This window comes from Streptomyces rectiverticillatus (genome assembly GCF_013394065.1).
In the GTDB taxonomy this organism is placed as follows: domain Bacteria; phylum Actinomycetota; class Actinomycetes; order Streptomycetales; family Streptomycetaceae; genus Streptomyces; species Streptomyces rectiverticillatus.
Genome location: NZ_CP040752.1, coordinates 5,532,434 through 5,647,776, shown reverse-complemented (window position 1 = coordinate 5,647,776; position 115,343 = coordinate 5,532,434). Strand labels below are relative to the sequence as shown.

General features: G+C 72.2%; 84 protein-coding genes, 2 pseudogenes and 1 riboswitch (2 of these 87 running past the window's edge). Of the genes and pseudogenes, 28 read left to right on the top strand and 58 right to left on the bottom strand.

What is annotated here, in order from left to right; translation table 11 throughout:
- Together pglW and pglX are read left to right on the top strand one after the other, a co-directional pair.
- On the top strand, positions 1–62 hold the end of the coding sequence (pglW, locus tag FGW37_RS24690; protein WP_179083044.1) for a BREX system serine/threonine kinase PglW. The gene continues 4,585 nt to the left of window position 1, outside the view; the window shows 62 of its 4,647 coding nt (coding positions 4,586–4,647); the start codon falls outside the window, past its left edge; the stop codon is at positions 60–62.
- Positions 59–3,682, top strand: coding sequence for a BREX-2 system adenine-specific DNA-methyltransferase PglX (gene pglX / locus FGW37_RS24685; RefSeq protein WP_179083043.1), 3,624 nt, complete (start codon positions 59–61; stop codon positions 3,680–3,682). Before pglW ends, pglX begins: the two co-directional genes overlap by 4 nt.
- 108 nt (positions 3,683–3,790) lie before the next feature.
- On the opposite strand, the gene FGW37_RS24675 is transcribed toward pglX, so the two are convergent.
- Complete coding sequence (locus FGW37_RS24675) at positions 3,791–4,579, bottom strand: helix-turn-helix domain-containing protein (RefSeq protein WP_246430852.1); 789 nt, start codon at positions 4,577–4,579, stop codon at positions 3,791–3,793.
- Positions 4,580–5,020: 441 nt separating this feature from the next.
- Here FGW37_RS24675 and FGW37_RS24670 point away from each other — a divergent pair, with 441 nt between their 5' ends.
- From FGW37_RS24670 to pglZ, 4 genes are all read left to right on the top strand, one after another.
- Positions 5,021–5,272, top strand: coding sequence for a hypothetical protein (locus FGW37_RS24670; protein WP_179083042.1), 252 nt, complete (start codon positions 5,021–5,023; stop codon positions 5,270–5,272).
- Positions 5,269–5,502 (top strand): DUF7848 domain-containing protein, encoded by a 234-nt coding sequence (locus FGW37_RS24665; protein WP_179083041.1) that lies wholly within the window; start codon positions 5,269–5,271, stop codon positions 5,500–5,502. The genes FGW37_RS24670 and FGW37_RS24665 overlap by 4 nt, the downstream gene beginning before the upstream one ends.
- 208 nt (positions 5,503–5,710) lie before the next feature.
- Positions 5,711–9,625, top strand: a complete 3,915-nt coding sequence (gene pglY / locus FGW37_RS24660; RefSeq protein ID WP_179084887.1) for a BREX-2 system ATPase PglY — start codon at positions 5,711–5,713, stop codon at positions 9,623–9,625.
- Positions 9,622–12,534, top strand: coding sequence for a BREX-2 system phosphatase PglZ (gene pglZ / locus FGW37_RS24655; RefSeq protein ID WP_179083040.1), 2,913 nt, complete (start codon positions 9,622–9,624; stop codon positions 12,532–12,534). The genes pglY and pglZ overlap by 4 nt, the downstream gene beginning before the upstream one ends.
- Positions 12,535–12,546: 12 nt before the next feature.
- On the opposite strand, the gene FGW37_RS24650 is transcribed toward pglZ, so the two are convergent.
- Together FGW37_RS24650 and FGW37_RS24645 are read right to left on the bottom strand one after the other, a co-directional pair.
- Positions 12,547–13,587 carry a CBS domain-containing protein gene (locus tag FGW37_RS24650; RefSeq protein WP_179083039.1) on the bottom strand — a complete coding sequence of 347 codons (1,041 nt, stop codon included), beginning with the start codon at positions 13,585–13,587 and terminating at the stop codon, positions 12,547–12,549.
- On the bottom strand, positions 13,584–15,401 hold the full coding sequence (locus FGW37_RS24645; RefSeq protein WP_179083038.1) for a DUF262 domain-containing protein: 1,818 nt from the start codon (positions 15,399–15,401) through the stop codon (positions 13,584–13,586). Before FGW37_RS24645 ends, FGW37_RS24650 begins: the two co-directional genes overlap by 4 nt.
- A gap of 149 nt (positions 15,402–15,550) precedes the next feature.
- Between FGW37_RS24645 and brxD the strand changes: the two genes are divergently transcribed.
- The 3 genes and pseudogenes from brxD to FGW37_RS24630 all read left to right on the top strand — a co-directional run bounded on the left by brxD (position 15,551) and on the right by FGW37_RS24630 (position 21,344).
- Positions 15,551–16,885, top strand: a complete 1,335-nt coding sequence (gene brxD / locus FGW37_RS24640) for a BREX system ATP-binding protein BrxD (RefSeq protein WP_179083037.1) — start codon at positions 15,551–15,553, stop codon at positions 16,883–16,885.
- Positions 16,885–19,014: a DEAD/DEAH box helicase gene (locus tag FGW37_RS24635; RefSeq protein ID WP_179083036.1), complete on the top strand. Its 2,130-nt coding sequence runs from the start codon at positions 16,885–16,887 to the stop codon at positions 19,012–19,014. Before brxD ends, FGW37_RS24635 begins: the two co-directional genes overlap by 1 nt.
- Positions 19,015–19,461: 447 nt before the next feature.
- Positions 19,462–21,344 (top strand): annotated as a pseudogene (locus tag FGW37_RS24630) (DNA/RNA helicase domain-containing protein).
- A 126-nt stretch (positions 21,345–21,470) separates the two neighbouring features.
- Here the strand turns inward: FGW37_RS24630 and FGW37_RS24625 are convergent.
- The 11 genes and pseudogenes from FGW37_RS24625 to FGW37_RS24575 all read right to left on the bottom strand — a co-directional run bounded on the left by FGW37_RS24625 (position 21,471) and on the right by FGW37_RS24575 (position 39,646).
- Positions 21,471–24,461 carry an AAA domain-containing protein gene (locus FGW37_RS24625; protein ID WP_218650601.1) on the bottom strand — a complete coding sequence of 997 codons (2,991 nt, stop codon included), beginning with the start codon at positions 24,459–24,461 and terminating at the stop codon, positions 21,471–21,473.
- A gap of 230 nt (positions 24,462–24,691) precedes the next feature.
- Positions 24,692–26,020 (bottom strand): class I SAM-dependent RNA methyltransferase, encoded by a 1,329-nt coding sequence (locus FGW37_RS24620; RefSeq protein WP_179083034.1) that lies wholly within the window; start codon positions 26,018–26,020, stop codon positions 24,692–24,694.
- 111 nt (positions 26,021–26,131) lie between these two features.
- Complete coding sequence (locus FGW37_RS24615; RefSeq protein ID WP_179083033.1) at positions 26,132–28,183, bottom strand: APC family permease; 2,052 nt, start codon at positions 28,181–28,183, stop codon at positions 26,132–26,134.
- Positions 28,184–28,379: 196 nt separating this feature from the next.
- Positions 28,380–29,636 carry a cytochrome P450 family protein gene (locus FGW37_RS24610; RefSeq protein ID WP_179083032.1) on the bottom strand — a complete coding sequence of 419 codons (1,257 nt, stop codon included), beginning with the start codon at positions 29,634–29,636 and terminating at the stop codon, positions 28,380–28,382.
- Positions 29,637–29,773: 137 nt separating this feature from the next.
- A pseudogene (locus tag FGW37_RS24605) lies at positions 29,774–31,066 on the bottom strand (cytochrome P450); the annotation flags it as partial.
- Between the two features lie 908 nt (positions 31,067–31,974).
- Positions 31,975–32,592: a GTP-binding protein gene (locus tag FGW37_RS24600; RefSeq protein ID WP_179083031.1), complete on the bottom strand. Its 618-nt coding sequence runs from the start codon at positions 32,590–32,592 to the stop codon at positions 31,975–31,977.
- Complete coding sequence (locus tag FGW37_RS24595) at positions 32,570–32,932, bottom strand: DUF742 domain-containing protein (protein ID WP_058042179.1); 363 nt, start codon at positions 32,930–32,932, stop codon at positions 32,570–32,572. Before FGW37_RS24595 ends, FGW37_RS24600 begins: the two co-directional genes overlap by 23 nt.
- The gene (locus FGW37_RS24590; protein ID WP_425506662.1) at positions 32,929–33,330 is read right to left on the bottom strand and encodes a roadblock/LC7 domain-containing protein; all 402 of its coding nucleotides are present in this window, start codon (positions 33,328–33,330) and stop codon (positions 32,929–32,931) included. The genes FGW37_RS24595 and FGW37_RS24590 overlap by 4 nt, the downstream gene beginning before the upstream one ends.
- Positions 33,331–33,359: 29 nt before the next feature.
- Positions 33,360–35,321, bottom strand: a complete 1,962-nt coding sequence (locus tag FGW37_RS34200) for an ATP-binding protein (protein ID WP_425506587.1) — start codon at positions 35,319–35,321, stop codon at positions 33,360–33,362.
- 231 nt (positions 35,322–35,552) lie between these two features.
- Entirely contained in the window at positions 35,553–36,953 is a 1,401-nt protein-coding gene (locus FGW37_RS24580) for a nitrosuccinate lyase (protein ID WP_246430851.1), read from the bottom strand.
- Positions 36,954–37,531: 578 nt separating this feature from the next.
- Complete coding sequence (locus FGW37_RS24575; RefSeq protein ID WP_179083028.1) at positions 37,532–39,646, bottom strand: FAD/NAD(P)-binding protein; 2,115 nt, start codon at positions 39,644–39,646, stop codon at positions 37,532–37,534.
- A gap of 262 nt (positions 39,647–39,908) precedes the next feature.
- Here FGW37_RS24575 and FGW37_RS24570 point away from each other — a divergent pair, with 262 nt between their 5' ends.
- The 3 genes from FGW37_RS24570 (at position 39,909) to FGW37_RS24560 (ending at position 43,128) form a co-directional block, all read left to right on the top strand.
- Positions 39,909–40,889 carry an NADPH:quinone reductase gene (locus tag FGW37_RS24570; protein WP_179083027.1) on the top strand — a complete coding sequence of 327 codons (981 nt, stop codon included), beginning with the start codon at positions 39,909–39,911 and terminating at the stop codon, positions 40,887–40,889.
- A 100-nt stretch (positions 40,890–40,989) separates the two neighbouring features.
- Positions 40,990–41,631, top strand: a complete 642-nt coding sequence (locus FGW37_RS24565; RefSeq protein ID WP_179083026.1) for an SRPBCC family protein — start codon at positions 40,990–40,992, stop codon at positions 41,629–41,631.
- A 51-nt stretch (positions 41,632–41,682) separates the two neighbouring features.
- Complete coding sequence (locus FGW37_RS24560; RefSeq protein WP_179083025.1) at positions 41,683–43,128, top strand: MFS transporter; 1,446 nt, start codon at positions 41,683–41,685, stop codon at positions 43,126–43,128.
- A 669-nt stretch (positions 43,129–43,797) separates the two neighbouring features.
- On the opposite strand, the gene FGW37_RS24555 is transcribed toward FGW37_RS24560, so the two are convergent.
- From FGW37_RS24555 to FGW37_RS24545, 3 genes are read right to left on the bottom strand one after another with little or no spacing between them, the layout of a single operon-like run.
- Positions 43,798–45,402: an FAD-dependent oxidoreductase gene (locus FGW37_RS24555; RefSeq protein ID WP_179083024.1), complete on the bottom strand. Its 1,605-nt coding sequence runs from the start codon at positions 45,400–45,402 to the stop codon at positions 43,798–43,800.
- Complete coding sequence (locus tag FGW37_RS24550; RefSeq protein WP_179083023.1) at positions 45,399–46,985, bottom strand: class I adenylate-forming enzyme family protein; 1,587 nt, start codon at positions 46,983–46,985, stop codon at positions 45,399–45,401. The genes FGW37_RS24555 and FGW37_RS24550 overlap by 4 nt, the downstream gene beginning before the upstream one ends.
- A complete protein-coding gene (locus tag FGW37_RS24545; RefSeq protein WP_179083022.1) occupies positions 46,982–48,010 on the bottom strand; it encodes an arylamine N-acetyltransferase family protein in 1,029 nt (342 codons plus the stop codon). The genes FGW37_RS24550 and FGW37_RS24545 overlap by 4 nt, the downstream gene beginning before the upstream one ends.
- Positions 48,011–48,774: 764 nt before the next feature.
- Here FGW37_RS24545 and FGW37_RS24540 point away from each other — a divergent pair.
- Complete coding sequence (locus tag FGW37_RS24540; RefSeq protein ID WP_179083021.1) at positions 48,775–49,476, top strand: NADPH-dependent FMN reductase; 702 nt, start codon at positions 48,775–48,777, stop codon at positions 49,474–49,476.
- Here FGW37_RS24540 and tal read toward each other — a convergent pair.
- From tal to FGW37_RS24515, 5 genes are all read right to left on the bottom strand, one after another.
- Positions 49,422–50,504 (bottom strand): transaldolase, encoded by a 1,083-nt coding sequence (gene tal / locus FGW37_RS24535; protein WP_179083020.1) that lies wholly within the window; start codon positions 50,502–50,504, stop codon positions 49,422–49,424. The two genes, FGW37_RS24540 and tal, sit on opposite strands and share 55 nt — an antisense overlap.
- A gap of 185 nt (positions 50,505–50,689) precedes the next feature.
- The gene (locus FGW37_RS24530; RefSeq protein WP_179083019.1) at positions 50,690–51,175 is read right to left on the bottom strand and encodes a transketolase-like TK C-terminal-containing protein; all 486 of its coding nucleotides are present in this window, start codon (positions 51,173–51,175) and stop codon (positions 50,690–50,692) included.
- On the bottom strand, positions 51,172–53,088 hold the full coding sequence (locus FGW37_RS33005) for an anthranilate synthase family protein (RefSeq protein WP_425506661.1): 1,917 nt from the start codon (positions 53,086–53,088) through the stop codon (positions 51,172–51,174). The genes FGW37_RS24530 and FGW37_RS33005 overlap by 4 nt, the downstream gene beginning before the upstream one ends.
- A 203-nt stretch (positions 53,089–53,291) precedes the next feature.
- Positions 53,292–53,972 carry an isochorismatase family protein gene (locus FGW37_RS24520; protein ID WP_179083018.1) on the bottom strand — a complete coding sequence of 227 codons (681 nt, stop codon included), beginning with the start codon at positions 53,970–53,972 and terminating at the stop codon, positions 53,292–53,294.
- 6 nt (positions 53,973–53,978) lie between these two features.
- On the bottom strand, positions 53,979–55,151 hold the full coding sequence (locus FGW37_RS24515; protein WP_179083017.1) for a 3-deoxy-7-phosphoheptulonate synthase: 1,173 nt from the start codon (positions 55,149–55,151) through the stop codon (positions 53,979–53,981).
- A gap of 380 nt (positions 55,152–55,531) precedes the next feature.
- Here FGW37_RS24515 and FGW37_RS24510 point away from each other — a divergent pair, with 380 nt between their 5' ends.
- Positions 55,532–56,683, top strand: a complete 1,152-nt coding sequence (locus FGW37_RS24510; RefSeq protein ID WP_179083016.1) for a transaldolase family protein — start codon at positions 55,532–55,534, stop codon at positions 56,681–56,683.
- A 476-nt stretch (positions 56,684–57,159) separates the two neighbouring features.
- Here the strand turns inward: FGW37_RS24510 and pabB are convergent, their stop codons facing one another.
- Both pabB and FGW37_RS24500 read right to left on the bottom strand, forming a co-directional pair.
- Positions 57,160–59,250 (bottom strand): aminodeoxychorismate synthase component I, encoded by a 2,091-nt coding sequence (gene pabB, locus FGW37_RS24505; RefSeq protein ID WP_179083015.1) that lies wholly within the window; start codon positions 59,248–59,250, stop codon positions 57,160–57,162.
- Positions 59,251–59,268: 18 nt separating this feature from the next.
- A complete protein-coding gene (locus tag FGW37_RS24500) occupies positions 59,269–60,042 on the bottom strand; it encodes a methyltransferase domain-containing protein (protein ID WP_179083014.1) in 774 nt (257 codons plus the stop codon).
- Positions 60,043–60,333: 291 nt separating this feature from the next.
- Between FGW37_RS24500 and FGW37_RS24495 the strand changes: the two genes are divergently transcribed.
- Positions 60,334–62,358, top strand: a complete 2,025-nt coding sequence (locus FGW37_RS24495) for a helix-turn-helix domain-containing protein (protein ID WP_179083013.1) — start codon at positions 60,334–60,336, stop codon at positions 62,356–62,358.
- Here FGW37_RS24495 and FGW37_RS24490 read toward each other — a convergent pair.
- A complete protein-coding gene (locus FGW37_RS24490) occupies positions 62,346–63,575 on the bottom strand; it encodes an IS701 family transposase (protein WP_246430529.1) in 1,230 nt (409 codons plus the stop codon). The genes FGW37_RS24495 and FGW37_RS24490 overlap by 13 nt on opposite strands.
- 404 nt (positions 63,576–63,979) lie before the next feature.
- Here FGW37_RS24490 and FGW37_RS24485 point away from each other — a divergent pair, with 404 nt between their 5' ends.
- The gene (locus FGW37_RS24485) at positions 63,980–64,648 is read left to right on the top strand and encodes a potassium channel family protein (RefSeq protein WP_179083012.1); all 669 of its coding nucleotides are present in this window, start codon (positions 63,980–63,982) and stop codon (positions 64,646–64,648) included.
- The gene (locus FGW37_RS24480) at positions 64,645–65,316 is read left to right on the top strand and encodes a potassium channel family protein (RefSeq protein WP_179083011.1); all 672 of its coding nucleotides are present in this window, start codon (positions 64,645–64,647) and stop codon (positions 65,314–65,316) included. The genes FGW37_RS24485 and FGW37_RS24480 overlap by 4 nt, the downstream gene beginning before the upstream one ends.
- An 83-nt stretch (positions 65,317–65,399) precedes the next feature.
- Here FGW37_RS24480 and FGW37_RS24475 read toward each other — a convergent pair whose 3' ends face one another.
- From FGW37_RS24475 to FGW37_RS24460, 4 genes are all read right to left on the bottom strand, one after another.
- Positions 65,400–66,131 carry a DUF3159 domain-containing protein gene (locus tag FGW37_RS24475; protein ID WP_179083010.1) on the bottom strand — a complete coding sequence of 244 codons (732 nt, stop codon included), beginning with the start codon at positions 66,129–66,131 and terminating at the stop codon, positions 65,400–65,402.
- 3 nt (positions 66,132–66,134) lie between these two features.
- Positions 66,135–66,533, bottom strand: a complete 399-nt coding sequence (locus FGW37_RS24470) for an OB-fold nucleic acid binding domain-containing protein (RefSeq protein WP_079110128.1) — start codon at positions 66,531–66,533, stop codon at positions 66,135–66,137.
- A 187-nt stretch (positions 66,534–66,720) separates the two neighbouring features.
- Positions 66,721–67,410, bottom strand: a complete 690-nt coding sequence (locus FGW37_RS24465) for a response regulator (RefSeq protein WP_179083009.1) — start codon at positions 67,408–67,410, stop codon at positions 66,721–66,723.
- Between the two features lie 85 nt (positions 67,411–67,495).
- Entirely contained in the window at positions 67,496–70,048 is a 2,553-nt protein-coding gene (locus FGW37_RS24460) for a sensor histidine kinase (RefSeq protein ID WP_179083008.1), read from the bottom strand.
- 229 nt (positions 70,049–70,277) lie between these two features.
- On the opposite strand from FGW37_RS24460, the gene FGW37_RS24455 reads away from it, so the two are divergent.
- Positions 70,278–70,814, top strand: coding sequence for a GNAT family N-acetyltransferase (locus FGW37_RS24455; RefSeq protein WP_179083007.1), 537 nt, complete (start codon positions 70,278–70,280; stop codon positions 70,812–70,814).
- A 272-nt stretch (positions 70,815–71,086) separates the two neighbouring features.
- Here FGW37_RS24455 and FGW37_RS24450 read toward each other — a convergent pair whose 3' ends face one another.
- From FGW37_RS24450 to FGW37_RS24415, 8 genes are all read right to left on the bottom strand, one after another.
- A complete protein-coding gene (locus FGW37_RS24450) occupies positions 71,087–72,952 on the bottom strand; it encodes an NAD-binding protein (protein ID WP_179084885.1) in 1,866 nt (621 codons plus the stop codon).
- Between the two features lie 177 nt (positions 72,953–73,129).
- On the bottom strand, positions 73,130–73,777 hold the full coding sequence (kdpC, locus tag FGW37_RS24445) for a potassium-transporting ATPase subunit KdpC (RefSeq protein ID WP_179083006.1): 648 nt from the start codon (positions 73,775–73,777) through the stop codon (positions 73,130–73,132).
- 7 nt (positions 73,778–73,784) lie between these two features.
- Positions 73,785–75,893: a potassium-transporting ATPase subunit KdpB gene (gene kdpB, locus FGW37_RS24440; RefSeq protein WP_179083005.1), complete on the bottom strand. Its 2,109-nt coding sequence runs from the start codon at positions 75,891–75,893 to the stop codon at positions 73,785–73,787.
- Positions 75,890–77,581 (bottom strand): potassium-transporting ATPase subunit KdpA, encoded by a 1,692-nt coding sequence (gene kdpA, locus FGW37_RS24435; protein ID WP_179083004.1) that lies wholly within the window; start codon positions 77,579–77,581, stop codon positions 75,890–75,892. The genes kdpB and kdpA overlap by 4 nt, the downstream gene beginning before the upstream one ends.
- 8 nt (positions 77,582–77,589) lie before the next feature.
- The gene (gene kdpF / locus FGW37_RS24430) at positions 77,590–77,679 is read right to left on the bottom strand and encodes a K(+)-transporting ATPase subunit F (protein WP_043188605.1); all 90 of its coding nucleotides are present in this window, start codon (positions 77,677–77,679) and stop codon (positions 77,590–77,592) included.
- 329 nt (positions 77,680–78,008) lie between these two features.
- Entirely contained in the window at positions 78,009–78,791 is a 783-nt protein-coding gene (locus FGW37_RS24425) for a DUF3710 domain-containing protein (protein ID WP_246430528.1), read from the bottom strand.
- A 1-nt stretch (position 78,792) separates the two neighbouring features.
- Positions 78,793–79,293 (bottom strand): dUTP diphosphatase, encoded by a 501-nt coding sequence (gene dut, locus FGW37_RS24420; RefSeq protein ID WP_179083002.1) that lies wholly within the window; start codon positions 79,291–79,293, stop codon positions 78,793–78,795.
- Positions 79,290–79,874 (bottom strand): PaaI family thioesterase, encoded by a 585-nt coding sequence (locus FGW37_RS24415; RefSeq protein WP_179083001.1) that lies wholly within the window; start codon positions 79,872–79,874, stop codon positions 79,290–79,292. The genes dut and FGW37_RS24415 overlap by 4 nt, the downstream gene beginning before the upstream one ends.
- Before the next feature lie 59 nt (positions 79,875–79,933).
- Between FGW37_RS24415 and FGW37_RS24410 the strand changes: the two genes are divergently transcribed.
- Positions 79,934–80,380, top strand: a complete 447-nt coding sequence (locus FGW37_RS24410; RefSeq protein ID WP_179083000.1) for a DUF3093 domain-containing protein — start codon at positions 79,934–79,936, stop codon at positions 80,378–80,380.
- 72 nt (positions 80,381–80,452) lie between these two features.
- Here the strand turns inward: FGW37_RS24410 and FGW37_RS24405 are convergent, their stop codons facing one another.
- From FGW37_RS24405 to FGW37_RS24390, 4 genes are all read right to left on the bottom strand, one after another.
- Positions 80,453–81,268, bottom strand: coding sequence for a hypothetical protein (locus tag FGW37_RS24405; protein WP_179082999.1), 816 nt, complete (start codon positions 81,266–81,268; stop codon positions 80,453–80,455).
- A gap of 14 nt (positions 81,269–81,282) precedes the next feature.
- Complete coding sequence (locus FGW37_RS24400) at positions 81,283–81,579, bottom strand: DUF4193 domain-containing protein (RefSeq protein ID WP_030366107.1); 297 nt, start codon at positions 81,577–81,579, stop codon at positions 81,283–81,285.
- Between the two features lie 398 nt (positions 81,580–81,977).
- A complete protein-coding gene (locus tag FGW37_RS24395; protein WP_179082998.1) occupies positions 81,978–83,228 on the bottom strand; it encodes a sensor histidine kinase in 1,251 nt (416 codons plus the stop codon).
- Positions 83,229–83,235: 7 nt separating this feature from the next.
- Complete coding sequence (locus FGW37_RS24390; protein WP_030368611.1) at positions 83,236–83,889, bottom strand: response regulator transcription factor; 654 nt, start codon at positions 83,887–83,889, stop codon at positions 83,236–83,238.
- 360 nt (positions 83,890–84,249) lie between these two features.
- Here FGW37_RS24390 and FGW37_RS24385 point away from each other — a divergent pair, with 360 nt between their 5' ends.
- The gene (locus FGW37_RS24385) at positions 84,250–84,417 is read left to right on the top strand and encodes a hypothetical protein (RefSeq protein WP_179082997.1); all 168 of its coding nucleotides are present in this window, start codon (positions 84,250–84,252) and stop codon (positions 84,415–84,417) included.
- 78 nt (positions 84,418–84,495) lie between these two features.
- Here the strand turns inward: FGW37_RS24385 and FGW37_RS24380 are convergent, their stop codons facing one another.
- Together FGW37_RS24380 and FGW37_RS24375 are read right to left on the bottom strand one after the other, a co-directional pair.
- Complete coding sequence (locus tag FGW37_RS24380) at positions 84,496–85,296, bottom strand: inositol monophosphatase family protein (RefSeq protein WP_179082996.1); 801 nt, start codon at positions 85,294–85,296, stop codon at positions 84,496–84,498.
- 14 nt (positions 85,297–85,310) lie between these two features.
- On the bottom strand, positions 85,311–86,438 hold the full coding sequence (locus tag FGW37_RS24375) for a ferrochelatase (protein WP_179082995.1): 1,128 nt from the start codon (positions 86,436–86,438) through the stop codon (positions 85,311–85,313).
- A gap of 141 nt (positions 86,439–86,579) precedes the next feature.
- Between FGW37_RS24375 and FGW37_RS24370 the strand changes: the two genes are divergently transcribed.
- Together FGW37_RS24370 and FGW37_RS24365 are read left to right on the top strand one after the other, a co-directional pair.
- Positions 86,580–87,860 (top strand): MFS transporter, encoded by a 1,281-nt coding sequence (locus FGW37_RS24370; RefSeq protein WP_179082994.1) that lies wholly within the window; start codon positions 86,580–86,582, stop codon positions 87,858–87,860.
- The gene (locus FGW37_RS24365; RefSeq protein WP_179082993.1) at positions 87,811–89,166 is read left to right on the top strand and encodes a D-arabinono-1,4-lactone oxidase; all 1,356 of its coding nucleotides are present in this window, start codon (positions 87,811–87,813) and stop codon (positions 89,164–89,166) included. The genes FGW37_RS24370 and FGW37_RS24365 overlap by 50 nt, the downstream gene beginning before the upstream one ends.
- Positions 89,167–89,260: 94 nt before the next feature.
- Here FGW37_RS24365 and FGW37_RS24360 read toward each other — a convergent pair whose 3' ends face one another.
- Complete coding sequence (locus FGW37_RS24360) at positions 89,261–90,355, bottom strand: hypothetical protein (protein ID WP_179082992.1); 1,095 nt, start codon at positions 90,353–90,355, stop codon at positions 89,261–89,263.
- A 347-nt stretch (positions 90,356–90,702) separates the two neighbouring features.
- Between FGW37_RS24360 and sepH the strand changes: the two genes are divergently transcribed.
- Positions 90,703–91,788 carry a septation protein SepH gene (gene sepH / locus FGW37_RS24355; protein WP_179082991.1) on the top strand — a complete coding sequence of 362 codons (1,086 nt, stop codon included), beginning with the start codon at positions 90,703–90,705 and terminating at the stop codon, positions 91,786–91,788.
- A gap of 437 nt (positions 91,789–92,225) precedes the next feature.
- On the opposite strand, the gene FGW37_RS24350 is transcribed toward sepH, so the two are convergent.
- A complete protein-coding gene (locus FGW37_RS24350) occupies positions 92,226–93,062 on the bottom strand; it encodes a sulfurtransferase (protein WP_179082990.1) in 837 nt (278 codons plus the stop codon).
- 291 nt (positions 93,063–93,353) lie between these two features.
- Here FGW37_RS24350 and FGW37_RS24345 point away from each other — a divergent pair, with 291 nt between their 5' ends.
- A complete protein-coding gene (locus tag FGW37_RS24345; RefSeq protein WP_179082989.1) occupies positions 93,354–94,199 on the top strand; it encodes a VOC family protein in 846 nt (281 codons plus the stop codon).
- On the opposite strand, the gene FGW37_RS24340 is transcribed toward FGW37_RS24345, so the two are convergent.
- The 4 genes from FGW37_RS24340 to FGW37_RS24325 form a co-directional block, all read right to left on the bottom strand.
- Positions 94,174–94,851, bottom strand: a complete 678-nt coding sequence (locus FGW37_RS24340) for a thymidine kinase (RefSeq protein ID WP_179082988.1) — start codon at positions 94,849–94,851, stop codon at positions 94,174–94,176. The genes FGW37_RS24345 and FGW37_RS24340 overlap by 26 nt on opposite strands.
- Positions 94,852–94,927: 76 nt before the next feature.
- On the bottom strand, positions 94,928–96,124 hold the full coding sequence (locus tag FGW37_RS24335; protein WP_246430527.1) for an alkaline phosphatase family protein: 1,197 nt from the start codon (positions 96,122–96,124) through the stop codon (positions 94,928–94,930).
- Between the two features lie 11 nt (positions 96,125–96,135).
- Positions 96,136–96,750 (bottom strand): DUF5998 family protein, encoded by a 615-nt coding sequence (locus FGW37_RS24330; protein ID WP_179082986.1) that lies wholly within the window; start codon positions 96,748–96,750, stop codon positions 96,136–96,138.
- Positions 96,751–97,386: 636 nt separating this feature from the next.
- Positions 97,387–100,203 carry a bifunctional acetate--CoA ligase family protein/GNAT family N-acetyltransferase gene (locus FGW37_RS24325; protein ID WP_179082985.1) on the bottom strand — a complete coding sequence of 939 codons (2,817 nt, stop codon included), beginning with the start codon at positions 100,201–100,203 and terminating at the stop codon, positions 97,387–97,389.
- A gap of 107 nt (positions 100,204–100,310) precedes the next feature.
- Between FGW37_RS24325 and FGW37_RS24320 the strand changes: the two genes are divergently transcribed.
- The gene (locus FGW37_RS24320) at positions 100,311–100,592 is read left to right on the top strand and encodes an HPr family phosphocarrier protein (RefSeq protein ID WP_058042134.1); all 282 of its coding nucleotides are present in this window, start codon (positions 100,311–100,313) and stop codon (positions 100,590–100,592) included.
- Positions 100,593–100,825: 233 nt separating this feature from the next.
- Here the strand turns inward: FGW37_RS24320 and FGW37_RS24315 are convergent, their stop codons facing one another.
- From FGW37_RS24315 to FGW37_RS24300, 4 genes are all read right to left on the bottom strand, one after another.
- Positions 100,826–101,491, bottom strand: coding sequence for a GntR family transcriptional regulator (locus tag FGW37_RS24315; RefSeq protein ID WP_246430526.1), 666 nt, complete (start codon positions 101,489–101,491; stop codon positions 100,826–100,828).
- 270 nt (positions 101,492–101,761) lie between these two features.
- Positions 101,762–102,571 (bottom strand): M23 family metallopeptidase, encoded by an 810-nt coding sequence (locus tag FGW37_RS24310; protein ID WP_179082983.1) that lies wholly within the window; start codon positions 102,569–102,571, stop codon positions 101,762–101,764.
- 13 nt (positions 102,572–102,584) lie between these two features.
- Positions 102,585–102,740, bottom strand: a riboswitch (cyclic di-AMP (ydaO/yuaA leader).
- Between the two features lie 217 nt (positions 102,741–102,957).
- Positions 102,958–104,325 (bottom strand): M16 family metallopeptidase, encoded by a 1,368-nt coding sequence (locus FGW37_RS24305; protein ID WP_179084884.1) that lies wholly within the window; start codon positions 104,323–104,325, stop codon positions 102,958–102,960.
- A 38-nt stretch (positions 104,326–104,363) separates the two neighbouring features.
- Positions 104,364–105,713 carry a M16 family metallopeptidase gene (locus tag FGW37_RS24300; protein ID WP_246430849.1) on the bottom strand — a complete coding sequence of 450 codons (1,350 nt, stop codon included), beginning with the start codon at positions 105,711–105,713 and terminating at the stop codon, positions 104,364–104,366.
- A 223-nt stretch (positions 105,714–105,936) separates the two neighbouring features.
- On the opposite strand from FGW37_RS24300, the gene FGW37_RS24295 reads away from it, so the two are divergent.
- Positions 105,937–108,393, top strand: coding sequence for a DNA gyrase/topoisomerase IV subunit A (locus FGW37_RS24295; protein ID WP_179082981.1), 2,457 nt, complete (start codon positions 105,937–105,939; stop codon positions 108,391–108,393).
- Between the two features lie 37 nt (positions 108,394–108,430).
- Here FGW37_RS24295 and FGW37_RS24290 read toward each other — a convergent pair whose 3' ends face one another.
- Positions 108,431–109,528, bottom strand: a complete 1,098-nt coding sequence (locus FGW37_RS24290; RefSeq protein ID WP_179082980.1) for a CobW family GTP-binding protein — start codon at positions 109,526–109,528, stop codon at positions 108,431–108,433.
- Positions 109,529–109,545: 17 nt separating this feature from the next.
- Positions 109,546–110,694, bottom strand: a complete 1,149-nt coding sequence (locus FGW37_RS24285; RefSeq protein WP_179082979.1) for a citrate synthase/methylcitrate synthase — start codon at positions 110,692–110,694, stop codon at positions 109,546–109,548.
- A gap of 118 nt (positions 110,695–110,812) precedes the next feature.
- Between FGW37_RS24285 and FGW37_RS24280 the strand changes: the two genes are divergently transcribed.
- Positions 110,813–112,102 carry a citrate synthase family protein gene (locus FGW37_RS24280; RefSeq protein ID WP_179082978.1) on the top strand — a complete coding sequence of 430 codons (1,290 nt, stop codon included), beginning with the start codon at positions 110,813–110,815 and terminating at the stop codon, positions 112,100–112,102.
- Positions 112,103–112,163: 61 nt separating this feature from the next.
- A complete protein-coding gene (locus FGW37_RS24275; protein WP_179082977.1) occupies positions 112,164–113,066 on the top strand; it encodes a ferredoxin family protein in 903 nt (300 codons plus the stop codon).
- Between the two features lie 33 nt (positions 113,067–113,099).
- Here FGW37_RS24275 and FGW37_RS24270 read toward each other — a convergent pair whose 3' ends face one another.
- From FGW37_RS24270 to FGW37_RS24260, 3 genes are all read right to left on the bottom strand, one after another.
- Entirely contained in the window at positions 113,100–114,158 is a 1,059-nt protein-coding gene (locus FGW37_RS24270) for an ABC transporter substrate-binding protein (RefSeq protein ID WP_179082976.1), read from the bottom strand.
- 79 nt (positions 114,159–114,237) lie between these two features.
- Complete coding sequence (locus FGW37_RS24265) at positions 114,238–115,080, bottom strand: ABC transporter permease (protein ID WP_179082975.1); 843 nt, start codon at positions 115,078–115,080, stop codon at positions 114,238–114,240.
- A 79-nt stretch (positions 115,081–115,159) separates the two neighbouring features.
- Positions 115,160–115,343 carry the 3' end of an ABC transporter ATP-binding protein gene (locus tag FGW37_RS24260; RefSeq protein WP_179082974.1) on the bottom strand. 659 nt of this gene lie beyond the right edge of the window, so the window shows 184 of its 843 coding nt (coding positions 660–843); its start codon lies beyond the right edge, outside the window; its stop codon occupies positions 115,160–115,162.

The following is a 115,343-nucleotide window of genomic DNA, read 5'->3' as shown; positions in this document are numbered from 1 at the left end:
CGCACCGGTCCGGCGACACAGGTACGAATGACACCACGGGAACCGAGGGAGACGTCAAGTGATCGACCGCAAGGCTCTTTTAAACGACCTCAAGCTGCAGGTCAAGGCGGTCGAGGCTGACCTGGCGAGGCAGGTGAGGGCCGTCACGGAGGTGGGCCTCCGACTGCGCGAGGAATACGACCGGGCGCGCGAGCTCGGACGTACGGCGGCGACGTGGAACTCCTGGCTGGACGACCGGATCACGCAGGTGGGGGTGGCCTGGGTCCTGGGAACCGTGTTTGTGCGGTTCTGCGAGGACAACGGGCTGATCCCGGAGCCGTATGTCACGGCACCGGAGGACGACCGCCGGGACTTGGCACTCGCGCGTCACGAGGAGTACGTCGCGAAGGACGACGACCCCACGTTCCGTGGATGGCTTGAGCGAGCGTTCGATGAGCTGGGGGCAGGGCAGGCGGGCCGGCTGCTGTTCGACCGGCGGCACAACGCCCTGTATCAGATCCCGCTGTCGCACGACGGGGCTCGGGATTTGATCGAGTTCTGGCGTACGCGGGACGAGTCGGGTGCGCTGGTGCACGACTTCACGGACCCGCTGAACGAGGACGGTACGGAGGGCTGGGACACGCGCTTCCTGGGCGACCTGTACCAGGACCTGAGCGAGGCCGCTCGGAAGACGTACGCGCTGCTCCAGACACCGGAGTTCGTGGAGGAGTTCATCCTCGACCGGACGATGGACCCGGCGGTCCGGGAGTTCGGCTACGAGGGCCTGAAGATGATCGACCCTACGTGCGGGTCGGGGCACTTTGTGCTGGGTGCTTTCCGGCGGTTGCTGCGGCGGTGGGCGGAGGGCCGGCCGGGGAGAGATCTGCACGAGCGGGTGCGGGCTGCGCTGGATTCGGTGCACGGGGTTGATCTGAACCCGTTCGCGGTGGCTATTGCGCGCTTCCGGTTGCTGGTTGCGGCTATGGCTGCGAGTGGGGTCAGAACGGTGGCGGATGCCGGGAAGTATGAGTGGCCGGTTCACTTGGCGGTGGGGGACTCGCTGATCAAGCGGCGGCATCAGCAGGGGAATTTGTTCGACGACTCGGATGCCGAGGGGGCGGACGAACTCGCGGAGTTCACGTACGAGACGGAGGATGTGCACGAGCACCCGGGGATTCTGGAGCCGGGGCGGTATCACGTGGTGGTTGGTAATCCACCATATATCACAGTGAAGGACAAGAAGCTCAACTCTTTGTACCGTGAATTGTATGACGCGTGTGCTGGAACGTACGCACTATCGGTGCCCTTCGCTCAGCGGTTCTTCGAGCTCGCGAAGGTCGGCGATACGAACGGCGGGCGAGGATACGGCATGGTCGGCCAGATCACTGCAAACTCCTTCATGAAGCGGGAGTTCGGTAAAAGGCTGATCGAGAGCTACTTCGGGAACGAGGTGGAATTGACTGAAGTCATCGACACCTCGGGAGCCTACATCCCTGGGCACGGGACACCCACGGTCATTCTCGTAGGAAGACGTCGAATCGGAAGGCGACGTTCGGAAACGATCCGCACAGTACGCAGCATCCAGGGCGAGCCATCAGCTCCCGAAGAACCGGAAGATGGGCAGGTTTGGCAAGCGATCATTGAGCAGATGGACCAACCTGGATCGGCCAGCCAGTGGGTTTCTGTGGATGATCTGGGGCGGGAGCGGTACTTCGGTAGGCACCCGTGGATTCTGACCGATGGCGGTCTGGAAATGATCGAAACCATTTCAGCCTCAAGTCCGGCTTCACTCAAGTCACAAGTTGTTCGCATTGGGTTCTACGGTGACACACATGCTGACGACGCCCTCACGATGCCACTGCGGGCACTCAGGGCCCATCACGCTGAGCAAGACTTCATAAAACCTATCGGAGTCGGCGATGAGGTTCGCGATCTTTCACTGACTACCAGAAACTGGGTGATCCATCCTTACGATGCGTCACGGTCGACCGCCCCTTTGACTGCGATGCCAAATATTAAGCAAATCCTCTGGCCGAATCGTACCGAGCTCGGCAATCGATCAACATTCTCTGGTCGCACGTACTTCGCCGACGGCCGCCCGTGGTGGGAATGGCACCAGCTCCCCAAGGATGTTGGCACTCACTCCTGGTCTCTCAATTTCGCCTTCGTGGCCACGCACAATCATGTGGTGTTGGACCGCAGCGAGAGCTCCTTCACTCGCACGGCACCGTTGATCAAACTTCCGGAGGAAGCGACCCCAGAGGAGCACCTGCGGCTGCTCGGGTTGCTTAACAGCTCCACCGCAGGCTTCTGGCTAAAGCAGGTGAGCCAGTCCAAGGGAAACGGCGGCATCGGGGGTGGCATCTCCGACGAGCTTTGGGAGCATCGGTTCGAATTCACAGGAACCAAACTGGAAGAGTTTCCGCTTCCCTTGACTTACCCTGCCTCCTTGGGCACTGCGCTGGATGCGCTTGCGCAACGACTCACCGGCACGAGTCCCTCCGTCCTCGCGGCCAAGGCCGCACCTTCCACTCTTGCCCTGCGTGAAGCTCGCGAAGCCTGGCACTCCACCCGCGCCCGGATGATCGCTCTCCAAGAAGAGCTGGATTGGCAGGTCTACTCGCTCTACAACCTGCACCCCGCAGACGTGCGCGTCTCTGAGGACCCGAATTCCCCCGACATCCCCGAGCTCGCCCTCGGGGAGCGCGCCTTCGAGATCGTTCTCGCCCGCCGCGTCGCCGCAGGCGAAGCCAGTGACGAGTGGTTCAAGCGGCACGGGTCCACCCCCATCACCGAGATCCCCGTCCACTGGCCTGCCGCCTACCGCGACATCGTCCAGAAGCGAATTGACGCCATCGAGTCGAGCCGCGCCATCGGCATGATCGAGCGCCCGGAGTACAAGCGCCGCTGGGCCACCGAAGGATGGGACGCCCTCCAGGAGAAGGCCCTGCGCTCCTGGCTCCTCGACCGCATCGAGAACCGCGACCACTGGTACGACGAGAACGACATGCCCGCCCTCGTCACCCTCTCCCGGCTCATCGATGCCCTCTCCCGTGACGATGACTTCGTCTCCGTCGCCAAGATCTACGCACCTCGCAAGGACCTCCCCGCGGTCGTCGCCGAGCTGATGACCGACGAGCACGTCCCCTTCCTGGCGGCCCTGCGCTACAAGCCCACCGGACTGAAGAAGCGTGCTGACTGGGAGCACGTCTGGGATCTCCAGCGCAAAGAGGACGCCGAGACGGACGAGGCGCTCAAGAAGAAGATCCGGGACTCCATCCCCGTACCGCCGAAGTACACCTCGGCCGATTTCCTACGGCCGGCCTACTGGCGGGCACGCGGCAAGCTCGACGTTCCCAAGGAGCGGTTCATCTCATACGGGCAGAGCAACGTGGCCACGCCCCACCTGTACGGCTGGGCCGGCTGGGATCACCGCGAGCAGGCTTACGCCCTCGATGCGTACATCGCCTCCAACGAAGCGCTGACCACTGAGGAGCTGACGCCGTTCCTCGCGGGGCTGCTGGAGCTCCAGCCGTGGCTGGACCAGTGGCACGACGAGTTCGATCCCACCTTCAGCGCGTCCCCTGCCGCGTTCTTCCGAGGGGATCGGCAAATGGTCCAGGGCGAGCACGGCCTGACCGACGACAACCTACGCGCCTGGCGCCCGGCCGCCGCCCGCGGGCGTCGCACCGCTAAGAAGTAACCTCACCGCAGAGTCCGACGGCCCCCGACCAAGTCAGGGGCCGTTTCATTGGCCGATCCGGCCCTGCCGAATAATGACTCCAGCGGATGCACAGAGCCAGCGCTCAGCTCAGGAAAGTTGGGACGCCACCGTTCTGCACGGCGCAAATGAATGCCGACCAAGCACTATTGCGAATGACGAGCGCTGGGCCTTGAGGAACCTTCTGTCCCGAACAGGGGTAACATCAGCCAGACCGTCGAGCACCTCTACATAAGCCCCGTTTTCCGACCCGCTGCAAGAAGAGCGACGCCACGTCGTCAGCTTAGATGTATCCGGCATTCGGCTAGCCTTCATCTGCGTACCCTTCCAGGTAAACACGTATAAGGTCGAGAAACTTAGGCTCTGGCAGCACCTTTGAGCGCACCAAGTCGAAGCGCTGAACCAGCAGCATCGGATGGAGCCCCTGTCCTCGTCAATGATTGCCCAATAAAATGGCGAGTCTTCACGTTCGAAGATACGCTGTCGGTTCATACGGGCAGCTACGTGCGCCTCCAACGCATCAGAGTGCTTGCCAGGCATTCCAGCACGGAACAACTCCCGAGCATAGCCTTCCGTCTGGAGCAACCCGGGGATCAGACTGCTCGTGAACACCTGAATCCGGAGGGCTTGCCTTTCCTTCACAACGAACTCTCGACTGTAATTGGCAATCAAGATGTCTTGCGCCACGGAGAGCGACTCGACAAACAATCCATCCGTGCCGAAGTAGACGTCGAAGGATTCAGCAAGGGCCTCTGAGGGAAGCTGTTCGCCACGCTCCACCCTGCCGATGTACGTGTACGGGTAACCGACTTTCGCCGCAAGGGCGCGCAGCGACAGGCCAGCCCTCTCACGCGAGCGGCGGAGCCTCCGCCCCAGCATCGCACGTGGCGTAGACCTCTCCTCGCCCCCATGCACCCCATCGAACATTTCTTCAACTCGCTGTCCAATGCGGGCACTTGGTCACAGGCCGGGTGTGTCCCCAGTGCGCCTCGATGAGCCAGGGTGGACACGCGAAACGAAAGGACCCCCGCAACCGTGCAGCCGGTCCGGGGGGCATGGCCAACGCTGACGAGGAGCGCCGACAATGCACGACCCTAGCCCCCGATGGCTGAGCTGGTTGAGAAGGAACATCTGGCCGACCACTTCCCGCCGCCGCACCGCGGAACAACCCGCCCCTCCCCCGCCTCACCACGTACCACCACCCGCCCCCCAGGGCCCCTGCGGCTGCGCGCAGCTCACCCCAGGCCATAGCCACCCCGCACTCTGGGCGTCCGCACACGGCATCAACCTCCGCTGCCTGCCCTCCCAGGAGGCAGGCCGGTGAAGAACGCCACACACCGCGAAACCCACAAGCAACAGAAGCCGCCCAGCGGGGCATTCGTCGTCGACCTGCGCCAAGGCCGGATCGGTCAGGTCATGGGGCACGAAGGCCCGTTCCTCCAGCTTCGCCCGCCGCGGGGCGGCCGCGAATGGGACGCGCGGCCGGATGACGTCCGTCCGGCTACGGAAGCCGAGAAGCTGACAGCCAAGGTGCAGGCCGCGAACGCGGAGAGCGGCAGGTGGGGAAAGTGAGCAGGTCCGTGATCCGGTTCGCCCGGTGGACGATCAGCGAGGAGAAGGTCGCCGCCATCCCGCGGGTCACCCACGACCTTGAGTGCGTCGTGTGCTTCGACCGGTCCGGCCCCTGCCGGGAGTTCGAGGCAGCCCGGAACTGGGCCTTCACGCACAGCGGGCGTCATCCGTCGCACACCGCCTACCGCGAGATCATCCAGCGTTGCTGGCGAGCCACGCTCATGGAATGACCGGTCCGTCACCGGACTCGGCCCCCGCCCACCAAGGCGGGGGCCCTTCCATGCCCGCGCCCGAGTGGCGCGCGTCACACCATCAAGCCGGGTTCGTGCACAGGGAACTGACGGATCAGTACGGATAACTGAAAGGATGTCCGGAGCCCCGAACGGCACAGGCAGCGCCCGCACGCCGCACAGCACGCAGAAGGAGAACGAGTCCCCCATGGCCCAGCAGCCGCCTCTGCTCCGCGATGTCATCGACATCAAGGAGTCGATCTCCACCTCGGACTTCGTCCTGCAACTGTCCGAGGCGACGACCCCGGAGGGCGCCAGGGCCGCGCTCGAGGATTACGTGGTCACGGAGCGGCTGCTGGAGAACTTCGACGAGGCTCTCGGGTACATCAAGGCGTCCCTCGACTCGCACCGGTCCAAGGCCGCCTACCTGCACGGCTCGTTCGGTTCCGGTAAGTCGCACTTCATGGCCGTACTGCACGCCCTCCTCAGCGGCAGCCCGGCCGCCCGTGAGCGACGGGAATTCGACCCCCTCCTGACCAAGCATGAGTGGCTCACCACGGACGGGAAGAAGTTCCTGCTCGTGCCGTACCACATGCTCGGGGCCAAGGCCATGGAGCAGCGGGTCCTCGGCGGCTACGTCAGCCATGTCAAGAAGCTGCATCCGGATGCGCCCACTCCGCAGGTGTACCGGACGGACGCCCTCTTCGCGGACATCCGAGCCATGCGAGCCCGTATGGGCGACGAGGCCGTGATCAAGGGCTTGGCTCCGGCAGCCGGTGACGGCTCCGTGGACGAGGACGACGAGTGGGGCGAGTCCTTCGCCTGGACCCCGGCCCTCCTGGATGCCGCGCTCACCGCTGAAGAGACCCACGAGGCGGGGCACGCCATCAACCTGGTCAGCCCGTCGGCTCCCATCGAGCTGCGGGCGCGGCTGGTGCAGGACGCGAGTACGAACCTGCTGCCCGGCTTCGCGCAGAACGCCGTCGAGAACGAGCACGGGTTCATCTCGCTCGACGCCGGCCTGTCCGTCATCGCCGCGCACGCCCGATCACTCGGCTATGACGGGCTGATCCTCTTCCTCGACGAACTGATCCTGTGGCTCGCCACCCTGATTCACGACCAGAAGTTCGTAGGGCGGGAAGCCGGCAAGATCGCAAACTTTGTGGAAGGTGCCGACGCACGCCGCGCCATCCCCATCGTCTCGTTCATCGCCCGCCAGCGCGACCTGCGGGAGCTCGTCGGCGAAGAGCTCTCCGGGGCGGCCGAATCCGCCATCCGGGACACCCTCAACCAGGCATCCGGCCGGTTCGACAAGATCACGCTGGAGGACCGTAACCTCCCCCAGATCGCGCGGGCGCGCCTTCTGCGGCCCAAGAGCACCGAAGCGGCCGCGCTCGTCGACGCCGAGTTCGCTAAGACCCGCAAGGTCCGCCGGGAAGTGTGGGACACCTTTCTCGGCTCCGACCACGGCAGCGGCGGCGTCGGCGCGGACGAGGAGAGCTTCCGCCTCACATACCCGTTCTCGCCGGCGTTCATGGACACCCTCGTCCATGTCTCCTCCGCTCTCCAGCGCAACCGGACCGGTATGAAGCTGATGGGGCAGCTGCTCGCCGACCACCGCAACGGGTTGCGCCTGGGCGACCTGATCCCGGTCGGAGACCTGTATCCGCTGATCACAGCAGGCGGCGACAAGCCGTTCACGGACAGCCTGAAAGTCGTCTTCGAAGCGGCGGACAAGCTGTACCGGACCAAGCTGCGCCCCTACCTCCTCGCCACGTACAACGTGTCGGAGGAGGATGTCGAGCGGTACATGAAGGATCCGGACAGCATCACCGACCCGGATCTGCGCGGCCGTGCCAAGGCCTTCTCCGGCGACAACCGGATCATCGGCACGCTGCTGCTGTCCGCGCTCGCGCCCAGCACGCCCGCACTCTCCGACCTGACCATCCGGCGGCTGTCCGCCCTCAACTACGGATCGGTCGTCGCGCCGATCCCCGGGCGCGAGTACGGCATCCTGACGAACAAGATCGCCGAGTGGGCGGGCCGCTTCCCGGAGATCAAGGAAACCGGCACCGGCGCCAACGCGGGCGTCCGCCTCGAACTCTCCGGCGTCGACGTGGACTCCGTCATAGCCAACGCGAACGTCAACGACAACCCGGGCAACCGCCAGGCCCTCGCCAAGCGGATCCTCGTGAAGGAGCTGGGCGTCGAGCAGGGCAGGTTCAGTGACGAGCTGAACCTCGTGTGGCGGGGCACGGAGCGCAGCGTCGAGGTGGTCTTCGGGAACATCGCGGACAGGGACGAGATGCCCGACCACGACCTGGAGCCTCAGACGGAGGGCCGCTGGCGGATCGCCATCGACCTGCCCTTCGACGAGGGCGAGTACGGAGCGGTCGATGACGCCAACCGGATGCGGGGGCTGCGCGAGAAGCAGCAAGGCGAGCGGTGGCGCACCGTCGCGTGGTTGCCCACGCATCTCTCCAGCCAGCGGTACGCGGACTTCCGCCGTCTCGTCGTCATCGACAAGGCGCTCGCCGACGAGCAGCGTTTCGACACCCAGTACGCGGGCCACCTCAACGCGGACAACCGCGCCCGCGCCAAGGGCCTGCTCGAGACGCAGCGGGAAGCTCTGCTCAAGAACGTCAAGGCCGCCTTCAAGCAGGCTTACGGACTGGCTGACAAGAAGGCCACGGACGTGGAGCTCGGCTTCGGCGACCACCTGGAGTCGCTGCGCGACGTCGACGGCCTCGCCCTGCCCTTCGGCCAGTCCCTGCGTGAGGGCATCCGGCACATTGCGGGCAAACTGCTCGCCGGGCAGTACCCTGATCACCCGGACTTCGACCCCGAGGGCACCGCGAAGGCCGTCGTCACCGCGGCCGACGCCCGCAAGGTGTTCACACACATCCGGGCCGCTGCCGAGGCCCGCGACGGGCGCACCGAAGTGCCGGCCGGGGACCGCAAGCTGATGCGGCGGGTGGCCCAGCCGCTGCGGCTCGGGCAGCAGAAGGAGGCATACTTCGAAGTGTCCCCCTACTGGGCGGACCACTTCCGCCAGCTCGCGCGTGAACAGGGGATCACCGGGGACCTCTCCCTGATCACCCTCACCGACTGGACCGACCGGCCCCAGCCGCGCGGCCTGCCCGACTTCGTCGCGAAGCTCGTGGTGGCGTCCTTCGCCGAGATGGACGACCGGGTGTGGGTGCGCGAGGGCATGCCGCTCGATCCGGCACCGGAGCTGTCGGCGATCAAGGACCGCGACACGCTGCGCAGCCAGCCGCTGGCGTCCGAGGAAGAGTGGGAGGCGGCCCGACGGCGCTTCGGGACGGTCTTCGGGGAGACGGCGCCGACACTGCGGCGCGGCCGGATGGTCAACCAGTTCGCCCGCCAGATCACCGAGCAGGCGCGCGCCTGCCAGGAACCGGCCGCCGAACTCGTACGAGCACTGGAGGAGCACGCCAGTTTCCTCGGGCTCGACGAGACCGACGAAGCGGGCCGTCTCGGCATCGCCCGGCGGGCCGTCGACCTGATGAAGGCACTCACCCGGGCCGCGGGCCATGGGGCCGCAGGAGCGAAGAAGACGGTGGAAACACTGGCCTCCTTCGATCTCGGCGCGGTCAGTGCGGATCGCTACGGGACATCGGTCAAGCAGGCAAAGTCAGTGGCCGAAGCTCTGGCCTCGGCCTCCTGGACCACGCTCGAGCTGGCCTCGGCAGAAGGGCCGGAAGGACAGGCGCTCCTCGACTCGCTGCGGGACGTGGCCCGAGGCGACCAACGGACCGGTGACCTGCGGGATGCCCTGGCACATACCCAGCGCGAAGTGCTGGCCCTGATCAAGCGCAACCGGGCAGCCTCCGCCCCGCCGCCCGCGCCCGCACATCCCCACGTCCCCGCTCCCAGGGGCGCGGGGGATGTATCGCTGACCACGGACACCAGCCACCCGCCCGTCCCGGAGGACGAACCCTCCACGCCCGCCGGCGGCACGGTAAAGGTGCGTCGCCGGTCCGGTGGCGGACGCACCACGGCAGCCCGCGCGGTGGCGAAACTGCAGGCTGAACTCGCGGAGTTGGCCTCGCGGGAACCCGGCGCCACCATCGAGATCACCTGGCGGGTCATCGACTCATGAGTGCACCGGTCACCTCGGTCGCCGTGCGGCTGAACCTCGCGACCATCACGCAGTACTTGTCGTCCCAGTCCTCGCTCGCCGCTTCGCTCACCGGCGGCGGAAAGCGGCGGGCGGTGCTGCTGCGCTCGGCACCGCAGTGGGAGGGGCCCGTCGAACCCGTGTGGGGCGACGGTCGAACAGCACGGATCGCGGCCGCGCCGTCCCCGCTCGCCGTCCATGAGTTGCTCCTCGGCCACCTCATCGATGGGGCGGCGGGACCGGACGTCCTCGTGGTGCTGACCGACCGCGAGCAGAACGAACTCGACCCGGCGATTCTGGCCCGTGCCCACAAGCGCCGCATCGAGGCCGTGGACAGCTGGGACGTGGTCCGCCAGGCGTTCCGCGCGCAGCAGGTCGACCCCCGGCTCAAGAAGGACAATTGGGCCGCCGAATCGCTGCTGGACGCCAATCCGGGCAACTGGCCGCCGATCGCGGGCGGCATGCTGTCCCGGCACACCGCCCTGTCCGCCCTGGCGCTGCGACGGCTGCAACTCGGCCCGTACGACGGCGAGGCCGGGACGGCCCGCTCGGGGCTCGGTCCGGCGGACGGCAGCCTCGATGCACAGACCTTGCTCGGCTGGTCCCTGACGGCCGGCGGCCCCGAGCAGTTCCTCCAGCTGCGCGGTCCCGAGCGCAAGGGCCTGGCCTCGTTCCTGAGCGAGGAGGAGCAGGCGGGCCTCGCAGGCCGGGCGCTCCTGGCTCTGGCCGAGGCCGAGCACGGTGCTGACGCGGTCGCGTTCGGCCTGGCGTGCGCGGCGTTGTGGCTGCACGCCGCGCCGGACGCCGCCGTCTACCGGGCACGAGGGCGTGCCGAGCGGTGGTTCGGCGACCAGCCGCCCGCGGCCGGTGAGCAGCTCGACTCGCTGGCTTCCGCCCTCGGGCGGGCTTCGGAGGACTACGTCTGCGCCTTGTTCACCCGCGCCGCACGTGGAACGGGCAGTGTCACGGAGCAGGCCCGGGAGGCACGGCGGATAAGCGAAATCGTGCTGGAACGGGCATCCGCCCTTGTCCGCCAGTTCGGCGCGGAGAAGGCGGCGGAGTCAAGCCCGGTGTTGCCCGCGGGCCTGGAAGCCAGGTTCACGGCCGTGGGAGCGGCTCTCGCGGCCGGACAGCTCGATCCTCTCGCGAAAGCCGTCCGGTCCCTGGACGCGCACAAACGTGCAGACCTACCCGAGGCGCGGGCGCGCATCGAACGAGCCCGTATGGCGCAGCGCCTCGCGCAGTGGCTGGCGAGCGACCCGGCCGTCGAGTCGGACACGGTGGCCGCCGCGATCGAGCGCCAGATTACCGAAACGGGATGGGTGGACCGGGCGCTTGAGCACATCGAGGCCGGTGGGGACCCCGAACCTGTTCTGAAGTCCGCGTATGACACGGTCGGCGCCCGGATCCGTGCGCACCGGCACGAGATCGACCGGAACTTCGCTCCCGTCCTGGCGGGCTGGACCACCGCCGGCACTTCGCCCGAATCGATGCTGACCGTCGAGACGTTCCTCGACCGCGTCGTGAAGCCGGTCGTACGCGGCAGCGCAGCTCGACGGGTGCTGCTGCTCGTGCTGGACGGGATGAGCGCTGCCATCGCCAGTGAGCTGGGTGAGGAACTCCGTGCCTCCTGGGCGGAGTTCGATCCGGTAAATGAGCGTGACCCCATGCGCCGTGCGATGGCGGCCGCCCTGCCGACGGTTACCGCCGTCTCCCGTACGTCCCTGTTCGCCGGGAAGCTGATGAAGGGCTCACAAGCGGACGAGAAGCGGTTGTTCCCCGCCCACAAGTTCTGGGGCGGTGCTCCTGCGGCCGTGTTCCACAAGGACGACCTGCGGGGCGAAGGAGCGGGGGACACCTTCGGTCCCGCTCTCACCGAAGCCCTCGCCGACGGGCGCACACATGTGGCCGTGGTACTGAACGCCATCGACGACAGGCTCGCCAAAGAGCAGAAGCTCGGCGATGGAGCCTGGCAGGCCGACCACATCCCCGGGCTGCTGGAACTGCTCCGTGTGGCAGCGGCTCAAGGTATGGCCGTGCTCCTGACCAGCGATCACGGGCATGTGGTGGACCGCCACGGCGTCAGGGCCAAGGCGTCGTCCGCCACCGAGTCCGCCCGGTACCGTGCGACGGAGGGGGTGGCGGGGCCGGCCGGGGCGACCGAGGTCGCGCTCTCCGGCCCACGCGTGGTCTGGCCGGAGCCGGGAGGCTCGGTCGTCGCCCTGTGGGACGCGGACTCCCGCTACACCGCCCGCAAGGCCGGCTATCACGGCGGTGCGTCCCTCGCCGAATTCGCCATCCCTGTGCTCGCCTTCCTCCCCTTCGGCGCGACGCCGCCCAAGGGTTGGCGGGAGCTGGGCGATCAGCGGCCGGCGTGGTGGCGTCTGGATGGGCAGCAGCCTCGCCCTGCTGTGCCGCAGACCGGGCCGCCCTCCGCGCCGAGGAGGCCGGGCCGGCAGAAACCGACAAAGGCGCAGGCCGAGCTGGCCAAGGCACACGACCCACTGTTCCATGTCGCGCTGGTACCGGCGTGCGAGAGCGAGGAGAGCCTGATCACCACGGCGCTCGTGCCGCCGGACGAGTCCCTGGTCGCCACGCTGCTCGCTTCGGACAGTTTCCAGGGCCAATATCAGCACGGCCTGCTGACCGCCCGAAAACCTCCCCAGGACAAGGTGGAAAAGGCGCTCCTGGCTCTCCTCGGCGCAGGTGGCACCCTGCCCGTCACGGCGCTGGCGCAACGCGCGGAGTACCCCGCCACCCGGGCCGACGGTTTCGCGGCGATCCTGCGCCAGCTCCTCAACTACGACGGGGTGCAAGTCCTGGAGACACTCCCGGACGGGCGGACGCTCCGCCTGCACAGCGACCTGCTGCGGATGCAGTTCGACCTGTGATGTCGCGGTGATTCAGCCGACGTAATCGCGCAGCAAGGCGGCGAAGGCGGTCAGCTCCCGCATCGACTCGGGCGGGAGCGGTTCCGCGTCGAAGTGAGCGATCCGGTTCCGGATCTCCTTCACCTCCTTGAGATGACGGACGAACTGGGCACGGTCCAGTGATTCGCACTGGAGCGTGGCCCAGTTGAGGTCCGCCTGCTGTGCCATGGCCGTCTTGGTCTGCTCACCGTCCACCAGATGCACGTAATCGCCGAACATCAGGTCCTCGACCCTGCCCGAACGCCGCTCTGCCTTCTTGTTGGTCTGGACAGCCTTGATGGCCTCGTCGGCGAGTCTGGCTCCCAGCCACCGGCGCAGGAGCGACTCGATCTCCCCGAGCAGGAAGAACGGGCGCGCTGCGCTTTCGAAGCGGTCGACGACGTGCGCCGGAGTGACGATGCCGGACAGGGCTCCGTCCTCTCCCCGCACCAGCAGGTAGCCCTGTTCCATCAGCGTCGACAGGCAGGCGAAGAACTCGTCCCGGACGTCCCCCAGCGGCAGGGAGTCCTGTTGCATGGCGTTCTCAAGCGTCGGTTCTCTTTTCCGCTCGTACATCAGAGCCAGAGAGCGCCAGGTGACGACGCCGTGCACGGCCGTCATGCCCGTCGTGACAGGCACCTGTTCGCAGCCCTGATGTCTCATGAGATAGGTCGCCTGGGACAGTGCGCTGGTGGCCGATACACAGCGCACACCTGCGCGCGCTGACGGCAGATCACCGACCAGCAGTCGCCGCGGAAGTGCGTGGGACGGGAGTGGTTCGTCCTCGACCGCCTCTTCGCTCTCTCGGGGTGAGGGCACCGCCACCGCGAGGGCGACGATCTGGACGCGGTCCCCCACCCCGCATGTGGCGAAGTCAGGCAGGGTCGCAAGGCCCGCCTCGGTCAGCACCTTGGCGATGTCATAGACGTTCCACGGCCGACGCACCCGCTCACCGAAGAGATCGAGGAATTCCGTGAGGGGCACCTCGGAGCCCTTGAGCTCGATGAGCTCCCGTTCACTGGGCCGACGGTTCACCGGACCACCTCGTCGTCCGGCATGTCGCGCAGGATGGTCCGCTTGCCCATGGCCGCATGCGCCATCGCCAGAAGCTGCTTGGAGCGCGCGGAGTAGAACTCTTCGTAGTCGTTCTTCCGCAGGAAATACGGATCGATCAGGTGCGTGGCGATCACGTCGTCGAACCATTCACGGCGCATGTCGGCCACCACGGCCAGGGAATCGAGCCAGGATGCCGGCGGACCGGTCAAGGCTTGGGCGGCGCGCAAGGACAGTGGCGTCTTGTTGACGATGGAGTTGGCCGGAAATCTGCCGTCGGGCCGATGCCTGCGTACCCATGTACGCGGGAAGACATGCCGGATGTCCACCCCGTACTCGTCCAGAACGCTCGGCTTCAGCGGGGCGTCCGTATAGTGCCAGTCCACGGCCCCCTGCTTGATGAGCAGGGCGTAGATCCCCTTGTAGGCCGCGCTGTTCCGGGTGGTGAGAGTGTCCAGCCGTTCCGAGAAGAAGTACGCGTCGTTGACGGTCTCGGGGGCGACGCCCTCACGCCGGATCCACTCGATGAGCTGCTCGACATCACGGGTGAATCGGGTCTCGGTGGAGCCCCCGTACATCTCACCCAGCACGCCGCACCAGTACCACTGGGTGATCATGTCCTCGGCGCCGAGCTTGTCGGTATCCTCGCCGAGGATGGCGCGGACCGCGGCGAGCGGCACCAGCTGGGTGCGATAGGGCAGATCGGTGACGCGCACGATGCACTGCTTCTCGAGGAAGGCGCCGACCCAGTCGAACGCGTCCGCCAACCGGGGCGCCAGCATATCGAAATCCGTGAGGGGCAGTTCGAGAAGGTCCCTTCGCTTGCAGGAGACGCCGGTGCCCAGCCCGTCCTGCTTGCGCAGCCAGGTCCGCACGAGCGCGACGGCCTGCAGGAAGTCGCTGCTGCTCAGGCCGTCGTCAAGGCCGACGTCCAGGCGGCCGAACACAGGGTAACGGCCGGCCAGTTCCTCCTTGATCGCCTGCCATGCCTTGGGCAGCTGGTAGTACGAGCCCTCCCGCTCCCGGTAGGCGCGATCGCCGGCATAGGTAGCGGTCAGGAGCTCGAAGACATTGAGGGGGACACCTCCTGTGTTCACCCGCTCGAAGACGGCGCAGACGGCGTCCATGGAGGTGGAGGCGGCCAGCTTGATCATGGGCACCTGGAAGGAGCGCACGTGCTCGAGGACCTGCTCCTCGAAACGGCTCCACAGGTCGAAGCGCCGGTCATCGCCCTTCTCGTACACCCGCCGCCAGGCATTCACCTTCTGGGTGTCGAACACGATGCGCAGCGGGAAAAGCCCAGCGGCGCACTCCCCCTCGGTGCCGGTCAGATCGTGGAGGACATCGCGGGCGAAGTTCGCCCGCAGTACCTTGTCCTCGGGCACGGACACGATCGCCTCGTCACGGTCCGTGGGAGAATCGACGGCCTTGCCGATGTCGACGTAGTACCAGCGTTTGACGTTGTCCCGAGCGTCCTTGGTCTCCACGGGTCTGTCTTGGAACAGCGCCTGGAACAGTGAGGTGAGACGCTGCTGACCGTCGAGAAGCAGCAGGCTGGGATCCGACTCCTCCGCGGCTTGCGCCCCTGTGAGAGTCCGGGCCCGGAACGGCGACTCGCCACCGGTTTCCAGGGTCATCACTACGCCGAGGGGATAGTCGAGCGTCACCGTCGCAATAATGGCGCGAATTCGATCGTCGTCCCATTTCCAGTCACGCTGGAAATCCGGCAGCTGCAACGCTCCTGACGCTACATCAGTCAGAAGGGCCTTGAGCTTCACGTTGTCGAGTCCTGCCACGCCCCTGTACCCCGCCCCTCGCCGTTCGCGCTCTCTTGCGCGGGCAGCGATTAGACCAAGAGGGCAACGTGGCAGTCAACGCGGTTCCCCACGGCATGCCTTCACCCCACACGCCTCGACACCACTGACTCAATGGGACACTGGAGGGCGTGAGTACCGCTCAGCCCTCCCGCTCCGCCGCCGTCAGTGCGGCGCGCCGCCGTGCGGTGATCGACGCTCTGCGGCGCGGAGCCGTGCCGGAGGCCGGGCTCGACCTACTGGCCACCGGACTGAACCGGTTCGAGGCAGCGCTCGACGACGAGTTGCACGCGGTCGCTTCCGGAGCGTCGGTGTTCAAGGCCGTACGCGGTGAATACGGCTCCGGCAAGACGTTCTTCACCCGGTGGCTCGGTGAGCGGGCCAAGCGCCTCGGCTTCGCCGTGGCCGAGGTCCAGATCTCGGAGACCGAGACGCCCCTGCACAAGCTCGAGACCGTCTACCGGCGGCTGACCGAGCGACTGAGCACTCCCAGCTTCCCGCCCAGCGCGCTCAGGACGGTCGTGGACGCCTGGTTCTACGCGCTGGAGGAGGACGCCCTCGCGGCCGGAGCGTGCGAGGACGAACTGGCCGACGAAGTCGAGAAGCTACTGATCGCGCGGCTCACCGAGGTCTCCCGGCACGCCCCGTCCTTCGCGACAGCTCTGCGCGGCTACCGGTCGGCACTCGCCGAAGGCGACGAGGCGACTGCGGCCGCCGTCCTGGCCTGGCTGGGCGGTCAGCCGCACGTGGCCGCCGCGGCACGGCGCTCGGCCGGGGTACGTGGTGAACTGGACCACTTCGGCGCCCTGGGTTTTCTGCAGGGGCTGCTGACCGTGCTGCGCGATTCGGGGCACCGGGGGTTGTTCATGGTCCTCGACGAGGTGGAGACGCTCCAACGCGTCCGATCGGATGCCCGGGACAAGGCACTCAACGCACTGCGGCAGCTCATCGACGAGGTGCACTCGGGGCGCTTCCCCGGCCTCTACCTCGTGATCACAGGAACCCCTGCGTTCTACGACGGCCGACAGGGCGTGCAGCGGCTCGCGCCTCTCGCGCAACGCCTCGCCACCGACTTCACCACCGAACCTCGCTTCGACAATCCCCGCGCGGTGCAACTGCGACTGTCCGGATTCGGCCAGGAATCACTGGTGGACCTCGGCGTGACCATCCGGGATCTGTACGCGACGGGCGCCGATTCCCCCGACCGCGTCACGGCACGCGCGGATGATGCGTACGTCGCCGAGCTCGCCCACGCCGTAGCCGGGGCCCTGGGCGGCAAAGTCGGCGTCGCACCCCGGCTGTTCTTGAAGAAGCTCGTCGGTGATGTCCTCGACCGCATCGACCAGTTCGAGGACTTCGACCCCAGGAAGCACTACCGGCTGACGGTGGCTGACAGCGAGCTCACCGGCATCGAACGCAACGTGATGGCTGCGGCATCGGCCGACGATGTCGAGCTGGACGTGTGATGCCCCGCGCCGACGGACCGGACCCGGTCGAGCGGCTCGATCCCGTCGTACTCCACCACGTGGTCAACACGCTCGGCTGGCGCGACCTGCGACCGCTGCAACGCGACGCGATCAACCCGCTGATGGACGGCGAGGACGCTGTGCTGCTCGCTCCGACGGCCGGCGGCAAGACCGAGGCAGCCTGCCTGCCGATCCTGTCGGCCATGTCCGGGCAGGGCTGGCGCGGCGCGTCCGTGCTCTACCTGTGTCCGCTCAAGGCGCTACTCAACAATCTACTGACCCGCGTCGACTCGTACGCCCAGTGGCTCGGGCGGCGAGCCGGCTTGTGGCACGGCGATACGAAGGAGTCACAGCGGCAGCGCATGCGCACCGATCCTCCGGACATCCTGCTCACCACACCGGAGTCGCTTGAGGCCATGCTCATCGGCGTGAAGACCGACCATGCCCGTCTACTGGGGAACGTGCGGGCAGTCATCGTCGACGAGGTGCACGCCTTCGCGGGCGACGACCGCGGATGGCACCTACTTGCCGTGTTGGAGCGTCTACAGCGGGTCACGAGACGTCCGCTCCAGCGAATCGGGCTGTCGGCAACCGTCGGGAACCCCCAGCAACTCCTCTCCTGGCTGCAGGGGTCCGGCGCCGGGAAGCGGCCGAGCCGGGTCATCGCTCCGGCCTCGGACGGTGCACCCCCGGCGAGCGAAGTGGAACTGGACTACGTTGGATCCCTGGACAACGCCGCCAAACTCATCGCCGCCCTGCACAAAGGCGAAAAGCGGCTGGTGTTCTGCGACTCACGGCGACAGGTGGAGCAGCTGGGTGCAGCGCTCAGGGCACGCGATGTGACCGTGTTCCTGTCGCACGCCTCGCTGGCTGCGGAGGAGAGGGCCAGATCCGAGCAGGCATTCGCAGAAGCGCGCGACTGTGTCATTGTCTCGACGTCCACGCTGGAACTCGGCATTGATGTGGGCGACTTGGACCGCGTCATTCAGATCGACGCACCCGGCACGGTGGCCTCGTTCCTGCAGCGCCTCGGACGGACGGGGCGGCGTACGGGATCCACACGCAACTGCCTGTTCCTCGCGACAGGCAAGGACACTCTGCTGCAGGCGGCCGCGCTTCTCCTGCTCTGGGGACAGGGCTGGGTCGAGCCGGTGACCGCTCCCCCCGATCCCCGTCACCTGGTGGCGCAGCAACTGCTGGCCGCCATACTCCAAGAACACAAGCTCGGCGACCAGCTGTGGCCCGAGCAGTGGAACGGCCTCGCACCCTTCGACCGCTCAGCGGCGCCGGTCCTGCGCCATCTGGTGAGTGAGGGCTTCCTCGACGAGGACGGCGGGATGCTGCTCATCGGCCCCGAAGCCGAACAGCGCTTCGGCCGTCGGCACTTCATCGAGCTGACGGCCTCCTTCACGGCTCCTCCTCAGTTCACCGTGCTGTCAGGGCGCACGGAGATCGGACGGACGGACCCGTCCGTCCTGACCGAGGAGCGGCCGGGCCCTCGCCGGCTGCTGCTCGCCGGGCGAAGCTGGCAGGTGACCTTCATCGACTGGGTCCGCAAGCGCGTGTTCGTCGAACCGGTCGACAGTGGTGGCATCGCCAAGTGGTCCAGCGGTTCGCTCGCCGGCCTGTCGTACGCGCTCACCCGTGCCATGCGCGAGGTCCTTCTGGGAGACGACCCTCCGGTCTCTCTGACCCGACGGGCCGTGGCGTGCCTCGCTGAGTGGCGGCGGGACGATGCTCCTCATGTCGTGCACCCCGGCGGAACACTGGTGACCCGCACGGGAAACGATGTGCGCTGGTGGACCTGGGCGGGCTACCGCGCCAATGCCACGCTGGCGGCGACACTGCCATCGGTCACCGATCCCGTCCAGCGCCCGACGGACAGCTACGTACGGCTACGGGAGGACCTGACGCCCGCGGTCTGGCGCACGGCCTGCGAAGGCGTCGAAGCAGGCGCGGCATTAACACTCCCCAACGTAGACTACCGTGCGGTGCGCGGGCTGAAGTTCTCCGCCGCACTGCCCCAGCGACTCGCGGTGGCGACGGTCGCCACTCGGCTCGCGGACTTCGAGGGGGCGCGCGCAGCACTGGCGGAGCCAGTGCGCTTCCACCTCGGCTCCTCCGCCTGACGGCGAACGTCGCGCCGAGCACGATCGGAACAGGGCAACGAGCTCCACACGAGGTCGGACCGGGGCCCATTGCAGCGTGGCATCGTTGACCTTCGGGCGGCTGGCCTCGACCAGCCCAGCGACCGAGGTGAGCACCGGAAGGCCCGCATCGCGGGTTGCGGCCGACCACTCTTGCAGCCGCCCCGGAATCGAAGGCGCGGCTGGTGAGCTCGGCCCACTGGTCGGTGATGCTTCTGGCTCACAGCGCGAGATATCCGACGTTCGGGCTCCGGGACGACGTCAGAACGCCGGGCCCCCGGAGGCCACGCCCCGGGTACCTGATCCACGTCCTGCTCTAAATGACGAGGACCATCTCAGCGGCCCGACGGGCTTCCGCTCCGCCTCTGCGGAAACGAAGGACATGCCCCCACCCGCACGAGTTACTTCGTGCTGCCTGGGGGCATTTTCTTGCTGTTCCGTGAGTCCGCGGGGTCGTTGGCCAACCGCACGCACCTTGAAGGGCGTCTGGCAGAGCTCCTGACCGAGAACTTCCTGCACAAGCACCGCCATCGACCCCAGCCGTCGGAGGTGCGCTCCTGGGACCGCAGCATCCCCGCGCTCACCAACGCGCTGGTCGAAGCCGGGCTCGGCGACGTCGAGATGCTGCTGGAGTACGGGTTGCCGCTGACCAGCAAGCGCGCGGACGTGATACTCGCCGACGTGCATCCGGCCACCGGCGAGCCCTCGTACGTGGTGGTGGAACTCAAACAGTGGAGCGAGGCATATCCCGAGGGCGACGATCCGCTGCGCTGCCGCATCCCCGCCTACCCGGAGCCCGTCCTCAACCCGATTGAGCAGGTGCGAGGCTACTGCGACTACCTGGTGTCGTTCAACGGGGCCTTGGAACGGATTCCGGAGTCGGTCGCCGGGGTGGCGTACCTGCACAACGCGACCGAGTTCGGGTAGCGGGGTTGCGCGCCGTCACCGAGGACCGTCGAGGCCGCATGTTCACCGGTGAGCAGCGCGGCGCCTTCCTGAACTACCTGCGCTCAAGGCTGGCGCCTAAGCCGGGCGCCGACGCGGCTTAGTCGCTGCTCCAGGGCAAGGTCCGGCCGTCCAGGCAGCTCATGGCTGTCGCCGCCGAGGAAGTCCGCGACCGGGAACAGTGCGTGCTGGTGGACGAGCAGCGACTCGCTTACGAAACGGTGATGTCCGCGGTCCGGGAGGCACGGCGCTCCAACCACAAGCAGGTGGTCGTGGTGACGGGCGGCCCAGGCTCCGGCAAGAGCGTGATCGCGCTGTCCCTGCTGGGCGATCTGTACCGGCGTGGAGTGCCCGCCCTTCACGCCACCGGTTCACAGTCCTTCACCAAGAGGATGCGCAAGGTCGCGGGTGCCCGGAAGCCCGAGGTCCAGCGACTCTTCCGCTACTTCAACAGCTTCATGGAGGCTGAGCCCAACGACCTCGACGTACTCGTCTGCGACGACGCACACCGGCTGCGCAAGACCTCTGCCAACCGCTATACCAAGGCCACGCTGCGCACCGGCCGCCCGCAAGTGGCGGAGCTGATGGACGCAGCCCGCGTTCCCGTGTTCCTGCTGGACCAGCACCGGGTGGTGCGTCCGGGCGAGATGGGGACGGTGGACCAGATCCAGGAGGCCGCGGCAGAACAGGGGTTGGAGTGCACGGTGGTGGAGCTGGACAGCCGGTTCCGGTGCGGTGGCAGTGACGCGTATTTGCGGTGGGTGACGGGCCTGCTGGGGTTGGAAGGCGACGGGCTCGCCGTGTGGGAGCCCGACGGCAAGGTACAGCTGCTGACGTCGGACAGTCCCCAGGAGCTGGAGGATTTCCTGGCCGCGCAACGCGCCCAAGATTACGGCGCTCGGATGTCGGCGGGCTACTGCTGGAAGTGGACGACGAAGATCACTCCGAGCATGACGGGGCTACCCACCGACGTGGCCATCGGTGACTGGGCGAGGCCGTGGAACCTGTACGGGGACCGCTCCCTGCTCGGTGCGCCGCCCGCACCGCTCTGGGCCACCGATCCCGCGGGTTTCGAACAGATCGGGTGCGTGTACACCGCGCAGGGCTTCGAGTACGACTGGTCGGGCGTGATCATGGGCTCGGACCTCGTCTGGCGGACCGACCGCTGGGTGGTGGACCGGACCGCGTCCAAGGACCCCTCCTTCACCAAGGCCACCCCTGACGAGGACGTCGACCGACTTGTCCGCAACACCTACAAGGTGCTGCTGACCCGGGGCATGATCGGAACGATCATCTACTCGACAGACCCTGAAACCCGCGAGAAGCTCCGCTCGTTGATTCCGTCGGCCGCGAACTCAGGGGAATAAGCGGCGCAGGACACCCTCCACGTCGGCTCAAGGAGGCGAAATGGGGACGGCATAGCGCCACCGGGGCGTGTGTCCTGCTTCTTTCACCACGAATCCGACGCCCGTGCAGGTCCCCGTTCCTCGCTCTCAGGACGGTGACGGCAGCCATCGTGCTGCCTGTTCACGACTGACCCGGTCGGCGTCTACATACCACTGGCGCCGCTCCTTGTCCCAGCGAGCGCCCAGAATCCGCTTCGCCTCATCCTTCTCCGCATACGGGACATTCAAGTACAGCCGCCGCCCGCGGGGTGCGTCGGTTGCACGGTTGGAGGGCCTGGGGTTCCACGCGGCCCGTTCCTTGCGCGCCCGCTCGATCACGCGCCCCACACGCTCACACGCGGAAGGGTCCGTGAGCCGCATCATCAGGTCAGTCGGACCCGAATTCGCCAGAAGGTTCAGGGAGCCGTGCCAAAGGACGGCACCGTCGAGGATGAGGACCTTCTCGTGCATTCGCTCGCGGAATTCCACCTGGCAGCCGACCGCACGCAGTTCCTCGACCAGCCCTTGGGCGCGTTCAACAGCCGCGTCCGTGGTCTGCTCCTGAGGGGGCCGAGTCCGGACAATGACGCTGACACCGTCGGCTATCCGCTTGGCCAAATGTGCTGACCAGGTACGCACGGGCCGTGGGTCGAGGAACGGGCAGTAGATCTCGATGCTCTGGCCGGCCCTGTCGATATCCCAGTGCACGGCCCTGGGTACTTCGTCGGCCGGAAAGAAGGCGGGTCGGGCCAGCTCTTCGTCCGTGAGCGAGGCGAGCTGGGCGGCTTCACGAACGGGGATGAGCTCATCGACGGACATGCATTGAGCGTGTGCCTCAAGGTGGTCGAGCATGCGCCGTGCCTCGCTGTCCGCGGACAGGTGCCGGCGGAGATGCTCGACGTCCGCAACGACGATGAGGTGGTCCTGGGCACGGCTGAGGGCAACATTGAGCAGGCGGCAGGTATGCGAGGACAGCCCGGTGCCTTGAAAGAAGTAACCCGGCTTCGCCCCTGCACCGGCCGTGGTGTCGAGGATGACGATAGGCCGCTGGCTGCCCTGGAACCGGTGCACCGTGTCCACAAGCCCCTCAAACTGTTCGCCGAATCGATAGGCGAGGCTGCTCTTCAGCGCCTTCACCTGCGCCCGATACGGGGCGATCACGGCAAGTCGGTCGGCGGCTCGCTCGCCGACCGGCGCCTCCTCCCACTTCCGGCCGGGCAGCACCCCCTCGTACTGCAGGCCGCGGACGAGTTCATGCACGGCTGCCTCATGCACCGTATTGGTGAGATGGTCCCGGCCTGGAATGCGCTGCCGCGAGGTGTCGATGAGGATCAGCGGAGAATCAACGAGTGTGTTGAAGGGGATGCGGGAAGCGTCTCCACGGCCGGTCCGGAGAGGCGCGTCGGGATAGGCCACCGTGTTCACGAGGTCGCAGATGGCGCCGCGCATACGGTATTGAGTGTCCAGTGCCACGAGCCGCGCGTCACGGATCACTGAACCCCCCGCGGTGACCAGACCGGCCGTATGGAACACGTCCTGGGCGGTCCACTGTCGAGCGTGCTCCCGCTCGGCACTGGTCGCCTTACGGTCGCCTTCGCTCTTCGTCACTGCCGGGAGCTGACGAAAGTCGCCGGCTACCACGACGCGCTTCCCGGACAGCCCGGCCGCGTACCAGGCTGACGGCAGGTCGACCATTCCCGCTTCGTCGATAACGACGACATCGACCTGATCCAACAGCTTCCGCGCCTGCACGGCCTTCGCTACCGTCGCGCCGAGCACTCGGCACTTCGAGCGGATGGTCTCCTCGATGCGTCTGCGCTGCTCCTGAAGCCCACTGATCTCCTGTTGAAGCTGCTCAGCCTGCGTGCCGAGGACCGTGCGTGTGGGCAATCCCGTCAGCTTCGGCAGCTCGGTCGAGAGAGCGGCCCTGATCTTTGTGATCTCGCCAGTAGCCCTGCGCAGGTCGAGGTCTGCGGCGGCCAGGGCCGTCGCCGCCTGCTGGGACAGCACCTGGGCCTGAGCCAGGACAGCCCGCGCGCTGTCCAGCTGTGCCCTCTTCCGGGCTGCGAACATCCCGCTCGGCACCCCGATCTTCGCCATCACCGCCTTTTGGGCGGATATCCGCGAACGAACCTGGTTTTGGGCCTCGGTATGGAGAGCCCGCGCTCGCCCGGCCTCGCTATAGGCTTTCTGGGCTGACGCCAGGTCGGTTCGAAGCCCTTCCACCTTGTCGTGTACGACGACGCCTTCGCGTACGTCCTGGAGAGCCGCTCCGAGCCGGATGAGGGAGGCGTCGATGCGGGCAGTCAGCCTCGCGGCGATGCGCTCGGTGTCTACCTGATCGCCGTACTTGTCACGAAGCGAAGGGACGGTGATCTCGCCGGCACGCTGTACGAGCCCGTCGGCGAAGCCATCCTCCTCTGAAAGCAGCTCACAGATCCGTTCGAGAGCCTGGTCCACGGCCACCTTCGTGGGTGCGAGGAAGAGCACCGAGAGGTCCTGGCGGTAGCTGCCTTCGACGATATGCGCGACGACGTCGGTCTTACCGGTCCCCGGAGGCCCCCAGAGAAACAGCACCTCACTGGTGAGTGCCTGCTCCACGGCCTGGCGCTGACGGGGGTTCAGCTGGAGCGAAGTCCAGTCAGCCACCCAGCGCCCAGCGGTCCCCCCACTCCGGAGCTTCGGGGCGCCCCGCCCAAGCATCCATCCCGCGCTCTCCTCCCGCACCGGATGCTTCGGCTGCCCCACCGTCTCCAGTCGCTCCGCGAGAGCTCGCCATGATGCGGCATCGTCTTCCCGGATCTGCACATGGGCGGGTGCCCCACCGAGATCCGTCACAGTGACAATCCGCACCTTGCCATCGGGCATGCGGGATACTTCGGCCGGAGCCCAGTCACCGGTCGACCGCGACGCACGGACCAAAGCGGGCTTGCCGTCCATCGTATCCAGCCATTTCCTGCAGCTGAACAGGTATTCGAACCTGTCGGCTGCGGTCGAGATCCTGCGGCCCGCGGACAGGGAGACCTTCTGCCCTTCCTTCCCGTCGCTGTGCAGTTCAGCAGCAATTTCCAGACGCGCTGCCTCCAGCAGCTCGTTCACCGGATACGGCCGTTCCGCTCCCTCACTCATTCCCACCCCTTGTTGTCCAGTAGCGGAGCCACCGGCCGCTACGGATGCCGAGTAGTGCGACTTTAGATAGAAGGAACAACAAGGCAAAGCTTTCCGGCCAGCACCTGGACATACACCTTGAGCCTCCCCCGCAACACCGGCAGGATCCCCTCACCAGGGTTGACGGTTGAGCCGGCACCCAGGCAGGCCCCCGTATCAAGTCAGACGCGGTTTCCCGTGGGCTTCAGGATGGCCACGCACTCCACGTGGTGCGTCATCGGGAAGAGGTCGAAGGCGCGGAGCTTTACCGGCTTGTAGCCGGCTTCTGCGAAGTAGTTGAGGTCGCGGGCCAGGGCGGCCGGGTCGCAGGCTACGTAGGCGATGCGGCGGGCGCCGAGGGAGGCCAGGTGGTGGACCGTCTGCTTGCCGGCGCCGGCGCGGGGCGGGTCGAGGACGATGAGGTCGGCCTCCTTGATGCCCGTGCGCGGGAGGACCTGCTCGACCTTGCCCTGTTCGATGCGGACGCGGTCGAGGTCCTGGAGGTTGTGGCGGGCGTCCTCGACGGCGCGCTTGCCGGATTCGATGCCGAGGACGGCGCCCTTCTCGCCGATGCGCTCGCCGAGGGCTCCGGCGAAGAGGCCCACGCCGCAGTAGAGGTCGAGAGCCATGTCGCCCTTGCGGGGCATGAGGCCCTGCATGACGGCCTTCACCAGCATGTCGGCCGCCTGCGGGTGGACCTGCCAGAAGCCGCCCTCGCCCACGCGATAGGTGCGCTCGTCGGCGCGCTCGCGGACGAAGGGGCGGCCGTGGACCCGGTGGACCTGCTTGTCCTTCTCTCCGATGCGGAGGACCGAGACCGGCTTGTCCAGTTCCACGATCGGGAGGCGGCCTCCCGGCTTCGGGGTGAGGATCACCTGGCGGTCCGCGGAGCCCGAAGCCGCGATGGCCTCGACCGTCGCGATCTGCGGCCACTCGCGCTTCTCGATGCCCAGCTCGTTCACGCCCGGCGCCGCGATCATGCAGTGGTCGATGACCTGGACCTCGTGCGAGCGGTGCTTGCGCAGGCCCGCGTGGCCCTCGGCGTCGATCGCGTACTGGACGCGGGTGCGCCAGGCGGGGACCTCGCCCGCGGGGAGCTTGTCGCCCTCGGCCGGCATCACGGTGCCGTCCCAGCCGGCGTCCTCGGGGGTGAGGCCCGCCAGGCGCTTGAGCTGCTCGGCGATGACCTCGCCCTTGAAGCGGCGCTGGGCGCCGGGCTTGGCGTGCTGCCAGTCGCAGCCGCCGCACTTGCCGGGGCCGGAGAAGGGACAAGGGGCCGGGACTCGGTCCTTCGACGGTTCCAGGACCTGCACCGCGTCTGCGCGCAGGAAGCGGGACGTCGCCTCGCCCTCCGTGACCTTCGCGATCACGCGCTCGCCGGGGAGCGTGTGGCGGACGAAGAGGACGCGGCCCGACTCCGTACGGGCGACGCAGTGGCCGCCGTGGGCGACCGGGCCCACCTCGACCTCGTACTCCTCGCCGACCAGCGATTCCTGCGGTGCGTTCTGCATGGTGGCCGGCTCCAGAGACTTAAGAGAAAAGGTGGGGTGGGACAGCCGTCCAGTCTACGGGCCGTCCCACCCCACCTGCGAATTCACCGGGTCGACGGTGCTACTTCTTCGCTACTTCTTCGTCGACGCCTTTTCCTTTTTCTGCTCGCCCACCGGGCCCCGCCGCACCGAACCCGGCGCATTCCACTCGGCGCGCTTGCGGGCCCGCAGCTTGGCGGCCTCGGAGGAGTCGAGCTGCCAGGGCACCGAGGTGACCATCACGCCCGGCGTGAAGAGCAGGCGGCCCTTCAGGCGCAGGGCGCTCTGGTTGTGCAGCAGGTGCTCGTACCAGTGGCCGACCACGTACTCCGGGATGTAGACGCTGACGACGTCGCGCGGGCTCTCCTTGCGGAGGCTCTTGACGTAGTCGATGACGGGGCGCGTGATCTCGCGGTAGGGCGAGTCGAGGATCTTCAGCGAGACGTCGATGCTGCGGCGCTGCCACTCCTCGCGCAGCGCCTTGGTCTCGGCCGGGTCGACGCTGATGCTGAGCGCTTCGAGGGTGTCGGAGCGCATGAGCTTGGCATAGGCCAGGGCCCGCAGCGTCGGCTTGTGGATCTTGGAGACCAGGACGATCGAGTGGACGCGCGAGGGGCGGACGGTCTCGTCGCCCGGGCCCTCGTCGGCGGCGATCTCCTCGGACACCCGGTCGTAGTGCTTCCGGATCGCCGTCATGGTGGCGTAGAAGATCACCATGCCGAGCAGGGCGACCCACGCGCCGTGGGTGAACTTCGTCAGCAGGACGACGACGAGGACCAGGCCGGTGAGGAAGGCGCCGAACATGTTGATCGCGCGGGAGCGGATCATGCGGCGGCGCTTGGCCGGGTCGGTCTCCGTCCGCAGGTGGCGGTTCCAGTGCCGGACCATGCCGGTCTGGCTCAGGGTGAAGGAGACGAAGACGCCGACGATGTAGAGCTGGATCAGCTTGGTCGAGTCCGCACCGTAGATGTAGACCAGGACGGCCGCGGCGCCCGCCAGCAGCACGATGCCGTTCGAGAACGCCAGGCGGTCGCCGCGCGTGTGCAGCTGGCGCGGCAGGTAGCGGTCCTGGGCGAGGATCGAGCCGAGCAGCGGGAAGCCGTTGTACGCGGTGTTGGCCGCGAGGAACAGCACGAGCGCGGTGGATGCCGCGAGGATGATGAAGAGGAACGATCCGCTTCCGAAGACGGCCTCGGCGACCTGCGAGATCACCGGGTTCTGGGTGTATTCCTCGCCGACCGGCGTGCCGTTCTTGAGCAGGTCGGTGGCCGGGTTCTCGGCCATGCGGACGTTCGTCGCCATGGCCAGGCCGATGATGCCGCAGAACATGGTGACGGCGAGGGCGCCCATCAGGGCGAGCGTCGTGGCGGCGTTCTTCGACTTCGGCTTGCGGAAGGCGGGGACGCCGTTGCTGATGGCCTCGACGCCGGTCAGGGCCGCACAGCCCGAGGAGAAGGCCCGCAGCAGCAGGAAGACGAGGGCGATGCCCGCGAGGCCCTGGTGCTCGGCGTGGATGGTGAAGTCGGCGGTGGGGGCCTTCATGGTCTCGTCCATGAAGAAGCCGCGGGCCGCACCCCAGACGATCATGATGAACACGCCGCCGACGAAGACGTACGTGGGGATCGCGAAGAGCTTGCCCGACTCCTTGACGCCGCGCAGGTTCATCAGGGTGAGCAGCACGATCACGCCGACGGCGCAGGCCGTCTTGTGCTCGATGACGAACGGGACGGCGGAGCCGAGGTTCTCGATGCCGGAGGAGATGGAGACCGCGACGGTCAGGACGTAGTCGACGAGCAGGGCGCTCGCGACGGTCAGGCCGGCCTTGGGGCCGAGGTTGACGTTGGCGACCTCGTAGTCGCCGCCGCCGCTGGGGTAGGCGTGGACGTTCTGGCGGTACGAGGCGACCACCGTGAACATCAGCACGACCACGGCGACGGCGATCCATGGGCTGAAGTGGTAGGCCGACACGCCTGCCGCGGAGAGCACGAGGAGCACTTCGCCCGGCGCGTACGCCACGGAGGAGAGCGGGTCGGAGGCGAAGACGGGCAGGGCGATGCGCTTGGGGAGAAGGGTTTCTCCCAGCTTGCTGCTGTGCAGCGCCCGGCCGATGAGGATCCGTTTCGGCAGGTCGGTCAGTTTGGACACAACAGAGAAGCGTAAGCGCTCCCCCGGACGGCCGCCCACCCGCCACCCGCCGGAACGGAAATGTGGCGCACGCCGCACCACCCGGTCCGTGGAGCGGCGAGGACGCTCAGTTGCCGTACGGGACGCTGCGTCGTCGTCGTGCTGCGCGGCGGGGCGGCCGTGCGGTGGAGTGGGGCAGCCGTGGCTGCACGGCTGATCAGCCGTGCAGCAGGGCCGGCAGCGCCCGGTGGCCGTTGGAGATGAAGGACTCCACGGGCCGCAGGTCGCCCGGCTCCACGGCGAGCCGCATCCGCGGGAAGCGATCGAAGAGCGCGGGCAGGGCGATCGCGGCCTCCAGGCGCGCGAGGGGAGCGCCGAGGCAGAAGTGCACGCCGTGGCCGAAGGCGAGGTGGTCCTTGACGGTGCGGGTGACGTCGAAGCGGTCCGGTTCCGCGCCGTGCAGCCCGGGGTCGCGGCCGGCCGCGGCGTAGGCGGCGAGGATCGCGTCGCCCCGGTGCAGCACGGTGCCGTCGGGCAGCGCGATGTCCTCGGTGGCGTAGCGCAGGGGGAGGCTCGCTACGGGGGCCCGGTTGCGCAGGGTCTCCTCGATCACGTCGTCCCAGCCGGCCGTGCCCGCGCGGACGAGGGCCAGCTGGTCGGGGTGGGTGAGCAGTGCGTGGATGGCGTTGTCGAGGAGGTTGACGGTCGTCTCGTGCCCGGCGCTGATCACCAGCAGCAGGGTGTCGAGGAGCTCCTGTTCGCTGAGGCGCGAGCCGTCCTCCTCGCGGGCGGAGATCAGCACGCTCGTCATGTCGTCGGCGGGGGCGGCACGTTTGGCGGCGACGAGGGCGCCGAGGAGTTCGTAGATCCGCGCGTACGTGGCCGTGACCTCGGCCGGGTCGGCGGAGGTGTGGAAGATGCTGTCGACGCAGTCGCGCAGGCCGTCGCGCAGGTCCGGGTCGGTGACGCCGAAGAGCTCGCAGATGACCTGGATGGGGATCGGGTAGGCGTACGCCTCGCGCAGGTCGACCGGCTCGCCCGGGGCCGTGGCGGCCAGGCCGTCGAGGAGGTCCGCCGCCATGGCCTCGATGCGGGGGCGCAGGGCGGCGGTGCGGCGGGCGGTGAAGGCCTTGGCGACGAGGGCGCGCAGCCGCCTGTGGTCCGTGCCGTACGCGGTGAACATGTTCCGCACGGCGACCCACGTGAACAGGGGCCACTCGGGGGAGATCTCACCGTTGATCCAGGCCGGCCAGTGCTGATGCGGGTCCTTCGAGACGCGCGGGTCCGTCAGGAGCTCCTTCAGCAGCGGCTGGGTGGTCACTGCCCACGCCACCACTCCCCCAGGAAGCTCCACGGGCGTCGCGGCGCCCCGGGCCCGGATGCGGGCGGCCTCGCCGTGGATGTCGCTGCCGGTGGCGTCGATCCGGAAGGGGACGGCGGACTGAACCGGGACGGTACTGGGCTTGCGTTCCATCGGCTGTCTCCAGGGAGGTCGGCCTGCTGCGGGGAATGAGCGGACTGATCGGAGCGGGGGTGCTCGTACGGCGGCACGGGGCCGGGGCCGGGACCGGAGCCGAGGCCGGTCCCGGGCACGGGGCGCGGGGCGGGGCCGCGTACGGGGCCGGGGCCGGGGGCGCGCACTGGGCCGGAGCCGGAGCCGGGGCCGGGGCCGGGGGCGAGGCCGGGGCCGCGTACGGCGGATGCCGAGAGGTCGTGGACGGGCGCCGGCCGGGTGCCGGACGGCGGCGCCGGGGGGAAGCGCACGGGCAGGGCCGTCAGCGCGCGGTGGAAGGGGCCCGGGCGCCAGACAAGGCGGTCGGCGGGGATCGCGAGCTCCAGGTCGGGCAGGCGGTCGAGGAGCTTCTCGACGGCGACGGCGGCGATCAGGCGGGCCGCGTCCTTGGCCGGGCAGTGGTGGGGGCCCGCGCTCCAGGCGAGGTGGGCGCGGTTGCCGGTGCGCCGGCCGGAGAGCAGCGCCGGGTCGGTGTTGGCCGCGGCGAAGCTGACGACCACGGGCTCGCCGGCGGCCAGCGGCACGCCGCCGAAGTCGACGTCCTGGACGGGGTAGTGGACTCCGTAGTTGGCCATGGGCGGGTCGAGCCACAGCACCTCGTCCAGGGCGTCCTCGACGGGCATGCTGCCGCCGGCGAGGTCGCCGGCGAAGCGGTCGTCGGAGAGCAGCAGCCGCAGGGCGTTGGCGATGAGGTTCTGCTGGGGCTCGGTGCCGGCGCCGATGAGGACGACGTGCTGGTGGATCAGCTCCTCGTCGCTCAGGCGGGAGTGGTGCGCCATCAGCCAGGACGTCATGTCCGCGCCGGGCTGCTCGTGCTTGAGGGCGATGAGCTCGACGAGGCTGCTGGTGATGAGGGCGTCGGCGCGCTCGGCGTCGACGCCGTCGAAGATGCCCGAGAAGCCCTCGACGAGCCGGTCGCCCAGCTCGGGCGGGCAGCCGAAGAGCTGCTGGAAGACCAGCAGCGGCAGCACCTTGGCATAGGCGCCGAGGAGGTCGGCCTCGCCCAGGCCGGCGAAGCGGTCGATGAGCGTGTCGGCGCTGCGCTCGACGTAGCCGCGCAGGGCGTTGGGGTCGATGCGCGCCAGGGAGTCGGTGACGGCCTGGCGCAGCCGCGTGTGGGCTTCGCCGTCGGAGAACAGGCAGTTCGGCCGGTAGGCCATCATCGGCACGACGGGGTTGTCCGGGGCGACCCGGCCGTCGGCGAGGGCGCGCCAGCGGCGGGCGTCCTTGCCGAAGATCTCCGGGGTGCGGAGCACTTCGAGGGCGGCCCGGTAGTCGGTGACGAGCGTCGCGTGCGCCCCGGGCGCCAGCTCCACGGGGGCGGCCGGGCCCTGGGCACGCAGGCGCGCGTAGACGGCGTGCGGGTCGGCGGCGAAGTCGGGGCCGTACATGGGGGTGGGCGCGGGGGCGCCTACGGGGCATGTGGGGGGCGCGGGGTGGGTGGGGCGTGCGGGGCCGACGGCACCGGCGGCGCCGGTAGGGCCTGCGGTGCCTGTAGGGCCGACGGGGCCGGTAGGGCCTGCGGTGCCTTCCTGGCTTGCGGTGCCTGCCGGGCCTGCGGGCCCCTCGGGGGGCCAGGACGCGGGCCGGTGGCTCTGGTGGGCGGTGCCCGGGTGGGCGGGGTCCTGCCGAATGGGGCCGCGGTGCGCGGGAGGCTGCTGCATGGAGGCATGGTGCGCAGGGTCCTGCGGTACCTGGAGCTGGTGGGCGGAGCCCGGGTACGCGGGGTCCTGCGGCATGGCCTCTTGGTACGCGGGGCCCTGCGGGTCGGAGGTCGAGTGCGCAGGATCCTGCTGCATGGCTTCTTGGTGCGCGGGGCCCTGCGGCTCGGGGGCCGGGGCCAAGGCCGGAGGATCCTGCTGCAGGTGGCCCTGGTGCGCGGGGCCTCGGCGCGCAGGGTCCTGCGCGATGTGGTCCTGATGGCCGGGGCCCTGATGCGCAGGAGCTTGGTGTGCGGGGCCCTGGTAGCCGGTGCCCGGGTACGCGGGGTCCTGCGGCATGGGCTCCTGGTGCTCGGCGCCCTGCGGCATGAAGCCCTCGTGCGCAGGGCCTTGCGGCATGAAGCCCTGGTGCACGGCGCCCCGTGGCATGGGGCCCGGGTGTGCAGGGGCCTGTTCCATGGGCCGCTCGTGCCCAGGGCCCTGCTGCATGGGCCCCTGGTGCGCGGTGCCCTGCTGCAGCGCGTTGCCCTGCGGCATGGGGCCCTGGTGGGGCGGGAGCCCGTGGGCGGGGCAGCCCGGTGGGGGTGTGGGGGCGGGGGTGGGTTCCGCTCCGGTTGCCCATGCGTCGGGACGGTGGTTCACACGTGCTCCCGTACTACGGTGCGCCGCTGCAGGTACTCGACGAGGGAGATGAGCGCGCGGGTGGAGGAGACCCGGTCGCGGGCGTCGCACGTGACCAGCGGTGTCTCGGGCAGCAGGTCGAGGGCCTCGCGGATCTCCTCCTCGGGGTACACCGGCGCGCCGTCGAAGTGGTTGACGGCCACCGCGTACGGCAGGCCGAGCTCCTCCAGGAGGCCCATGACGTCGAAGGACTGCTCCAAGCGGCGGGTGTCGGCCAGGACGAGCGCGCCGAGCGCGCCGTGGGTCATGTCCTGCCACAGGCGCGTGAAGCGCTGCTGGCCGGGCGCGCCGAAGAGGTAGAGCACGAGGCTGTCGCTGAGGGTGAGGCGGCCGAAGTCCATGGCGACCGTGGTGGTGGTCTTGCCCTCGATGCCGGCGAGGTCGTCGACGCTCGCACCGGCCTGGGTCATGGTCTCTTCGGTGCGCAGCGGCCGGATCTCCGACAGCGAGCCGACGAAAGTGGTCTTGCCGACCGCGAAGTGGCCGACGACGAGGAGTTTCGCGGCGGTGCGCACGGTGCGGCGCAGATAGAGGTCTCCGTCGGGAGCTGGCTCAGAGGCGAGCGCGGAGTCCATCCAGCACCTCCTGCAGGATCTGGGCCTCGGGGAGTTGTGCCGAGGGGATGGGGGCCCGGGTGATGAGGTGGCCGCTGTCGACGAGGTCGCCGAGCAGCACCTTGGTGACGCTGACGGGCAGCATGAGGTGCCCGGCGATCTCGGCGACCGACAGGGGGCCGCCGAGGCAGAGTTCCATGAGCCGGCGCTTTTCGGGGCTGAGCCCGGTGAGCGGCCGGTCGTACTGGGCCAGGACCAGGGTGACCAGGTCGAAGGTGTTGCGGGTCGGGTGGGCGCGGCCGTCGGTGACGACGTACGGGCGCACTAACCCTCGCTCGTGCCTCGGCGTGGGCGGGGTCATGCCGGGGCGCCCGTGCCCTGCCAGTTGCCCGCGCGGGGCGGGCTGGTCAGCTCCTTGCCGAGACGGTCGACGAGCTTCTGCATGCGGTACGTGACCGCTTCCATGTCTACGTGCTCGGTGGCGGAGACGGCGAGGTAGGCACCGGGCCCCGCGGCGATGAGGAAGACGTAGCCGTGGGCGAACTCGACGAGCGTCTGCCGCCACGGGTTGTCCTGCTGCCCCTGGTGGGTGCAGAACTCGGAGGTCGAGCGGCTGATGGACTGCAGGCCCGACAGGGCCGCGGCCTGGCGCTCGGCCTCGTCGCGCTCGATGCCCTGGGAGCGGGCGCGCAGCATACCGTCCGAGGACAGGAGGATCGCGTGCCGGGCTTCGGGCATCTTGACGACCTCGTCCAGCATCCAGCCGAGCTCGTTGTTGTGGTGGTCGTTCACGCGTGGGAGTTCCCTTCGTCGTCTACGGGGGCGGGGGCGGGGGCCTGGGCAAAGGGGTGGGCGGCGTCCGGTTCCGGGGCCCCGTGCAGCGGGCCGACGGGGGTGCCTGCGGCGGGGGTGCGGCCCGCGCGGGTGCCGCGCGCGAAGGCGCCCATGCGGCGGGCGGTCTCCTCGGCGCTGCGCTCGGGGGCGGCGGGCCCGCTGCCCGGGGCGCCCGGCGCGGGCGTCGCGGCGGGCGGGGGCACGGGGCGGCCCCGGCGGCTGTCGGCGGCCGGCTGCCGGCGGCGGCGCTTGGGCAGGCCACCGGCGGTGGAGCCGACGGAGCCGGGGACGGGGGCCCCTCCGGGGTGGGAGCCACCATCGGGGGTGGTGCCGTCGCCGGGGAGGAAGGCGGCGCCGGGGGCCGTGCCGCTACCGGGGGCCGTACCGGCGTCGGGGACCGTACCGGCGCCGACGCCCCGGTCTCCGCCGGCCACGGGGGCACCACCGGAGACCCGGCCACCACCGGCCTCAGGACCGCCGCCGGAGACCGGGCCGCCGAGGGCGCCCTCGGAGCCGCCGCGGCTGCCGCCGGGCACGCCGGGGAAGCCGGCCTGCCCGGCCTGCGCCCCGCGGCTGCGGGTGGAGGTCTCCGGGAAACCGGCCTGCGCCTCGGGGTTACGGGCGGCGGAGCTCTCCGGGAAACCAGCCCGCCCCTCGCGGTTACGGGCGGCGGAGCTCTCCGGAAAACCAGCCCTCCCCTCGCGGTTACGAGCAGACGCTTCCGGGAAGCCGCCGGGGGCCTCGGGCTCGCGGGCGGGGGTCTCCGGGAAGGCTGCGGCCGAGGCCTCCGGGAAATCGGGGAAGTCGGGGAAGTCCGGCACGGGCGTACGCCCCGGGGGCCGCGTCGCGGCGGTGCGGTCCGCCGCGTGCGCGCCCGCGCCCGGGGGCCGCAGCGGCGTGGTGCCGGGCCCGTCGATGTCGAGCTGGGTGAGCAGGGTGCTGGGCAGGAACAGCACGGCCCGGACGCCGCCGTAGGGCGAGCGGGTGTCGACGGAGACGCTGAACCCGTAGCGCGCGGCGAGCACGCCGATGACGGGGAAGCCGAACTGCGGCGGGTCGCCGAGACGGGAGACGTCGACGGCGGCGCGGCCGGACAGCAGGGCTCCGGCCCGCTGGGTCTCCTGGCCGTCCATGCCGACCCCGGCGTCGTCGATGACGACGCAGGCCCCGTTGTGCACGGGCTGCAGGCCGACCTCGACGGTGGTGTTGGGCTGGGAGTGGCGGGCGGCGTTGTCGAGGAGCTCGGCGACGGCGAGGACGACGGGCTCCACGGCGCGGCTGACGACGGCGAGGTCGGCCTGGCTGTGGACCTGGACGCGCCGGTAGTCGCGGATGCGGGACGTGGCGCCGCGGACGACGTCGGTGAGCGGGGAGGCGGCGCGCTGCCGCCCCGGCCAGGAGCCGCACAGGACGGCGATGGCCTGGGCACGGCGGCCGAACTGGGAGTTGGCGTGGTCGATCTGCAGCAGGTCGCGCAGCACGTCGGGGTTGTCGTGCCGGTCCTGCATGTCGGAGATGGCCAGCTGCTGCTCGTGGGCGAGGCCCTGGAGCGCGCGCATGGATGCCTTGAGGGCGGCCTTCGCGGACTGGTCGGCGCGGGCCTGCGCCTTGTCGACGGCCTGGGTGAAGGTGTCCATCACGGACTGCAGGCCGTGCGCGAAGACGGTGCCCGTGAGCTGTTCGTCGAGCAGGCCGGGCAGCGGCACGGGCTGGTGCATGGAGGCCGTGACGGCGGGGAGCCGGACGGTGACCAGGTGCCCGAGTTCGCTGTCGCGCGCCCGCTGCCCCTCCTCCAGCGTGGCGGCGCGCAGCCGCAGGGCCGCGGCGATCCCCCGCTGGCGCACCAGCAGGACCGCGACGGCGATCAGTGCGGCGGCCAGGCACCAGGTCACTACGTCCGGTATGTGATGTGACATCAATTCCTCGTGGACGCAGGGGGCATACGGACGGCTGGACGTGGCCGTTGTCCCTGACGTCCCGTCCAGAAGCGGAATACGCCGATCATCCTAACCACGACGTTGCCCGCTTGGCCGATCTTCGCCCGTGAACGACCGAACACGCATCCGCACACGCATCCGCCTTCCGCGGGCCTCGGGTGAGGGTACGGAAGGCGGAGGGAAAGCGCAGGAGATTCGCGTGAGGTGTTGTCAGGACCACAATGCCCGGTCCACCAGCGGGCCTGCGGCGCCGGTGTAGTCGGCGGGGTCGCACAGGGCCGCCAGTTCGGCCGCGGTGAAGTGACCATCCAGTAACGGTTTCTCGGCGAGAACCGCCTGCAGTTCCCGGCCACCGGCCGCCGCTTCGGCCGACGCCTCCGTCAGCAGCCGCCCGGCCTCCGCCCTGCCGATGCGCGGTGCGAGGACCGCGGCGAGCCGCTCCGAGACGATCTGTGCACCCGTCAGACCGAGGTTGGCGCGCATGCGGTCCGCCCGCACGTCCAGGCCGGCGGCCAGCTCGGCGGCGGTACGGGCGGCTCCGCCGGTGAGGCGCAGGCACTCGCGCAGCAGCTGCCACTCCGCGTGCCAGGCGCCGGCCGAACGCTCGTCCTCGGCCGCCAGGCACTGCGTCAGGGCGCCGGCCAGCGCGGGGACCTGCAGCGCCGCGCTGCGGATCAGGGTGGCGAGCACGGGGTTGCGCTTGTGCGGCATGGCCGAGGAGCCGCCGCGCCCGGCCGGGCCGCCGCCCGGCTCGGCGACCTCGCCGACCTCCGTGCGCGCCAGCGACTGCACATCGGCCGCGATCTTGCCGAGGGCGCCCGCGGTGAAGGCGAGGGCCCCGGCCAGGTCGGCGACCGGGGTGCGCAGCGCATGCCACGGCAGGGCGGGGCGGGCCAGGCCCGTCTCGGCGGCGAACGCGTCCACGAGCCGCTCGGCGTAACTGCCGTCGGCCGTTCCCGCGGCTCCGTCGAGCCGGGCGTGCTCCAGATAGCCGGCGAGCGTGCCCGCCGCGCCGCCCAGCGAGACGGGCAGGCTCTCGTGCACCCGGCCGAGCCGCGCCTCCGCGTCGAGGACGAGCTGCCGCCAGCCGGCCGCCTTCAGCCCGAAGGTGGTGGGCACGGCGTGCAGGGTGAGCGTGCGGCCCGCCATGACGGTGTCGCGGTGCCGGGCCGCGAGGACGGCCAGCGCCTCGGCCGTACGGGTCAGGTCGGCGCGGACGGTGCGCAGGGTGCGGTCCGCGACCAGCATGGCGCCGGTGTCGAGGATGTCCTGGCTGGTCGAACCGCGGTGCACGTAGGCGGCGGCCTCGGGGGTGTCCTCGGCGACGAGACGGGTGAGCGCCCGGACGAGGCCGACGACGGGGTTGGCCGTCTCACGGGCCGCCAGGGCCAGGGCCCGCACGTCGAGCCGCCCGGCCTGCGCACACCGGGTGACGGCCTCCGCGGCGCGCGCGGGCACGGCCCCGAGACGGGCCTGCGCCCGGGCGAGAGCGGCCTCGGCATCGAGCATGGCCTGCAGCCAGGCGGTATCGGCGGTGACCTCCTCGGCAGGGGTCCCGACCCGGACGGGCGAAAGGAGCCCGACGTCGACGACTACGGCGTCGACGACCACGGCCTCGGACGGGGCGGCCTCGGACGGTACGGAGTCGGGCGGTACGGAGTCGGGCGGTACGGAGTCGGCTTGGGCGGGTGCCTTGGGGTTCTGCGTGGCGTTTCCGCCACCGCGGCGGTGATCATCCACGGCGTCGTGGGCCGACGCTGGCGAACCGGCCTGGGCGGGTACGGCACCGCCGGACTCCGCCGTAGGGGTTACGCGGCGCGGCGGCGGATACACGGGGGCGGGCGTCGCTTGACCCGGCGTCACGTTCCCACCGCCGCCACGGCGGTCAACCACGACCGCGCCGTCCGGCGGTGGCGAACCGGCCTGGGCAGGTGCGGCACCGCCGGGCTCCGCCGTAGGGGTTGCGCGACGCGGCGGCGGATTCGTGGCGGCGGGCATCGCTCCGCCCGGGCGGGCCGTCTCGTGGGCGCCCGGATTTCCTCCGGCGCCGCGGGGACCGGCCGCGCCTGGGGTCGTATCTCCACCGCCGCCACGGCGGTCAGCCACGACGGCGTCGTTCGGTGGCGCCGAGCCGGCCGGAGCAGGTGTCGCAGCGCCGGGCTCCGCGGGCCGGCGTGGATGGTTCGTGGTCATACGATCACTCCTTCCGGGGCCGCGTCGGGGGCCGGGGGGCGGAGGGCCGGTGGGACGTGGGCTACCGGGGGGAGGGACAGGACCGCGCGGGCGATGGCGTCCGCGTCGCCCAGTGTCACCGAGTCGACGCCCGGCCGGATGCCCGCCGCCGTCACCCAGTGCACGGACTCCGTGGGCACCCCGTAGGCGAAGCGGCGCGGGTGGGGCAGGCCGCGGCCGTCGAGGACGTGGTACGGGCGCTCGGTGACGGCCAGTCCGCCGGTCTCGTAGCCCGCGCCGGTGGCCGTGGGGATGCGGTAGGTGGTGACCTGATCGGTGTTCAGGAGGTGGCGCAGGAGGGGGTCGGCGGTGCGGCGCAGGTCCGGTTCGGGCAGCCGGGCCTCGATGAGCACCCGGGAGCGGACGGCCGGCCCGGGGACAGCCGGGCAGTCGGCGGCGAAGGAGGGGCCGGCGGGGCCGGCGACCTCCAGGCGGACGACGGTGCCGGGGCCCATGACGTCCAGGACGCCGGCCTCGATGAGGGCGGCCATCTCCTCGATGCGGGAGGCGGGCGGCCCGATGGAGAGGAAGGCGTTGAGGGGGGTGTACCAGCCTTCGAGGTCGTCCCGGTGGGAGTCGCCTTCGAGGCCGCCGTGGTCGACGGCGAGCCGGATCTCGTTGCGCAGGTCGCGCAGGACGTCCAGGGCGGCCTTCAGGGGCCCGCTGACGTTGCCCTCGCGGGCGGCCCGCACGTCCGCGCGCAGGTAGTCCAGGAGCCAGGCGTGGAAGTCGGCGCGGCCGGTGAACACGCGGTCGCCGTACGGTCTGGCGAGGCGCTGCCAGTCCCAGCGGCCGGCAGGGGCGATGCGGAAGGCGTCGAGGAGCTCGGCGCGCTCGTCGTCCTTCTCCAGCGCCAGATAGCGCTCCGTGAACTCCTCCCGCTCGCCCGCCCGGCCGAGCCGCTCCAGCAGCGTGCCGTAGTAGACGCTCTCCACCTCGCCGGCGATCAGCGGCCACAGGTCGGTGCCGAAGCGCACGGGGCCCCCGCGCCCGGCGCGCTCGCGCAGGCCGGCGATGTAGCCGGCGGTGAGCAGCCGGGGCCGGTGGCGGCCGTGGGCGCCCTTCTCGTTCTCGCCGCGCGCGTGGTACGGGACACCGCGCCGGGAGAAGGCGTACAGCCGCGGCTCCGCACCGGACGGGCGGTAGACGACCCGGCCGCCCTCGCGGACGAACGTGCCGCCGCGCCCGGCCGTGAACAGGGCCATGTAGTCGAAGAAGTTCAGGCCGAGGCCGCGCAGCAGGACGGGCTGTCCGGGCGCGATGTGCCCGAGGTCGAGGTCGGCGGGGTTGACGGGCGTGACGTAGTCGAGGTGGTGGATGCGGGCCAGCGACGCCGTACGGGCCTCCCGGACGGACAGCTGGGCAGGCACGTGGCCGAGCGCCATGACGACCGCGTCGAGCCGGTTGAGGCGGGTGCCGTCCTCCAGGCGGATGCCCTGGGGGCCGCCGGTGATGCCTTCGATGTCGGCCATGGCGACCGCGCGCGAGCGGTGGACCTCGACGGTCACGTGTGCGGGGGCCCGGGCGGCGATCCGGCGGAAGCTGTCGTGGAGGTAGCGGCCGTAGAAGGCGCGGGTGGGGTAGGCGTCCGGCCCCAGGGCGCGGGCCTCGGCGAGGGTGGCGGCGTCGTACTGCCCGTTGTTGTCGCTGATTCCGCTGTCCTCTGCGTCGACTCCGCTGTCCGCGGCGTCTACTCCGCTGTCCTCGGCGTCGTCGGCGTCCTCGCCTGCCCCGCCGTCCCCCTTGGCCCCGCCGTCCCCGTCGGCCCCGTCGGCGGCGATGCCGCGCGCCCACGCGTACAAGCTGGGTCCCGGCTCGACCGGGCCCTCTATCCGGGCGCTGTCGTCCGTGTACACGGTGATCTGCGACGCCACGGTGTTCATCAGCAGGTGGGGGGACTGGTCGGTGCGCCACACGGTGCCCGCGCCGGGCGCGGACGGGTCGACGACGTGCACGGTCACCGCGGAGTGCGAGGGCGCGGCGCGCTCGTTGGCGCACAGCCGCTCCAGCACGGACAGTCCCCGTGGGCCGGCACCGACGATGCCGACCTCGATACGACTGCTGCTGCTCATGCGTATGCTCCTCCGTTCTGAGGGGACTCCCGGGGCGGGGATGCACGGCGGTGCGGCGGTACGGCGGTACGGCCTACGGGAACGGTTGCTGTGCGGCGCTGCGCGAACGGCTTTCCTCTGGTCTCATCTGGCCGTCGGCGGGCGACGGGGGTCAACGTGCGGGCGCGGGGTCCGTCAGGTCCCCGCCGCCGAGATGACACAGCGTCAACTACCCTTCTCCGGCCCCCTCCCCCGCCCGCCGCCCCGTGCGACAGTAAGCGGCATGCGCGCCGCCTACATCGATCGGCTCGGCCCGCCGGAGGAGATCGTGATCGGCGAGCTCCCCGCCCAGCGGCCCGGGCCGGGCCCCACCGACGTCCTGGTCGACGTCGCCGCCACGACCGTCAACCCCGTCGACACGCTCGTCCGCTCGGGGCGCTTCCGGACGGCGCTGCCCTTCCCCTTCGTGGTCGGCCGGGATCTGGTGGGGACGGTCGCCGAGGCCGGGCCGGGCGCGCCCGGGTTCGCGCCCGGCGACCCGGTGTGGTGCAACAGCCTGGGGCACTGCGGCCGGCAGGGGGCCGCCGCCGAACAGGCCGTCGTCCCCGCCGACCGGCTCTACCCGCTGCCGGCCGGGGCGCGGCCCGAGGACGTCGTTGCGGTCGCCCACCCCGCCGCCACGGCCTACCTCGCGCTGTTCACCCACGGCGGGCTGCGGGCCGGCGGGACCGTGTTCGTCGGCGGGGCCGCCGGGAACGTGGGCAGCGCGCTGGTGGCCCTGGCCGTGTGGGCGGGCGCCCGGGTCGTGGCCACGGCCGCGGCGCGCGACGCGGAGTACGTGCGCTCGCTCGGCGCCGACGAAGTCCTCGACTACGCCGCCCCCGGGCTCGCCGGGCGCCTCGCGGCGGCCGCGCCGCGCGGCGTCGACGTGCACGTCACCACCCACGGCGGGCACGACCTGGACGCCGCCGTACCGCTGCTCGCCCCGCGCGGCCGGATCGTGCTGCTGGCAGGCGTCGCCGCCCGGCCCGTACTCCCCGTGGGGCCGCTGTACCAGAAGGGCGGGTCAGTGGTGGGGTTCGCGATCTCCCATGCGTCCACCGCCGAACTCGCCGAGGCGGCGGGGGTCGTGGGGCGGCTGGCCGCCACGGGACGGCTCCGGGCGCGGGCCGTCGAGCGGCTGCCGCTCGCGGCCGCCGCCGAAGCGCACCGCCGCATGGAGGACGGCGAACTCCGGGGGCGGCGGGTGGTTTTGGCGATCTGAGGCCCGCCCCACGACGGACCGTACGGGGGTGCCCCGGGACCTGACTCATCCGCCGGGCCGCCATTGCCCGGGGCCCGCAGGCCCGCGCACCCTGGAGCCTATGACTCCCCCAGCCACCGACGCTGCTGAGACCGCCGACGCCACCTCGATCTTCCGGGTGCAGGCCCGCGTCCTCGTCGCGGCCGCACCGGACACCGTCTACGACACGGTCAGCGAGCTGGCCCGCAGCGGCGAGTGGAGCCGTGAGTGCACCGGCGGCCGCTGGGTGTCCGGAACGCCGCGCACGGTCGGCGCCGTCTTCCGCGGCGAGAACCACCGCGGAGCGGACGTCGTGCCCTGGGCGCCGGTCGTCCGCGGCCCCTGGACCACCGAATCCGAGGTCGTGGCCGCCGAGCCCGGGCGCCTGTTCCAGTGGGCAGTCCGCGACAGCGCCGGCCGCCTCCAGGACAGCACCTGGACGTACGAGTTCGAGGCCGCCGGGGACGGCTGCCTGCTCTTCCACCACTACCGGCTCGGCCGGCCCACCGAGGGGCTCGCGAAGATCTTCCGGCAGCTGGGCCCGGACGGGCAGCGGCGGTTCACGGCCGAGTGGAACCGCAAACTCGCCGGCGACGTGGCCGCGTCGCTGTCCCGCATCAAGGACATCGTCGAACGGGCCGCTGTCGAAGGGACGGCTGCCGAGCAGGTCGTGGTGGTCGAGCGGACCGTGGTCGAGCGGACCGTGGTCGAGCGGGACGTCTGACAGGTCGACAGGCCCGTCCCGCGAGGGCCGAGGGATGAGGGATGAGGAGAGATGTCGAACCGAGCGGCCTCGTCACGTCCTTGGGCCGAGCAGTGGGACGCAGACGACCCGGGCTTCTGGGTCCGGGGCGGGCGGCACGTGGCCCGGCGCAACCTGCTGCTGGCGGCGGTCTGCGGGCACCTGGGGCTGTCCGTCCGCGGCATGTGGCCGGTGATCGTACTGTTCCTGCCGGCGGGCGGCGGGGCGGCGACCGGACCCGGGCTCGGGCTCGGGCCCGGTGAGAAGTTCCTGCTGCTCGTCACGCCCGTGGTCGCCGGGGCGGCGCTGCGCCCGGCCGCCGGGCGCGCCCTCGCCCGGCTGGGCGGCCGGGAGCGCACCGCCGTCACCACGGCCGCCCTGGCCCTGCCCGGGCTCGCCGCCCTGTACGTCCTGCAGCGGCCCGGCGCACCGCTGTGGCTCCTCCTGGCCGCCGCCGCGACCGCCGGCGCCGGTGACGCCGCCGCGGCGTGCCCGGTCGGCCCCGCCGCCTCCTACCCGCGGCACGCCCGGGCGCGGGCCCTCGCCCTCGCGACCGCCGGGGGCGACCTCGGACTCGCCTCCGCCCAACTCGCCGGGGTGCTCGCCGCCGTGACCGCGGGCGGCTCCTCCCCCGCGCGGATCGCCGCCGTCCACATCCCGCTGACCGTGCTGGCGGCGCTGGTGGCCGCGCTGCGGATGGACAACCTGCCGGGGCCGGCCGTCGGCGCCGGCGCCGGCGCCGACTCGGACGCGGACGCCGGGGCGGGTGTGCGGCGCGGGGCGGGTGTGCGGCGGGGGGCGGGTGCGGATCCGCACCTGGTGTGGCTGCCGCTGCTGTCCCTTGCCACCGCCGGCTCGTTCACCGGCTACGGGCTCGTCTTCGGGCTGGTGCTGCAGCACCAGTTCGGTACCTCCGCGCTCGTGGCCCTCGCCTGCGCGCTGCCGGCCACGCTGCTCGGAGCGGCCGCCCGGCCCTGCGGCGGGTGGCTGGCCGGACGGTGGGGCGGGGCACGGGTCACGCTGGGCAGCCTGTCGGGGATGGCAGTGGGTACGGCCGTGCTCGCCGCGGCGTCGTCGCGGGGGTCCGCGGGCGTGTTCGCCGCTGGGTTCACTGTGCTCATCGTTCTCGGGGGCGTGGGTGCCGGTGCCGTCGCGACGGTCGCCCCCGCGGTGTTCGCCGCGCGGGCCGGAGAGGCCATCCTCTCCGGCCAGGACGCGAGGACCGCCTTCGCGGCCGCCCGCCGGCGCACCGCCGGCGCCGCCGCCCTCACCGGCCCGGCCGGAGCGCTCGGTGCCGCCGCGATCGGCCTGTCCCTGGGTGCCGCTTACGACGCCGGCTCGCCGGCCCCCGCCCTCTGGGGCCTCCTCGGCCTCTACGCACTGTGCGCGGCGGTCACGTGGACGATGTACGCCTGCCGCGAGACGGTGCCGACGGCCCGGCGGTACCGGACGGGCTCGGGTGAGCCCGTACACCCTTGAAACCGCCGCGGCGGCGATGCCGACCGGGCAGGCACAGGTGCGCTCGGCACCGCCGCACACCACCATCGTGGCCGATCGCCGCTGCGGCGGAAAGAAGGGCGCGGGCAGCACCCTTCACCCGTCCGCAGACGAACGGCCCAGGGGCGCCGCACCCCTGAAAACCGCCGCCACGGCAATCAACCACCACGGCGCAGGCTGGCGGGTGCTAAACGGGCACAAGTGCGCTCGGCACCGCCGCGGTGGCCGATCACCGTCGCGGCGGAGAGAAGGGCGCGGGCAGCCCCCTTCGCCCGTCCGCAGGCGGACCGCCCAGGGGCGCCCGCCCCCTGAAACCGCCGCCACCGGCGGTGCCAAACCGGCAGGCACAGGTGGGCTCGGTACCGCCGAGCACCACCGTCGTGGCATCGCGGCGTAAAGAAGGGCTCGGGCAGCATCCTTCGCCCGGGCCGCCGGCTGAACGGCCGAGGTGGGACCGCACCCTTCCCCCAGGGCGAGGCCCCCCAACCGGCCGCGGCCGGACGGTAAAGAGCAGCGGTCGACCGCCACGGCGCAGGTCGGCGGTGCCGAGCGGGCAGGTGCAGGTGGGGTCGGCAGCGCCGTAGAACGCCAACGCCGTGGCCGATCACCGTCGCGGCGGAAGGAAGGGTGCCGCCGGCGTGTCGGACGGGGTCAGGAGAAGGTTGTCGTGGCGTGGGTCAGTTCCGTCTGTAGGTGGGGGGTGTCGTGGGCGTGGCCGTGGGCTGCTATGTGGCCGTCCGGGCGGATCAGGTAGTAGCCCGGGCGATGGCAGTGGGTTGTGGGGGCTGTGGTGTCCAGGGGGAGGCGGTACGGGCGTATGCGGCGGTGGGCGGCGGCCAGTTGGGCGGCCTTCTCCGACCAGGCAGGGAGCGTTCCCGCGCGGAGGACCAAGGCCAGGGCCCACTCCGACGGGTCCGCTTCCGGGCCGCTGATGCCGTAAGCGAGGGCGAGCCCGCGGGGGAACAGGGCCCCGGCCCGTACGCCGCCCGGCAGGCGGCACGCCGCCGGGCGGGCCGGCTCCTGCGTGGCGCGCCGCGGCCGGTACGCGAGGCGGTGCCCGGCCATGACGGGGGCGTAGAAGCGCGTGACCGCCCCCGTTCGCTCCAGGAGACGGAACGCGGCGTCACGGGCCGCTACGCGCACCCGGCCGTCCGCCATCCACGCCCGCGTCTGCAGGTCGGTGTCGCGCACGATGCGCCGGGTGGCCTCGGCGCGCTCGGGGCCGTAGTCGGCGAGGAGGGAGGCCGGGGAGTCGCCGTGGAGGACCGCGGCGAGTTTCCAGGCGAGGTTGTGGGCGTCCTGGAGGCCGTTGTTCATGCCCTGGCCGCCCGCGGGGCTGTGGACGTGCGCGGCGTCGCCGAGGAGGTGGATGCGGCCGTGCCGCAGCCTGCGGGCCCGGCGGGCGTGGACGCGGAAGACGGCCTGGTGGACGGGCTCGGTGATGCGTACGCCGCCCGGCCCGCGCGCGTCGAGCAGGGCTTGTACGGCGGGGACGGCGGGGACGGCGGGGACGGCGGGGACGGCGGCGACGGCGGCGACGGCGGGCGCTCCGGCGGGCAGGGCTGTCAGGATGCGGAAGACGCCGCCGGGCAGGGGCACGATCACGAGGGTGCCGGACGGCGCCTGGTAGTAGTGGATCTCGCCGTGCGGGAGGTGTCCTTCGACGCGGGTGTCGAGGAGGGCGAAGGTCATGGGGTAGGTGGTGCCTTCGAAGGGCGTCCCGAGCCGGTCGCGGACGGTGCTGCTCGCGCCGTCCGCACCCAGGAGGTACGGCGTGCGCCACGTTTCGCCCCGCCCGTCGGCGTGGCGCAGGAGCACCCGCACCGTGTCGTCGTCCTGGGAGAAGTCCGCCAGCCGCACGCCCCGTTCGACGGTACCGCCGAGCTCGTACAGGCGCCGGGTGAGCAGCCGTTCCGTCTCGTACTGCGGAAGGTTGCGGGCCGCGCAGCCGGCGGGGAAGGCGAAGGCGGCGAGGGGGCGGCCGCCGGTGAAGTAGCGGTAGGCGTCGATGCGTACGGACGCGGCGCGCACGTCGTCGCCGATGCCGAGGTCGTCGAGGATGCCGAGCGCACGGGGCCACAGGGACAGGGCCCTGGGAGTGTGCGCGGGGTGCGGTGCGCAGTCGACCAGGCGCACGGGCACGCCGCGGCGCAGGAGTTCGCAGGCAGCCAGGAGACCGGTGGGCCCGGCGCCGGTGACGAGCACGGCGGCCCCGGAACCGGACGTTACCTCGGCCCCGGGCCCCGGTACAGTCACGGCGCCTGCCCCGCGCTCCCACCCAGGCTGCGGGCGAGCTCCAAGCGGCGCACCTTCATGGTGGCGGTGCGGGGCAGCGCGGACAGGGGCAGCTGTACGGGCCCGGCGAGCTGCGGCCACTCGGCGGCGGCGGACGCCCAGCGGCCGGGGTCGAGGGGCGCGTCGCCCCGGGTGCAGACCACGGGGACGGGCTCCCTGCCGGGCCCGGGTACGAGGACGACCTCGGCGAGTTCGGGCAGCCGGTCCATCAGCCGGTCCTCGACTTCGAGGGTGGAGCCGAGGGCGGGGAGGACGTCGACCTCGCGGTCGAGGAGGTGCAGGCAGCCGAACCGGGTGCGGTAGCCGATGTCGCCGGTGCGCCACCACCCGTCGTGCAGCTGGCGTGCGAAGCGTTCGGGTTCGGCGAAGTAGCCGGCTGCCCGGCCCGGGGCGCGTACTTCGATGGCGCCGGGGCGTTCGCGCGTGGGGCGGTGGCCGCCGGAGGCGGCGAGACGCACGCGGACGCCGGGCAGGGGCAGGCCCAGGCAGCGGCCGTCGGCCCGGTGGACGGTGCGCGGGGTGTACCAGCGGCCGGTGAGCGGGCCGCACTCGCTCTGCCCGTAGAACTGGAGGAACCGCGGGGAGGCGCGGCGCGAGGCGAGCAGCAGCCTGCGCATGGTGGGCGGGTGGAGGGCGTCGAAGGTGGCGCTGAAGTACCGGACGGTGGCGAGGGGTTCGCGCGGATCGTCGGCCAGTTCCTCCCAGGCCATGAAGGAGTTGGGATGGGTCTCGACGAAGCCGGGGCGGGTGCGGGCGAAGAGGTCCGCGACGTGCGCCGGGCCGGGGTCGCCCACGATGACGAGCGGCATGCCCTTGGGCAGGGCGACGGCGAGCGCCAGGTACATCCGCGAGTGGACGGGGCTGAGGTGCGCCGCGTAGGTCTCGGGCGTACGGATCAGGGCGGCGAGCCCGCGCTGCGGTGCGTACCTGCCGTGGAGACCGGCCGCCGTGTGCACCACCAGCTTGGGCAGGCCGGTGGTCCCGGAGGTGTGGGTCATCAGCGCGGGGCGGTCCGCGGGCAGGAGCACGGGAGCGCGGCGCGGCGCGCCGGCCAGGGCCGCGAGGGAGGTGCAGCCGGGGCGGGCGGGGCCGGTGGTGAGGACCGTGGCGGCGACGTCGGCCAGGTCGAGCGGGGCCAGGCACGTACGCAGCTTGTCGTCGTCGGTGAGCAGGTGCGGGCGGTGTGGGCGATGCGGATGGTGTGGGTGGTGTGGGTGGCGCAACCGGCGCAGCAGGGCGCCTGCCGTGGCACCGTCGAGCTCCGGGGAGAGCAGGACGGGGACCGCTCCGATGCGGGCGGCGGCGCAGGCCAGCAGGTAGATGTCGAAGTTCGCGGCCTTGTGGACGGCGACGTGCTCGGTGGGGCGCACGCCGGCCGCCCACAGCCGGGCCGCCAGGTCGTCCACGTGCCCGGCGAGCCCGGCGTAGGTGAGCCGGCGGCCCGTGCCGGGCAGCGCGTCGAGGTCGTGGTCGAGCGTGACCGGCACGGAGCCGTGCGCGGCGGCCGCCCGTTCCGGGATCAGCCCGAGGCGGAGGCCCTTCATGAGGCCGTCCACGATGCGGCGTGCCGCTGCAGCAGGACGGACTCCTCGGCGGTGAGGGCGATGCCGAAGGTGCCGCGCAGGACGGGGCCGACCTCGTCGGGGGCGAGTTCGGTGCGCAGGAGGCGGCCGTCGGCGTAGCGGGCGGCGAGGGTGCGGTCGGTGAGCGTGTGGCGGACGTGGTCGTCGCCGCGCTGGGCGACGAGGCGGCCGGTGAACGGCGAGCGGGGGTGGTGGGACGTCCAGTAGTGGGCGGCCTCGAAGTCGTCGGGCACGTGGTGCTCCAGGCGCAGGGAGTAGACGTCGAACCAGCCGTCGGGGTGCAGGGAGCGCAGGACCCACTGCCCGGGGGCGGCGGCCGCGGCGCGGTCCTCCGCCGGTTCGAGGTCCAGGCGCCAGGTCCAGTCGCCGGTGGTGACCGTGGCACCGGGGGCGAGGGGTACGGGTTCGAGGGGGCCTTCGTCGCCGAAGCCGACGTCGCAGAGCCAGGGGCGGCCGTCCGCCTCGACAACGAGGGTCGCGTGGGAGCGGCGGCGCACGCGGGAGCTGCCGCGGCGGACGCGGGCGAGGTGGCGGACGACGGGGAAGCCGAGGCGTTCGAGGACGGCGGCGAAGAGCAGGTTCTGCTCGAAGCAGTAGCCGCCGCGCCCCGCGCGGACCAGTTTGCGCTGGAGCGCGTCGGTGTCGAGCGGCATGTCCCGGCCGAGGAGGACGTCGACGTTCTCGAAGCTGACGGCGGCGGTGTGGGCGCGCTGAAGGGCGCGCAGCGTTGGGGTAGTCGGCGGGAGGGGGTGGATGGTGGGGGCGGTGGGCGGCGCGGTGGGGGCGGCGGGGCCGGTTCGGCCGGTCGGGTCCGTCGAGTCGGTCAGGCCGGTCCTGGCGAGGTAGGCGTCCAGGTCGAGGGCGGCGGTGTCCCATGCGGTTGCGCCTGCGGCGGGCTGCCCGGCCGGTGCGCCGGTGGCGCGGACCGGACCGGCGGCGGGATGTGCGGGCCCGGCGGGGCCGTGGACGACGGCGGTGTTCGGCATGGGCCGTACGCTCCTTCCTCCCGTGCGATGTCTTGCGGCGTCTTGATGTCTTGCGGATGGCGGTGTCGTGCGACTGGCATCGTGCGGTGTCGTGCAATGGGCGTCGTACGGCGGATGTCGCGTCCCACCGTGCGGCGGACGCTGTCGCGCGCCGTCGTACGGCCGGTGTCCGGGGGCGTTGCGCCCTGGACCGCTGAGCCGCCGGCCCACCGGCGGCTGACCGCCGGGCGGTTGACCGCAGGTGGTTGACCGCGGACCGTTGACCCACTGGCTGCTGACCCACTGGCTGCTGACCGCCGGGCCGTTGAGGACCCACGACTACCGGCCTGCGGACCACTGGCCCACGGGCGGCGCCTGCGGGCGGGCGGCCCACGGGCGGCCGGCCTGCGGAGACCACTGACCCGCGAACCGCCCTGCGAACCGATGACCCGCCGACCGCCGACCGCCGACCCTCGGGCCGCCGACCGTTGCCCCTCGGGCCGTAGGGCCGTTCCGGGGGTCTCCCCACGGCCCGGGTGCCTGCCATCCTGGGCCGTCCGCGCGGCCGTGCCAACGCGCGGCGGCGGAGTGCGTCAGCCCGCCCGCCAGTGCGTCAAGTCGGGTCCGTACAGGGCCGGGTGACCTGACAGACGGGCCCCGGGGCGGGGGCGCGCCACCCTGGGCCGATCTACCCTCGGACCGTCCGGCAGGGCCGGAGGGCCGCCGTTCACCGCGGCCCGCACCGGCGCCGCGCCGGGGCCTCCGACGGAGAAGCGGGGACCGATATGACCAAGGTGGTACTGATCTCGGGCAGTCTGCGCGCCGCATCGGTGAACTCGGCGGCGCTCAGGGCCGTGCGCCGCATCATCGGACGGACCCGTCCGGCCGCCTCGGTGGTCTCGCTGCCGATCGGCCGGCTGCCGTTCTACAACGGGGACATGGAGGGCACCGGGACGACCCCGGCGGTGGCCGCCGCCCGCGCGCTGGTCGCGGGCGCCGACGCCCTGGTGATCAGCACGCCTTGCTACAACGGCGGGGTGCCCGGCGTGCTGAAGAACGCCCTCGACTGGCTCTCCCGCCCGGACGGCGCGAGCCCGCTCACCGGAAGGGTGGCCGCCGTCCTGAGCGCCTCGCCCGGCGGCCGGGGAGGCATCGACGCCCAGCCGGCGCTGTTCGACCTGCTGGACAGCTGCGAGGCGATCACGGTCGAGCACCCGCCCGTGGCCATCCGCCGGGCGCACCAGCGGCTCGACGCCGCGGGCGAGATGACCGAAGGGGAGGCGGTGCGGGCGCTGCGTGAGCTGGTCGACGCCACGTTCGAGGCGGTGGCCATCATGGAGGAGCAGCGCAGGTCGGTATGCGAGCTGCACGCGCGCGTACGCGAAGAGCGCGGCCCCGTGCGGACTGTGCACGGGGCCGTGCCGCCTGCACCTCAGCGGGGCGCAGCCGCTCCGTCGAGGGCCAGCGTGACCTCGTCCAGGAGCTGATGCCAGGCGTCGTTGAGCTCCTTGAGCACTTCGGACTCCAGGCGCAGGGCCAGTTCGCCGTGGTCGATGCCGAACCACTCGAGGTGCCCGAGCAGTCGCCCGGCGGCGGTGTACGCATCGGCATCGGGCGCGTCGCCGTCGCCGGCGCCGGCGGGTACCGCGTCCAGTTCCTCCAGCAGTTCCTCCGGGACGGCCGTCACCGTGCCGCGCGTCAGCAGCGGGGCGGCGTAGCGCATGGACAGGAGCCCGGGGCCGGAGGCGGCCGTCGCGGTCCACAGCAGCCGCTGGGGGCGGGCCCCGTGGGCCGCCAGGGCGTGCCACCGGGGCCCGTCCAGCATCCGCTCGTACTGTGCGTGGAGTTGCCGGGCGGCCGCGACGGCGGTGGCGCCGCGCATGGCCCTGGCCTCCAGGGTGCCCTCGCGGTCGAGCAGGGCGTCGACGGCGGCGTCGACACGGCTGACGGGGAAGGAGGCGACCGACGCGAGCGCGGGGAGGTGGCGTCCTGCGGCGCGCGCCCGCTCCAGCCCCTCCAGGTAGGCCTCGCCGGCCTGCCGGTGGCGTGCGGCGGACAGGACGAGGGTGGCGTTGACGTTGATGCCCTCGGCGAGACAGGCGCTGAGAGCTGTGAGGCCGGCGGGGGTGGCGGGGATGCCGAGCATGGCGTTGCGGCGGTCGACGGCGCGCCACAGTGTGCGGGCCTCGGCGAGGGTGGCCTCGCTGTCGTGGGCGAGGCGGGGGTCGAGGCTCACGGAGACGAGCCCGTCGACGCCCGCGGTCGCCTCGTGGACGGGCCGCAGGATGTCGCAGGCCCAGCGGATGTCGTGGACGGCCAGGGCCTTCAGGGCCCGCTCGGCGGGGATGCCGCGCTCGGCGAGGTCACCGAGCTGGCCCGTGTAGTACGGGCCCAAGATCAGGGACCGGGCGAGGAAGGCCGGGTCGGAGACGACACCGGCGATGCGCCCCTGCCGGGCCAGGGCGGCCAGCCGGCCGCTCGCAAGCCGCTGCCGGGCGAGCCCGTCGAGCCACACGGAAACCCCGGTCGCCCCGGGCCCACCCGCAGCGGCGCCGGCGGCGCAGGCCTCGCCGGGGACCGCCTCGGCGGCACGGCGCCCGCCCGCAGACCGGGCCGGGGCCGGGACCCGGGCCGGACCCACCGGGGCGCAGCCCGCCGTTCCATGGCCCGCCGTTCCATGGCCCGCCCCGTCGGCCGGCCTCACCGCCTGCCTCTTTCCGTCGTGCGGGACAGGCTCGCCCGGGCCGCGGCCGCCACCCGTTCGGGGGTGAGGCCGTGGTGGCCGTACAACCCCTGGCCGGGGGTGTCGGTGTCGAAGTGGTCCAGGCACACGTGCTCGCCGGTTCCGCCGAGGAGCTGGTACCGGCCCACTTCCGCGGCCGCCCCCACCGAGACGGTGGCGGGCGCGCCGGGCGGCAGGACCGCGTCGCGGTAGGCGCTGCTCTGCCGGTGGAACCACGCGGCGCAGGGCATCGACACCACACGGGTGGCGATGCCCTCGCGCTGCAGGATGCGGCGGGCGTCCAGGGCGGTCGGCACCTCGCCGCCCGCGGCGACGAGGATGACGTCGGGGGCCGCGGCGGCCAGGTCGGCGTCGTGGGCCTCGGCGAGGATGTAACCGCCGCGGGCGGCACCATCGCCCGCGGCGACGGGGACAGGGGCTTCGGTGATCTGGGCGGGGTTCATGCGACGGGCACCTCCGGAGCGAGAGCGGCGAGCAGGCCGCCCACGATGCGGGGTCCTCCTTGAGTGAGGACCGATTCCGCGTGGAACTGCATGGAGGCGAAGTAGGGCCCGCGCAGCGCGTGCACCTCGCCGGTGAGCGGATCGCGGCTGACCCCGACCGTGCCGATGCCCTCCACGTCCACGCTGTCGCGGTCGCTGCGGGCGGCGAAGGTGTTGTAGAAGCCGACGCGCTCGCGACTGCCGAAGAGGTCGATCTCGCGCTGGACGCCCTGGTTGGGCACGTCCCGGCGGACGAGCTCGAAGCCGAGGGCGAGGGAGAGCACCTGGTGGCTGAGGCAGACGGCGAGGAAGGGCCGCCGCTCGTCCAGGAGGGCGCGGACGGCGCCCCGCAGATGGGCGATCTTGGGGTGGCGGCCGTCGCGCGGGTCGCCGGGGCCGGGCCCCATCACGACGAGGTCGTGCCCGCCAAAGACGTACGGCTCGTCGAAGCGCCTGACCGTCACCGTCAGCCCCATGGCCCGCAGCTGATGGCCGATCATGGAGGTGAAGGTGTCCTCCGCGTCGACGACCAGGACGCGCCGCCCGGCCAGGCCGGGTGCGGTGAGCGCCCGGTCGGCCTCCTCGGCGAGCCAGAAGCCGGCGATGCTGTCGTTGCGCTGCTCCAGGGCGGCGCGGACGCTCGGGTGGCCGCCGAACCGGGCGGCGCCGCCCGACTCCAGGGCGGAGATCAGCCCGGCCGCCTTGGCGCGGGTCTCGGCGACCTCGGACGCGGGGTCGGAGTGGCGCACGAGGGTGGCGCCCACCCCGATCCGCACACTCCCGGTGCGGTCGATGTCCGCGGTGCGGATGAGGATCGACGAGTCCAGGGTGCGCTCGCCGTGCGCGTCGCGCCCGACGAGGGCGAGGATGCCGCTGTAGTAGCCGCGGCCCTGGGGCTCGTAGCGGTCGATGACCCGGCAGGCGCTCTCCAGCGGGCTGCCCGTGACCGTGGGCGCGAACATCGTCTCGCGCAGGATCTCGCGCGGGTCGCGGTCGGTGGTGCCCTCGATGAAGTACTCGGTGTGGGCGAGGCGCGCCATCTCCTTGAGGTAGGGGCCCACGACGCGGCCGCCGCCCGCGCAGATGCGGGCCATCATCTTCAGTTCCTCGTCGACGACCATGTACAGCTCGTCGGCCTCCTTGCGGTCGGCGAGGAAGTCCATGACCTCGGGCAGGCTCGGCCCTGCGGCCGGGTAGCGGTAGGTGCCGCTGATGGGGTTCATCACGGCGGTGCCGCCGCGGACGCTGATGTGGCGCTCGGGCGTGGCGCCCACGAACGTCCGCTCGCCCGTGTGCACGACGAAGGTCCAGTAGGCCCCGGACTCGCGCTCCAGGAGGCGGCGGAAGAAGGTCAGGGCGTGGGCGGGGGTGTAACCGTCGATGCCGGCGAGGAAGGAGCGCTTGATGACGAAGTTCGCGCCCTCCCCCTCGCCGATCTCGTCGGCGACGACCCGGCGGACGGTGTCCGCATACGTCTCGTCGTCCATGTCGAAGTGCCCGCCGGACAGGGTGATCGGCGTCTCGGGGATCCGGGCGAGGACCTCGGCGAGGGGCAGGACGGCCTGGTGGGTGACGGTCATGGCGAGCAGCGGCGCGCCGTCGTCCGCCCCGCGGAAGCCCCGTTCGGCGATCTGGCGGTACGGGACGATCGCCAGGACGTCGTGCGAGGCGCTGCGGCGGGGCGCCGTCTCGGTGGGCGCGTCCTCCAGCGGGATGGACGCCAAGGTCTCCGGTCGGGAGATCCCGCCCAGGAGGAGTTCGACGGCGCCCGGTCCGGTGGACTCGGGGCGGTGGAGGAGGGCGAAGGCGGGCGGCCGGGGGCCCAGCACCCGGGCGAGCAGGTCGTCGGCGGCGACGGCGGCGGCGTTCGCGATCGGCTCGTCGGTCGGTTCGACGGTTGGTTCGACGGTTGGCTCGCCGGTCGGTTCGACGGTCGGTTCGTCAGTCGGTTCGACGGTCGTGTTCACGGTCAGGTCCGGTCCTTTCCGGTCGGCGCCTGCACGGGCGGGGCCGGTACGGCCGGATGCCGGTACGGGCCGCCCTGCCCTCGTACGCGCGAGGCTCCTACGGTCAGCGCTCATACCGCCGCTCCCCGTACCGCGAGCGTGTCCGCAGGACCCCCCGCGCCCTGCAGCCGGCACAGCATGTCCTTGGTGGTGGTGACCACGGCGCAGCGCGCCGCCGCGTACTCCAGGGCGAGGCGGTGGTACGCGGCGGAGAAGTCGGCCACGGCGTCCGCGACCAGGAACGGGCGGATGTCGTTGGTGAACGCGTCGACGGCGCTCATCAGCACGCCGACGTGGGCGTACACCCCGCAGACGATCAGCTGGTCGCGGCCGTTGGCGCGCATCCGCCCGAGCAGGTCGGAGCGGAAGAAAGCGCTGTAGCGCCACTTGGTGAAGACCCAGTCCCCGGGGGCCGGGGCGAGCGGCTCGACGACGCGCCGGTCGGCCGGGTCGACGCGCATGCCCGGGCCCCAGAAGTCCTTGAGCAGGCCGCGCTGTTCGTCGTTCATGCCGCCGGGCTGCGCCGTGTACGCGACGGGGATGCCGAGCGCGGCCGCGCTCTCGCGCAGCAGGGCCGCGTTGGCGACCAGCTCCTCGCGCGGGTGCTCCGGCAGGTGCCCGACGAAGTAGCGCTGCATGTCGTGGATCAGCAGCACGGCGCGGGCCGGGTCGGCGCCCCAGTCGGCGGTGTTCCCGGGCAGGTCGCCCAGGGTCGGCATCGGGTAGGGCTCGATGGGGGGAATGCCTGCCATGGTGGATCAGCCCTCCCAGGCCGAGACGACGGAGATGGCCTGCTGCGGATTGAGCCGGGGGTCGCAGAAGCTCGTGTACTTGTCGCCCACGTGGTCGAGTTCGGACTCGTTGCGGACGCACTCGGTGACGTGCTCGGGCGTGGTCTCCAGGTGCAGACCACCCGCGATGCCCCCCGAGGTCCGCACCGCGCACTGGAAGTTGCGGACCTCACGGATCACCGTGTCCAGCAGGCGCGTCTTGAGGCCGTCGGGCGCGGTGAGGGTGTTGCCGTGCATCGGGTCGGTGAGCCAGATGACGGGGTGCCCGGCGTCGCGGACCGCCGCCACGAGCGGGGGCAGCTTCTCGCCGACCTTGTCGGCGCCCATGCGGGCGATGAGGGTGAGCCGCCCGTGCTCCCGGCCGGGGTCGAGGAGCTCGCACAGAGCCAGGATCTCGTCCGTGGTCGTCGAGGGCCCGACCTTGCAGGCCACGGGGTTGGCGACGGCGGCCAGCAGGGCGACGTGCGCGCCGTCCGGGCGGCGGGTGCGCTCGCCGATCCAGGGCCAGTGCGCGGACGCGAGCAGGGGACGGCCGTCCTCGCCCGCGCGCACCATGGGCAGCTCGTAGTCGAGCAGGAGCGCCTCGTGGCTCGTCCACACCGGCGGGCAGACGCCCGAGCGGCGGGACGGGTCCGGCCAGCCGAGGTGCGTCATGGCCTCCCCGGCCGCCAGGTAGCCGGAGAGCAGGCGCTGCGGGTCCGGGCGGCGGCGCTCCGGGTGGGGCTCCGGGTTGTTGACCATGTGGCCCCGGTAGACGGGCAGTTCCGTCCCCGCGACGCGCTCGGTGGCACTGGAGCGGGGCTTGGCGAACTGCCCGGCCATGCGTCCCGCGCGGACCACCGGCTTGTGGGCGACCATCTTCAGGACCCCGGCCAGGACGTCCAGGAGGCCGGCCTTGCGGGCGACGTAGCCCGAGGTGCACTCCGCGGGGTCCTCCGCGCAGTCGCCCGCCTGGACCACCTGGGCGGCGCCGCGGGCGACCTCGGCGAGGTGGTGGCGCAGGGTCCGTACGTCGTCGGCGCGGACGAGGGCCGGGCGGCGCGCCAGCTCCTCGCGGACCCGGCGCACCTGGGGGGCGTCGCCCCAATCGGGCTGCTGGAGAGCGGGTTTGTCCTGGACGTCGAGCAGAGCGTCGGTCATGGGGTTCTCCAAAAAACGCTTAAGTGACTGCTCTTGAGAACAAGCAAGCATGCAAGGCAAAGCAAGGGGCGTGCCGGGTTTGGCCTTGGCGGCTCCCTGGGTTGCTGGGGTGTGTGGGCAGGAGTAGTGGCCTACGGGCCTCGGCCCGCCGCGGACGCGGTTAGTTCTCGATCGTCCGAGAACGCCCCTGTTCCGCCAACCCCGCCCCGCTCACTCCGTCAGATGGGGCCCGACTCCATCAGATGACTGTCAAGACTCCGTTCGCGCCAAGTTGACGGAGTACCGACAGGCTGTTCCCGCAGCGCCCCGGATCGGACCTACTGTCGTGACCTCTGCCCTATGTGTTTCCGCGGCCGATCCGGAGAGGGGGCGACCCTGCCATGGGAGAGCGCACGGTGACGTCTGGTGGTGAGGTCCTGCGGGAACTTCTCGCGGAAGGCGTCTCCCCCTGGCTCGACGGCCTGCGCCGCTCGCTCCTCGCCTCCGGTACCCTCGCCCGGCTCGTCGCCGCGGGCGAGGTGCGGGGGGCCACGTCCGACCCCGGGGCGCTCGCCGCCGAGGTCGCCGGCGGCACCGCCTACGGGCAGCAACTGGCCCACCTGGCCTGCCGGTCCGTCCCGCCCGCGACCGCGGTGCAGGCCTTGTGCGCCTACGACCTGCGCGCCGCGTGCGACGAGCTGCGGCCGGTTTTCGCCGCCACGCAGGGGCTCGACGGGCACGTGTCGATGGGCCTGGAGCCATGGCTGGCGGGCGGCGCCCGTGTTACGGCCGACGCCTTCGCCGACGCCGCGGCCGCCCTGCACCGGGCCGCCTGCCGGCCCAACGCGCTGGTGAAGATCCCCGCCACGGACGAGGGGCTCGCCGCCACCGGAGCGTGCCTCGCCCGCGGCATCGGCGTGCACGTCACCGACATCTTCTCCGTACGCCGCTACGAGCAGGTCGTGGACGTGTGGTTCGCCGGCCTGGAGCGGGCCCGGGCGGCCGGCCTGGACCTGTCCGCGATCCCGTCGCTCGCCTCGCTGCCCGTGGCCCGGATCGACGCCGAGGTCGACGCGCGGCTGCGGGTGGGGCGGGCGGGGCGGTCGGGGTCGGGGGGGCGGAGCGCCGCCGCCCTGGCCATCGCCCGGCTCGTGTACCGGCGCTACGAGGAGGGGCTGGGCAGCGCGCGCTGGCGGGGCCTGGCCGCGGCGGGGGCCCGCCCGCAGCGGGTGATGTGGTCCGTCGGCTCTCCCGTGGAGACGGAGCCGCGCGGCGTGCCGTACGTGGAGTCGCTCGTGGCCTGGGGCACCGTCAGCGCGATGTCCGAGGCGACGCTGGCTGCGGCGGGGCGGCGCGGGCGGCTGCGGGGGGACACGCTGACGGGGCAGGAGGGGGCGGCGCGGGCGGCTGTGGTGCGGCTGGAGCGGGGCGGGGTGTCGTTCGGCGAGGTGGCGGGGGTGCTGGAGGAGGAGAGTGCGGTGCGGGTGGGGCGGGCGTGGGGGGCGTTGCGGGGGGCGGTGGCGGATCGGTTGCGCGTGGGGGCGGGCGGGTGAGTGGGGGGTGCGGGGCCGGGGCCTCCGGGGCAGGGGTCCGGGACCGTATATTTACGGGCCCGTGCCCGGCGCCGCATCGGTGCCCCCTTCCTCGTCGGGCCCGCAAATACACGTCAGCGTCCCGGACCCCTGCCCCTGCGGCCCCGTCCCCTCCCGTCTCCTGCGCCCGATCCGCGGTGGGTGGGTGGGGCGGACCTCGCCCCTCCCTGCCGCCTTTCCGCGGTGGGTGGGTGGATGGACCTCGCCTCCCCCTGCCCCCTGTCCCCGGCGGGTGGGTGGATGGACCTCGCCTCCCCCTGTCCCGCGGTGGGTGGGCAGGCGGACCTCGCCCCTCCCTGTCCCCTGTCCCCGGCGGGTGGGTGGATGGACCTCGCCTCCCCCTGTCCCGCGGTGGGTGGGCGGGCGGGCCTCATCTCTTCCTCTCCCGTTCCCCCGGCCGGCCGGTGGGCGAGGCCCGCCCCGATCCTGTCGGTTCGTCAGATCGTCACCCTGTCCCTCGTCCCGTGGCGGTCCGGGAAGTCCGTGTCTGTGAGTGCGGTGAGCGGGGCCGCCTTCACCGCCGTTTCCTCGTACTCCTCCTCCGGGTCCGACAGGGCGATGATCGCGCCGCCCACCCCGTACCGCACCCGGTCCGCCGTGACCACGGCCGTGCGGATCACGACGCTCAGGTCGACCGCGCGGCTGAGCGAGAAGTAGCCGATCGCGCCCGCATACACGCCGCGCGGGCCCTGTTCCAGGCGTTCGATGATCTGCATGGTGCGGATCTTGGGCGCGCCGGTCATCGAACCCGGCGGGAAGGCCGCCCGGACGCAGTCCACAGGCGAGCGGTCCGGGCGCAGCGTGGCCCGTACCGTGCTCACGAGCTGGTGGGCCTTGGCGTAGCTCTCCACGCGGAAGACGTCCTTCGCCTCGACGGAGCCGACTTCGGCGCAGCGGCCGAGGTCGTTGCGGACCAGGTCCACGATCATCAGGTTCTCGGCCCGGTCCTTCTCGCTGGCCGCAAGGTCCGCGGCGAGCAGGGCGTCCTCCTGCGGGGTCGTGCCCCGCGGGCGGGTGCCCTTGATCGGGCTGGACTCGGCCCGGCCGTCCCGGTCGATGCGCAGGAACCGCTCGGGCGAGGTGCTGAGGACCGAGAGGCCGCCGAAGGACAGGAGGGCGCCGAAGGGGGCGGGGCTGGTGCGGCGCAGGAAGCGGTAGCCCTCCCAGGGGTCCAGGGTGCCGGTGGCCTCGGCCATGTTGGTCAGGCAGACCTCGTAGGTCTCCCCGGCCGCGATCTGTTCCCGGCACTCGTCGATGAGCTGCAGGTAGGCGTCGCGGCCGTGGCGCAGCCGGAGTTGGCCGAGGGTGCCGGGGCGGCCGGCGGGAAAGGGCCGCAGTCCGGCGAGGGCCGTGAGCTTGCGGGCGGTGGCGTCGAGCCACGAGCGGGCCGCGGTCTCGTCGCCGTCCTCGGCGAGTGCGAGGAGGTGGGTGGTGCCGGTCGCGTGGTCCAGGACGAGGGCCCTGTCCGCGAAGACCATGGTCGCGTCCGGCTCGCCGGACCGGTGGCCGGGCTCGCCCCCGCACTCGGCCTTCAGGCCGTAGCCGAGGTAGCCCACCCAGCCGAGTGCGAAGTCGCAGGGCAGGGCCGGGATTTCCGCGGTGCGCATCGCTTCCAGGTCCCGGGCGAGCCAGTCCAGGAAGCCTCCGGTGACCACCTCGGTGGTGTGCCGGGAGCGGACCGTGACGGTGCTGCTGTGGACGTCGGCGGAGGCGGTCCGGGCGAGCGGCCCGGAGGCGTCCCCCATGACGGAGAACCGTCCGGTGGGACCGTCGCGCCTGCTGCTGTCGAGCCAGTAGGCGTGCGTGCCCCGGCGGAAGAGGCGGTCGAAGACGACCTCGTCCTCCCAGCGGGTCGGCAGGGCCGCGGTGAGGACCCGCAGGCGGCGCCCGGGCTGCGGCTTCTCCGGTGTGCGGAGGGCCGCGGGGCGGGGCCTTGCGCTCCGTCGCACCCCGTGACGCTCCGTCATGCGGCGAAAGTTGTCCAGAATGCGGTGCCCGTACACGCTGCCGATCGACTCGGGGTGGAACTGGACCCCCCACAGCGGGAGCTCACGGTGGCGCAGCCCCATGACCGTGCCGTCGGCCGTGCGCGCCGTCACCTCCAGGCAGGCGGGCAGCCTGCCGACGGCCAGCGAGTGGTAGCGCACGGCCGCAAAAGGGGACGGCAGTCCCTCGAAGAGGCCGGTGCCGTCGTGGTGGACGGGCGAGACCCGGCCGTGGCGGGGCTCGGGCGCCCGGCCGACTTCGCCTCCGTACACGAGGGCGATGCCCTGGTGGCCCAGGCAGACGCCGAGCGTGGGCAGCGCGCCGTGGCGCAGGATATCGGCGCAGATTCCGAAGTCGGCTTCGCGTTCCGGGGTGCCGGGTCCGGGCGAGAGGACGACATTGTCGAATTCGGTGAGCCGGCCGGTTTTCCAGAACGGGTCGTCGTTGGTGACGACTTCCGGTTTCCGGCCGTTGACTTCGGCCAGATAGTGGAACAGGTTGTAGGTGAAGGAGTCGTAGTTGTCGACTAATAACGTACGCACGTATCCCCCGTTTCGGCGTTATCGGACGACTTCCGGGCAGCGGGCGGAATCCGCCGCCGGTGTCACCTCCAGCAGCATGTGCTCGACTTCGTGCTCGCCTTCTCGTACGACGGTGCGGCGCACCACGTCCAGCCGGCGGCCGCACCGGTCCGCGATGCGGCGCAGGGCGGGCACGTCCCCCCGGCTGCTGAAGTGCAGCAGGACCGTGCCGCCCGGGGCCAGCAGGCCGGGCGCCTCTTCCAGGAAGCGGCTGTGCGCCGCGTAGCCGGGGTCGATGTAGGCCCGCTCGTGCATGGTCCGGGGCTGGTACTCCACCGGCGCCAGCACGTAATTGGAGGACCAGAAGACCGTGTCGAACCTTTCCCCCGGATCCAGCTGGTCGAAGAGGTCGCTGCGGAAGGCGCGGACCCTGCCGGACACTCCGTGCCGGGCCGCGTTCATCGAGGTGTTCAGTACCGCCGCGGGATTGATGTCGGCGGCGACCACGCGGGCGCAGCCCGCCAGGGCGGCGGCGACGGCGACGACGCCGGTGCCGCTGCCGATCTCCAGCAGCGATCCCCGCAGGGCACCCGGTGCCCCGGAGAACCGCCGGGATTCCGTCTCCGCGGACGTCTCGGCGAGGCCGAGGAAGTCGAGTGCGATTCCGGTCGCCGGCGAGTAAATCGGAGCAAATACTTCCGGTAAGAGATCCCACTCACGGCCGCACATCGTGAAAGCGGCCGGCCGGTCCTCCCGCACGAGCGCTTGACGGCTGCGTTCGAGAGAGAGCCTGTAGTCGCGTACCCCCGTCATACCGAGCCCCCTGAATCGGCGACAACTCCCGGCCACGCGCCGGGTGTTCATCAACCTTCACCTATAAGGGCACTTAACAGGAAGGTGATCCAGTAACACACCGTCGGGATTCGGCGGTGGTCCGGACACCACCGGACGCACCCCGCCGCGCCTGCGGCGGCCGTCAACGCCGTCTTGATCGGCTGCGGTTGACGCACCACTGCCCGTGTGCATAGCTTCCCCGCATACCGTGCCGCGGCTCTATCCGTGCGGCAGAGCGCACCGGACCCGGGGGGCATCGTGTCGCAAGGCATGTCCGAGGACGGCATATTCGCCGTGCTGGAGCTATTGGCCGCCGGGGCACCGGCCCAGGAATACGAAGCCCTCGTCGAACGGATCCGACGCTCCGGCGCGGGGCCGGAACTCCTCGACAGGTTGAGTGACGCGGTCCAACTCGGCCTGACCATAAGGACATGGACGGAGCGTCAGCAGCAGCGCGAGGCCGGCATGTCCGCGCTCATCGACACCGCGCGCGACCTCGCGACCCCGCACGACCTCGACACCCTCCTGAAGGTCATCCTCCGGCGGGCCCGGCGGCTCCTCGCCGTCGACATGTCGTACATCGGGATGTACGCCGAGGGCGAGCGGTACGTGAGCATACGGGCCGCCGACGGCCACACCACCGCGCTCAACGTGGGCCTGCGGCTGCCCGGCGGCAGCGGGCTGGGCTCCGCGGTCATGGACAACCCCTCGCCGTTCTGGACCCCGGACTACCTCGCCGACGAGCGCATCCAGCACAGCGGCGAGATCGACTACGTCGTCAAGGCCGAGGGGCTGCAGGCCGTCCTCGCCGTCCCGCTGAGCCGCGGCGCGCGCCCCTTCGGCACCCTCTACGTGGCCGAGCGCAAGGTCCGGCACTTCACGACCGACGAGATAGCGCTCCTCAGCTCCCTCAGCGACCTGGCCGGCGTGGCCATCGAGAAGGCCGAGCTGCTGGACCGGACCACCGCCCTGGTGGCCGAGCTGGAGCAGCACTCGACGCGCGTCGAGGCCGGGCTGCGCAGCGCCCAGGAGCTGAGCGACGCCCAGCACCGGCTGATCCAGCTCGTGCTCGGCGACTGCAACCTGGACGCCCTCGCCCGCGCCTCCGCCACGGAGCTGAACGCCGCGGTCCAGGTGTGCGCCGCCAACGGCACCATCCTCACCTCGGCGGGGCTGGTCCGGGAGGCCGCGAAAGCCGAGGAGGACTCCGGGGACGCCGAGGGCGCCGCGGGCGCCAACGACGACGGGGAGGCGGCTCCGGTCGAGACGCTGCTGGTGCCCGCCGCCATGGACGCCCACGCCGCCCGAGAGCCCGTGGCCCTCGCCGACGGCCTGTGGGCCGTGCCCATCTCCGCGGGCACCGGCAGCAACCTCGGCACCCTGCTGCTGCGCCCCGACCGCCCCGACGCGGTGCAGGACGAGCGGCTGCTGCGGCTGGTGGCCCAGGTCATGGCCGTGCAGCTGCTGGTGGAGAGCAGCCGGACGGCGATCGCCGAGGGACAGGTGCGCGACGACTTCCTCGCCGACCTGCTGGCGAGCCCGCAGCGGCCGCCGCACCAGCTCGAACAGCACGCGCGGCGGCTCGGCATCAACCTGAGCAAGCCGCACGTCGTGGTCGTGGCGCGCCCCGAGGGCGACGCCCGCGGCAAAATGGCCATCTGGGCGTCCTCCTACGCGCACCGGCTCAGCGGGCTGAAGAGCATGCACAACGGCTGCGCGGTGCTGCTGCTGCCGGGCACGGACCCGGGCGCCGCGGGCCGCGCCGTCTCCGCGGAGCTCTCGCCGCTCCTCGGCCACCCGGTGACGGTGAGCTCGGCGGGCCCGGTCGCGGGCCCGGCCTCCGTCCACCACGGCTTCCAGGAGGCGCTGCGCTGCCTGGACGCGATGACCTCGCTGGGGGTCATCGGCCGTTCGGCGTCGGTGCGCGAGCTGGGCTTCCTCGGGGTGCTGCTCTCCGACAACCACGACGTGGAGGGCTTCGTCGACTCGGCCATCGGGCCGGTGATCGACTACGACCAGCAGCGGTTCACCGACCTGACGCGCACGCTGGAGACGTACTTCGAGGCGGGCGGCAGCCCGACGAACGCGGCCAAGAAACTTCATGTGCACCCCAATACCGTGGCTCGTCGCCTGGAGCGGATCAGCGAGCTGCTGGGGCCGCAGTGGCAGCAGCCCGAGCGCGCCCTGGAGGTGCAGCTGGCCCTGCGGGTCTTCCGGGTGCGGCACAGCCTGCGGATGCGGGACCGGGCCGGGCCCGGAGCGGGCGCGGACACCCCCGGGGCTCAGGAGACGTAGCCGAGCCGGAGGTGCTCCTCCGGCCCGCCGGTGAGCGCGGCGACGGCGTGGGCCGCGGAGGCGAGCGTCACGTGCCGGTGCCAGCCGCTGAACGAGCGGCCCGCGAAGTCCCGGACGCCGACCTCGTCGGCGATCTCCCGGAAGTCCCGGTCGACCCGGTCCAGGAGCTTGCCCAGGCGTACCAGGGCCGCGGGCGGGGCGTTGACGAGGTCCGTCAGCCACAGCTCGGCCGGCCAGCGGTGGCCGTTCTCGCCCACCCCCAGCAGGAGTAACTCCCTGCGCCGCACCGGCCCGGGCGCGGCCGCCGTGCGCAGCGCGGGCAGCCCCACGCGGACGGCCGCGGTCAGCGAGGTCCGCACGACCCGCGAGGGACCGTGGTCACGCCACATCACCGGGCGGCGCAGGTCGCGGGCCGCGCCGAGGATCTGGTGGGCCGGCAGCGCCTCGGCACCGCGGCCGGGCACGGCCGGGTCCGCCACGGTCAGCCGCAGCGAGTTGCTGATGCGCACCAGGGCCGGCACCCCGCAGGCGCGCAGCCGCAGCAGGGCCGCGGGGGCGTCCAGGTCGCGGGCGTCCAGCACCAGCGGGCGCAGCGGCAGCCCCCACTCGCGCATCATCCCGGCGTACGCCTCCACCGTGCACTCCCCCAGGGACTCGGAGCGGACGGAGTCGGGGATGCAGGCCTGACTGCGGCGCAGCCCGTCCCGCAGCCAGGCGTCGGAGAGGTGCAGCCGCCAGTTGACGGGGGTGCTGCGCTCGCCGGAGGCGGCCCAGACGCCCACGGCCTGCTGCGCGTTGAGCACCTGGCCGACGGCCGGGCAGAAGCGCCGGTCGACGCCCACGGAGTTGTCCCCGGCCTTGGGGATGACCATCGGCCGGACGACCCACGCGTGCGGCGGCGCGACCCGGGTCAGGTAGTGGGCGAGGGCGCGGCGTACCGGGGCCCAGTCCCAGGTGGAGCTGGAGATGAAGTGGTGCAGACTCTGCTCGGCGGCCTGGCCGCCGGTGAGCGCCGCGATGTTGCGGATGGACTTGCGTCCCCGGGTCCCCAGCAGGCCCCGCACGTAGGCCTCGCCGCGGCGGCGCTGGTCGCTGCGCGGCAGCGAGGCGAAGAGCGCGGAGCACAGCTCGGCCAGGACGGCGTCGCGGGTCTCGGGGCAGGCCGGGGCGGGCGCCTCGTGCCGGGCGGTCCGCGGATAGAGAGCAACACCACTCATCGGAATCCCCCATCTCGGCTGCTGGTGGCACTGTCAACGGTGCGCGTGCGCACCCCCCGGCGCCCAGGTGTCAAGGGCACCCCCGTGGCCCCTCATTTGGTGGTCCCACCACCACCCGGGGCCCTCCCGGGGCCCCGTGGGAGGCCCGGAGGGCCCGGAAGGTGTGCCCGGACCACCACCCCGGCGGCGGGTCGGGGGGCCAGTCGGCGGACGGGGGGCGAAGCCGCGCGGGGCGTTGCGGATACGGTGGTCCCATGCACCGGCGCGGACCGCCCTCTCGGGGACGTCCGCGCCGATTACCGCGGGCAGCATTCGGCCACGCGGGCGCAGCAAACCGGGAAGGAACACGTGAGCAGGTTGTTGGTGCAGGTCAGCGCGGTAGTCCGGAGCGTGGGGTAAGCGTCGTGCACATTGTGATCATGGGCTGCGGGCGGGTCGGCTCGGCCCTCGCCCAGACCCTTGAGCAGCAGGGTCACACGGTGGCCGTGATCGACCAGGACCCGACGGCCTTCCGCCGCCTGGGCTCCGGGTTCGGCGGCCGCCGCGTGACCGGCGTCGGCTTCGACCAGGACACCCTGCGCGAGGCGGGCATCGAGGAGGCGGGCGCGTTCGCGGCCGTCAGCAGCGGTGACAACTCCAACATCATCGCGGCCCGCGTGGCCCGCGAGATGTTCGGCGTCGAGAACGTGGCCGCGCGGATCTACGACCCCCGGCGCGCCGAGGTCTACCAGCGGCTCGGCATCCCGACCGTGGCCACCGTGCGGTGGACGGCCGACCAGATGCTGCGGCGGCTGCTGCCGTCCGGCGCGGAGCCGCTGTGGCGCGACCCGAGCGGCGGCGTCCAGCTGGCCGAGGTGCCCGCCTCGGACGCCTGGGTGGGCCACAAGATCAGCAAGCTCCAGGAGGAGACCGGCGTGCGGGTGGCGTTCCTCACCCGGCTGGGCGAGGCGATGCTGCCGACCTCCTCGACGGTGTTGCAGGAAGGCGATCTGGTGCATGTGATGATGCGCACCGACGAGGTCGAGCAGGTCGAAGCGGCGTTCGCGCACGGCCCCGAGGAGGCGCACTCATGAGGGTCGCCATCGCCGGTGCCGGTGCCGTCGGCCGCTCCATCGCGGGCGAGCTGCTGGAGAACGGGCACGAGGTGCTGCTCATCGACAAGGCCCCGACCGCCATCTCGGTCGAGCGGGTGCCGCTCGCGGAGTGGCTGCTGGCCGACGCGTGCGAGATCACCTCGCTCGACGAGGCCGCGCTGCAGCGCTGCAACGTGGTCATCGCGGCCACCGGTGACGACAAGGTCAACCTGGTCGTCTCCCTGCTGGCCAAGACCGAGTACGGGGTGCCCCGGGTCGTGGCCCGGGTGAACAACCCCAAGAACGAGTGGCTGTTCAACGAGTCCTGGGGCGTCGACGTGGCCGTGTCCACGCCGCGCCTGATGTCGGCGCTGGTCGAGGAGGCCGTGAGCGTCGGCGACCTGGTGCGCCTGATGCGGTTCAGCCAGGGCGACGCCAACCTCGTGGAGCTCACGCTGCCGCCGGAGTCGGCGCTGGCCGGCACCCGCGTCGGGGACGTGGCCTGGCCGGACGACACCTCGCTCGTCACGATCATCCGCGGCAACCGGGTGCTCACCCCCAGCCGGGAGGACTCCCTGGAGGCCGGTGACGAGCTGCTGTTCGTCGCGGCCCCGGCGCGCGAGGAGCAGCTGGAGGACTTGCTGTCGGCGACGCGCGACGCCGACTGACGCACGCGCATACGAACGCCGGGCGGGCTCGATGTTTCGAGCCCGCCCGGCGTTCGTTTCGTGTGTGCGAGGGGGGAAGGAGATCAGCTCAGGGCCTTGCTGCTCTCCGCCTTCTCCGCGCGCTCCGCCGCCTCCATCTCCGCGATCACGTCGATCGGCGGCGGGGCCTTGGCCAGGAAGATCCAGGTCAGGTAGACCGAGAGCAGCATCGGCGGGATGCCGAGGGCCACCTTCACCCAGCCGAGCTGGGTGGCGTCGCCCCACCAGTACAGCGGGAAGAGGATCGCCGACTTGGTCAGCAGGATCAGGCCCCAGGCCCAGCTGGCCTTGGTGTAGGCGACCTTGCGGCCGGGGTTGCGGGTGCGCCAGGAGAGGTTCTCCTTGAACACCGGGCCGAGGATCAGGCCGAGCAGCGGATAGCCCGCCACGGACGTGACGATGTACGCCACGGCCAGGCCCAGGGTGTAGAGCATGCCGGGCAGGTGGAAGTTCTTGGCATCGCCGGTCATCATCGCGAAGACCGCGCCGATGGCGACCCCGAAGACGCCGCTGAAGGCGTGCTTGACGGTGTCCTTGCGCAGCAGCCGGGCGATGCCCATCAGCAGGGAGAGACCCAGCGCGGCGATGGCCGCGGTGTGGATGTCCCGCTTGACGGTGAAGATCGCCACGAAGACCAGGCCCGGCACGGTCGTCTCGACCATGCCCCGCACCCCTCCGAAGGCCTCGAAGAGGGCGGCCTTGGTCGCCGCCGATGCGTCGGCGCCGTCACCGCCCGTCTCCTGCTGGTCCGTCATCGGCTTGTCGAGAGACGTCACCCGCTACTCCTGTCCGAGCGGTCGGAGTTCGTACTTGGGATTGAACAGCACCCGGCGGCCACGGCTCATCGAGATCCGCCCGGAGGCGATCAGCTTACGGCCGGGCTCTATGCCGACTATGGAACGGCGGCCGAGCCACACGACGTCGAGCGCGGCCGAGCCGTCGAACAGCTCGGCCTCCAGCGCGGGCACCCCGGCACGGGGGCGGAGCGTTACGGTCCGCAGTGTGCCGGTGACCTTGACTATCTGCCGGTCGTCGCAGTCGCATATCCGCGTGCAGCCCGTGGCCTCCGCGTCCTGCTGCAGCTCTGCGTGGTGCAGCTCCTCCTGCGAGGTGGACAGCCGGTCGAGCATCCGGCGGAAACGGCCGGTCGGCTTCTCGGAACGGGGTACGGCACTCATGAACCCAGCGTACCGGCAGCCCTCCCGGCGGGTTCCTGCCCCGCGAGCGGGCTGCCGTTTCGTCCTCCGCGGCCCGGGGCGGAGCCCCGGGTCACAGCTCGAAGCGGTATCCCATCCCCGGCTCGGTAATGCAGCACCTCCCGGGGGACAACCCCCGGACCCCCGGCCGACACCCCCGGCACCGCCGTCACAGCTCGAAGCGGTACCCCATCCCCGGCTCCGTAATGAAGTGCTTCGGATGCGAAGGGTCACGTTCCAGCTTGCGCCGCAGCTGGGCCATGTACACCCGCAGGTAGTTCGTCTCCGTGCCGTAGGACGGGCCCCAGACCTCCTGGAGCAGCTGCTTCTGGCTGACGAGACGGCCCGTATTGCGGACCAGGACCTCCAGCAGGTGCCACTCGGTCGGCGTCAGCCGCACGTCGCGGCCCTCGCGGTTGACCTTCTTCGCCGCGAGGTCGACGGTGAAGACCTCGGTCTCGACGATCGCGTCGTCCCCCGCGGCCGCCGGCCCCGTCGGCTCGGCGCGCCGCACGGCGGCCCGCAGCCTCGCCAGCAGCTCGTCCATGCCGAACGGCTTGGTGACGTAGTCATCCGCACCGGCGTCCAGCGCCTCGACCTTCTCGTCGGAGGTCTGGCGGGCGGACAGGACCAGGATCGGCACCCGGGTCCAGCCCCGCAGTCCCTTGATCACCTCGACGCCGTCCATGTCGGGCAGGCCGAGGTCGAGGATGACCACGTCGGGGTGGCGGGCGGCGGCGAGCTGGAGGGCCGTCGCGCCGTCGGGCGCGGCGTCGACCTCGTACTTCCGCGCCTTGAGGTTGATCACGAGGGCGCGGACGATCTGCGGCTCGTCATCCACCACGAGCACCCGGTTCATCGGTAACCACCTCTGCTGTTCGTGCGGGCCCACCCGCGGGGCCCGGGATCGGGGACTGCTGGACTGTCGGTACGCGCGGGACGGCTCACGAGGTGGCCTGCGCCGGGAGGTCGGGGCGGACGGGGGCGACGCCGTCGGCGGCCCGCAGGGTGAGCACCATGGTCATGCCCCCGCCGGGGGTGTCCTCGGCGGCGAGGGTGCCGCCCATGGCCTCGGCGAAGCCCCGGGCGACGGCCAGGCCGAGGCCCACGCCGGCGCCGCGCGGCGCGTCCCCGTAGCGCTGGAAGGGCTCGAAGATGCGGTCCTTGGCGCTGTCGGGGACGCCGGGGCCGCGGTCGGCCACCCGCACCTCCACGCGGTCGCCCAGCGCGCTGGCGGCCACCAGGACGGGCGTTCCGCCGGGGCTGTGCTTGACGGCGTTCTCGACGACGTTGGCGACGCTGCGCTCCAGCAGGCCGGGGTCGACGGCGACCATCGGCAGCGTCTCGGGGATGTCGAGGGTGACGCTGCCCTCGGGGACGCCGCCCAGGGCCATCGGCACCACCTCGTCGAGGTCGATCTCGCGGATCAGCGGGGTGACGGTGCCGGTCTGCAGCCGCGACATGTCGAGGAGGTTGCCGACGAGGTGGTCGAGGCGGTCGGCGCCGTCCTCGATGCCGGCCAGCAGCTCGGCCTCGTCCTCCTCGGACCAGGCGACGTCGTCCGAGCGCAGGGACGTCACCGCGGCCTTGATCGCGGCGAGCGGGGTGCGCAGGTCGTGGCTGACGGCGGCGAGCAGGGCGACGCGGATGCGGTTGCCCTCGTCGAGGCGGCGGGCCCGCTCGGCCTCGCCGACCAGCCGCTGCCGGTCCAGGACGACCGCGGCCTGCGCGGCGAAGGCGGCGAGCACCCGGCGGTCCTCGGCGGGCAGGACGCGCCCGGAGAGGGCGAGCGCCATGTTGTCGCCGACGGGCATGTCGACGTCGGCGTCCTCGGGCCGCAGCAGGGGCTTGCCCGAATTGGTCACGACGGCGGCCGCGCAGGTCCACGGGTCGACGTCGCTGGTGCGCTCCAGCAGCGCCACGGACTCCATGGCGAAGGTCTCCCGGACCCGCTCCAGCAGGGCCTCCAGGCTGTTGTCGCCGCGCAGCACGCTGCCGGCGAGGAAGGAGAGGATCTCTGACTCGGCGCGCAGCCGGGCCGCCTGGTGGGTGCGGCGCGCCGCCACGTCCACCACGGACGCCACGGAGACCGCGACGAAGACGAAGATCGTGATGGCGACGATGTTCTTGGGGTCGGTGATCGTCCACCGGTGGAGGGGCTGGACGAAGAAGTAGTTCAGCAGCAGCGAGCCGAAGGCGGCGGAGGCGAGGGCCGGGAACAGGCCGCCGAGCAGGGCCGCCGCCACCGTCATGCACAGGAACAGCAGCATGTGGTTGGCGAGGCCGAGGTCCGGCCCAACCTGCGTCAGCAGCAGGCTGAGCAGGGCCGGGCCGCCCAGGCCGGTGAGCCAGCCGGCCAGGATGCGGCCCCGGCCCAGGCGTGCGCCGCGCGCCACGGGCAGGCCGCGGCCCTTGGCGACCTCCTCGTGGGTGACGATGTGGACGTCCAGGTCGGGTCCGGAGTCGCGGGCCACGGTCTGGCCCACGCCGGGGCCGAAGACGTACTGCCAGGTCTTGCGCCGGCTGGAGCCGAGCACGATCTGGGTGGCGTTGACCCCGCGGGCGAACTCCAGCAGCGAAGCGGGCACGTCGTCCCCGATCACGTGGTGGAAGGTGCCGCCGAGGTCCTCGACCAGGGTGCGCTGGACGGCGAGCTCCTTGGGCGAGGCCGAGGTGAGCCCGTCGCTGCGGGCGATGTAGACGGCGAGGATCTCGCTGCCGGAGCCCTTGGCGGCCATGCGCGCCGCGCGGCGGATCAGGGTGCGGCCCTCGGGGCCGCCGGTGAGGCCGACGACGATGCGCTCGCGTGCGTGCCAGATGGTGGAGACGCTGTGCTCCGTGCGGTACTGCCGCAGGTACTCGTCGACGCGGTCGGCGGTCCACAGCAGGGCGAGCTCGCGCAGCGCGGTCAGATTGCCGGGCCGGAAGTAGTTGGAGAGGGCGGCGTCGACCTTGTCGGACTTGTATATGTTCCCGTGGGCCATGCGGCGGCGCAGCGCCTGGGGCGACATGTCGACCAGCTCGATCTGGTCGGCGCGGCGCACGACCTCGTCGGGCACGGTCTCCTGCTGCCGTACCCCGGTGATCGACTCGACCACGTCGCCGAGCGACTCCAGGTGCTGGATGTTGACCGTGGAGACGACGTCGACACCCGCCTGGAGCAGCTCCTCGACGTCCTGCCAGCGCTTGGTGTTGCGCGAGCCGGGCACGTTGGTGTGGGCGAGCTCGTCGACCAGGACGACGGCGGGGCGGCGGGCGAGGACGGCGTCGAGGTCCATCTCGGTGAAGACGGCGCCGCGGTAGGCGATCTCCCGGCGGGGCACCTCCTCCAGGCCGTGGAGCATGACCTCGGTGCGCGGCCGGTTGTGGTGCTCGACGAAGCCGACCACGGCGTCCGTGCCGCGCTCCACCCGGCGGTGGGCCTCCGAGAGCATCGCGTACGTCTTGCCGACGCCCGGTGCCGCGCCGAGGTAGATCCGAAGCTTGCCGCGTCCCATGGCCCCATTGTCTTTCAGGTCACGCGGTGGTGTCCGGGCGGTCCGTGCCGTCCGGATGTGCTGATGTGCTCGCACTGCCGCGTACGGTCGACCTTACGGCCAAAGTTCTGGACATATAGGGCGCCCGGGGGTGCCGGACACGGTATTGACGCAGCTCTGACGCCTTGCGCCGTGACTTTTGCACGCCCCGTCCGGTCCGGACGGGGAGGCGGGCTGACAGCATGACTGTATGACTGACGTACGCACGGCGCACACGTCCGGGCTGACCGACGCGGAACTCGCCGCGGTCCGCGCCCTCATGGACGACGCGTTCGAGGGGGGCTTCTCCGACGAGGACTGGGACCACACGGTGGGCGGCATGCACGCCCTCGTGCGGGAGGGCGGCGAGCTGATCGGCCACGGCTCGCTCGTGCAGCGCCGCATGCTGCACCGCGGGCAGTCCCTGCGCGCCGGATACGTGGAGGCCGTGGCCGTCCGCGCGGACCGACGCCGGCAGGGCGTGGCCTCGGCCGTGATGGACGCGCTGGAGGAGGTGCTGCGCCGCGGCGGCTACGAACTGGGAGCGCTGGGCGCGGCCGACGAGGCCGTGCCGCTCTACGCGGGCCGCGGCTGGCAGCAGTGGCGCGGACCCTCGGCGGTCCTCTCCCCGGCGGGCGTGCAGCGCACCGAGGAGGAGGACGGCTGCATCTACGTCATGCCGCTGACGGCGAAGCTGGACCTGGACGGAGAGCTGGCGTGCGACTGGCGGCCGGGCGACGTCTGGTGACGGGCGGCTGGTGACGGGCGACCGGTGACGGGCGGCCCGTCTCCCGGGGCAAAGCCGGAGCCCGGCCGCTGGTGGCGGGTGGCCCGTCACCGGCGGCGCAAGCCGGGGCCCGGCGGTGAAGGCCGGAGTCCGGCGGCGAAAGCAGGAGCCCGGCCGCTGGTGGCGGGCAGCCCGTCTCCGGCGGCGAAAGCCGGAGCCGGCGGGAGGCCGGAGTCCGGCGGTGAAGGCGGCGGCCCGGCGGCCCGGGTGAACCGCGGGCCCCTCCCCGCGCGTCAGCGCGGACGGGGCACGGGCCTGCGGCCCAGGAGGTCGGCGAGCCCCTGCCGGGTGGCCGCGACGATGACGCGGTCCTGGCCGCCCAGGACGTAACGGGCGGGCAGGTCCTCCATCAGGCGGGTCTCCTCCCGGCCGGAGGCCTCCAGGCGCCGGGAGGTCACCGCGAGCGCCCGCCACGCGCCGGGCACGAACGCTTCGCCGGCGGGCTGGCCGTTCAGCTCGGGGCGGCCCTCGACCTCCAGCGCCGCGATGAGGACGACCTGCCGCTCGACGGGCACCGCGCCCAGGATCTGACGCCCTATCATCGCGCCCGCGAAGGCCGGGGCGACGAGGAAGGAGACGCTGCGGCTGCGCGTCCACGCTCCGGGGTGGGAGGCGCGCAGGGTGCGGTAGACGGCCTTGGCGAAGCGGTCGTCGTAGAGCCGCATGACCACCCGCACCTCGGGGTTGACCGCCCGCGCGTACAGCACGGCCTCCAGGTTGGTGATGTCGCTGCTGGTCAGCGCCAGGAGCGTGCCGCTGTGGCCGACCTTGGCGGCGTCCAGCACGCCTTCCTCGGTGACGTCGCCGATGATCGTGGGCACGCGCAGCGAGCGGGCGAGCGCGACGCCGCGGGCCTGCGGGTCGCGCTCCACGCACACGACGGGGATGCCGAGCTCGCGCAGCCGGGCCAGCACGCGGGTGCCGATCTTGCCGAGGCCCAGCAGCACCACGTGGCCGGACAGGCCGCGCCGCGGGCGGCGCAGCGCCGAGGCGGAGCGGAAGGTCCCGAGCCCCTCCAGGGCGGCGGCCACGAGCAAGGGCAGGAGCAACAGGCCCGTGAGCCCGGAAAACAGCTGGAGGACCTTCCGGCCGTGGCCCTCGCTGATCGCCGGGTCGTTGATGGCGAAGAGGTCGAGCAGCGAGAGGTAGACCGCGTGCGTCGGGTCGTCGCTGGTGACGCTCCAGGACGCCACGGCCAGCGCGCAGACGGCGGCGGTCAGCAGGCCGAGGGCCCAGCGCAGGCGCCGGGAGAAGAAGGAGCCCAGCGGCAGGCCGCGGACGGTCGGGCGGACCGGCGTGGGCTGCAGGGCGAAGGGCACCGCCTCCAGGACGACCTCGGCGCGCCCCTCGGTGCCCGGCGGCCGCAGGTCGTCCGGCAGCAGCAACGGGCCGTCGCCGTCGGGGACTTCCGCGCTCCCGGGCCGCGGCGCAGCCGACAGCAGGGCGAGGGTGCACAGCTCCCGTCCCCGCCCGCGCCCGGCGATCACATGGGACCGCTCGGCGGCCCGCAGCATCAGGCCGCCCGCCTCGATGACCTTGTTGTGCCCGGAGACGGCGGCGGTGACGAGGACGGGGGCGGCGGTGTCGGCGTCCGACAGGACGGTGGTGGTGGCGGCTTCCGTGTCCGTGACGGGCGCGCCGTCCGCGGTCGCGGCCAGCTGGGCGGCCTGGTCGAGGAGCTTCGCCAGGTGCTCGCCGAGCCTGCGGTTGTAGAGGCGGATGACGAGCCGGACGCGCGGGTTGAGGCGGCGGGCGAGGAGGGCCGCCTGGACGTTGGTCTCGTCGTCGTCGTAGACGAGGGCGAGTGCGGTGGCGTGGGCCACCCCCGCCTCGGTGAACGCCTCCTCGCCGGGCTCCGCCGCTTCCAGCACCCGTACGAGGCCGCCGCCCGCCGCGGTGCCGTTGCGGTCGGGTGCGCCCGCGCGCCCGACGGCTCCGGTGACGCGCCCGAAGAGCGCCGCGGCACGGCCGAGCGCGGGCGCGGGACGCCGCCGGGCCTCGCGCGCCGGCGGCAGGACGACGGTGACGCGCTCGCCGTAGACGCCGGAGAGCTCGGCGGCGAGCCGGTGCACGAGCCCGTCGTCCCCGCACACCACCATGTGCGGTGCGGCCGGGGCGACATGGGGCTGCGGGTTCAGTGTGACCACGTTCAACAGAGTGCCCTGCGCCGGTCGAACATTCACCGGATTTCCCATGGATGTGGGGGGTGGTACACGAAAGACGGACGGGGCCGCCGGTCCGGCCGGCCGGCCCCGTCCGTGCTCCCGCTGGACGCGCTACTTCTTCGCGAGCTCCTGCAGCGCGATGTTGAGCTTCAGGACGTTGACGCGCTCCTCGCCCATGAAGCCGAGGATGCGGCCGTCCACGTGGTCCTCGACCAGCTTCTCGACCTTGCCCGCAGGCAGGCCGTTGGCCTCGGCGACCCGCTTGGCCTGCAGCCGCGCGTACGCCGGGGAGATGTCCGGGTCGAGCCCCGAGGCGGAGGACGTCAGGGCGTCCACCGGCACCGCCGACGGGGAGACGCGGTTGAACGCGGCGACGTCCGTGCGGCGCTGCTCGACGGCGTTCAGCAGGGTCTTGCTGTCGGCGGCGAGGTTCGAGGCACCGGAGACGATCAGCTTGTACTGCGTGTTCTCGGCGTTCGGGCCGGCCGCCGACGGGCGCGGCTGGAAGAACTTCGGGTCCGGCAGCGGGTTGCCGTCCTTGTCCTTCTTGTCGAGGTTGAAAGCCTGGCCGAGCCGCTCGGAGCCGACGGACCTGCCACCCGCCTTCACCTCGGAGCCGTTGGCCTTGTCGTGGAAGGCCGCCTGGGCGATGCCGGTGACGACCAGCGGGTAGATCACCCCGCAGACCACCGTCAGGACGAGCAGGGCCCGCAGCCCCGCGCCCAGCAGGCGGGCCGTGCTGTGTACGGAAGTGTTCATGGTGACGTCACCCGATGCCAGGGATGAGGGAGATGAGCATGTCGATGATCTTGATGCCGATGAACGGGGCGATCAGGCCGCCCAGTCCGTAGATTCCGAGGTTGCGCCGCAGCATGCTGTCGGCGCTCATCGGCCGGTAGCGCACGCCCTTGAGGGCCAGCGGCACCAGCGCGACGATGATCAGCGCGTTGAAGATGACGGCGGAGAGGATGGCCGACTCCGGGGAGGTCAGGCTCATGATGTTGAGCTTGTCCAGGCCGGGGTAGGCCACCGCGAACATCGCCGGGATGATGGCGAAGTACTTGGCGACGTCGTTGGCGATCGAGAAGGTCGTCAGGGCGCCGCGCGTGATGAGCAACTGCTTGCCGATCTCCACGATCTCGATGAGCTTGGTGGGGTCGGAGTCCAGGTCCACCATGTTCCCGGCCTCCTTGGCGGCCGAGGTGCCGGTGTTCATGGCCACGCCCACGTCCGCCTGCGCGAGCGCGGGGGCGTCGTTGGTGCCGTCGCCCGTCATCGCCACGAGCTTGCCGCCGGCCTGCTCGCGCTTGATGAGCGCCATCTTGTCCTCGGGCGTGGCCTCGGCGAGGAAGTCGTCGACGCCGGCCTCCTGGGCGATGGCCTTGGCCGTCAGCGGGTTGTCACCCGTGATCATGACGGTCTTGATGCCCATGCGGCGCAGCTCCTCGAACCGCTCCCGCATGCCCTCCTTGACGACGTCCTTGAGGTGGATGACGCCCAGGACGCGCGCGCCCTTCTCGTCCTCAAGGGCCACCAGCAGCGGCGTGCCGCCGGCCTGGGAGATCCGGTCGGTGAGCTCGCGCGCGTCCTCGGCGATGCGGCCGCCGCGCTCCTCGACCCAGGCGAGGACCGAACCGGTCGCGCCCTTGCGGACCTTGCGGCCCTCGACGTCGACGCCCGACATCCGGGTCTGCGCCGTGAAGGGCACCCACTCGGCGCCGGTGAGCTCGCCCTCGTGGCGCTCGCGCAGACCGTACCCCTCCTTGGCGAGGACGACGATCGAGCGACCCTCGGGCGTCTCGTCGGCGAGCGAGGAGAGCTGGGCGGCGTCGGCGACCTCGGCGGCCGTGGTGCCCTTGACGGGCACGAACTCCGCCGCCCGGCGGTTGCCGTAGGTGATGGTGCCGGTCTTGTCGAGCAGCAGCGTCGAGACGTCGCCCGCGGCCTCCACCGCGCGCCCGGACATCGCCAGGACGTTGCGCTGCACCAGCCGGTCCATGCCCGCGATGCCGATCGCGGACAGCAGCGCGCCGATGGTCGTCGGGATGAGGCAGACCAGCAGGGCCGCCAGGATGATCATCGACTGCTCGGCGCCCGCGTAGATCGCGAACGGCTGGAGGGTGATGACGGCCAGCAGGAAGACGATCGTCAGCGAGGCGAGCAGGATGTTCAGCGCGATCTCGTTCGGCGTCTTCTGCCGGGCCGCGCCCTCGACCAGGTTGATCATCCGGTCGATGAAGGTCTCGCCGGGCTTCGTCGTGATCTTGATGACGATGCGGTCGGAGAGGACCTTGGTGCCGCCGGTGACCGCCGAGCGGTCGCCGCCGGACTCGCGGATGACCGGGGCCGACTCGCCGGTGATGGCCGACTCGTCGACGGACGCGACGCCCTCGACGACGTCGCCGTCGCCCGGGATGACGTCGCCGGCCTCGCAGACGACCAGGTCGCCCACGCGCAGCTCGGTGCCGGGCACCGACTCCTCGGTGTCGCCGTTCAGGCGCCGGGCGACCGTGTCGGTCTTGGCCTTGCGCAGGGTGTCGGCCTGGGCCTTGCCGCGGCCCTCGGCCACGGCCTCCGCCAGGTTGGCGAACAGGACCGTCAGCCACAGCCAGACGGTGATCGCCCAGCCGAACCAGTCGCCCGGGTCCTTGACCGCCAGCACGGTGGTGACCACCGAGCCGATCAGGACCACGAACATCACCGGGGACTTGACCATCACCCGGGGGTCGAGCTTGCGGAACGCGTCCGGCAGCGACTTCATCAGCTGCGCCGGGTCGAAGAGGCCGCCGGAGACGCGCCCGGGCGCCTGGGACCCGTGGGGCGGGGTGTCCTGGGGTTCGCCCGAGGTGGGCCGGACAGGGGTGGTCGTGCTCATGAGAGTCCCTCCGCCATCGGGCCGAGGGCCAGGGCCGGGAAGTAGGTCAAGCCGGTGATGATCAGGATCGCGCCGACGAGCAGGCCCGCGAAGAGCGGCTTCTCGGTGCGCAGGGTGCCGGCGGTCTCGGGGACGGGGGTCTGCTCGGCGAGCGAGCCGGCCAGCGCCAGCACGAAGACCATCGGCAGGAAGCGGCCGAGCAGCATGGCGAGGCCGATCGTGGTGTTGTACCAGGGCGTGTTGGCGTTCAGGCCCGCGAAGGCCGAGCCGTTGTTGTTGGCACCCGACGTGAACGCGTAGAGGACCTCGGAGAAGCCGTGCGCGCCGCTGCCGTCCACCGAGTTGCCCTTGACGTTCAGGATCGACTCGGGCGGTGCGGACAGCGCCATGGACAGGGCGGTGAAGCCGAGCACCAGGGTCGGGGTGATGAGGATGTAGCACGCGGCGAGCTTGATCTCGCGGGTGCCGATCTTCTTGCCGAGGTACTCGGGCGTGCGGCCCACCATCAGGCCCGCGATGAAGACCGCGATGATCGCCATGACGAGCATGCCGTAGAGGCCGGAACCGACGCCGCCCGGCGCGATCTCGCCGAGCATCATGCTCAGCAGCGTGATGCCGCCGCCCAGGCCGGTGAAGGAGGAGTGGAAGGAGTCCACCGCGCCGGTGGAGGTGAGCGTCGTCGTGGTCGCGAAGATCGCAGACGCGCCGATGCCGAAGCGCTGCTCCTTGCCCTCCATCGCATCGCCCGCGGCCTGGAGCGCCGCGCCGTGGCCCGCGTACTCGGTCCACATCATCAGCGCGGTGAAGCCGAGCCAGATCACGCCCATGGCGGCGAGGATCGCGTAGCCCTGCTTGACGTTGCCGACGAGCTTGCCGAAGGTCCGCGTGAGCGAGAAGGGGATGACGAGGATCAGGAAGATCTCGAAGAGGTTGGAGAAGGCGTTGGGGTTCTCGAACGGGTGGGCGGAGTTGGCGTTGAAGTAGCCGCCGCCGTTGGTGCCGAGCTCCTTGATGACCTCCTGCGAGGCCACGGCGCCGCCGTTGACCTGCTGGGTGCCGCCGGTCAGCTGACCGATCTCATGGATCCCGGAGAAGTTCTGGATCGCGCCGCAGGCGACCAGCACGAGCGCGCCGATCACCGAGATCGGGAGCAGGATGCGCACGGTGCCGCGCACCAGGTCGGCCCAGAAGTTGCCGAGCTCGCCGGTGCGCGAGCGCGCGAAGCCGCGGACGAGCGCGACGGCCACGGCGATGCCGACGGCCGCGGAGACGAAGTTCTGCACGGCGAGGCCGAGCGTCTGGACGGCGTGCCCCATGGCCTGCTCGCCCGAGTACGACTGCCAGTTGGTGTTGGCGACGAACGAGGCGGCGGTGTTGAACGCCTGGTCCGGGCTGATCGCGGTGAAGCCCAGCGACAGGGAGTCGGGGAGTATGCCCTGGATCCGCTGCAGCAGGTACAGGAAGAGGACGCCGGCGACCGAGAAGGCCAGCACGCCGCGCAGGTACGCGGGCCAGCGCATCTGCGCGTCCGGGTCGGCGCCGATGGTGCGGTAGAGCAGCTTCTCGGCGCGCAGGTGCTTCTCGGAGCTGTAGACGCGGGCCATGTAGTCACCGAGCGGGCGGTGGACCAGCGCCAGCGCCGCGATGAGCGCGACGAGCTGGAGGACTCCGGAGAGAACGGGGCTCATATCTGTACTCAGAACCTCTCCGGGAAGACGAGGGCGAGGATCAGGTAGCCCAGCAGGGCGACGGCCACGACCAGGCCGACGATGTTCTCGGCGGTCACAGCTTCGTCACCCCCTTGGCGACGAGAGCCACCAGCGCGAAGACCGCGATCGTGGTGACGACGAAGGCCACGTCGGCCATCGTGTGCTCCTAGAGAGGGTTCGGATATGAACGGACCATCACAGGAAACCGCCCCCGGGAGCCCGCGCACGCTCCGTTGACGCGCTCTATACGGCCATTAGCGCCCCCTTGACGCAATCCATACGGGCACCCCTTTTGACCTGCAAAAACGCCGCTGGGCCGCAACCCCGGATCGGGGTTGCGGCCCAGCGGAACGCAGTAATCCAGCCGCCGGCGGACGACGGCGGACCGGTCTGCGGCAGGCTGCCGTCAGCGCACTTCGGTGATCTCCGGACCCCGCTCCAGGCGGTCCACGCCGCCCGCGAAGCGCGAGCGGTCGTCGTCCGTCTGCTGCAGGCCCTCGGCGACCATCTGGGCGTCCTCCGGCAGCTTCAGCACGATCGGGTCGCGCGGGGCCATCGGGGACTCGCCGCGGACGACGACGGTGTCCCGGAAGATCTGCTCCAGCAGGCCGGCGGTCTGCGGCTGCACCGCGCCCTGGCCCGAGATCACACCGCGCAGGAACCAGCGCGGCCCGTCGCACCCGATGAAGCGGACCATCTGCACGCCCTGCGTGCCGTCCGGCAGCGCCACCGGCACCTGGGCCCGCAGCTCCCAGCCGAGCGGGCCCTCGACCTCGTCCACGACGCCGCCCTGCTGGGTGATGCCGGAGGCGATCTCCTCGCGGACCTCGACCCAGATGCCCTCGCGCTTGGGGGCGGCGAAGGCCTGCAGCTGCACGGCGCTGTCGCGCAGCACCACGGTGGCGGCGACGATCGCGTCACCCGCGACCTCCACGCGCAGCTCCATGCCCTCGACGCCGGGCACGAACAGGCCGCCCAGGTCGACCCGGCCCTCGGTGGCGTCACGGACCTCGGAGAGGTCCCACGGCCCGTCGGGGCGGGGCTCCGGCTCCAGCCGGACGCGGCTCTCGGCCGCGGAGTCCTGCGCGTCCGGCGCTGAGTCCTCAGCCAACTCCTCGGAGGTCACGTCGTCGAGATGACCGGCATCCTCGACTACGTCCTCACTGCGCTTGCGGCGACGACCGAACACGTCACTGTCCTTCCCGGTCGCTGGCGACCGAAGCGAATCCATACCCCACGGCAGCGTGGCCACCGGTGGACCCGAAGCCCCCTTCGGCCCGTGCCGAGCCCGGAAGCTCCGCGACCTCGTGGAAGCGGACCTTCTCTACCTGCTGGACGACCAATTGGGCGATGCGGTCGAACCTCTCGAACCGAACGGTCTCCCGCGGGTCCAGATTGACCACAATCACCTTGATCTCTCCACGGTACCCGGCATCGATGGTCCCCGGGGCATTCACCATGGAGACTCCGCACCGGGCGGCGAGGCCCGAGCGCGGGTGCACGAAGGCGGCGTAGCCGTCCGGCAGCGCGATGGAGACGCCCGTCGGCAGCACCATGCGCTCCCCCGGGGCCAGCTCGGCGGCCTCGGTGGTCACGAGGTCGCAGCCGGCGTCACCGGGGTGACCGTAGGAGGGGAGGGGCACCTCGGGGTCCACACGGCGGACGAGGACGTCCAAGGGTTGACGCGTCACGGGTTCACCTCGAAAGCTCGCGCGACCTTCACCTGGTCGGGGTTGGCCAGCGTGGCCTGGATCTCTGCGGGACGGCCGTTCTCGATGAAGTGGTCGACCTTGACCTCGACGAACACCGCCTCGGCACGGAGTGCGAGCGGGCCCTTCGGCCCGCCGATCCGGCCGGTGGCCGCGGCGTAGATCTTACGGCCGTGCACGGCCTTCACCTCGGCCTGCAGGTGGAGCACGGTGTCCACGGGCACGGGCAGCAGGAAGTCGGTCTCCAGCCGGCCGGTCACCGCGATCACCCGCAGCATCCAGCCCAGCGAGCCCAGCGTCTCGTCCAGCGCCGTCGCCAGCACCCCGCCGTGGGCGAGGCCCGGGGCGCCCTGGTGCGCCTCCTTGACCCGGAACTCCGCGGAGACGCCCACGCCCTCGCCGGCCCGCACCTCGACGTGCAGCCCGTGCGGGACACCGGGGCCGCAGCCGAAGCAGTACTCGTAGTGCGACCCGATGGTCTCTCCGGGCGCGGGCGCGTCGGGGTGCCGCACCGGGGGAACGGCCCCCTCCGGCGGCGTCAGCGCTGTCGTTCGTCCACTCACAGGGGCTGACCTTACCCGCGACGGCCGGGCCCGGTCCCGCGCGTGTCAAGCTTGGGCCCATGCAGGCTTACGAAGAACGTCTCACCGCGCCCCGTTCCTGGTGGTTCATCGCGGTTCTGGCCGGGGTCGCGATGGCGCTGATCCTGCTGCCCCTGGGGACGGTGCCCATGCTCGGCGGGCTGGTGGGCGGCGGGGCCCTCGCGGCGGTCGCCGTCAGCGCCTACGGGTCCGCGCGCATCCGCGTGGTGAGCGGCGCGCTGGTGGCGGGCGACGCCCGTATCCCCGTCGAGGCGCTGGGGACGCCGCAGGTGCTGGACGCCGAGGAGGCCCGCGCCTGGCGCACGCACAAGGCGGACACCCGCGCCTTCATGCTGCTGCGCGGCTACGTGCCGACCGCGGTCCGGATCGAGATCACGGACCCGGCCGACCCCACGCCGTACGTCTACCTCTCCACGCGCTCTCCCGAGCGGCTGGCAGAAGCGCTCGCGGCGGTACGGGCCTCCTGACGCCGCGGTTGCCCCGGTGGGCGGTGCGGATGCCCTGACGGGCCTCTCGGGGGCCGGGCGGGCCGGTGCGGCTCAGGGCAGCCGCGGGGGGCCTTCAGGGGCCTCCGGGAGCGCCTCCCACGGCACCTGCCGGGCACGCAGGTCGAGGCGGACCTTGGCCGCGAGCCTTCTGGTGTCACGGCGGTTCATCACCGCGCCCACCGTCGCACCGATCATGAAGGGGGCGAGGTTGGGCAGGTTGCGGAACGTGCGCTTGAGGATCTGCTGGCGCAGCTCGCGCCGGAGCTGGCCGCCCAGGGCGGCATTGACGGTGGTGGGGGACGTGACGTCGATCCCGCGCTCGTCGGCCCAGGCGGCCAGATAGGCCAGGGAGCGCTGACGCAGCGTGCCGGGGGCCCGCAGGCCGTACACCTCGTGGAGCTCGGCGATCAGCTTGAGCTCCACCGCGGCCACGCCGGCGATCTCGGCGGCCAGTTCGGCGGGCATCGCGGGCGGCACCGGCAGCATCGCCGCGGCCCCGACCCCGGCGCCCACGGCGGACGTGGCATTGACCGCGCCCGCCACCAGCTTGTCGGCGAGCTCCTCCGGGCCCAGGCCCGGGAACTGGGCCCGCAGTGTCGCAAGGTCGCGCACGGGGATGCGCGGGGCGTTCGCGATGAGCCGGTCGACGAGGGCGGTGAGCCCCGCCCGCGCCCCCCGGCCGCCCTTGGTGGCGCCACGGCCGACAGCAGCGGCGAGCGAGGCCGTACGGCCTCGCTCGACGTGGGTGCCGACCGTGTCGCCAGGGGCAGGGACGCCGTCGCCCTGCCGTGCGGCCTCCTGGTCCGGCCCGGTGGTCAGCTCGGGCTGCCGGGAGCGCCGCTTCCGGAACGGGGTCGAGCCTGCCATCGCAGACCCGTTCCTCAGTCGCAGTCGCGGCAGATCGGCTGGCCGTTCTTCTCGCGCGCCAGCTGGCTGCGGTGGTGGACGAGGAAGCAGCTCATGCAGGTGAACTCGTCGGCCTGCTTGGGCAGGACCCGGACGGCCAGCTCCTCGTTGGAGAGGTCCGCGCCGGGCAGTTCCATGCCCTCCGCGGCCTCGAAGTCGTCCACGTCGACGGTCGACGCCGACTTGTCGTTCCGGCGGGCCTTGAGCTCTTCAAGGCTGTCCGAGTCGACGTCGTCGTCGGTCTTGCGTGGGGTGTCGTAGTCCGTTGCCATGTCGCTCTCCCCCTCTGGGTGTCTGCGGTGTCTCCAGCGCACGTAACGCGTGAGAGGCCGGACTTGTGCCCGACCCGAGGCGGAGATTTTGCCTCACATCAAGGTCTGTTACTCAATCGACACCCAACCGCACACCTGAAGAGGTGATGGGGTTGGATGGCGAACCGGACCGTACACGGTCCGAATGCCGCATGCGGATGCGCCATCACGTGTACTTCCCGTGATCAGGACCAGCGGAAACCCCCATTTTTCCGGCGTTCCGGCGAGCCCGCTGATCACGGAGAGTGGATGGCCGGAAGTTTGCCTGTGTGAGCGATTACACACACTCACAGCAAGGGTCGGAATGGGAAAATTCCGCCCAAAGCGAACCTGCGGCCGCCCTATTCTCGCAGAAATTTTCAGGTGGGCAGGACCACTCTCATGATCAACCCGCCTCCCTCGCGCGGCTCCGCGGTGATCCGCCCGCCGTGGGCGCGGGCCACCGAGCGCACGATCGACAGCCCCAGGCCGACGCCCTTGTCGCTGCCGGTGCGCTCCGTGCGGAGCCGGCGGAACGGCTCGAAGATGTTGTCCAGCTCGTAGGCCGGGACCACGGGCCCGGTGTTCTCCACCACCAGCACCGCCTGGCCCGGCTGCGCCTCGGTGGTGACCTCGACCCAGCCGTCCGGGGTGTTGTACCGCACGGCGTTCTGCACCAGGTTCAGCGCGATCCGCTCCAGCAGCACACCGTTGCCCTGGACGACCGCGGGCTGGCGCGTGCCGCGCAGCTCCACGCCCTTGCCCTGGGCCTCCGAGCGCGTCTGGTCCAGCGCCCGGGAGGCCACCTCGGCCAGGTCCACGGGCTTGCGGTCGACGATCTCGTTGTCGCTGCGCGCGAGCAGCAGCAGGCCCTCCACCAGCTGCTCGCTGCGCTCGTTCGTGGCCAGCAGCGTCTTGCCGAGCTGGTGGAGCTCCGGGGGCGCGCCGGGGTCGGAGAGGGTGACCTCCAGCAGCGTGCGGTTGATCGCCAGCGGCGTGCGCAGCTCGTGCGAGGCGTTGGCCACGAACCGCTGCTGCGCGGTGAAGGCCCGCTCCAGCCGGTCGAGCATCTCGTCGAAGGTGTCCGAGAGCTCCTTCAACTCGTCCTCCGGCCCGTCCAGTTCGATCCGGCGGGAGAGGTCGGTGGCGGCCACCCGGCGGGCGGTCCGCGTCATCCTGCCCAGCGGCGAGAGGACCCGGCCCGCCATGGCGTAGCCGAAGGCGAAGGCGATCACGGCCAGGCCGAGGAGGGCCAGCAGCGAGCGCTTGAGGAGGCCGTCGAGGGCCATGGCGCGCTGGTGCTCCATGCACAGGCGCAGGCCGTTCATGAAGGTGTCGCTGTTGGTCGCGGACCCCTGGGGCAGGCTCCGGCAGCTGGCGCTGGTCTCGACGTTGGCATTGAGGATCCGGAACGGCAGCTGGTTGCCCTGGGTGAGGGCGTCGGCCGCCAGCAGATAGATGATCGTCAGCAGCAGCACGCCGGCCATCAGGAACATCCCGCCGTACAGCAGGGTCAGCCGTATCCGGATCGTCGGGCGCAGCCAGGGGAACGGGCGCACGACGGGCTGCCGCGGGTCCCAGGTGGGCTTGGGAGGGGTCGCGGGGGGCGTGGGGGTGGGGGCGGAGGCCATCGGGGGATCAGATCCGGTATCCGGAGCCGGGCACGGTGACGATCACCGGGGGCTCGCCGAGCTTGCGGCGCAGGGTCATGACGGTGACCCGGACGACGTTGGTGAAGGGGTCGGTGTTCTCGTCCCAGGCCTTCTCCAGCAGCTGCTCGGCCGAGACGACCGCGCCCTCGCTGCGCATGAGGACCTCCAGGACGGCGAACTCCTTGGGCGCCAGCTGCACCTCCCGGCCGTCGCGGAAGACCTCGCGGCGGTTGGGGTCGAGCTTGATGCCGGCGCGCTCCAGGACGGGCGGCAGGGCCACGGTCGTGCGGCGGCCGAGGGCGCGCACGCGGGCGGTGAGCTCGCTGAAGGCGAAGGGCTTGGGGAGGTAGTCGTCGGCGCCGATCTCCAGGCCCTCCACGCGGTCGCTGACGTCGCCGGAGGCGGTGAGCATCAGGACGCGGGTGGGGATGCCGAGCTCGACGACCTTGCGGCAGACGTCGTCGCCGTGGACGAGCGGCAGGTCGCGGTCGAGGACGATCACGTCGTAGTCGTTGACGGCGATGCGCTCCAGGGCGGCGGCACCGTCGTACACGACGTCGACGGCCATGGCCTCCCGGCGCAGTCCGGTGGCGACGGCATCGGCGAGCAGCTGCTCGTCCTCGACGACGAGTACGCGCACGGCGTTGATCCTTCCCTTTGGGCCCGGGCGGGCAGGCTGGAGATACCCCTGTGGGTGCCTCCATCCTGCCTCGAACGTCGGTAAACCGGCTGTAAGGGGTGCCGGGGCCGACCTGCCGGCAGGCCATTCCGGATCGCCGCCGGGGCGGGGCCCGGAGCGGATTCCGGACGGGTGGGGGGATTGGTTCCGGACGGGAGGTTTCCCCGCGGACGGCGTGGGGGAAGACGTCTGCACACCCGCGATCACGCCCAGTGGCGGCACGCCACCACGGCCCGTCCGCCCGCGCCGGGGCAGGGGCGCGATCGATTCGCCGTCGGCACACCCCCGTGCCATCGACCCACGACGAGGGGGCGCAGCACCATGGACGCGTTCACCGCTGGCATTCTGCAGCGCATAGAGAGCACCCGCAGCGAACGGGACCAGGCCCGCAGGCTGGGCGACGAGTACACCGCCGAGGTGGAGCAGTCCGCCTTGGACGACCTGCACCGTCTTGCCGCCGAACACGGCGTCGAGGTCTCCGCGGCCTGAGCAGGATCCGACGGCAGTGCCCCGGCGCCGAGCGGCGCCGGGGCACTGCCATGTCCGCACGGGGGCGGGTGGCGGGGCTCAGCCCTGCCAGGCCCCCAGCTCCTCCAGGCGCCCCTGCAGCGTCTCGAAGAGCACCGGCGGGGCCGCCACGGTCAGCTCGGGGGAGACGGGCTCGCCCGGGCGGCCGCCGGTCAGGGCCCCGGCCTCGCGGGCGATCAGGGCGCCCGCCGCGTAGTCCCAGGGGTTGAGCCCGCGCTCGTAGTAGCCGTCCAGCCGGCCGCAGGCCACGTCGCACAGGTCGATCGCCGCGGACCCGCCGCGCCGGATGTCGCGCACCTGCGGCAGCAGGGAGCGCAGGACCTCCGCCTGGGCGGCGCGGCGCGCGGTGAGGTAGCCGAAGCCGGTGCCGATCAGGGCCTGGTCGAGGCCGGGAGCGGGCCGGACGGCCAGCCGCCGCTCACCCTCGTACGCGCCCTGGCCGAGCACGGCCCGGTAGGTCTCGCCGCGCATGGGCGCGGCCACGACGCCGACGACCGCCTCCCCGTCGAGCTCGGCCGCTATGGACACGGCCCAGGACGGCAGGCCGTAGAGGTAGTTCACGGTGCCGTCGATCGGGTCGATGACCCACCGCACGCCGCTGGTGCCCTCGCTGCTGGCGCCCTCCTCGCCCAGGAGGCCGTCCTCGGGGCGCCGCTCGGCGAGGAAGCCGGTGATCAGCTTCTCGGCGGCGATGTCCATCTCGGTGACGACGTCGATCGAGCTGGTCTTGGTCGCGGCGACCCCGAGGTCCGCCGGGCGCCCGTCGCGGAGCAGGGCCCCGGCGCGGTCGGCGGCCTCGAGGGCCACGGCCAGGAGTTCTGCCTTCAGGGTGTCGCTCACGGTGCTGGTGCTCCTTACGCGTACGGGCTGTCGGCTCCGGCGGCGGCCGGGCGCGCGGCCCTGGCCGGGCAGCAGCCGACGGGACAGAGGTCGTGCGAGGGTCCGAGGGCGCCCAGGGCGCACCGCTCGGGGTGCTCGCCGCGCTCGCTCGCGGCCCGTTCCAGGACCAGCTCGCGGACGGCGGCGGCGAAGCGGGGGTCGGCGCCGACGGTCGCGGCGCGGGCGACCGGCAGGCCGAGCTCGGCGGCCTTGGCGGCGGCCTCGGTGTCGAGGTCGTACTTGACCTCCATGTGGTCCGAGACGAAGCCGATGGGGACCATGACGACGGCGGGGACGCCGTCGCCGTGCGCGGCCTCCAGGTGGTCGCAGATGTCGGGCTCGAGCCAGGGGATGTGGGGGGCGCCGCTGCGGGACTGGTAGACGAGCCGCCAGGGGTGCTCCGTGCCGGTCTCCTCGCGTACCGCCTCCACGAGGGTGCGGGCGACGTCGAGGTGCTGGGCGACGTAGGCGCCGCCGTCGCCGTGGCCCTGCGCGGGGCCGGAGGTGTCCGCGGCGGCGGTGGGGATGGAGTGGGTGGTGAAGGCGAGGTGCGCGCCCTCGCGGACGTCCTCGGGCAGCTCGGCGAGGGCCGCGAGGACGGCGTCGGCCATGGGGCGGACGAAGCCGGGGTGGTTGAAGTAGTGCCGCAGCTTGTCGACGCGGGGCGGCGTCGCGCCCTCGGCCTCCAGGGCCGCGAGCGCGTCGGCGAGGTTCTCGCGGTACTGCCGGCAGCCGGAGTACGAGGCGTAGGCACTGGTGGCGAGGGTGAGCACGCGGCGCCGGCCGTCGGCCGCGATCTCGCGCAGGGTGTCGGTCAGGTACGGCGCCCAGTTGCGGTTGCCCCAGTAGACCGGCAGGTCGAGGCCGTGCTCGGCGAACTCCTTGCGCAGGGCGCCGAGCAGCGCACGATTTTGGTCATTGATCGGGCTGACGCCGCCGAAGAGGAAGTAGTGCTGCCCGACCTCCTTGAGGCGCTCGCGGGGGATGCCGCGCCCGCGCGTGACGTTCTCCAGAAAGGGAACGACGTCGTCCGGGCCCTCGGGGCCGCCGAAGGAGAGCAACAGCAGGGCGTCGTAGGGGGCGTGCGCTGGCTGATCCGACATGCGTCCGATCCTGCCACCCTGCACGGACTGCCGGGAAATGACGGTGCGCCGAACAAACGTACCCCCGTAAGCTGTATCGGCCAGCTACATCCCTTACGGCACCCTCGTCCCGTCCCCAAAACAACCCCCTCGGGAGCCGTCTTGCCCAGTCCCTACCGCGAGATCTTCGCCGCTCCCGGCAGCAAGGGTTTCTCGGCGGCCGGTCTCCTCGGCCGGATGCCGCTGTCGATGTTCAGCATCGGCATCGTCACCATGATCTCCCAGATCACCGGCCGCTACGGGCTCGCGGGCGCCGTCTCCGCGGCCCTGGCCGTCTCCGCCGCCGTCCTCGGCCCGCAGATATCCCGGCTGGTCGACCGGCACGGGCAGAGCCGGGTGCTGCGCCCGGCGACGCTGGTGGCGCTGGCCGCCGTCGCGGGGCTGCTGCTGAGCGCCCAGCAGCGCTGGCCCGACTGGACGCTGTTCGTCTTCGCCGCGTTCGCCGGCTGCGTGCCGAGCGTGGGATCGATGGTGCGGGCCCGCTGGGCGGCGATCTACGGGGGCAGCGGGCTCCTGCACACGGCCTACGCCTTCGAGTCCGTCCTGGACGAGGTGTGCTTCATCGTCGGCCCGATCCTGTCGATCGGGCTGTCCACCAGCTGGTTCCCCGAAGCGGGCCCGCTGCTGGCCGCCGGCTTCCTCGCGATCGGCGTCCTGTGGCTGACCTCCCAGCGCGCCACCGAGCCGCAGCCGCACCCGCGCGGGCAGCACGGGAGCGGCCACGCACTGCGCTCCCCCGGCCTGCAGGTGCTGGTGGCGACCTTCGCCGCCACGGGCATGATCTTCGGCGCGTGCGACGTGGTGACCGTCGCCTTCGCCGAGGCCGAGGGCCACAAGAGCATGGCGAGCCTGGTGCTCGCGGCGTACGCGCTGGGCTCCTGCCTGGCGGGGATCGTTTTCGGACTCCTGCGGCTGAGCGGGGACATAGCCCGCCGCTGGCTCGTGGGCGTGTGTGCGATGGCCGTGAGTATGATCCCCCTCCAACTGGTCGGGAGCCTGCCGTTCCTGGCCGTGGCGCTCTTCGTCTCGGGGCTGTCGATCGCGCCGACCATGGTGACGACGATGGCCCTCGTCGAACAGCACGTACCGCGCGCGCAGCTGACCGAGGGCATGACCTGGACGAGCACGGGTCTCGCGGTCGGCGTGGCGCTGGGGTCGTCGACCGCCGGCTGGGTGGTGGACGTCCACGGCGCCGCCACGGGGTACGCGGTGTCCGGGGTGGCGGGGGCGCTCGCGGCGGCGGTCGCGTTCCTGGGGTACCGCCGGCTCCGCGGGCCGGCGCCGCAGCGGCCTGGGGGACCTGTGCCGCAGGCAAGGGGAGGGTCTGACGCACATGACGGAGACGACCGGAACGACGACCTCAGCAAGGGCATCGTCGCCTAGGGCGGCCGCGCCGGCCCGCTGGCGCAACTGGGCGGGCAACGTCACCGCGCACCCCCGGCGGACGGTGGCCCCCGCCTCCGCGGGCGAGGTCGCGGAGGCGGTCGTACGGGCCGCGGCGGACGGCCTGCGGGTGAAGGCGGCCGGCACCGGCCACTCCTTCACCGCCGCTGCCGCCACCGACGGCCTGCTCATACGCCCGGAGCGCCTCGGGGGCCTGCGCGCGATCGACCGCGCGGCGGGCACGGTGACGGTGGGGGCCGGCACCACGCTCCGGCACCTGAACGCGACGCTGTCCGCGCACGGCCTGTCGCTGGCCAACATGGGCGACATCATGGAGCAGACCGTCTCGGGGGCGGTCAGCACCGGCACCCACGGCACGGGCCGCGACTCGGCCTCGCTCTCGGCCCAGGTCCGCGCCCTGGAGCTGGTCACCGCGGACGGCTCGGTGCTGACCTGTTCCGCGGAGGAGAACCCGGAGGTCTTCGCCGGCGCCCGGCTGGGGCTGGGCGCGCTGGGCGTGATCACCGCGGTCACGTTCGCGGTGGAGCCGGAGTTCCTGCTCCGGGCGCGCGAGGAGCCGATGCCCCTCGACCGGGTCACCGGCGAGTTCGAGCAGCTGGTCGCCGAGAACGAACACTTCGAGTTCTACTGGTTCCCGCACACCGGCAACTGCATCACCAAGCGCAACAACCGCAGCGCGGGTCCCGCGGACCCGCCCGGCCGGGTCGCCGCCTGGGTCGAGGACGAGCTGCTGTCGAACGGCCTCTTCGGTGCCCTGTGCGCCGTGGGCCGCGCCGTGCCCGCCGCCGTCCCCGGCATCGCCCGGCTCGCCGGCCGCGCCCTGTCGGCCCGCACCTACACGGACGTGCCGTACCGCGTCTTCACCAGCCCCCGCCGCGTCCGCTTCCTGGAGATGGAGTACGCGCTGCCGCGGGAGGCCGCGATACCGGCGCTGCGCGAGCTGCGGGCCGCGATCGAGCGCTCGCGGCTGCGCGTGGCCTTCCCCGTCGAGGTCCGCACGGCTCCGGCCGACGACATACCGCTGTCCACGGCCCACGCGCGGGACACCGCCTACCTCGCCGTGCACATGTACCGGGGCGCCCCCTACCGCGCCTACTTCCGGACCGCCGAGCAGATCATGACGGCGCACGGCGGCCGGCCCCACTGGGGAAAGCTCCACAGCCGCGACGCCGGGCACCTCGCGGCGGCCTATCCACGTTTCACCGACTTCACCGCCCTGCGGGACCGCCTGGACCCGCAGCACGTATTCGGCAACGACTACCTACGACGCGTGCTGGGCGCGTAAGGGAACTGCATTAGGGGCGCGGGGAACTGCGCGACCGGCCCCCACCGGCCGGCAGCCGACCGGCGACGTCTACGAGGTCGTACGGGGCGCGCCCCTACGAAACGGCGCCCGCCGCAGGCGAACCCGCGCCGGCCGCCGCGTTCTGCCCCTGCGCCGGCGGCTTGGGCGTCGTCCCACCGCCCGTGGTGCCCTGGCCGGCCGTGCTGCCGCCGGTGCCGCCGCCACCCTTGTCGTCCCCGCCCGTGCCACCGCCCTGGGAGGTCGAGGGATTGGGCGTGGGGTCCGGCTTGGTGCTGGGCGTCGAGCCTCCCGAGGACGGCGATGTCGACGGGTCCGGCGACTGCTTGCCCGTGTCGCCGCCCTGCCGCGAGGCGTCCGGGTCGGGCGAGGGACCGGAGTCGCCGCCGGTGCCGCGCTCCTCGCCGCCGTCGTGCGAGCGCTCCGGGCCCGGGGACCGCTCGGGCGGCGGGTCCTGCTTCTTCTGCGACTTCCCGCCGTCGAAGATCTGGCTGACCGTGGTCCCCTTACCACCGTCCGCACTCGATCCCTTGACCAGCTCGACCGCGGTGACGGTGCCCATCGCGAGGACGAAGACCGCGCCGGCGGCGATGAGCGGGCGCTTCCAGCCGCGTGTCCGGGTGCCGTGCGTCGTGGCCGGGGTGTACGTGTCCGTGTCCGTGTACGCAAAGGAGTGTTCATCGGCGCGCGCACCAGGATGCGCGCCCGCGTATGCGCCTCCGGGCTCCGGCGACCGTGACGCCGCGTGCAACAGTCGCGTCGCCGCGTCGTCCGCCGCCGGGAGCATCTGCGTGGCGTCGGCCTGCGGCAGCATCCGGGTCGCGTCGTCCTGCGCGGCGCGCCGCGCGGGGTCCTGTGCCGCGGCCGCGGCGCGGCCGACGGCCCGGCCCGCGTCCTGTACGGGCACCTGGCGCAGTTTCGGTTTCGCCGCCTGCGTGGTCGCCTCGCGAAGCTGTTCGCCGGTCCGCTTGAACAAGTGCTGGAAGACCGAGCCGCCCGACGTGGCCACGACACTGACGACGCCGGCGCCGATGACCGTGCCGTACACCCCGAGCTTGCCCGCGAGCAGTGCGGCGATCACCGCCGCGAGGGCGCTGCCGGCGACCTGTGCGAGGCTCAGCTCCAGACGCTTGTTCTTCTGTTTTGCCTCACTTTCGCCTTTGTCGTCCATCTCCTGCCTCTGTGTAGCCTTGGGTCCGTCTTGCAGGTAGAAGAGACATTCGAGCGTAACGAACAGTTCCGATTCCGGCGATTCTGTGAACCTCGACACCCGCGCAACCGCCTTCGCGCGCGATAGGTACGATCAACTCCCTTCTCCCGCGTGAACTTCGATGGCGCGCCATTCCACCCCCAGTGGCCCGAATGGAGTACTGTGACGAGCCCTGGCCCCGGTGTCCCGTCCGGCTGCCTGGACCCAACGGGCGGGGCCCCACCGGCTCTCACCCCCGTCAACTCGGCAATGTTGTGGCAGGCTGCACCCGGGCAGGCCACACTCGACTAGCGGAAGCAGCGACGCACGTGACGTCGGCAGGCACCACCCGGGAGGTCCCCATGCCCGAACTGCGTGTCGTGGCCGTCTCCAACGACGGCACACGGCTGGTGCTCAAGGCTGCGGACAGCACGGAGTACACCCTTCCTATCGATGAACGGCTGCGCGCCGCCGTACGTAACGACCGTGCTCGTCTGGGGCAGATCGAGATCGAGGTGGAGAGCCATCTCCGCCCCCGCGACATCCAGGCGCGCATACGTGCGGGAGCCTCCGCGGAGGAGGTGGCGCAGCTCGCGGGCATCCCCGTCGAGCGGGTGCGCCGGTTCGAGGGCCCGGTCCTGGCCGAGCGCGCGTTCATGGCCGAGCGCGCCCGCAAGACGGCCGTGCGCCGCCCCGGCGAGAACACCGGCCCGCTCCTCGGCGAGGCCGTGGCCGAGCGGCTGATGCTGCGCGGGGCCGAGAAGGACACCGCGCAGTGGGACTCCTGGCGCCGGGACGACGGCACGTGGGAGGTCCTGCTCGTCTACCGGGCGGCAGGTGAGCCCCGCGCGGCGAGCTGGTCGTACGACCCGCCGAGGCGGATCGTTCAAGCGATGGACGACGAGGCCCGCGCGCTCATCGGCGAGACCGACGACACGCCCGAGCCGAGCTTCCCCTTCGTACCCCGGATCGCCCGTCTGCCGCGGGACAGGCCCCTCGACCGGTCGCTGGACCGGCAGCAGGCCGCGTCCTCCGGCCCGCCGTCCGCGCCCGAGGCGGGCGCCGAGCCGCCCGAGGAGCCGCCCGCCAAGGAGCGGGATTCGCTGACGAGCCTGCTCGAAGCGGTCCCCAGCTTCCGCGGCGACATGGTCGTCCCGGAAACCCCCTCGGTCGCACCGGCGAGTGACGAGCCGTCCGACGAGCCGGAGGCGGTCGAGCCCCCGGCGCCGGCCGCGAGCGCGGGCGCCGCGTACGCGGACGTCCTCATGCCGCGGTCCGTGGCCGGCCACCGCGACCGGCTGGTCGGCACGACGGACCGTCAGGCCGAGGCCGACGGGGTCCGGCCCGGCCGCCGGGCGGCGGTCCCCAGCTGGGACGAGATCGTCTTCGGCACCCGCCGCAAGAAACAGGAGTAACCGCTACGCCAGTGACCATCCGTCAGTCCCCCGGCTCCGGCCGGGGGCGGCGACGGCAGCGCGCACCGGGCCGCCCCAGGTCCGGCGACCGGGCGGCGGACGATCCGCCGGGCCGCCCGTGGAGAGCGGGCCCGATGGGAGCACGCGGTCATCTGCGCCCGCCGCCGCGGCGCTCGGCCACGACGATGCTCTCCGGGGCCGCCCGGCCCCGGGCACGGTCCCTTCGCCCCGTATGCGGCCGGCTCGGCACCGCCGGACCGCGCCGTGAGAGCTTCCTGCCGTTGCGGCGGGAAGCGAATCGCTCGACGGGCGGGACTGCAGACCGTCGGGCCTGCCTGCCCCAGGAGGCGACCCGCTCGGCAGGCCGGTCCGCGGCCCGCCCCACGGGCCGGCCGGTGAGCCGCCCGCAGGGCCGCCCCGCAGACCGGTCCGCGGTCTCAGCCCGGCTGCGGCCCCGTGGCCACGGGGCGCGAGGGGTCCGAGGACCACTCGCTCCACGAACCCACGTACAGGGCGGCCGGGATGCCCGCTACGGCCATCGCGAGGAGCTGGTGCGCGGCGGAGACGCCGGAGCCGCAGTAGACGCCCACCTCGGTGCCCTCCACCGCGCCCAGGGCGCCGAAGCGGGCGGCCAGTTCGGCCGCGGGCCGCAGGCGCCCGTCCGCAGCCACGTTCTCCGTCGTCGGCGCGTTGACCGCGCCCGGGATGTGCCCGGCCACCGCGTCGATCGGCTCGGTCTCGCCCCGGTAGCGCTCCCCCGCCCGGGCGTCCAGCAGCAGCCCGCGGCGGGCCAGCGCCGCCGCACCGTCCGCGTCGAGCAGCGGCAGCGCCCCCGGCACCGGTACGAAGTCGCCCTCGCGCGCGGGCGTCCGCTCGGCCGTGACCTCCCCGCCCTGCGCCCGCCAGGCCGCCAGGCCCCCGTCCAGGACGCGCACGGACGGATGCCCGGCCCAGCGCAGCATCCACCAGGCCCGCGCGGCCGCCCAGCCCTGTCCCCCGTCGTAGACGACGACGTCCCCGCCGGAGCCGACGCCCGCCCTGCGCATCGCCGCGCCGAACACGTCGAGCCCGGGCAGCGGATGCCTGCCCTGCTTCCCCGCGGGGCCGGCGAGCTCGCTCTCGAGGTCCACGTAGACCGCACCGGGGATGTGCCCCGCCTCGTACTCCGGCCGGCCGGGCGGGCCGCCGAGCTGATAGCGGACGTCCAGCAGGACGGGCGGCTGCCCGCCGACCGACGCGTCCATGAGTTCGACTGCGGAGATGATGGCATTCATGGCCCCCATCCTGACGTAGTCCGGCGTGCGTTGAACGGGCCTCTGGCCAGGTGGCGCACAACTGATCGATACTGGGCGCCGCGTTCGCCGGGGCGCGCTCGGGCGCCGGAACGGTACTGCCCCGCGATTCCGGGCATTCTCCTGCGGGAACCCGGGAATCCCGGCGCGGCCGGGGGGCGCGTGACGGCAGGTGGTGCAACCATCTGGTCGTGCCCCGTCCCGTACCACCCCCGCGCGCCGCGGCCCGGCGCGGGTCGCGCGGCCACCACGATGGTCCGAGGAGAGAGTGACATGACCGAGGTTTGGGGCTCCCCCCGGCCAGGAGCGGGGGAGGTCCGGCAGGCGCCGGGCAGCCCGTGCTGGACGAGTCTCCTGGCGCACGACCTGGAGGCGATCCAGGACTTCTACGGCGGTCTGTTCGGCTGGGCCTTCTACAGCCCCGGGCCGCGCCGGCTGGGCCCCTACGTGCGCGCCACGGTCGACGGCCGCGACGTCGCCGGCCTCGGGGAGCTCGCGCCCGGCCTGCGGCTGCCGACCGCCTGGACCACCTACCTCGCCAGCGACGACGCCGACGAGGCCGCGGAGTGGATCCGCTGCTCCGGCGGCACGGTGGGGGTGGGCCCGCTCTCCGCGGAGGACGCGGGGCGGCTGGTGCTCGCCAGCGACCCGGCCGGGGCGCCCTTCGGCGTGTGGCAGGGCCAGAAGCTGACCGGCGCCCAGCTGACGGGCGTGCCCGGCACGCCCGCCTGGCACGAGCTGGTGACCCGCCGGGCGTCGGCGGTCGCCGGCTTCTACCGGGCCCTGTTCGGCTACGACGTCAAGCCGGCCGACGCCGCGCGCTCGGCCCACTCCCCGGCGGATTCCCCGGCGGACCTCGACCCCGCGGACCACCTCACGCTGCAGCTCGACGGCCGGCCGGTCGCCGCGATCCGGGGCGTCGGCGCGGCGCTGCCGCGCGAGCAGGGCCCGCACTGGATGACGTACTTCGAGGTCGCGGACACCGATGCCGCCGCCCTGCGGGTGGTGGAGCTGGGCGGCCGGGTGCTGCGGCCGCCGCACGAGGCGCCGGCCGGCCGGGTGGCCACCGTCACCGACCCGGAGGGGGCGGTCTTCACCCTTCTGCGGACGTCCCGTTGACGGGGGCCGGGTCGACGGGCAGCACGTCGGGAGAGAGCGCGGCGGCGCGCGCCGCGGCGGCCGTCAGCCGGCGGCGGTGGTGGCGCCGGCACAGCACCTCGTAACCCACCACGGTCTCGGGCTGGTTGACGTCGCCGACGACCACCTGGGCGCCCTCGACGACCATCTGCCCGCCCACCGTACGAGCGTTGTGCGTGGCCCGCGCACCGCACCAGCACAGCGCCTCGACCTGCAGCACCTCTATGCGGTCGGCGAGTTCGACCAGGCGCTGGGAGCCGGGGAAGAGCTTGGTGCGGAAGTCGGTGGTGATGCCGAAGGCGAAGACGTCGAGTTCGAGGTCGTCCACGATCCGGGCGAGCTGGTCGATCTGATCCGGCTCCAGGAACTGCGCCTCGTCGGCTATCACGTAGTCGGCGCGGCCCCCCGCCGAGAGGTGGGCGACGATGTGCGCGTAGAAGTCGAACCCCTCGCCCGCCTCGACGGAGTCGGTGACCAGGCCGAGCCGGGAGGAGAGCTTGCCCTCGCCGGCGCGGTCGTTCCGGGTGTAGATCATCCCTTGCAGGCCGCGGGCCGAGCGGTTGTGCTCGATCTGCAGAGCGAGGGTGCTCTTTCCGCAGTCCATGGTTCCGGAGAAGAACACCAGCTCGGGCATGGGGAAGCCAATGCCTTTCATAGGTCGGGGCGTTGAGGGGGGCGCGCGATCGTACGGGGGCTGCGGGCCTACGGGTTCAGGCACGCACTTCGAGGAGCGGCACCAGCTGCTCCACGGGCGTCATGGAGCCGTGCAGCCCCACCATCGCGGATTCGTTCGGCTCGGTCTCGGTGGCGACGATCGCGATGTCGTCGCGGGCGGCCGCGACCACGTCGCCGATCCGGCCGTGGACGCGGCCGTCCACGCCGTCGCCGGGGCGGCCGAACCAGCCCGCCTCGATCGCCTCGTCCCGGCTCGCGATCCACATCTGCTCGCCGAGCACCTCGCGCCACACCGCGAGGACGTCGGCGGCGGCGCCGGGCACGGCGTAGACGTGGCGGGCTCGGGCCTCGCCGCCGAGCAGGGCGACGCCCGCGCGCAGCTCCCAGTCCTCGTCGAAGTCGATGCGCGACTCGGGGTCGAAGGGGATGTCGATCATGCCGTGGTCGGCGGTGACGTACAGCGCCGAGCGGGGCGGCAGCTGCTCGGCGAGGCGCTGGGCGAGCCGGTCGACGTACATCAACTGGCCGCGCCACTCGTCGGAGTCGACGCCGAAGCGGTGCCCCTTGCCGTCGACGTCGCTGTAGTACGTGTAGACGAGCGAGCGGTCCGCGGCGCCGAGGCGGTCGGCGGCGAGGTCCATCCGGTCCTCGCCGGAGAGCCGGCCGTGGAAGGTGCCGCCGCTCAGCGCGATCTTCGTCAGCGGGGTGTGCTGGAAGTCCGGGGCGGAGACCTGGCAGGTGTGCACCCCGGCCGCGTCCGCGAGCTGGAAGACGGTCGGGTACGGCTGCCAGACGTGCGGGTCGGTCCAGGGCCGCCAGCGCAGCTGGTTCATCAGCTGCCCCGTGGCCGGGTCGGCGACGGTGTAGCCGGGCAGGCCGTGGGCGCCCGGCGGCAGCCCGGTGCCCACCGAGGCGAGGGAGGTCGCCGTGGTGGACGGGAAGCCGGCCGTCAGGGGCGAGCCAGTGCCGTTGGTCGAGCCGGCCATCAGCGAGTGCAGGAACGGCGCCTCGGCGGGGTGGGCGCGCAGCAGCTCCCAGCCGAGGCCGTCGATCAGGAAGACGCACACGCGGTCGGCGGGGGCGAGCTCCAGGCCCGTGGAGAATCCGGGGACCCCCATGCCGGCCGCGACCGCGGGCAGCAGGTCGGCCAGCGAGCCCGTGCCGTAGCGGGGCAGCGGGGCCGAGCGGGGGTCGAGCGGGACGGGCTCGTGCCAGGCGGAACCCGCCGTCATGGGAGAGGACATCAGCGGGCGGTCGCCGCACCGGCCGTAGGGGCCGCAGGGGCTGCGGTGGCCTCGGAGAGGGCCTGGGCGAAGGCCAGCGCCTGGCGGACGGTGTCCGGGCCGTCGCCCGCCTCGCTGACGCGCAGGCTCAGGTCGTCGGCCGTGGAGGAGCCGGTGTAGCCGTGGTCCGCGTCGCAGTTGGGGTCGCCGCAGGCGGCGGGCTCCAGGTCGATCCGGGACACCGCGCCCCAGCCGATGTTCAGCACGACCTCGCGGGGCAGGGTGCCCGGGGTGTACGACTCCGGGTTGGCGACGACGCGGCTCAGCACGACCGAGGAGATCCGCTCCAGCTTCACGGATTCCGTGGAGGTGGTGGCGTACGGGGACGGCGAGGTGCCGTCGGCGGCCTGCTCGTCAGTGTGGCTGACGATGAACCGGGTGCCGGTGAGGACGAGGACGGTGACGTGGCGGCGCACCTCGTTGGAGTCGAACGTCGTCTCCTGGTGCACCAGGTACGACGCGACCGGCTCCCCGCCCACGGCGGCCTCCACCGCCTCGGCCACGAGGGCCGGGTAGTAGCCACTGCGCTCGATCGCCGCGCGCAGCCCTTGGGTCGTCGTACCGGTCTTCGCCATAAGCCCATCCTAAGGGGCCCACGGGCCCCAACCGCCCGATGCGCCCACGCCGGCCTCTCCGAGGCCGGCCGGGTGGGACCGGGGTCACACCCACGCCGCGGCGCCCACCGCCGGACCGGTTCGTGCACCCCACTCACCCGCCTCGGTGCCCTGGACCTCGCCCCCGCGACGCAGCCCGGCGGTGCCGGACCCTGCGGGGCAGGAACCCGTACGTGCCTGAGACCGGGGACGGGCGGCAGCAGCAACGGCAAGCATCACCACCCGGGCATCCCACTCCGCCGCGCACGGCGACAAACCCCCACGGCGGCAACCGGCGGCGCCGGACCAACCACAACCCACACCGGGAAAGCCCGCCACAGGCAGATCGGCACCGCCGCACCGGTTCGTCGTGGCCCGGCACCGCGGCAGCGGACAGGGTCCCCGCACCGGGGAACGGCGGCAGCAGCAACGGCAAGCATCACCACCCAGGCATCCCACTCCGCCGCGACGGCGACAAACCCCCACGGCGGCAACCGGCGGCGCCGGACCAACCACAACCCACACCGGGAAAGCCCGCCGCAGGCGGACCGGCACCGCCGGGCACCGCCGTCGCCGCTGAGCACCGTTGCCCGGGTGCAGCCCGGTGGTCTGTTGGCGTCAGACCACCGGCAGGCTGCGCGGGCCCAGGTCCGTGCGGGCCGGGGCCGGGGCCAGGCGGATGGTGGCGCCCAGGACGTGCACTCCCCGGGGCGCGACGATCACCGGCTCCAGGTCGGCGCCGACGACCTCGGGGTGGTCGTCGACCAGCCGGGAGACGCGCAGCAGCAGCTCCTCCAGGGCCCTGGTGTCGACGGGCGTCGTACCGCGCCAGCCGAAGAGCAGCGGGGCGGTGCGGATGGAGCGGATCTGCTCGGCGGCGTCACGGTCGGTGACGGGGACGAGCCGGTGGGCCGTGTCGCCGAGGAGCAGGGAGGGCGCCCCGGCCAGCCCGAAGGACAGGACTGCCCCCGCCGCCGGGTCGATCGCCGCCCGTACGACGGTGTCGACCCCGCGCGGCGCCATGGACTGGACGACGAGCCGGGTCTCCTCGGGCTTGCCGAGGAGCTCGGTCAACTCGGCGTACGCGCGCCGCAGTTCCGCTTCTCCGCCCAGGTCGAGCCGGACGCCGCCGAGGTCGGCGCGGTGGCGCAGGTGCGGGGCGGTGGGCTTGAGGGCGACGGGGAAGCCGAGCCGCTGCGCGGCACGCACCGCGCCGTCGGGGTCCGGCGCCGGCAGCGCGGGCAGCACGGCGATCCCGTACCGGGCGAGGAGCCGCTGGGTGTCGGGAGCGGAGAGGGTCACCGCCCGCGGGCCCTCGGGCGGCGGCGCCAGGCCGGCCCCGTGGGCCTCCAGCAGCACGCCGATGTCGGCGGCGGCCCCGGCCTCGTCGATGTCGTCGTACTCGGGCACGCGCCCCGGCTCGGCCGCGTGCCGCCGCCAGCGTGCGTACCGCGCGGCCTCGGCGAGCGCCCGGACGGCCCGCTCGGCGGCGGGGTAGGCGGGTATCCGCACGGCCGGCGCAGCGCCCTCCGTGCCCCCGGCGCCCTCGCCCGCCGGCTCCGCGAGCGCCGGCTCCGCGAGCGCCTCGGCGAGCCCCGGGATCTCCAGGTGCACGACGGTCACCGGCTTGGCGGCCGGCGAGGCCGCGACCGCCTCGCGCAGCGCCCCCGCGAGGTCCGCCGCGGAGGCGTCCCCCACCCACGGGATGGCGGTGACGACGACGGCGTCGCACTCCTCGTCGGCCAGGACACCGGCCAGCGCCCTGCGGAAGTCGGCGGGCTGGGCGGCGGTGGTGAGGTCGTACGGGGGCTGGGGGCGCAGGCCGTCCGTGAGGCAGGCGTCGTAGGTGAGCAGGGCGAGGGACTCGGAGTTGCCGAGGATGGCGACGCGCGGCCCGGCGGGCAGCGGCTGGGAGGCGAGGAGCAGCCCGGTGTCGGCGAGCTCGGTGACCGTGTCGACGCGGATGACGCCGGCCTGCCGGAGCAGGTCGGAGACGGTGGCGTCGGGGATGCGGGTGGTGGGCACGGCGTGCCCGGTGGGCGCGGCCCCGCCGTGGCGTGCGCCTTTGACGACGACGACGGGCTTGCGGGCGGCGGTGCGCCGCGCGAGGCGGGTGAACTTGCGGGGGTTGCCGATGGACTCCAGGTACATGAGTACGAGGTCGGTGTCCGGGTCGTCGTGCCAGTACTGGAGGAAGTCGTTGCCGGAGACGTCCGCGCGGTTGCCGGCGGAGACGAAGGTGGAGATGCCGACGAGCCCGGCGGCGCGCCGGTGGAGCCCGGAGAGCAGGGCGATGCCGATGGCCCCGGACTGGCTGAAGAGCCCTATGCGGCCGGCGGCGGGCAGCTCGGGCGACAGGGAGGCGTTGAGGCGGACGCCGCCTGCGGTGTTGATGAGGCCGAAGGCGTTGGGCCCGATGATGCGCATCCCGTAGGAGCGGGCCTGGCGCACGAGCTCGCGCTGGCGCTCGCGCCCGTCGGCACCGCTCTCGCCGTACCCGGCGGAGAGGACGACGAGGCCCTGGACGCCGTGCTCGCCGCATTCGGCGACGACGGAGGGCACCTCACCGGCGGGCACGGCCACGACGGCGAGGTCGACGGGCCCGGCGATGCCGAGGACGGAGCGGTGGGCCGGCACACCCTCGGGGTCGAGCCGCGTGGTGCCCTCGGGGAAGGCGTGGTTGACGGCGTGGACCTGCCCGGTGAAGCCGCCGGCCAGCAGGTTGCGCAGCACGGCCCGCCCCATGCCGCCCGGCGTGCGGCCGGTGCCGATGACGGCCACGGAGCCGGGGGCGAGCAGCCGCTGCACCGAGCGGGCCTCGGCGCGCTGCTCGCGGGCCCGCTGGACGGCGAGGGAGCGGTCGGTGGGCTCCAGATCCAGTTCGAGGCGGACGACGCCGTCCTCGAAGCTGCGCTTCTGGGTGTAGCCCGCATCCGTGAACACCTTGATCATCTTGGTGTTGGCGGGCAGCACCTCGGCGCTGAAGCGCCGGATCGCGCGCTCGCGGGCCACGGCGGCGATGTGCTCCAGGAGGGCGGAGGCGACGCCGCGGCCCTGGTGGGCGTCCTGCACGAGGAAGGCGACCTCGGCCTCGTCGGCGGGCTCGGAGGCCGGCATGCCGCGGCCGTCGATGCGGTCGTAGCGGACGGTGGCGATGAACTCGCCGCCGACGGTGGCGGCGAGGCCGACCCGGTCGACGTAGTCGTGATGGGTGAAGCGGTGCACGTCCCGGTCGGAGAGGCGGGGATAGGGGGCGAAGAAGCGGTAGTACTTCGACTCGTCCGAGACCTGCTCGTAGAAGCTCACCAGGCGCTGGGCGTCGCCGGGGGTGATGGGGCGCAGGTGCGCGGTGCCGCCGTCGCGCAGCACGACGTCGGCTTCCCAGTGGGTGGGGTACGCGTACTCGGGCCCGGACTGCGCCGGCGTCGTCTGCATGGGGCCAGCGTAAGGCCGGGCACGGACATCGGGAGCGCTGCGCCGGAGCACTCCGGGCACCGTGAGACACTGGTCTAGACAACTCCTACGACTTGAAGGGCAACACCATGGCTGAGCGCCGCGTCAACGTCGGCTGGACCGAGGGCCTGCACGCCCGTCCCGCGTCGATCTTCGTCCGTGCGGCGACCGCCGCCGGCGTCCCCGTGACGATCGCCAAGGCCGACGGCAACCCGGTCAACGCCGGCTCCATGCTGGCCGTGCTGGGCCTGGGCGCCCAGGGTGGCGAGGAGATCGTCCTTTCCAGCGACGCCGAGGGCGCCGAGGCCGCTCTGGACCGTCTGGCGAAGCTGGTCGCCGAGGGTCTCGAGGAGCTCCCGGAGACCGTCTGATTCGACGGAAATCGCGTGCGGCGGGGCCGCGGCGGCCGATTGAGGGCCGCCGCGGCCCCGCTGTCGTTTTCCCGTCCGCACCCCGCGCACCCCATTCACACCCCCGCGTGCGCCCGCGTGAAATCCATGGCATTCCAGCGGTAACAGCCGGGTATTCCTTCGGCGGAAGTTCGGCCGGAGATGGTTCCTGCGGTAACACGGGACGTAAATAGGCCCGAGCCCCGGGAACGAGGTCAAGAGCCGGAGATCACCGTTCGCGCGGCCGGACCCGCATTCCGCACGCGGGCCGCCGGCACGGTGCGGCGCAGCCGGAATTCCCCCGGCGAGCGGTCCGTGCGGGCCGCCGCGATGGCCCGGGCCCGCTCCGCGTCGCCGCGGGCGACGGCGTCCACGAGGGCGCCGAGCACCTCCCAGGTGTCGACGGGCCGCGCGGGCGGCTCCGCCGCGTACACCCATGAGATCTTGAGCCGGAGCTGGGTGAGCAGGCCCGCCAGGCTCGGGCTGCCGGACGCCTGGGCGAGGGTCTCGTCGAACCAGTCCCCGAGCGGCCGCAGCTCGCCCGTACGCCCGCCCCGGGCGCGCTCCTGGCCGAGCCGGACCAGACCGCGCAGCACCTTCAGGTGCGCCTCCGTACGGCGCTGTGCGGCGCGCGCGGCGCCCAGCGGCTCCAGCAGGGCGCGGACCTCCAGCAGATCGGCGGCCTCCTGCTCGGTCGGCTCCGCGACGCAGGCGCCCGCGTGCCGCCGGGTGGTCACGAACCCCTCCGAGGCGAGGGTGCGCAGCGCCTCGCGCACGGGCACGCGCGAAACGCCGTAGCGGCGCGCGAGGACTTCTTCGGTGAGCCTGCTGCCGGGCGGAAACGTGCCGGAAACAATGTCGTCACGGATCGCCGTGCACACGGCGTGCGCGGAAATGCGACGGCCGCTCTGATTCGCTGTGCCATCACCGTTCACGTAGGGCCCCGCATGGGTGAACCTCCGCATAACCCCCGCGAAACGCGGCCGATTGACGCCTGTTCAGCGACTCTATTGCAGCCGTCCGCGATTTCCGACGGCGCACGTGAAGTCATCGATATGTTTTGGCCAACACGAGGATACGACGAAGGCCCCGGCCGGTGGGCCGGGGCCTTCGTCAGGCGAATGTGCCGCGCGGGGGCGCGGGCGGGTGCGTCAGAGGGAGACGCCGTGCTCGCTGAGGTAGGCGACCGGGTCGATGTCGGTGCCGTACGTGGCGCCGGTGCGGGCCTCGAAGTGCAGGTGCGGGCCGGTGACGTTGCCCGTGGCACCGGAGAGGCCGATCTGCTGGCCGGCGGTGACCGACTGGCCGACGCTGACGTCGATGGACGACAGGTGGCCGTACTGCGTGTAGGTGCCGTCGTTGTGCTTGATGACGACGTTGTTGCCGTAGGCGCCGCCCCAGCCGGCCTCGACGATGGTGCCCGCGCCCACGGCCTGGATCGAGGTGCCGGTCGCGGCGTGCATGTCGATGCCGGTGTGGCTGCCGGAGGACCACAGGCCGCTGGAGGCCTTGTAGGACGTGGAGACGTACGAGCCGGCGATCGGCGAGACGAAGGTGTTCAGGCGCTTGCGCTCCTGCTCGCGGGCGACGCGCTCGGCCTCCTTGCGCTCGGCCTCGGCCTTGCGCTTGGCCTCGTCCGCGGCCTTCTTGACGTCGGCGGCCTGCTGCTTGGCGGCGGTCTCGGCCTCGTGGACGGCGGTGGTCTCGGCCGCGGCGCTGCTCTGGACCTGGGCCTGCTCGCCGATGCGGCCGGCCGTGTCCTCGCCGATGACGACGGCCTGGGTCAGGCCGGTGTCCTCGGTGGGACGGTGGGCCTCGTCGGGCGAGGCGGCCAGCGCCGGGGCGGCGAAGCCCGCGACGACACCGGTGGCGGCGAGGGTGGCTATGCCCGCCGCGTTCGCGCTGACGCGAACGGCGCGGCTCGGCTTGCGGTGCTTCCCGGTGGCACGAGTGAACGCCATTGGTGAGGCTGGTCCTTTCCTTCCCTCTCGCCTACCGGGTTAGCTGACGGGTTCGGAGCAGGAAGGTCTCCTACGGATCCCTCCGGAAAGGGGCCCGATTCACCCCAGGGACACTTGGGTCCCCGGCTCCCCTGGCTCGCGCCGTACGGGGACTCGGCGATGTCTGCCCGGGCCGCGGATGCGGCGCACATCTGACGGACAGACGCTTCGACGCTAGACGCCGCCACTTTCGATCGGCAAACAGAAGCCCCATTTTGTGGCCCACGCCACAACGCAGACGTGCAACCACTCCGCTAAATCGGACATTTGGCAGGCACACGCGCCTCAGGGGCGCGCGTGCCTGCCGGTTGACGGACCGACCGGTGCGGCCGGCCCGCCGGGGGGCTTCAGCCCGTGATCACGGTCACTTCCCCGATGCCGAGGGCACGGACGGGCTCCTCGATCTGCGCGGCGTCACCGACGAGCACCGTCACCAGGCGGTCGACCGGGAAGGCGCTCACCACGGCGGCGGTGGCCTCCACCGTGCCCGTCGCGGCCAGGCGCTCGTACAGGCGCGCCTGGAAGTCGTCCGGCAGGTGCTGCTCGACCTGGTCGGCGAGGGTGCCCGCGACGGCCGCCGCCGTCTCGTACTTCAGCGGGGCGACGCCGACCAGATTCTGCACGGCGGAGTCGCGCTCCTCGTCCGTCAGGCCCCCGGCGGCGAGGGTGCGCAGGACGGTCCACAGGTCCTCCAGCGCGGGGCCGGTGGAGGCGGTGTCCACCGAGCCGCTGATGGCGAGCATGGCCGCGCCGGTGCCCTCCGGGGTGGACAGCAGCACCTGGCCGAAGGCCCGCACGCCGTAGGTGTAGCCCTTCTCCTCGCGCAGGACGCGGTCCAGGCGGGAGGTGAGGGTGCCGCCCAGGCAGTACGTGCCGACGCTCTGGGCGGGCCAGACCTGGCCGTGCCGGTCGGCGCCGATGCGGCCGATGAGGAGCTGCGTCTGGACCGCGCCGGGGCGGTCCACGATGACGACGCGGCCGGTGTCGTCCGCGGTGACCGGCTTGAGCGGGTACGGCTCGGCCGGGGAGCCCGTCCAGGCGCCGAGGGAGTCGGCGAGGGCCGCGTCGAGGTCGACCCCGGTGAAGTCGCCGACGACCACGGCGGTCGTGGTGGCGGGGCGCACATGGGCCTCGTAGAAGGCCCGCACGGAGGCGGCGTCGATGCGGGCGACGGTCTCCTCGGTGCCCTGGCGCGGGCGGGACATCCGCGAGCCGGCCGGGAAGAGCTCCTTGGAGAGCGCCATGGCGGCCCGGCGGGCGGGGTTGGCCAGCTCGTGCGGGATCTCGTCCAGGCGGTTGCCCACCAGCCGCTCGACCTCGTGGTCGGGGAAGGCGGGGGCGCGCAGCGCGTCGGCCACGAGGCCGAGGGCCTTGCCGAGCCGGGAGGCGGGGACCTCCAGGGACAGGCGCACGCCGGGGTGGTCGGCGTGGGCGTCGAGGGTGGCGCCGCAGCGCTCCAGCTCGGCGGTGAACTCCTCGGCGGTGTGCTTGTCGGTGCCCTCCGACAGGGCGCGCGCCATGATGGTGGCGACGCCGTCGAGGCCCTCGGGCTCCGCGGCGAGGGGGGCCACGACGTTGATGTCGACGGCGACGACCTGCTGGCCCGGGCGGTGGCAGCGCAGCACCGTCAGGCCGTTGGGGAGCGTGCCGCGCTCGGGGGCGGGGAAGGCCCAGGGGGCCGCGGGGCCGGCCTGGGGCTGCGGGTGGAAGTCCATGGAAGGCTGGGCAGGCTGGGCGGGGGCCACGGCGTCGCTCACTTGGCCGTCTCCTCTTCTTCGGCGTTCTCGTCGGCGGCGGGGGCGGCGGCCTCGATGGGCTCGTACACCAGCACGGCGCGGTTGTCGGGGCGCAGGCGGGCCTGGGCGACCTGCCGCACCTCCTCCGGCGTGATGTCCAGGACGCGCTGCACGGCGGTGAGGGCGAGCTGGGGGTCGCCGAACAGCACCGCGAAGCGGCACAGTTCGTCGGCGCGGCCGCTGACGGTGGAGAGCCGGTCCAGCCACTCGCGCTCCAGCTGGGCCTGGGCGCGCTCCATCTCCGCGGGGGTCGGGCCCTCGGCGGCGAAGCGGGCGAGCTCCTCGTCGACGGCGGCCTCGATGCCGGCCACCTCGGCGCCGCCGGACGCCTTGACGTCCAGCCAGCCCAGCGAGGGGGCGCCGGCGAGCCGCAGCAGGCCGAAGCCGGCGGCGACGGCGGAGCGGTCGTGGCGGACCAGGCGGTTGTGCAGGCGGGAGGACTCGCCGCCGCCGAGGACGGTGACGGCCAGGTCGGCGGCGTCGGCCTCGCGGGAGCCGTCCTGCGGGAGGCGGTAGGCGGCCATCATGGCGCGGGCCGGGACCTCCTCGCGGACGACCTGGCGCAGCTCCTCGCCGATGACGTCGGGCAGGCTGCCGTCGCGCGGGGGCTGCTTGCCGTCGTGCGCGGGGATCGAGCCGAAGTACTTCTCGATCCAGGCGAGGGTCTGCTCGGGGTCGATGTCGCCGACGACCGACAGGACGGCGTTGCCCGGAGCGTAGTAGGTGCGGAAGAAGGCGCGGGCGTCTTCCAAAGAGGCCGCGTCCAGGTCGGCCATGGAGCCGATCGGGGTGTGGTGGTACGGGTGGCCGTCCGGGAAGACCATGGCGGTCAGCCGCTCGAAGGCGGTGCCGTAGGGGACGTTGTCGTAGCGCTGGCGGCGCTCGTTCTTGACGACGTCGCGCTGGTTCTCCATCGACTCGTCGTCGAGGGCGGTGAGCAGGGAGCCCATCCGGTCGGCCTCGAGCCACAGGGCCAGCTCCAGCTGGTGCGCCGGCATGGTCTCGAAGTAGTTGGTGCGCTCGAAGCTGGTGGTGCCGTTGAGGGAGCCGCCGGCGCCCTGAACCAGCTCGAAATGGCCGTTCCCCTTGACCTGTGCCGAGCCCTGGAACATAAGGTGCTCGAAGAGGTGGGCGAGGCCTGTGCGGCCCTTGACCTCATGGCGCGAGCCGACGTCGTACCAGAGGCAGACGGCGGCGACCGGGGTCAGATGGTCTTCGGAGAGCACCACCCGCAGGCCGTTGGCCAGCCGGTGCTCGGTCGCTGTGAGGCCGCCGGTACCGGCCTGTTGCGTGGCCGTGTGACCCATGGGCATGTACGTCCCTTCGATCGCTTGAAATCTCGCGCCGGTGCGCGATGACTCGCGTGATGAGCAGTGCTGTCACTGTATGCAAGCGCGCTGACATCCGGCGAAGTTCCCGGCGCGGTGCCCCCTTACGGACGGGTCGTGTCCGGTGTTGTCAGTGGCGCGGTCCACAATGGTCCGCGTCAGCACCCTGCCTCGGCAATCGATCGAAGGAGCCGCAGCCGCGATGGCCCGCCGCAGCACGAAGACCCCGCCGCCGGAGAACTTCGAGGAGCGCATCCTCGACATCGACGTCGTCGACGAGATGCAGGGTTCCTTCCTCGAGTACGCCTACTCCGTCATCTACTCCCGGGCCCTGCCCGACGCGCGCGACGGCCTCAAGCCGGTCCACCGCCGGATCCTCTACCAGATGAACGAGATGGGCCTGCGCCCCGACCGCGGCTACGTGAAGTGCGCCCGCGTCGTGGGCGAGGTGATGGGTAAGCTCCACCCCCACGGCGACGCCTCCATCTACGACGCCCTGGTGCGCATGGCGCAGCCGTTCTCCATGCGCGTGCCGCTGGTCGACGGCCACGGCAACTTCGGCTCCCTCGGCAATGACGACCCGCCCGCGGCCATGCGTTACACCGAGGCCCGGATGGCGTCGGCGACGTCCCTGATGACGGAGTCGATCGACGAGGACACCGTCGATTTCACGCCGAACTACGACGGCAGTGAGCAGGAGCCCGTGGCCCTGCCCGCCGCCTATCCGAACCTGCTGGTCAACGGCGCGTCCGGGATCGCGGTCGGCATGGCGACGAACATGCCGCCGCACAACCTCGGCGAGGTCGTCGCGGCCGCCCGGCACCTGATCAAGCACCCGGGCGCCGACCTCGACACGCTGATGAAGTACATCCCCGGCCCGGACCTGCCCACGGGCGGCCGGATCGTCGGCCTCAGCGGCGTGCGCGACGCCTACGAGACGGGCCGCGGCACGTTCAAGATCCGCGCCACCGTCTCCGTGGAGACCGTGACGGCCCGCCGCAAGGGCCTGGTCGTCACCGAGCTGCCCTTCACCGTCGGCCCCGAGAAGGTCATCTCCAAGATCAAGGACCTGGTCGGCTCGAAGAAGCTCCAGGGCATCGCCGACGTCAAGGACCTCACCGACCGCGCCCACGGCCTGCGCCTGGTCATCGAGATCAAGAACGGTTTCAACCCCGAGGCCGTCCTGGAGCAGCTCTACAAGCTCACGCCGATGGAGGAGTCCTTCGGCATCAACAACGTCGCCCTGGTCGACGGCCAGCCGCTGACCCTGGGCCTCAAGGAGCTCCTGGAGGTCTACGTCGACCACCGCTTCGAGGTGGTGCGGCGGCGCAGCGAGTTCCGGCGCGGCAAGCGGCGCGACCGGCTGCACCTGGTCGAGGGCCTGCTGGTGGCCCTGCTCGACATCGACGAGGTCATCAGGATCATTCGATCGAGTGAGAACGCGGCGCAGGCCAAGGAGGCCCTCATCGCGCACTTCTCCCTCTCCGAGGTGCAGACGCAGTACATCCTCGACACTCCGCTGCGCCGCCTGACGAAGTTCGACCGCATCGAGCTCGAGGCGGAGCGCGACAAGCTCACCCAGGAGATCGAGGAGCTGACGCGGATCCTGGAGTCCGACGCGGAGCTGCGCAAGCTGGTCTCCGGGGAACTGGCCGACGTGGCGAAGAAGTTCGGCACCGACCGCCGTACGGTCCTGCTGCAGTCGGCGGGCGCCCCGGCGTCGGCGGTCCCGCTGCAGGTCGCCGACGACCCGTGCCGTGTGCTGATGTCCTCCACCGGCCTGCTGGCCCGCACGGCCACCGGTGAGCCCTTCCCGCCCGCGGCCGGCGAGGCCAAGCGCGTCAAGCACGACGTGATCGCCTCGGCGGTGCCGGCGACGGCCCTGGGCGAGGTGGGCGCGGTGACGTCGGCCGGGCGCCTGCTGCGGATGCGGGTGATCGACCTGCCGCAGCTGCCGGAGACGGCGGCGGCGCCCAGCCTGGCGGGCGGCGCACCGGTGCCGGAGTTCCTCTCCCTGGCGGACGGCGAGACGGTCGTCTGTCTCACCACGCTGGACGAGTCCTCGCCGGGGCTCGCGATCGGCACGGAGCAGGGCGTCGTCAAGCGCGTGGTCCCCGACTATCCGGCCAACAAGGACGAGCTGGAGGTCATCTCCCTCAAGGACGGCGACCGCATCGTCGGCGCCGCCGAGCTGCAGACGGGCGAGGAGGATCTCGTCTTCATCACCGATGACGCACAGCTGCTGCGCTATCCGGCCTCGCAGGTGCGGCCGCAGGGCCGGCCCGCGGGCGGCATGGCGGGCGTCAAGCTCTCCCCGGACGCGAAGGTGATCTCCTTCACCGCCATCGACCCGGCGGCCGACGCGGTGGTGTTCACCCAGGCCGGGACGCGGGGGACCTTGCTGGGCGCCTCGGAGGGCACGGCGAAGCTGACCCCCTTCGACCAGTACCCGCGCAAGGGGCGGGCGACGGGCGGCGTGCGCTGCCAGCGCTTCCTCAAGGGCGAGGACTGCCTCGTCATGGCCTGGGCGGGCGCCGCCCCGGCACGGGCGGCGGATGCGAAGGGCGCCCCGGTGGAGCTGCCGGAGGCCGACCCGCGGCGGGACGGCTCGGGCACTCCCCTGGCGAAGCCGGTGAAGGCGCTGGCGGGCCCGGTGTAACCGGCACGGAGGGCGGGGGGCGCCGCGGGCGCCCCCGTCAGCCCTGTGCGTACCGCAGGACTCCCCACATGCTGTTCTCCTCCGCCGGCGGCTCCCCCGCGGTGACGCGGCAGCGGTCCAGTCCGGCCCGCAGGGCCTCCGTGTCGACTCCCCTGCCGATCAGCACGAGCTGGGTGAGCCGTTCCTCGGCCCGCGCCCAGGAGGAGCGGTAGAAGCGCAGGAAGTCGCCCACGGCGTGGACGGCGAACTTGTGCTTGTGCCCGGCTATGCCGAAGTACACGAAGCCCTTGATCCGGTAGAGCCCCTCCGGCCGGCTGTCGAGGAACTCCATCAGCCGCCGCGGGTCCACGGGCTCTTCGGAGACGAACTCGACGCTCTCGTAGGCGGCGTGCAGGTGCCCGCCGTGGCCGCAGCCGTCGTGGCAGTCGTGGCCGTGCGCGTGGTCATGGCCGTGGCCGTCCTGCTCGTCGCCGGCCTCGTCGTCGGCGCACAGGTCCTCGAAGGACAGCTGGCGCGTCTTCGCCGGGTCGTCCTCGCGCGGCTTGCGGTCGAAGAGCAGCTCCGGGTCGACGCGCCCGTACGACGCGGGCACGACGGGCGTGCCGGGGCCGAGCTCCTCCAGCACGCCGAGGATCTCCCGGCGGGCCTCGTCGCCGACCCTGTCCGCCTTGTTGAGGACGACGAGGTCGGCGATGGCCACGTGGCGGTCGAGCTCCGGGTGCCGGGCCCGGGTGGCGGCGAACTCCGCCGCGTCGACGACCTCGACGAGGCCTCCGTAGACGATGTCCTTGTTGTCGCTGGCGAGGATCATCCGGATGACCTCCTGCGGCTCGGCCAGGCCGCTGGCCTCGATGACGATGACGTCGATGCGGGCCGCGGGGCGGGAGAGCCGGTCGAGGAAGCCGTCGAGGTCGCTGGTGTCCACGGCGCAGCACAGGCATCCGTTGCCGAGCGAGACCATCGAGTCGACCTGCCCGGCGACGCTCATGGCGTCGATCTCGATGCTGCCGAAGTCGTTGACGATCGCCCCGATGCGGGTGCCCCCGCTTCTCCCCAGGAGGTGGTTGAGGAGCGTGGTCTTGCCCGACCCCAGGAAACCTGCGAGCACGATGACCGGGATCTGTCGCTTGGCCACGGAGGGCGCCTCCATCGTCAGTCGAGCACGGCGGGGACCGGCTGGGGCGGGGGCGGGCCCACGTACCGGGCCGCCGGGCGGATGATCTTCGAGTCGTCCGCCTGCTCCAGGATATTGGCGCTCCAGCCGACGACGCGGGCCGCGCAGAAGGTGGGGGTGAACATCTCGCGCGGCAGCCCGCACAGCTCCATGACGACGCCCGCGTAGAACTCGACGTTGGTGTGGAGCTCCCGGCCGGGCTTGAGCTCGGCGAGGATCGCCTCCACCCGGGCCTCGACCTCGACGGCGAAGTCGACGAGGTCGCCGCCGAACTCCTCGGCGATCTCGCGGAGCATCCGGGAGCGGGGGTCCTCGGTGCGGTAGACGGGGTGCCCGAAGCCCATGATCCGTTCGCCCGCGAGGACGCGTTCGCGGATCCAGGAGTCGATGCGGTCGGGGGTGCCGATGGCGTCGAGGGTGTCGAGCGCCCGGCTGGGGGCGCCGCCGTGCAGCGGGCCGGAGAGGGCGCCGATCGCGCCGCACAGGCAGGCGGCGAGGTCCGCGCCGGTGGAGGCGATGACGCGGGCGGTGAACGTCGAGGCGTTGAAACCGTGATCAATGGTGGAGACGAGGTACCGCTCGACGGCCCGGGCCTGCCGGGCGCCGGGCTCGGCTCCGGAGAGCATGTAGAGGTAGTTGGCGGCGTGCGGCAGGTCGTCGCGCGGCTCGACGGGCTCCTGGCCGTTGCCGAGCCGGTGCAGGGCCGTGAGCAGGGTGGGGACGGCGGCGCAGGCGGCGAGCGCGGCGGCCTCGCGCCCGGCGGCGTCGGTGTCGTACAGCGGCCGGAGCCCGGCCGAGGCGCCGAGGAGGGACAGCGCGGTGCGCAGCCCGGCGAGCGGGCCGGAGGCGGCACCGGCGCGGGCGATGCCCGGCAGGGCGTCGCGCACGTCCTGCGGGAGCCGGCGCAGGGCCGCGGTCTCGGCGGCGAAGCGGGCGCGCTGCTGTGCGTCCGGCAGGGAGCCGCGGAACATCAGGTGCCAGACGTCCTCGAAGGACCGGGTCTGTGCGAGTTCGACGGCCGAGTACTGGCGGTAGTGGTAGAAGCCCTCCCGGCCGCGGACGTCGCCGAGGGCGGTGTCGGTGACGACGACGCCGGCGAGACCGCGCGGCACTTCGGTGATCGGCATTGCTGCTCCCTGATCCGTGTCAGTGATCGATCAAAGCTTGACCCGACTGTCCATGCTTGACTCAATAGTTGTCAATGTTGATTCCAATCAATATGCAGAGGTGGATAGCGTGTCCTCCATGGCGGATCACAGGACGAAGGACGGCACGGGCCGGCAGCCGGCGGACGACGTGGAGCGCGACGGCGTCCCCGGCGAGCGGCTGACCACCCGCGAGGTCGCCGAGCGGCTCGGCGTGAAGCCCGAGACGGTCTACGCATACGTGAGCCGCGGCCAGCTCACCAGCCGCCGCGGCCCCGGCGGGCGCGGCAGCACCTTCGACGCGCGCGAGGTCGACGCGCTCGTGCGGCGCGGACGGCGCGAGACGGCGTTCGGCGGCGAGACGGCGATCCGCACGGGCGTCACCCTCATCGAGAAGGACCGGTACTTCTACCGCGGCGTGGACGCCACCGCGCTTGCCGAGCGGTACGGCTACGAGGAGGTCGCGGAGTGGCTGTGGACCGGCCGGCTGCGGCCCGGCACGCGGTTCACCGCCCCGGAGGACGGCCTGATCGCAGCGCTCCGTGCGGTGAGCGCCATGCCCGCGCACAGTGGCCCCACAGACTGCCTGCGGGTGGCGGCGATCGCGGCGGCCGCCGCCGACCCGATGCGCTTCGACCTGTCGCCCGAGGCGGTGCTGGGCACGGCGCGCGGACTGATCCCGACGCTGGTCGACGCGCTGCCGGCCGCCGGGCGGCTGCCCCGGGAGGACGCCGGCGGCACCCCGCTCCCCCGCAGGCTGTGGTCCCGGCTGACCGCGCAGGCGCCCGACGAGGCGTCACTGCGTGCTCTGGAAGCCGCACTCGTCCTGCTCATCGACCACGACCTGGCCGCGTCCACGCTCGCCGTACGGGTCGCCGCCTCCGCCCGCTCCCACCCCTACGCCGCGGTCTCGGCCGGGCTCGGGGTGATGGAGGGTCCGCTGCACGGCGCGGCGAGCGGCCTGGCGCACCGGATGCTGACGGAGGTGCTGCAGCGGGGCAGCGCAGGGGCGGTCGTGGCCGACCACCTGCGCGGCGGGCGCCGCGTGCCGGGCCTCGGCCACCGGCTCTACCCGGGCCCCGACCCCCGCGCCACCGCCCTGTTCGCGCGGCTGGAATCCGTACCGGCGTCCGCGGACGCGCTGGAGGCGGCGCGCGAGGTCGAGGCGACGACGGCCCGGCACGTGGCCCTGCACGCCAACGTGGACCTCGCCCTCGCCGTGCTGTCGGTCTCCGCGGAGATGCCGCCCGAGGCCGGGGAGACGGTGTTCGCGGTCGCCCGTACCGCCGGCTGGATCGCGCACGCACTGGAGGAGTACACGGAGCGTCCGCTGCGGATGCGCCCCACGGGCGCCTACTCGGGCCCCAGGCCGCCCCAGCCCATGCCGTGAGCTTCAGCCACCTCCGCAGTGCGCCGTACGATCGTCGGCAACTCAGGTTAGGCTTACCTTCGTGAGTACGTGCGCGACCGCCTCCCGCCATCTGTCCGAGCCGCTGGCCGGCACCGCCGCCACCGCGCGGACGTGGCTGCTCATCGAGCAGCCCGGGCCCTGGGGTGCGGACGCGCTGACCGCGAGCCACCTCGACCCCGCCGTCGGACGGGCGCTGGACGCGGCCGCCGAGGGCACCGGCGTCCGGATCGCACTGATCCGCCGCCCCGGCCGGCACGCCGACTGCCACCAGCCCGGCACCCACCGGGTGTTCGCCGCCCACACCGCCCCGGGCCGCTCCTGGATCCGCACCACCGCGGTCGCCGACCCCGCGGAGCTGACCCGGCTCGACCTCGCCGCACTCGGCGCGGGCGAGCACGGCGGCCTGTGGGAGGCCTACGAGGGCGACCCGCTGGTGTTCGTGTGCACCAACGGCAAGCGCGACCGCTGCTGCGCCCTGCTGGGCCGCCCCCTGGCCGCCGAGCTGGCCGCCTCCGGGGCGGAGGCCTGGGAGGTCACCCACATCGGCGGCCACCGCTTCTCGCCCACGCTCTTCGTCCTCCCGTACGGCTACGCCTACGGCCGCGTCACCGCCCACGGCGTCAAGGAGGTGCTGGAGGCGGTGCGCGACCGCCGGATCGTCACCGGCGACTGCCGGGGCCGCTCCGCGTGGGAGCGCCCGGCCCAGGCCGCCGAGCTGGCGGTGCGCGAACTGACCGGCGAGGAGGGCGCGGACGCCCTCGACGTGACGCACACCGCGGGCGCGGCGCCGCACTGGTCGGTGACCGTCACCCACGCCGACGGCCGCTCCTGGCGGGTGGCCGTCGAGCAGGGCGCCGCGGAGCCGCCGCGCCCGGAGAGCTGCGGACGGGCACCGGGCATACCGGCACGGATGGACGTCGGGTCCGTCATCCCGCTCTCCTGAGGCGCTCCCCCGGGGCGCTCATCCGGGCGGGGGTCACCCCGCCTTCTTCACGAACTCCGTGGTGTAGGTCTTCTCCAGGTCCACCTTGGCGCCCTTGATCGCCGGGTTGAAGGACTTCAGGACCTGGTGGACGGTCTTCGGCCCGTCCTCGGGCATCACCCCGTCCTTGGTGAACATCGGCAGCGTGTTCTTGATCGCCTCGATGTAGAGGTCCTTGCCGCCCTTGGCGTAGTCCTCCGGCATCTTGGCCGCGATCTCCTCCGGCGTGTGCTCGGACATCCACCCGAGGGTCTTCACGAAGGCGTTGGCGAGCTTCTGCACGACGTCCTTGTGACTGTTGACCCAACTGGTGTTCATGTAGAGGCTGGAGGCCGGGTAGAGGCCGCCGAGCGCCGCCCGGGACCCCTCCGGCGTCCGCATGTCGACGAGCACCTTGCCCGCGTCCTTGGCGAGGATCTGCGCGACGGTCGGGTCGGTCGTCATCCCGCCGTCGATGGCGCCCTGCTGGAGCGCGGAGATGAAGGTCTGCCCGGCGCCGACGGCCACGGGTGTGAAGTCGCTGACCTTCACTCCGTTCTTTACCGCCAGATACTTCGTCAGGAAGTCGGTGGAGGAGCCCAGCCCGGTCACGCCGAGCTTCTTGCCCTTGAAGTCCTTGGGCGAGGTCAGCTCGCCCAAGGACTTCTTGGAGACGATCTCCACCTCCCCCGGCGTCTGCGCGAGCTGCACCACGGACTCCACCTGCTTGCCCTTCACCTGCAGGTCGAGCGTGTGGTCGTAGAAGCCCACGACGCCCTGGACGTCGCCGGCGACCAGGGACGTGGTGGCCTGCACGCCCGCGGGCTCGCTGAGCAGGTCGACGGTCAGCCCCTCGTCCTGGAAGTAGCCGAGCCGCTGGGTGAGGACCGCCGGCATGTAGATGACCTTGTCCAGGCCCCCCACCATGATCTTGACGATGTCGCCCTTCGCCGCCTCGAGCGCTGAATTCCGCTTGTTCGTCGAGGACTCGTCGGCACACCCGGCCAGGGTCAGGCACATCACCGCCGCGACGGCGCCCGCACGGGCTCCGGCGGACTTGCTGAACGTACGCATCGCTGTTCCTTACGGTCGGAGGTTCGTAGGAGACAAACAGGACGTGCAGGAGGTGGGGGATGTGCGGGCCGCCGTGCGGTTACTCCCCCGCGCCGGAGCCGCCCGGCTTCCAGCGGAAGAGTTTCTTCTCGGCGAAGGTCAGCAGCCCTTCCGCGAGCAGCGCGACGACGGCGAGGATGGCCATCGCGGCGTAGACGCCCGCCGTGTTGAAGGTGTTCTGCGAGGCGGAGACCAGCAGCCCGATCCCCTTCGCCGCACCGAGGTACTCGCCGACGATCGCGCCGATGAGCGCGAAGCCGAAGCTGACGTGCAGGCTGGTGAAGATCCAGGAGGTCGCGGAGGGGATGACGACCTGCAGCGTCACCCGGCGGTTGCTCGCGCCCAGGATGCGGGCGTTGGCCACCAGGTTGCGGTCGACCTCGCGGGCGCCCTGGAAGGCGTTGAAGAACACGGGGAAGAAGACCAGGACGACTGCCGAAGCGACCTTGGACGCCGGCCCCAGCCCGAACATGATCAGGAAGACCGGTACGAGGGCGATCCTCGGCAGCGCGTTGAGCACCTTGATGTACGGGCTGAAGACGTCGGCCAGGAAGCGCACCCGGCCGAGCGCGATCCCGAGCACCACGCCACCGGCCACGCCGAACACCCAGCCGAGGAGGGCCTCGTAGAGCGTGTACCAGATCTGCTCGGCAAGCGAGCCCTGCGGCGTGCCGTGAAGCGTCCACTGGACGATCTGGTCCCAGATCTTCGACGGCATCGAGAAGTTGAACGGATCAATGATGCCGTTGCGGGCCGTCAACTCCCATGCGCCCAGCACGACGGCGAGCACCAGCAGCCGCGCCGCGTACACGGTCAGCCTGCGCCGGCGGACGGCCTTCGCGCGGGCGGCGGTGCGGCCGCCGGCCGGGGGAGCAGAGGCCATGACGGACTCGACCGATGCAAGCGCCTCGTTCGAATCAACCGAATCAACTGAGTTGACGGAATCAACGGAATTGACGGACTCAAGCGACACGGGAGGCACCCCTCTCACGGGTGATGCGGACCTCTTCGCCGAGGGACGACCAGATCTCGCGGTAGATCTCCACGAACTCCGCCTCCAGGCGCACGGATTCGACCTTGCGCGGCCGGGGCAGCCGGACGGGGAAGACCTCCTTGACGGTCGCCGGCCCGGCGGTCATCACGACG

Coding starts and splice junctions, on each gene's coding strand:
- FGW37_RS24675 (WP_246430852.1), bottom strand. CDS start 4,579: ATGCTGGGGCGGAGGCTCCGCCGCTCGCGTGAGAGGGCTGGCCTGTCG.
- pglY (WP_179084887.1), top strand. CDS start 5,711: ATGGCCCAGCAGCCGCCTCTGCTCCGCGATGTCATCGACATCAAGGAG.
- pglZ (WP_179083040.1), top strand. CDS start 9,622: ATGAGTGCACCGGTCACCTCGGTCGCCGTGCGGCTGAACCTCGCGACC.
- FGW37_RS24635 (WP_179083036.1), top strand. CDS start 16,885: ATGCCCCGCGCCGACGGACCGGACCCGGTCGAGCGGCTCGATCCCGTC.
- FGW37_RS24620 (WP_179083034.1), bottom strand. CDS start 26,020: ATGCAGAACGCACCGCAGGAATCGCTGGTCGGCGAGGAGTACGAGGTC.
- FGW37_RS24610 (WP_179083032.1), bottom strand. CDS start 29,636: ATGGAACGCAAGCCCAGTACCGTCCCGGTTCAGTCCGCCGTCCCCTTC.
- FGW37_RS24600 (WP_179083031.1), bottom strand. CDS start 32,592: ATGGACTCCGCGCTCGCCTCTGAGCCAGCTCCCGACGGAGACCTCTAT.
- FGW37_RS24595 (WP_058042179.1), bottom strand. CDS start 32,932: ATGACCCCGCCCACGCCGAGGCACGAGCGAGGGTTAGTGCGCCCGTAC.
- FGW37_RS24590 (WP_425506662.1), bottom strand. CDS start 33,330: ATGCTGGACGAGGTCGTCAAGATGCCCGAAGCCCGGCACGCGATCCTC.
- FGW37_RS34200 (WP_425506587.1), bottom strand. CDS start 35,321: ATGTCACATCACATACCGGACGTAGTGACCTGGTGCCTGGCCGCCGCA.
- FGW37_RS24575 (WP_179083028.1), bottom strand. CDS start 39,646: ATGAGCAGCAGCAGTCGTATCGAGGTCGGCATCGTCGGTGCCGGCCCA.
- FGW37_RS24570 (WP_179083027.1), top strand. CDS start 39,909: ATGCGCGCCGCCTACATCGATCGGCTCGGCCCGCCGGAGGAGATCGTG.
- FGW37_RS24565 (WP_179083026.1), top strand. CDS start 40,990: ATGACTCCCCCAGCCACCGACGCTGCTGAGACCGCCGACGCCACCTCG.
- FGW37_RS24560 (WP_179083025.1), top strand. CDS start 41,683: ATGTCGAACCGAGCGGCCTCGTCACGTCCTTGGGCCGAGCAGTGGGAC.
- FGW37_RS24550 (WP_179083023.1), bottom strand. CDS start 46,985: ATGAAGGGCCTCCGCCTCGGGCTGATCCCGGAACGGGCGGCCGCCGCG.
- FGW37_RS24545 (WP_179083022.1), bottom strand. CDS start 48,010: ATGCCGAACACCGCCGTCGTCCACGGCCCCGCCGGGCCCGCACATCCC.
- FGW37_RS24540 (WP_179083021.1), top strand. CDS start 48,775: ATGACCAAGGTGGTACTGATCTCGGGCAGTCTGCGCGCCGCATCGGTG.
- FGW37_RS24530 (WP_179083019.1), bottom strand. CDS start 51,175: ATGAACCCCGCCCAGATCACCGAAGCCCCTGTCCCCGTCGCCGCGGGC.
- FGW37_RS24520 (WP_179083018.1), bottom strand. CDS start 53,972: ATGGCAGGCATTCCCCCCATCGAGCCCTACCCGATGCCGACCCTGGGC.
- FGW37_RS24515 (WP_179083017.1), bottom strand. CDS start 55,151: ATGACCGACGCTCTGCTCGACGTCCAGGACAAACCCGCTCTCCAGCAG.
- FGW37_RS24510 (WP_179083016.1), top strand. CDS start 55,532: ATGGGAGAGCGCACGGTGACGTCTGGTGGTGAGGTCCTGCGGGAACTT.
- FGW37_RS24500 (WP_179083014.1), bottom strand. CDS start 60,042: ATGACGGGGGTACGCGACTACAGGCTCTCTCTCGAACGCAGCCGTCAA.
- FGW37_RS24495 (WP_179083013.1), top strand. CDS start 60,334: ATGTCCGAGGACGGCATATTCGCCGTGCTGGAGCTATTGGCCGCCGGG.
- FGW37_RS24490 (WP_246430529.1), bottom strand. CDS start 63,575: ATGAGTGGTGTTGCTCTCTATCCGCGGACCGCCCGGCACGAGGCGCCC.
- FGW37_RS24480 (WP_179083011.1), top strand. CDS start 64,645: ATGAGGGTCGCCATCGCCGGTGCCGGTGCCGTCGGCCGCTCCATCGCG.
- FGW37_RS24470 (WP_079110128.1), bottom strand. CDS start 66,533: ATGAGTGCCGTACCCCGTTCCGAGAAGCCGACCGGCCGTTTCCGCCGG.
- FGW37_RS24465 (WP_179083009.1), bottom strand. CDS start 67,410: ATGAACCGGGTGCTCGTGGTGGATGACGAGCCGCAGATCGTCCGCGCC.
- FGW37_RS24460 (WP_179083008.1), bottom strand. CDS start 70,048: ATGGGACGCGGCAAGCTTCGGATCTACCTCGGCGCGGCACCGGGCGTC.
- FGW37_RS24455 (WP_179083007.1), top strand. CDS start 70,278: ATGACTGACGTACGCACGGCGCACACGTCCGGGCTGACCGACGCGGAA.
- FGW37_RS24450 (WP_179084885.1), bottom strand. CDS start 72,952: ATGGTGGTGTGCGGGGACGACGGGCTCGTGCACCGGCTCGCCGCCGAG.
- kdpC (WP_179083006.1), bottom strand. CDS start 73,777: ATGAACACTTCCGTACACAGCACGGCCCGCCTGCTGGGCGCGGGGCTG.
- kdpB (WP_179083005.1), bottom strand. CDS start 75,893: ATGAGCACGACCACCCCTGTCCGGCCCACCTCGGGCGAACCCCAGGAC.
- kdpA (WP_179083004.1), bottom strand. CDS start 77,581: ATGAGCCCCGTTCTCTCCGGAGTCCTCCAGCTCGTCGCGCTCATCGCG.
- FGW37_RS24410 (WP_179083000.1), top strand. CDS start 79,934: ATGCAGGCTTACGAAGAACGTCTCACCGCGCCCCGTTCCTGGTGGTTC.
- FGW37_RS24405 (WP_179082999.1), bottom strand. CDS start 81,268: ATGGCAGGCTCGACCCCGTTCCGGAAGCGGCGCTCCCGGCAGCCCGAG.
- FGW37_RS24400 (WP_030366107.1), bottom strand. CDS start 81,579: ATGGCAACGGACTACGACACCCCACGCAAGACCGACGACGACGTCGAC.
- FGW37_RS24395 (WP_179082998.1), bottom strand. CDS start 83,228: ATGGCCTCCGCCCCCACCCCCACGCCCCCCGCGACCCCTCCCAAGCCC.
- FGW37_RS24385 (WP_179082997.1), top strand. CDS start 84,250: ATGGACGCGTTCACCGCTGGCATTCTGCAGCGCATAGAGAGCACCCGC.
- FGW37_RS24375 (WP_179082995.1), bottom strand. CDS start 86,438: ATGTCGGATCAGCCAGCGCACGCCCCCTACGACGCCCTGCTGTTGCTC.
- FGW37_RS24365 (WP_179082993.1), top strand. CDS start 87,811: ATGACGGAGACGACCGGAACGACGACCTCAGCAAGGGCATCGTCGCCT.
- FGW37_RS24360 (WP_179082992.1), bottom strand. CDS start 90,355: ATGGACGACAAAGGCGAAAGTGAGGCAAAACAGAAGAACAAGCGTCTG.
- FGW37_RS24350 (WP_179082990.1), bottom strand. CDS start 93,062: ATGAATGCCATCATCTCCGCAGTCGAACTCATGGACGCGTCGGTCGGC.
- FGW37_RS24345 (WP_179082989.1), top strand. CDS start 93,354: ATGACCGAGGTTTGGGGCTCCCCCCGGCCAGGAGCGGGGGAGGTCCGG.
- FGW37_RS24340 (WP_179082988.1), bottom strand. CDS start 94,851: ATGCCCGAGCTGGTGTTCTTCTCCGGAACCATGGACTGCGGAAAGAGC.
- FGW37_RS24335 (WP_246430527.1), bottom strand. CDS start 96,124: ATGACGGCGGGTTCCGCCTGGCACGAGCCCGTCCCGCTCGACCCCCGC.
- FGW37_RS24330 (WP_179082986.1), bottom strand. CDS start 96,750: ATGGCGAAGACCGGTACGACGACCCAAGGGCTGCGCGCGGCGATCGAG.
- FGW37_RS24325 (WP_179082985.1), bottom strand. CDS start 100,203: ATGCAGACGACGCCGGCGCAGTCCGGGCCCGAGTACGCGTACCCCACC.
- FGW37_RS24320 (WP_058042134.1), top strand. CDS start 100,311: ATGGCTGAGCGCCGCGTCAACGTCGGCTGGACCGAGGGCCTGCACGCC.
- FGW37_RS24310 (WP_179082983.1), bottom strand. CDS start 102,571: ATGGCGTTCACTCGTGCCACCGGGAAGCACCGCAAGCCGAGCCGCGCC.
- FGW37_RS24305 (WP_179084884.1), bottom strand. CDS start 104,325: ATGGACTTCCACCCGCAGCCCCAGGCCGGCCCCGCGGCCCCCTGGGCC.
- FGW37_RS24300 (WP_246430849.1), bottom strand. CDS start 105,713: ATGGGTCACACGGCCACGCAACAGGCCGGTACCGGCGGCCTCACAGCG.
- FGW37_RS24295 (WP_179082981.1), top strand. CDS start 105,937: ATGGCCCGCCGCAGCACGAAGACCCCGCCGCCGGAGAACTTCGAGGAG.
- FGW37_RS24285 (WP_179082979.1), bottom strand. CDS start 110,694: ATGCCGATCACCGAAGTGCCGCGCGGTCTCGCCGGCGTCGTCGTCACC.
- FGW37_RS24280 (WP_179082978.1), top strand. CDS start 110,813: ATGGCGGATCACAGGACGAAGGACGGCACGGGCCGGCAGCCGGCGGAC.
- FGW37_RS24270 (WP_179082976.1), bottom strand. CDS start 114,158: ATGCGTACGTTCAGCAAGTCCGCCGGAGCCCGTGCGGGCGCCGTCGCG.
- FGW37_RS24265 (WP_179082975.1), bottom strand. CDS start 115,080: ATGGCCTCTGCTCCCCCGGCCGGCGGCCGCACCGCCGCCCGCGCGAAG.